This is a genomic window from Thalassospira sp. CH_XMU1458 (assembly GCF_037027205.1).
Lineage (GTDB): Bacteria > Pseudomonadota > Alphaproteobacteria > Rhodospirillales > Thalassospiraceae > Thalassospira > Thalassospira tepidiphila.
Genome location: NZ_JAYMDW010000001.1, coordinates 515412 through 630754 on the forward strand (window position 1 = coordinate 515412; position 115343 = coordinate 630754).

Annotated in this window: 98 protein-coding genes, 2 tRNA genes and 1 riboswitch (1 of these 101 only partly in view); of the genes, 54 read left to right on the forward strand and 46 right to left on the reverse strand. The window is 55.4% G+C overall.

All coding sequences use genetic code 11. From position 1 onward, the window contains the following. From WBY09_RS02430 to iadA, 10 genes are all read right to left on the reverse strand, one after another. Window positions 1-136, reverse strand: partial view of a 3-hydroxyacyl-CoA dehydrogenase/enoyl-CoA hydratase family protein gene (locus WBY09_RS02430; protein ID WP_197146238.1) — the 5' end (the start) only. Its footprint begins 2189 nt before the window's first position; only the first 136 of its 2325 coding nucleotides appear in the window; it begins with the start codon at window positions 134-136; its stop codon lies beyond the left edge, outside the window. Then, window positions 136-1272: a thiolase family protein gene (locus WBY09_RS02435; protein ID WP_197146237.1), complete on the reverse strand. Its 1137-nt coding sequence runs from the start codon at window positions 1270-1272 to the stop codon at window positions 136-138. The genes WBY09_RS02430 and WBY09_RS02435 overlap by 1 nt, the downstream gene beginning before the upstream one ends. Before the next feature lie 45 nt (window positions 1273-1317). Continuing rightward, window positions 1318-1722, reverse strand: coding sequence for a MerR family transcriptional regulator (locus WBY09_RS02440; protein ID WP_063086508.1), 405 nt, complete (start codon window positions 1720-1722; stop codon window positions 1318-1320). 104 nt (window positions 1723-1826) lie between these two features. Further along, window positions 1827-3518, reverse strand: coding sequence for a long-chain-fatty-acid--CoA ligase (locus tag WBY09_RS02445; protein WP_064780456.1), 1692 nt, complete (start codon window positions 3516-3518; stop codon window positions 1827-1829). A 96-nt stretch (window positions 3519-3614) separates the two neighbouring features. Then, entirely contained in the window at window positions 3615-4925 is a 1311-nt protein-coding gene (locus WBY09_RS02450) for an OmpP1/FadL family transporter (RefSeq protein ID WP_063086512.1), read from the reverse strand. Window positions 4926-4979: 54 nt separating this feature from the next. Continuing rightward, complete coding sequence (locus WBY09_RS02455; protein WP_197146236.1) at window positions 4980-5648, reverse strand: DUF6134 family protein; 669 nt, start codon at window positions 5646-5648, stop codon at window positions 4980-4982. Between the two features lie 33 nt (window positions 5649-5681). Further along, window positions 5682-5978: an SCP2 sterol-binding domain-containing protein gene (locus tag WBY09_RS02460; RefSeq protein ID WP_063086516.1), complete on the reverse strand. Its 297-nt coding sequence runs from the start codon at window positions 5976-5978 to the stop codon at window positions 5682-5684. Window positions 5979-6212: 234 nt separating this feature from the next. Beyond that, entirely contained in the window at window positions 6213-6800 is a 588-nt protein-coding gene (locus WBY09_RS02465) for an RT0821/Lpp0805 family surface protein (protein ID WP_197146235.1), read from the reverse strand. Next, complete coding sequence (locus tag WBY09_RS02470) at window positions 6797-7030, reverse strand: hypothetical protein (RefSeq protein WP_008888617.1); 234 nt, start codon at window positions 7028-7030, stop codon at window positions 6797-6799. The genes WBY09_RS02465 and WBY09_RS02470 overlap by 4 nt, the downstream gene beginning before the upstream one ends. 202 nt (window positions 7031-7232) lie before the next feature. Further along, window positions 7233-8402: a beta-aspartyl-peptidase gene (gene iadA / locus WBY09_RS02475; RefSeq protein ID WP_197146234.1), complete on the reverse strand. Its 1170-nt coding sequence runs from the start codon at window positions 8400-8402 to the stop codon at window positions 7233-7235. A gap of 159 nt (window positions 8403-8561) precedes the next feature. On the opposite strand from iadA, the gene WBY09_RS02480 reads away from it, so the two are divergent. Both WBY09_RS02480 and WBY09_RS02485 read left to right on the forward strand, forming a co-directional pair. Continuing rightward, the gene (locus tag WBY09_RS02480; protein WP_197146233.1) at window positions 8562-9194 is read left to right on the forward strand and encodes a LysE family translocator; all 633 of its coding nucleotides are present in this window, start codon (window positions 8562-8564) and stop codon (window positions 9192-9194) included. Window positions 9195-9269: 75 nt separating this feature from the next. After that, complete coding sequence (locus WBY09_RS02485; RefSeq protein ID WP_336231894.1) at window positions 9270-10526, forward strand: CynX/NimT family MFS transporter; 1257 nt, start codon at window positions 9270-9272, stop codon at window positions 10524-10526. 32 nt (window positions 10527-10558) lie between these two features. Here the strand turns inward: WBY09_RS02485 and gcvA are convergent, their stop codons facing one another. Beyond that, window positions 10559-11491, reverse strand: coding sequence for a transcriptional regulator GcvA (gene gcvA / locus WBY09_RS02490; RefSeq protein WP_120223983.1), 933 nt, complete (start codon window positions 11489-11491; stop codon window positions 10559-10561). A gap of 279 nt (window positions 11492-11770) precedes the next feature. Between gcvA and WBY09_RS02495 the strand changes: the two genes are divergently transcribed. From WBY09_RS02495 to amaB, 3 genes are read left to right on the forward strand one after another with little or no spacing between them, the layout of a single operon-like run. Continuing rightward, window positions 11771-12958, forward strand: coding sequence for an NAD(P)/FAD-dependent oxidoreductase (locus WBY09_RS02495; protein WP_197146231.1), 1188 nt, complete (start codon window positions 11771-11773; stop codon window positions 12956-12958). Between the two features lie 31 nt (window positions 12959-12989). Continuing rightward, window positions 12990-14306, forward strand: a complete 1317-nt coding sequence (locus tag WBY09_RS02500) for an aspartate aminotransferase family protein (RefSeq protein WP_336231895.1) — start codon at window positions 12990-12992, stop codon at window positions 14304-14306. 60 nt (window positions 14307-14366) lie between these two features. After that, complete coding sequence (gene amaB, locus WBY09_RS02505; protein WP_197146229.1) at window positions 14367-15866, forward strand: L-piperidine-6-carboxylate dehydrogenase; 1500 nt, start codon at window positions 14367-14369, stop codon at window positions 15864-15866. 133 nt (window positions 15867-15999) lie between these two features. On the opposite strand, the gene WBY09_RS02510 is transcribed toward amaB, so the two are convergent. From WBY09_RS02510 to WBY09_RS02530, 5 genes are all read right to left on the reverse strand, one after another. Further along, window positions 16000-16605, reverse strand: a complete 606-nt coding sequence (locus WBY09_RS02510; RefSeq protein ID WP_008888603.1) for a superoxide dismutase — start codon at window positions 16603-16605, stop codon at window positions 16000-16002. Between the two features lie 296 nt (window positions 16606-16901). Then, window positions 16902-17207, reverse strand: a complete 306-nt coding sequence (locus WBY09_RS02515; protein ID WP_064780124.1) for a hypothetical protein — start codon at window positions 17205-17207, stop codon at window positions 16902-16904. A 179-nt stretch (window positions 17208-17386) separates the two neighbouring features. After that, entirely contained in the window at window positions 17387-18034 is a 648-nt protein-coding gene (thiE, locus tag WBY09_RS02520; protein ID WP_197146228.1) for a thiamine phosphate synthase, read from the reverse strand. Beyond that, window positions 18031-18840: a hydroxyethylthiazole kinase gene (gene thiM / locus WBY09_RS02525; RefSeq protein WP_197146227.1), complete on the reverse strand. Its 810-nt coding sequence runs from the start codon at window positions 18838-18840 to the stop codon at window positions 18031-18033. The genes thiE and thiM overlap by 4 nt, the downstream gene beginning before the upstream one ends. A 70-nt stretch (window positions 18841-18910) precedes the next feature. Beyond that, a riboswitch (TPP riboswitch) is annotated at window positions 18911-19017 on the reverse strand. Window positions 19018-19133: 116 nt separating this feature from the next. After that, window positions 19134-21497, reverse strand: coding sequence for a Tex family protein (locus tag WBY09_RS02530; RefSeq protein ID WP_197146226.1), 2364 nt, complete (start codon window positions 21495-21497; stop codon window positions 19134-19136). Between the two features lie 223 nt (window positions 21498-21720). On the opposite strand from WBY09_RS02530, the gene WBY09_RS02535 reads away from it, so the two are divergent. Both WBY09_RS02535 and WBY09_RS19890 read left to right on the forward strand, forming a co-directional pair. Beyond that, on the forward strand, window positions 21721-22482 hold the full coding sequence (locus tag WBY09_RS02535; RefSeq protein ID WP_197146225.1) for a class I SAM-dependent methyltransferase: 762 nt from the start codon (window positions 21721-21723) through the stop codon (window positions 22480-22482). 6 nt (window positions 22483-22488) lie between these two features. Beyond that, on the forward strand, window positions 22489-22752 hold the full coding sequence (locus tag WBY09_RS19890; protein WP_197146224.1) for a DUF1674 domain-containing protein: 264 nt from the start codon (window positions 22489-22491) through the stop codon (window positions 22750-22752). 85 nt (window positions 22753-22837) lie between these two features. Here WBY09_RS19890 and rpe read toward each other — a convergent pair whose 3' ends face one another. Further along, window positions 22838-23503: a ribulose-phosphate 3-epimerase gene (rpe, locus tag WBY09_RS02545; RefSeq protein WP_197146223.1), complete on the reverse strand. Its 666-nt coding sequence runs from the start codon at window positions 23501-23503 to the stop codon at window positions 22838-22840. Between the two features lie 132 nt (window positions 23504-23635). Then, window positions 23636-24982, reverse strand: coding sequence for an RsmB/NOP family class I SAM-dependent RNA methyltransferase (locus WBY09_RS02550; RefSeq protein WP_197146222.1), 1347 nt, complete (start codon window positions 24980-24982; stop codon window positions 23636-23638). Between the two features lie 221 nt (window positions 24983-25203). Between WBY09_RS02550 and WBY09_RS02555 the strand changes: the two genes are divergently transcribed. The 4 genes from WBY09_RS02555 to purH all read left to right on the forward strand — a co-directional run bounded on the left by WBY09_RS02555 (window position 25204) and on the right by purH (window position 31825). Then, window positions 25204-26217, forward strand: coding sequence for an MraY family glycosyltransferase (locus WBY09_RS02555; protein WP_064780116.1), 1014 nt, complete (start codon window positions 25204-25206; stop codon window positions 26215-26217). 124 nt (window positions 26218-26341) lie between these two features. Beyond that, complete coding sequence (locus WBY09_RS02560) at window positions 26342-28291, forward strand: polysaccharide biosynthesis protein (RefSeq protein WP_064780115.1); 1950 nt, start codon at window positions 26342-26344, stop codon at window positions 28289-28291. Between the two features lie 199 nt (window positions 28292-28490). Next, window positions 28491-29903 carry a 2-oxoadipate dioxygenase/decarboxylase HglS gene (gene hglS, locus WBY09_RS02565; RefSeq protein ID WP_286792718.1) on the forward strand — a complete coding sequence of 471 codons (1413 nt, stop codon included), beginning with the start codon at window positions 28491-28493 and terminating at the stop codon, window positions 29901-29903. Between the two features lie 344 nt (window positions 29904-30247). Continuing rightward, a complete protein-coding gene (purH, locus tag WBY09_RS02570) occupies window positions 30248-31825 on the forward strand; it encodes a bifunctional phosphoribosylaminoimidazolecarboxamide formyltransferase/IMP cyclohydrolase (protein WP_286792719.1) in 1578 nt (525 codons plus the stop codon). A gap of 76 nt (window positions 31826-31901) precedes the next feature. Here purH and WBY09_RS02575 read toward each other — a convergent pair whose 3' ends face one another. The 4 genes from WBY09_RS02575 to hemC are packed head-to-tail and all read right to left on the reverse strand — an operon-like array spanning window position 31902 to window position 36583. Next, complete coding sequence (locus tag WBY09_RS02575) at window positions 31902-33326, reverse strand: heme biosynthesis protein HemY (RefSeq protein WP_286792720.1); 1425 nt, start codon at window positions 33324-33326, stop codon at window positions 31902-31904. Next, a complete protein-coding gene (locus tag WBY09_RS02580) occupies window positions 33323-34837 on the reverse strand; it encodes a COG4223 family protein (RefSeq protein WP_336231896.1) in 1515 nt (504 codons plus the stop codon). The genes WBY09_RS02575 and WBY09_RS02580 overlap by 4 nt, the downstream gene beginning before the upstream one ends. 57 nt (window positions 34838-34894) lie before the next feature. Then, window positions 34895-35602 (reverse strand): uroporphyrinogen-III synthase, encoded by a 708-nt coding sequence (locus WBY09_RS02585; RefSeq protein ID WP_286792722.1) that lies wholly within the window; start codon window positions 35600-35602, stop codon window positions 34895-34897. Between the two features lie 36 nt (window positions 35603-35638). Further along, a complete protein-coding gene (gene hemC / locus WBY09_RS02590) occupies window positions 35639-36583 on the reverse strand; it encodes a hydroxymethylbilane synthase (protein ID WP_286792723.1) in 945 nt (314 codons plus the stop codon). Window positions 36584-36872: 289 nt separating this feature from the next. Between hemC and tsaD the strand changes: the two genes are divergently transcribed. The 5 genes from tsaD (at window position 36873) to WBY09_RS02615 (ending at window position 40134) form a co-directional block, all read left to right on the forward strand. Continuing rightward, the gene (tsaD, locus tag WBY09_RS02595; RefSeq protein WP_008888586.1) at window positions 36873-37931 is read left to right on the forward strand and encodes a tRNA (adenosine(37)-N6)-threonylcarbamoyltransferase complex transferase subunit TsaD; all 1059 of its coding nucleotides are present in this window, start codon (window positions 36873-36875) and stop codon (window positions 37929-37931) included. A gap of 68 nt (window positions 37932-37999) precedes the next feature. After that, a complete protein-coding gene (locus tag WBY09_RS02600) occupies window positions 38000-39004 on the forward strand; it encodes an NAD(P)H-dependent glycerol-3-phosphate dehydrogenase (RefSeq protein WP_197146215.1) in 1005 nt (334 codons plus the stop codon). 102 nt (window positions 39005-39106) lie between these two features. Further along, complete coding sequence (locus WBY09_RS02605) at window positions 39107-39385, forward strand: YciI family protein (RefSeq protein ID WP_197146214.1); 279 nt, start codon at window positions 39107-39109, stop codon at window positions 39383-39385. Window positions 39386-39388: 3 nt separating this feature from the next. Beyond that, on the forward strand, window positions 39389-39802 hold the full coding sequence (locus tag WBY09_RS02610) for an EVE domain-containing protein (RefSeq protein WP_336231897.1): 414 nt from the start codon (window positions 39389-39391) through the stop codon (window positions 39800-39802). Then, window positions 39799-40134 carry a Rieske (2Fe-2S) protein gene (locus tag WBY09_RS02615; protein WP_197146212.1) on the forward strand — a complete coding sequence of 112 codons (336 nt, stop codon included), beginning with the start codon at window positions 39799-39801 and terminating at the stop codon, window positions 40132-40134. The genes WBY09_RS02610 and WBY09_RS02615 overlap by 4 nt, the downstream gene beginning before the upstream one ends. A gap of 38 nt (window positions 40135-40172) precedes the next feature. Here WBY09_RS02615 and WBY09_RS02620 read toward each other — a convergent pair whose 3' ends face one another. Further along, window positions 40173-40982 (reverse strand): alpha/beta hydrolase, encoded by an 810-nt coding sequence (locus WBY09_RS02620; RefSeq protein WP_336231898.1) that lies wholly within the window; start codon window positions 40980-40982, stop codon window positions 40173-40175. A 57-nt stretch (window positions 40983-41039) separates the two neighbouring features. Here WBY09_RS02620 and WBY09_RS02625 point away from each other — a divergent pair, with 57 nt between their 5' ends. The 4 genes from WBY09_RS02625 (at window position 41040) to WBY09_RS02640 (ending at window position 44480) form a co-directional block, all read left to right on the forward strand. Beyond that, entirely contained in the window at window positions 41040-42254 is a 1215-nt protein-coding gene (locus WBY09_RS02625; protein ID WP_197147746.1) for a glycosyltransferase family 4 protein, read from the forward strand. Beyond that, window positions 42251-43285 carry a glycosyltransferase family 9 protein gene (locus WBY09_RS02630; protein WP_371810682.1) on the forward strand — a complete coding sequence of 345 codons (1035 nt, stop codon included), beginning with the start codon at window positions 42251-42253 and terminating at the stop codon, window positions 43283-43285. The genes WBY09_RS02625 and WBY09_RS02630 overlap by 4 nt, the downstream gene beginning before the upstream one ends. Before the next feature lie 222 nt (window positions 43286-43507). Next, the gene (gene infC / locus WBY09_RS02635; RefSeq protein ID WP_008888578.1) at window positions 43508-44023 is read left to right on the forward strand and encodes a translation initiation factor IF-3; all 516 of its coding nucleotides are present in this window, start codon (window positions 43508-43510) and stop codon (window positions 44021-44023) included. 52 nt (window positions 44024-44075) lie between these two features. After that, window positions 44076-44480 carry a response regulator gene (locus tag WBY09_RS02640; RefSeq protein ID WP_008888577.1) on the forward strand — a complete coding sequence of 135 codons (405 nt, stop codon included), beginning with the start codon at window positions 44076-44078 and terminating at the stop codon, window positions 44478-44480. Window positions 44481-44543: 63 nt separating this feature from the next. Here WBY09_RS02640 and WBY09_RS02645 read toward each other — a convergent pair whose 3' ends face one another. Further along, window positions 44544-45494, reverse strand: a complete 951-nt coding sequence (locus WBY09_RS02645) for an AEC family transporter (protein WP_197146211.1) — start codon at window positions 45492-45494, stop codon at window positions 44544-44546. Between the two features lie 253 nt (window positions 45495-45747). On the opposite strand from WBY09_RS02645, the gene rpmI reads away from it, so the two are divergent. From rpmI to pheT, 4 genes are all read left to right on the forward strand, one after another. Next, window positions 45748-45945 (forward strand): 50S ribosomal protein L35, encoded by a 198-nt coding sequence (gene rpmI, locus WBY09_RS02650; protein WP_008888575.1) that lies wholly within the window; start codon window positions 45748-45750, stop codon window positions 45943-45945. A 17-nt stretch (window positions 45946-45962) separates the two neighbouring features. Next, complete coding sequence (rplT, locus tag WBY09_RS02655; RefSeq protein ID WP_008888574.1) at window positions 45963-46319, forward strand: 50S ribosomal protein L20; 357 nt, start codon at window positions 45963-45965, stop codon at window positions 46317-46319. Window positions 46320-46433: 114 nt separating this feature from the next. Next, a complete protein-coding gene (pheS, locus tag WBY09_RS02660) occupies window positions 46434-47504 on the forward strand; it encodes a phenylalanine--tRNA ligase subunit alpha (protein ID WP_197146210.1) in 1071 nt (356 codons plus the stop codon). Between the two features lie 4 nt (window positions 47505-47508). Further along, a complete protein-coding gene (gene pheT / locus WBY09_RS02665; protein ID WP_336231899.1) occupies window positions 47509-49917 on the forward strand; it encodes a phenylalanine--tRNA ligase subunit beta in 2409 nt (802 codons plus the stop codon). Window positions 49918-49997: 80 nt separating this feature from the next. On the opposite strand, the gene WBY09_RS02670 is transcribed toward pheT, so the two are convergent. Both WBY09_RS02670 and WBY09_RS02675 read right to left on the reverse strand, forming a co-directional pair. Beyond that, window positions 49998-50471 carry a hypothetical protein gene (locus WBY09_RS02670; protein WP_197146208.1) on the reverse strand — a complete coding sequence of 158 codons (474 nt, stop codon included), beginning with the start codon at window positions 50469-50471 and terminating at the stop codon, window positions 49998-50000. A gap of 100 nt (window positions 50472-50571) precedes the next feature. After that, entirely contained in the window at window positions 50572-52647 is a 2076-nt protein-coding gene (locus WBY09_RS02675; protein ID WP_197146207.1) for a sensor histidine kinase, read from the reverse strand. 533 nt (window positions 52648-53180) lie between these two features. On the opposite strand from WBY09_RS02675, the gene lepA reads away from it, so the two are divergent. After that, window positions 53181-54986 carry a translation elongation factor 4 gene (gene lepA / locus WBY09_RS02680; protein ID WP_064780089.1) on the forward strand — a complete coding sequence of 602 codons (1806 nt, stop codon included), beginning with the start codon at window positions 53181-53183 and terminating at the stop codon, window positions 54984-54986. Window positions 54987-55117: 131 nt separating this feature from the next. Continuing rightward, window positions 55118-55582 carry a heme-degrading domain-containing protein gene (locus tag WBY09_RS02685; protein ID WP_197146206.1) on the forward strand — a complete coding sequence of 155 codons (465 nt, stop codon included), beginning with the start codon at window positions 55118-55120 and terminating at the stop codon, window positions 55580-55582. Window positions 55583-55658: 76 nt separating this feature from the next. On the opposite strand, the gene WBY09_RS02690 is transcribed toward WBY09_RS02685, so the two are convergent. The 3 genes from WBY09_RS02690 to WBY09_RS02700 all read right to left on the reverse strand — a co-directional run bounded on the left by WBY09_RS02690 (window position 55659) and on the right by WBY09_RS02700 (window position 57561). Next, entirely contained in the window at window positions 55659-55886 is a 228-nt protein-coding gene (locus WBY09_RS02690) for a hypothetical protein (protein WP_197146205.1), read from the reverse strand. Between the two features lie 217 nt (window positions 55887-56103). Then, window positions 56104-56502, reverse strand: a complete 399-nt coding sequence (locus WBY09_RS02695; RefSeq protein ID WP_197146204.1) for a GFA family protein — start codon at window positions 56500-56502, stop codon at window positions 56104-56106. A gap of 36 nt (window positions 56503-56538) precedes the next feature. Further along, window positions 56539-57561 carry an NAD(P)/FAD-dependent oxidoreductase gene (locus WBY09_RS02700; protein WP_008888563.1) on the reverse strand — a complete coding sequence of 341 codons (1023 nt, stop codon included), beginning with the start codon at window positions 57559-57561 and terminating at the stop codon, window positions 56539-56541. A gap of 241 nt (window positions 57562-57802) precedes the next feature. Here WBY09_RS02700 and tsaE point away from each other — a divergent pair, with 241 nt between their 5' ends. From tsaE to trxA (WBY09_RS02730), 6 genes are all read left to right on the forward strand, one after another. Continuing rightward, window positions 57803-58279, forward strand: coding sequence for a tRNA (adenosine(37)-N6)-threonylcarbamoyltransferase complex ATPase subunit type 1 TsaE (tsaE, locus tag WBY09_RS02705; RefSeq protein WP_197146203.1), 477 nt, complete (start codon window positions 57803-57805; stop codon window positions 58277-58279). Next, window positions 58276-59400, forward strand: a complete 1125-nt coding sequence (locus WBY09_RS02710) for an aminoglycoside phosphotransferase family protein (RefSeq protein WP_336231900.1) — start codon at window positions 58276-58278, stop codon at window positions 59398-59400. Before tsaE ends, WBY09_RS02710 begins: the two co-directional genes overlap by 4 nt. Further along, window positions 59397-60158: a nucleotidyltransferase family protein gene (locus WBY09_RS02715; protein WP_197146201.1), complete on the forward strand. Its 762-nt coding sequence runs from the start codon at window positions 59397-59399 to the stop codon at window positions 60156-60158. The genes WBY09_RS02710 and WBY09_RS02715 overlap by 4 nt, the downstream gene beginning before the upstream one ends. Further along, complete coding sequence (gene addB / locus WBY09_RS02720; protein WP_197146200.1) at window positions 60158-63319, forward strand: double-strand break repair protein AddB; 3162 nt, start codon at window positions 60158-60160, stop codon at window positions 63317-63319. The genes WBY09_RS02715 and addB overlap by 1 nt, the downstream gene beginning before the upstream one ends. Beyond that, complete coding sequence (gene addA / locus WBY09_RS02725) at window positions 63316-66780, forward strand: double-strand break repair helicase AddA (protein ID WP_197146199.1); 3465 nt, start codon at window positions 63316-63318, stop codon at window positions 66778-66780. Before addB ends, addA begins: the two co-directional genes overlap by 4 nt. Before the next feature lie 162 nt (window positions 66781-66942). Beyond that, window positions 66943-67263 (forward strand): thioredoxin TrxA, encoded by a 321-nt coding sequence (trxA, locus tag WBY09_RS02730; RefSeq protein WP_008888557.1) that lies wholly within the window; start codon window positions 66943-66945, stop codon window positions 67261-67263. Window positions 67264-67343: 80 nt separating this feature from the next. Here trxA (WBY09_RS02730) and WBY09_RS02735 read toward each other — a convergent pair whose 3' ends face one another. The 5 genes from WBY09_RS02735 to glnK form a co-directional block, all read right to left on the reverse strand. Further along, the gene (locus WBY09_RS02735) at window positions 67344-69788 is read right to left on the reverse strand and encodes a DNA translocase FtsK (RefSeq protein ID WP_197146198.1); all 2445 of its coding nucleotides are present in this window, start codon (window positions 69786-69788) and stop codon (window positions 67344-67346) included. 53 nt (window positions 69789-69841) lie between these two features. Next, the gene (locus WBY09_RS02740; RefSeq protein WP_197146197.1) at window positions 69842-71032 is read right to left on the reverse strand and encodes an aminotransferase class I/II-fold pyridoxal phosphate-dependent enzyme; all 1191 of its coding nucleotides are present in this window, start codon (window positions 71030-71032) and stop codon (window positions 69842-69844) included. Window positions 71033-71232: 200 nt separating this feature from the next. Beyond that, window positions 71233-72471: an ammonium transporter gene (locus tag WBY09_RS02745; protein ID WP_197147744.1), complete on the reverse strand. Its 1239-nt coding sequence runs from the start codon at window positions 72469-72471 to the stop codon at window positions 71233-71235. A 332-nt stretch (window positions 72472-72803) separates the two neighbouring features. Further along, window positions 72804-74132 carry an ammonium transporter gene (gene amt, locus WBY09_RS02750; protein ID WP_120224021.1) on the reverse strand — a complete coding sequence of 443 codons (1329 nt, stop codon included), beginning with the start codon at window positions 74130-74132 and terminating at the stop codon, window positions 72804-72806. 23 nt (window positions 74133-74155) lie between these two features. Next, complete coding sequence (gene glnK / locus WBY09_RS02755; protein ID WP_008888552.1) at window positions 74156-74494, reverse strand: P-II family nitrogen regulator; 339 nt, start codon at window positions 74492-74494, stop codon at window positions 74156-74158. Between the two features lie 575 nt (window positions 74495-75069). Between glnK and ubiH the strand changes: the two genes are divergently transcribed. Together ubiH and WBY09_RS02765 are read left to right on the forward strand one after the other, a co-directional pair. Next, window positions 75070-76293 carry a 2-octaprenyl-6-methoxyphenyl hydroxylase gene (gene ubiH, locus WBY09_RS02760; RefSeq protein WP_336231901.1) on the forward strand — a complete coding sequence of 408 codons (1224 nt, stop codon included), beginning with the start codon at window positions 75070-75072 and terminating at the stop codon, window positions 76291-76293. Between the two features lie 198 nt (window positions 76294-76491). Beyond that, complete coding sequence (locus tag WBY09_RS02765; protein ID WP_336231902.1) at window positions 76492-77142, forward strand: OmpW/AlkL family protein; 651 nt, start codon at window positions 76492-76494, stop codon at window positions 77140-77142. 109 nt (window positions 77143-77251) lie between these two features. Here the strand turns inward: WBY09_RS02765 and WBY09_RS02770 are convergent, their stop codons facing one another. The 5 genes from WBY09_RS02770 to WBY09_RS02790 all read right to left on the reverse strand — a co-directional run bounded on the left by WBY09_RS02770 (window position 77252) and on the right by WBY09_RS02790 (window position 80163). Continuing rightward, on the reverse strand, window positions 77252-77638 hold the full coding sequence (locus WBY09_RS02770; protein ID WP_336231903.1) for a DUF971 domain-containing protein: 387 nt from the start codon (window positions 77636-77638) through the stop codon (window positions 77252-77254). Window positions 77639-77658: 20 nt separating this feature from the next. Continuing rightward, the gene (locus WBY09_RS02775) at window positions 77659-77847 is read right to left on the reverse strand and encodes a Trm112 family protein (protein ID WP_008888548.1); all 189 of its coding nucleotides are present in this window, start codon (window positions 77845-77847) and stop codon (window positions 77659-77661) included. 47 nt (window positions 77848-77894) lie between these two features. Then, a complete protein-coding gene (locus WBY09_RS02780; RefSeq protein ID WP_063086610.1) occupies window positions 77895-78587 on the reverse strand; it encodes an LON peptidase substrate-binding domain-containing protein in 693 nt (230 codons plus the stop codon). Then, complete coding sequence (gene trxA, locus WBY09_RS02785; protein WP_197146193.1) at window positions 78584-79510, reverse strand: thioredoxin; 927 nt, start codon at window positions 79508-79510, stop codon at window positions 78584-78586. Before trxA (WBY09_RS02785) ends, WBY09_RS02780 begins: the two co-directional genes overlap by 4 nt. A 134-nt stretch (window positions 79511-79644) precedes the next feature. Continuing rightward, the gene (locus tag WBY09_RS02790; protein ID WP_336231904.1) at window positions 79645-80163 is read right to left on the reverse strand and encodes a prolyl-tRNA synthetase associated domain-containing protein; all 519 of its coding nucleotides are present in this window, start codon (window positions 80161-80163) and stop codon (window positions 79645-79647) included. A 218-nt stretch (window positions 80164-80381) separates the two neighbouring features. On the opposite strand from WBY09_RS02790, the gene WBY09_RS02795 reads away from it, so the two are divergent. The 3 genes from WBY09_RS02795 to WBY09_RS02805 all read left to right on the forward strand — a co-directional run bounded on the left by WBY09_RS02795 (window position 80382) and on the right by WBY09_RS02805 (window position 81320). Beyond that, window positions 80382-80456 (forward strand) — tRNA-Gly (locus WBY09_RS02795). A 37-nt stretch (window positions 80457-80493) separates the two neighbouring features. Beyond that, window positions 80494-80568, forward strand: a tRNA-Gly gene (locus tag WBY09_RS02800). Window positions 80569-80678: 110 nt separating this feature from the next. Then, complete coding sequence (locus tag WBY09_RS02805) at window positions 80679-81320, forward strand: DUF488 domain-containing protein (RefSeq protein WP_336231905.1); 642 nt, start codon at window positions 80679-80681, stop codon at window positions 81318-81320. A 21-nt stretch (window positions 81321-81341) separates the two neighbouring features. On the opposite strand, the gene fabI is transcribed toward WBY09_RS02805, so the two are convergent. Next, window positions 81342-82100: an enoyl-ACP reductase FabI gene (fabI, locus tag WBY09_RS02810; protein ID WP_336231906.1), complete on the reverse strand. Its 759-nt coding sequence runs from the start codon at window positions 82098-82100 to the stop codon at window positions 81342-81344. 369 nt (window positions 82101-82469) lie between these two features. Between fabI and WBY09_RS02815 the strand changes: the two genes are divergently transcribed. From WBY09_RS02815 to WBY09_RS02840, 6 genes are all read left to right on the forward strand, one after another. Then, the gene (locus WBY09_RS02815) at window positions 82470-87305 is read left to right on the forward strand and encodes an NAD-glutamate dehydrogenase (RefSeq protein WP_336231907.1); all 4836 of its coding nucleotides are present in this window, start codon (window positions 82470-82472) and stop codon (window positions 87303-87305) included. Between the two features lie 295 nt (window positions 87306-87600). After that, window positions 87601-88239, forward strand: coding sequence for a TetR/AcrR family transcriptional regulator (locus tag WBY09_RS02820; RefSeq protein WP_008888541.1), 639 nt, complete (start codon window positions 87601-87603; stop codon window positions 88237-88239). 135 nt (window positions 88240-88374) lie between these two features. Then, window positions 88375-89550 carry an efflux RND transporter periplasmic adaptor subunit gene (locus WBY09_RS02825; RefSeq protein WP_252724001.1) on the forward strand — a complete coding sequence of 392 codons (1176 nt, stop codon included), beginning with the start codon at window positions 88375-88377 and terminating at the stop codon, window positions 89548-89550. 38 nt (window positions 89551-89588) lie between these two features. Beyond that, window positions 89589-92768, forward strand: coding sequence for an efflux RND transporter permease subunit (locus WBY09_RS02830; RefSeq protein WP_063086620.1), 3180 nt, complete (start codon window positions 89589-89591; stop codon window positions 92766-92768). 210 nt (window positions 92769-92978) lie between these two features. Further along, entirely contained in the window at window positions 92979-93980 is a 1002-nt protein-coding gene (htpX, locus tag WBY09_RS02835) for a zinc metalloprotease HtpX (RefSeq protein WP_286792742.1), read from the forward strand. 191 nt (window positions 93981-94171) lie between these two features. Then, on the forward strand, window positions 94172-95770 hold the full coding sequence (locus tag WBY09_RS02840) for a hypothetical protein (RefSeq protein ID WP_286792743.1): 1599 nt from the start codon (window positions 94172-94174) through the stop codon (window positions 95768-95770). 83 nt (window positions 95771-95853) lie between these two features. Here WBY09_RS02840 and WBY09_RS02845 read toward each other — a convergent pair whose 3' ends face one another. Beyond that, window positions 95854-96573: a Bax inhibitor-1/YccA family protein gene (locus tag WBY09_RS02845; protein ID WP_008888536.1), complete on the reverse strand. Its 720-nt coding sequence runs from the start codon at window positions 96571-96573 to the stop codon at window positions 95854-95856. 259 nt (window positions 96574-96832) lie between these two features. Here WBY09_RS02845 and WBY09_RS02850 point away from each other — a divergent pair, with 259 nt between their 5' ends. Together WBY09_RS02850 and WBY09_RS02855 are read left to right on the forward strand one after the other, a co-directional pair. After that, window positions 96833-98353, forward strand: coding sequence for a hypothetical protein (locus tag WBY09_RS02850; RefSeq protein ID WP_336231908.1), 1521 nt, complete (start codon window positions 96833-96835; stop codon window positions 98351-98353). 119 nt (window positions 98354-98472) lie between these two features. Continuing rightward, complete coding sequence (locus tag WBY09_RS02855) at window positions 98473-100089, forward strand: acyl-CoA synthetase (RefSeq protein ID WP_286792745.1); 1617 nt, start codon at window positions 98473-98475, stop codon at window positions 100087-100089. Between the two features lie 108 nt (window positions 100090-100197). Here the strand turns inward: WBY09_RS02855 and WBY09_RS02860 are convergent, their stop codons facing one another. After that, entirely contained in the window at window positions 100198-102756 is a 2559-nt protein-coding gene (locus tag WBY09_RS02860; RefSeq protein ID WP_286792746.1) for an ABC transporter permease, read from the reverse strand. Beyond that, the gene (locus tag WBY09_RS02865) at window positions 102753-103499 is read right to left on the reverse strand and encodes an ABC transporter ATP-binding protein (RefSeq protein WP_336231909.1); all 747 of its coding nucleotides are present in this window, start codon (window positions 103497-103499) and stop codon (window positions 102753-102755) included. Before WBY09_RS02865 ends, WBY09_RS02860 begins: the two co-directional genes overlap by 4 nt. A 168-nt stretch (window positions 103500-103667) precedes the next feature. On the opposite strand from WBY09_RS02865, the gene WBY09_RS02870 reads away from it, so the two are divergent. The 7 genes from WBY09_RS02870 (at window position 103668) to WBY09_RS02900 (ending at window position 110815) form a co-directional block, all read left to right on the forward strand. Then, window positions 103668-104393 (forward strand): arylesterase, encoded by a 726-nt coding sequence (locus WBY09_RS02870; protein WP_336231910.1) that lies wholly within the window; start codon window positions 103668-103670, stop codon window positions 104391-104393. 878 nt (window positions 104394-105271) lie between these two features. Then, on the forward strand, window positions 105272-105976 hold the full coding sequence (locus tag WBY09_RS02875; protein WP_008888530.1) for a J domain-containing protein: 705 nt from the start codon (window positions 105272-105274) through the stop codon (window positions 105974-105976). A gap of 176 nt (window positions 105977-106152) precedes the next feature. Then, window positions 106153-107271: an FIST signal transduction protein gene (locus tag WBY09_RS02880; RefSeq protein WP_197146184.1), complete on the forward strand. Its 1119-nt coding sequence runs from the start codon at window positions 106153-106155 to the stop codon at window positions 107269-107271. A 139-nt stretch (window positions 107272-107410) separates the two neighbouring features. Further along, window positions 107411-108451: an NADP(H)-dependent aldo-keto reductase gene (locus tag WBY09_RS02885; protein ID WP_197146183.1), complete on the forward strand. Its 1041-nt coding sequence runs from the start codon at window positions 107411-107413 to the stop codon at window positions 108449-108451. 103 nt (window positions 108452-108554) lie between these two features. After that, entirely contained in the window at window positions 108555-109421 is an 867-nt protein-coding gene (locus WBY09_RS02890; RefSeq protein ID WP_197146182.1) for a pirin family protein, read from the forward strand. A 27-nt stretch (window positions 109422-109448) separates the two neighbouring features. Beyond that, complete coding sequence (gene thpR, locus WBY09_RS02895) at window positions 109449-110045, forward strand: RNA 2',3'-cyclic phosphodiesterase (protein WP_336231911.1); 597 nt, start codon at window positions 109449-109451, stop codon at window positions 110043-110045. Beyond that, window positions 110042-110815: a pyrroline-5-carboxylate reductase gene (locus tag WBY09_RS02900; RefSeq protein WP_336231912.1), complete on the forward strand. Its 774-nt coding sequence runs from the start codon at window positions 110042-110044 to the stop codon at window positions 110813-110815. The genes thpR and WBY09_RS02900 overlap by 4 nt, the downstream gene beginning before the upstream one ends. A 78-nt stretch (window positions 110816-110893) precedes the next feature. Here the strand turns inward: WBY09_RS02900 and WBY09_RS02905 are convergent, their stop codons facing one another. Then, window positions 110894-111556, reverse strand: coding sequence for an NAD(P)-dependent oxidoreductase (locus WBY09_RS02905; protein ID WP_336231913.1), 663 nt, complete (start codon window positions 111554-111556; stop codon window positions 110894-110896). Window positions 111557-111592: 36 nt separating this feature from the next. Further along, the gene (locus WBY09_RS02910) at window positions 111593-112504 is read right to left on the reverse strand and encodes an EamA family transporter (RefSeq protein WP_336231914.1); all 912 of its coding nucleotides are present in this window, start codon (window positions 112502-112504) and stop codon (window positions 111593-111595) included. Between the two features lie 82 nt (window positions 112505-112586). On the opposite strand from WBY09_RS02910, the gene WBY09_RS02915 reads away from it, so the two are divergent. Then, a complete protein-coding gene (locus WBY09_RS02915; RefSeq protein WP_210515481.1) occupies window positions 112587-113093 on the forward strand; it encodes a MarR family winged helix-turn-helix transcriptional regulator in 507 nt (168 codons plus the stop codon). 1 nt (window position 113094) lies between these two features. Here the strand turns inward: WBY09_RS02915 and WBY09_RS02920 are convergent, their stop codons facing one another. Then, the gene (locus tag WBY09_RS02920; protein ID WP_197147742.1) at window positions 113095-113277 is read right to left on the reverse strand and encodes a hypothetical protein; all 183 of its coding nucleotides are present in this window, start codon (window positions 113275-113277) and stop codon (window positions 113095-113097) included. Window positions 113278-113562: 285 nt separating this feature from the next. On the opposite strand from WBY09_RS02920, the gene WBY09_RS02925 reads away from it, so the two are divergent. Further along, window positions 113563-114927 carry a tyrosine-type recombinase/integrase gene (locus WBY09_RS02925; RefSeq protein WP_336231915.1) on the forward strand — a complete coding sequence of 455 codons (1365 nt, stop codon included), beginning with the start codon at window positions 113563-113565 and terminating at the stop codon, window positions 114925-114927. The last annotated feature ends 416 nt before the right edge of the window (window positions 114928-115343 follow it).

Below are 115343 nucleotides of genomic sequence, written 5' to 3' on the forward strand. Positions count from 1 at the left end.
CCGAATTACGGTTTTTCGCACCTTCGGGCACAATATCAAGCAGCAGGACGGGTGTCCCGGAGTTGGCGATATGGGCCGCGATCGCAGCCCCCATAACACCGGCGCCAATAACGGCGACCTGTTTAATGGTGGTCATTACATCGCCTCCAGAATGGTCGCGATCCCCTGACCCCCGCCAATGCACTGGGATGCTAGCGCATATTTGCCGCCATCACGTTTGAGGATGCTTGCGGCCTTGCCAACGATACGCGCACCTGTCGCGCCAAGCGGGTGACCAATCGCCAACGCGCCACCATCGATATTGACCTTGGTACCATCCAGACCCAGATCGGAAATGCTTGCCATGGCCTGGGACGAGAAGGCCTCGTTAAGTTCGGTGACATCAATATCGGCCGAGGTCAGGCCTGCCCGCGAAAGCGCCTTTTTCGAAGCGCCAATCGGGCCAATGCCCATGATTTCCGGGAGACAGCCATCAACTGCAACCGACTTGATACGTGCAATCGGTGTCAGGCCGTTTTTGGCGGCATAGTCTTCGGAACAGACCAGAACAGCCGACGCACCATCGGTCAGCGGGGAAGAGGTCCCCGCAGTAACAACACCGTCTGCCTTGAAGGCGGGTTTGAGGTCGGCCAGGCCTTCGGCAGTTGTTTCTGCGCGGATGCAGCCATCTTCGGAAACAACACCATCCTTGGTCTGGATCGGAATGATTTCATCGGTGAACTTGCCAGCGGCTTGTGCGCTTGCGGCGCGTTTGTGGCTTTCAACTGCAAAGGCTTCCTGATCGGCACGGGTCAGGCTGTATTTGGCAGCAACATTTTCGGCCGTATCGCCCATGCCCATATAGGCTTCGGGCATGACTTTATAAAGTTCTGGGTTGGGCAGGGGGTTAAAGCCCATCATCGGAACCCGGGTCATGCTTTCGACGCCGGCACAGATAAAGACATCACCAGCCCCGATCGCAATTGCACCAGCCGCCTGATGGATCGACTGCATCGAAGAACCGCAGAAACGGTTGACCGTCACGCCACCAACAGAACGCGGCAGACCGGCGATAAAGGTGATCAGGCGGGCAACGTTCAAGCCCTGTTCGCCTTCCGGGAAGGCACAACCAAGGATCAGGTCCTCGATCGCGTTGGGATCAATGCCGGTCTTTTCGACCAGACCTTTGACGACCTGTGCCGCAAGGTCGTCAGCGCGGACCTTTGCGAGAGCCCCTTTGCGGGCCGGGGTAAAGGGCGACCGGACATATCCGGCAATTACGGCGTTGGTCATGGCTATGTCTTCCTTCCTGAGCTGTCCTCTGATCCGGGCAACTTGTTACGATACCGGATCGAGTCCCTTTTCTTTAAGTGCATCAACTGATTGCTGTTCGATATCACGCAGTTCATCCAAAGTGACGTCCAGTGCCTGACGCTGTTCTTCCAGGTCAGTAATCCGTTCCCGAACGCGTTCCAGCAGCATTTTGATCTGCTCTGCCTGGGTTGGGTCTGCGCCGTAAAGATCAAGGTAGTCCGCGATCTCTCTTAAGCTGAAGCCCAGTCGCTTGCCCCGTAAAATGAGGAGCAGTTTGGCGCGATCTTGTCGGGTATAGACCCGGGTGGTGCCGGCACGCTGCGGGTTCAAAAGCCCCTTTTGCTCGTAAAACCGGATGGTGCGCGGCGTGATGCCAAGATCGTCGGCCAGTTCGGGAACGGTATAAAACCGTTCGTCAATTTTTGTCATTGTTCGCCCCTTATGGTATCTATTTTTCAGTATACGTCAATTAGTTTACGTTAACGTCACTTAAGTTTTTTCAGTGTGTGTATGGTGACGCCAACGCATTGTAACTAAACCGTATTTCCTTCTCTCTTTTGTCGTTCTTCTTCGACCAGCTCCTTTTTCGACAGCTTGCCGACCATGGTTTTGGGAAGTTCTTCGCGAATTTCGATTTCGCGCGGCATTTCGATTCTTGAAATCTTGTCATCAAGAAATGCCCGCAGATCTTCGGCGGTCACATCGGTGACACCGTCTTTCAGGCGAACAAACGCCTTTGGCGCCTGACCACGATATTGATCGGGGATCCCGATGCAGGTGACCTCGGCAACCTTGTCATGCAGATAAAGTGCCTCTTCGATGGCACGCGGATAAACGTTGTAACCACTGCACAGGATGACATCCTTAAGACGATCAACCAGGAAGGTGTAGCCATCCTCATCCTGATAACCGACATCACCGGTCCGCAACCAACCATCGACAAATGTCTCGTTGGTGGCCGTTTCGTTTTGCCAGTAGCAAGGCATGACTTGCGGGCCACGAATACAGACCTCACCCTTTTCGCCAAGCGCTACGACCGTATCCGGCCGATCAAGAGACCTGATTTCGATCTTGGTTCCGGGCAACGGCCGCCCGATCGAGCCTTCCTTGTTCTCACCCTTAAGCGGGTTGCAAGTACAGACCGGGCTGGCCTCTGACAGGCCATATCCCTCAACCACCTTGGAGCCGGTAATCTCTTCGAACCGGTGTTTGACTTCAACCGGCAGCGGCGCACCGCCCGAAATGCAGCAACGGATGTGTGACAGGTCGTATTTGAGTGTTTCCGGCGAATTGTTGATCGCCGTATAGATCGTCGGAACACCCGGGAAGATGGTGGCCTTTTTCTTGTCCAGCGCCTTGATCAGGGAACCTAACTCAAAGCGGGGCTGCAACACCATTTCCGCACCAAGGTTGACCGATGTGTTGAGCGCCACGGTCATCGCAAAAACATGGAAGAATGGCAAAACGCACAGGGTCACTTCGTGGCCCGGTTTGGCGTCTGGCATCCAGCGGGTTAGCTGATCAACGTTTGCACTCAGATTGGCATGGGTCAGCATCGCACCCTTCGGGCGCCCGGTCGTGCCGCCGGTATATTGCAGAACCGCCAGATCGTTCACGTCGATATCCAGCACGCGATCAATCGGTTTGCATCCGATGACGCGGGAATAGGGGATGTGACGCAGATCTGTTGGCACATCGGCCAGTTCGCTGCGCTTGAACAGCGAAAACAGAACGCTTTTAACCGGCGGCAAGATGCCGCTCATTTCGCAGACCACGATCCGCTTGAGGCAGGTTTCATCAAGGCATGCCGCGACCTTTGGATAGATCTGTTTGAGGTTCAGCGTCACCATCAGGCGACAGCCTGAATCTTCGATCTGATAGGCGATCTCGCGCTTGGCATAGAGCGGATTGAAATTCACAACCACACCGCCACATTTCAGGATCGCGTAATAGCAAACCACGTAATAGGGCGTATTGGGCAGGCACAGCCCGACCTTGTCACCCTTGCGCACGCCAAGCTGTTTGAAGCCTTCGGCAGCACGGTCGATTTGCTCGGAAATTGTCTTGTAATCATAGACCCTACCGAGGAAATCCAGACACGGGCGCAACGGAAACCGTGCCGCCGCTTTGTCGAAAATCTCATGGACCGGGCAGGTTCTTACCGGCGAGCTGATATCAACGCCATCGCGCAGGATCGGGGATTCTTGGACGTTTACTTTGTTCACTTGCGTTAACTCCATTACGTTAACGTCACTTTGCGGGCAAAAAAAGGGAGCCCGATGCGGTGCGCCATAGCACCTCGCATCGGACAGTATAGCAAATCAGAACTTGAAATTCGCCTGCAACGCGATGATGTCGACTTTGGCTTCGTAGTCGGCAGCATAATTACCAACGAGCGAAGACGCGTGATCTACGCGTGCTTCATCAGCAAAGATATGAGTATAACCCAGTGTCACATCAGCCCAATCAGCAGCCTTGTATGTTGCGCCAAATGAGACCCAGTATCGATCTGAATCCGGCAAGCGCACATTGCGGTTACGGGTTTGGATCGGGGTCTCATCATAGGCCACGCCACCGGTAAACGACCATTTTTCGTCATACTGGTAACGTGCACCGAGGGCACCAAACCACGACGTTCCCCACTGATAATTTTCAGTTGTACTACCAGTGGCAGTCGAGGCGGAGTTAATCAGGCCGCTGTAGTTAAAGACTAGATCGCCAACTGAGTTCCAGTTGGTCCATTGCACGTCACCCATGACAGTCCACTTATCAGACAGGTCGTGAGAAATACCGAAAGCAATAGACTCCGGCGTGGTGATCTTGGCATTTGCATCTCGGTCCGTGTAGGGCGTGGCCAAGTTTTTTGCGGCATTGTCGAAGGTGATATCGCCTTTGAGTTTATGTTCAACCTCGGAGATATAAGAAAGACCAACACGGGTGGTTTTCGTGACTTCCCAGTTCATCCCGGCTGTCCAGCCGTAGCCGATGTCGTCGCCTTCAATCGTAGAGTTACCCTCTGCAACGGCGCCACCAAGCGACGGAACGGCTTTACTAAGGGCGGCCTCGAATCTTTGAACCTGCGGTCCCGCACCAATGCTCAGCCCATTGTCGAAACGATAGGCAACAACTGGTTTGATATTTACTGTCTTGATTTTTGATGTCGTACCAAAAAAGCGTCCGGCGAAATCTGAATCGTTGTCGGTCACGAGACCCCAAGGTGCCGTAATCGAAACACCGAGATTGATCTGATCGTTTAGCTTCCAGACAGCATGTGCGTTTGGTACCGCAGCATCCTGTGCCATATCCTTGTAGCCACCGCCGGTTTGTGCGATCACCGTTCGTGCGCCATTGGTTGCAACGGTGTTGGTCGCTTTCGCCACCGGGCGAATGACCGTAATACCTGCGCTATAGCTGGTTTCTTTGTACTGCCCAACTGTGCCTGGGTTGTAGGACATCGTCGATGCGTCGGTTGACAGTGTGGTCATGCCGGCAAAGCTTGAACCCTGAAGGGTGCCGCTGGTTTCACGGACTTGAAAACCGGACGCTTGCGCGGTGCCAACACTAGCGAGTGCGCATAGAAGTGCAGTACCCGAAGCTGCACCCCAAAGGCAGCTCTTCTTGAAGTAGGACATCTGTTTCTCCCTAATCTTTAAACGTTTCAAATCTTTGATTTAAAACGCCCGCTTTTATTGCTGAGGGTTTATCGCATCGACCCTGATAAAATCGATGTCGTAACCCTTCCTTTTAAAACTCGTTTTAAGCAGTTTTCCGTCGGTGCCGTACCAGAGGTGCCGTTCGACATCGCCAGACATTTCGTAATGGACTGCCGGCGTTTCCCGGCTTTCGACCATGACGCTTTCTTCGCCAACCCATTGCGTGTGCACAGTGTAGGGTTCGGCATTGATGACGCTAAAGAGATCGGTTTTACCCGTGACATCCTCATGCCACAGGGTCAGCGGCCAGGCCGCATCACAGGCGTCGCGTTTCCCGACACCTTTGCCCGCCAGCGCATAACAATCTTCGTCATAGCTGGCCTGCCAGGTGTAGTGTGTGCCGTCATCATTGGTGGTGGTTTCGACCGAGACCAGCTTTCCGTCCTGCCATTGTTCGGTGCGCTGATGGTCGTAATGGAACTTCAAAAACAAAACCCGCACATCGGTCAGGGTTTTGACCGTGACGGTTTGACCGGTTGCTGTTGGTGTAATTTCGACGGTTTCATAACCGATCGGCTCCCCGTCCTTGAGGACGCGAAAATTGAGCATTTCCGATCCGGATGCCAGCGACGCGGTGGCATATTGAATCGTAAAGCCGGCAATCAGGGCCGATATGCTGCCTTTTGCGATGCGATTACGCATGTTTCCCTCGTCAAACAGACCATACCAACAAAGCTAGTCGAGCATTGATGACAGCTTTGCTGCCACACCCATTGAGCCCTTGATCTTCAGTTTGCCCATGGTAAAGGCAAGCATCGGGTCAAGCTTTCCGGCGATCAGCTTTTCGAGGTTGGCTTTCTTGATCTTGAGAATGCAATCGGCATCGGACAGATCATCATCACTGATTTCCGGCTCATCGCCGGTAGCATCAATCACGATGTGTCCATCATCGCCACAGTCGAAGGCGACGACAGCATTCAGACCGCGCAGTTGCGGCAGTTTTTCTTTTACGGTTTCGAGGATGTCATCCACGAAGGCCTCCCTCAGTCAGCAGGTATTTTGTTTTGATTATGACAGGACTGTAACCCAAAGTGACGTTAACGTAAAACAAATAACGGATGCGAGAGTATAGCCACCTATAAGACATTGAATTGAAATAATTTAAGATGCGCTGCGTATCAGATAACGCACAAAAAAAGCCCGGCAGTGCCGGGCCTTTTGCGGGGCATGGCCCCAGATTGAAATATGCTTGGCGCGTTTTGGTTCTCAGGACACGATCTGCCAGGAACCATCAGCCTGGCGGCATGCCGTACCGTATGTTTTCCGCAGTTCTCCACCAATACGGGCTGTTGCGCTATATTCGCGGCAATAGCGTCCGTCGGCGTTCTGCCAACTGTTGGTCGGAACAACATTATAGCTGCGGCCCGAATCGGGGTTCTGCCACCGGACGGCCTGCCCATCAGGGGCGCGCTGCAAGGCATAGCCGGTACAAGCCAGATCACCCTGATCAAGGCTCTGGCCAATCGAGTAGCCACTGAGCATGCCAAGAATGGCACCACCAATCATGGCCGCATCCCGGCCTCTTCCCTTGCCGATGGTTGAACCAAGAACCGCGCCTGTGCCACCACCAATGATGGCGCCAACCACATCACGGTTACAGCGCAGGAAACCACCGTCGGAGACAAAAAGCTCGTTACCGTGGCGGCTATAATTGCGTTTGTGCCCTTTGTGCTGCTTGGCACGATAGCCATGGGCAGGTGCCCATGACGGCGGGTCGGCCTTAACCGGCGCAGGTGCCGCGAAAGGCAGGGTTAGGCCAAATGCAGCGACCAGAAGAATGATCCGTTTCATCATTTCCGGGCCTTCTCATTCTCGTGCATGATATAGCCCGCACCGGTACCCACCGCGCCGCCAATTACCGCGCCACAGGTAACACAGCCACCGGTGATCACGGTGCCAACAGCACCCACACCGGCACCAATCGCGCCGCCACTCAGCATTTTTTGGTCTCGGTCATTCAATCCGCTACAAGCCGAAAGCCCCAATGCGCTTGCAACGGCCAAAATCATGGCTGTCTGTCGCATCTCTCGTGTCCTTTCCAAGGTTTTTGGGCACAGGTCATTCGTGGACCTGTGTCTGATCGCAAAGCTTGCCGGGGAAATAGGCACGAGGTTTGGCTGTATTGGGGGCTCTTTGGGGCAGATATGACGATAAAAAGGCACCAAATCCGCAAATTATTGGTTTCTGGTGCCTTTTTACCTGCCGCATTCCGGTCCAAAGACCAGATTAATCTTCGAAAGTGCCGCGGAGCAGTCGTTCCTTGCCAATCATGGCCGGTTTTCCGCGGGCAATGACGCTATCGGGGGTTAAAGCATCATCGAAAACCAGGATATCGGCATCATAACCGACTTTGAGCTGCCCTTTGCGTGCCACAAGGCCCAGCATGCGTGCCGGATTGATCGTAATCGGGGCCAAGGCGGTCGGGATATCAAGCTTTTCAACTTCGACCAGATCGGCAAATTCGCGCGGTACGGTCTCAAAGCCAGCCACTGAAAGCCCGATCATATTGCCATCAGTATCAAAATCCGGCAGTGACCCGTTGCCATCCGATGTCATTGAAATGCGGTCTAGCGGAACGCCATCGGCCAGGCATTCGGCAATGCTGGTCGATGTTTTGGTGGCCTCCTTGGGATCGGGTTCGGCATCAATCCCGGTGGTGAAATCGATATTGCCGCCACGCTTTGCCCAGAGCTTGGCCGCATCAAGCAAGGCGCGCTTGCGGTTGACGTGGGTCGGGATGAACTGGCCGATCGGGATTTCGGTCTGCTCGATCACAGCAATCAGGGGATCAAAGTGCCCGTCACCATCGCCCAGATGCACGACAACCGATCCGGCCTTGCCCGATGTCATGCCGCCAATGCGCGATTGGGATGCGATGCGGGCCAGCTCCTCAACCGTGCTTTGGCTGCTGCGGTGATCTGAAATCGCCGTTTTCAAACCGATACAGGCATCCAGAAACGTCACGTCATCCCCGATGTTGCCGGTCAGGGTTGGTGACGGTACGCGATAACCACCTGTGAAGAACCATGCAGAGATACCTTCGGTTCGAAGCGCCTTGGTCTTGGCATACAGCGATGCGATGTGCCGTGTTGCGGCGTCTGTGCCCAACAATCCACAAACGGATGTAATGCCAGCTTCGATCAGTTTGCCGACCGCAACTTCTGGCGTACGCGTGGCAAATCCGCCTTCGCCACCGCCCCCGATCAGATGGACATGTCCGTCGATAAAGCCTGGTACGGTCATCTTGCCGCCAAGGTCGATGGTCTTGATTTCGGCCGGAACAGAAACCACCAGATCCGGGGCAATGGCGACGATTTTCTCGTCACAGATCAGGATATCATTGATGCCAAGCGGCGTCGGGGCGAAGACGTTGGCATTCTTGAGCAACAGAAACATGTTTTAAAACCGTATTTTACGAAATGCTGTGTTCAGGTGGCGGGTTGGCGCGGATGCGCATCATAGCGACAGTTCATTTCCGTTGAAACGGTTCTGGCAAGCAGATAGCTTTCGATAAAACCAAGCGGGAATAAACCTGCGTCACCCAAAGGAAACGTTATGAGCTTCGCCGCCTGGTTGTCGGTTGCAACCATCTGTGTACTTGGCGCAATGACACCGGGTCCAAGTCTGGCCGTTGTATTGCGCTATTCCGTTGGTCATTCCCGCCAGGCCGGATTTGCCTGCGCCTTGGCGCATGCACTGGGTATCGGCTTTTATGCTGTGATCACCATGACCGGACTTGGCATTCTGTTTCAGACGGTACCGGTCTTTCACAATGCGGTCAGTATCCTGGGTGCGCTTTATCTGATCTGGCTTGCAATCAAGGCGTGGCGTGGTTCCAAGGCGGGTGCGAAGTTTGATGTCGATAGTGCAGGCAAGGTATCAGGATCGATCCTGCAGGCCGCCCGCGACGGGTTCATGATTGCGTTTCTCAATCCCAAGATCGCCCTGTTTTTCCTGGCCCTTTTCAGCCAGTTTGTTTCGCCCGAGTTTGAATGGGGCGGCAAGTTCCTTCTGGCGTTCACCGCCGCTGTAATCGACGGGGCGTGGTATTGCCTTGTCGCCGTTGGATTGTCGCACGGGGCGGTGTTGCCATGGTTGCGCGATCACGCTGCCTGGATTGAGCGGATCATTGCCATCCTGTTTGTGCTGGTTGCGCTCCGGGTATTGTGGGGTGTTGTTGCGGTCTGAAAGCCCGATTTTTGAATTTATGCTCACCTAAATTTCTGTCCGCGCCACCATCGCGACACAACATGGATCATCCAGATGACTGACAAGACGGCCCCACACACCAATCCTTCCGAGAAGACAACGCCGGGAAAGAATGCGGCATCTAATGCCGGGCGTGGCTTCCATCATTTGGGGGCGCATATCGGATTTTTGCTGGCGATCTTGCTTTTGGCGGCGAACATGCGCGGCAGCATTGTCGGTTTGGGGCCGTTGGCGGAAATCATTGGTACAGATCTGTCGCTTTCAGGGACCCAGCTTGGTTTGTTGACAACGCTGCCAGTGCTGAGCTTTGGCGTGCTTTCAATGTTTGCACCGCGTCTGGGGCAGAAATTCGGTCTCGAAGCGACCCTTCTGACGATGTTGCTGTTCATCGCCATCGGGCAGGGGCTTCGCGCCAGCGGGGCCTATGACATCATGGTGGTCGGGACCATCATTTTGGGGGCGGCAATTGCGGTTCTGAATGTTTTGACCCCATCACTGGTACGGCGCAGTTTTCCGACCCATGTGGCATTGGTGACTGCCCTTTACACCTTTACCATGTCCAGTGGCGCGACGACTGCGGCATTTGTTTCGATCCCGATCCGAAATGCGGCGGACGGCGATTGGCGCTGGTCGCTTGGTGTTTGGGCGGTGTTTGCCGCGATTGCCTTTGTCTGCTGGCTGCCGATGTTGCGTTATCGCCATGTCGGAGCGGCGCCGACACCGGTTGCGCACATTTCGCTTTGGAAAAACGTCGAAGCCTGGTGGCTGGCGCTGTTCTTTGGTTGTCAGTCGCTGATGTTCTATACCGGCACGGCCTGGGTCGCCAAAGTGTTCATTGATCACGGCATTTCCGAGGCCGAAGCCGCGACCCTTCTGACTCTGTTTAACGTATTTGGCATTCCGGCCGCCTTTGGTGCGCCGCTGATTTATTCGAGGATTGCCAACAAGAAACTGGCGATGCTGGTGCTGCATATTCCGTTGATCATCGCCATTCCGGGCTTCGTCTTTGCCACCACCGAATTGCCGTATGTCTGGGCAGTATGCATGGGGCTTGGACAAGGCAGCATGATCAGTATTGCCCTGACCCTTGTCGGCATGCGCGTAGCAGATCCGCAAACGTCGGCACGACTGTCGGGCATGGCGCAATCGGTGGGCTATCTGTTTGCGGCCATTGGGCCAGTTTTGTTCGGGGCCTTGCATGACCTTCTGGGCGACTGGCAAGTGGCACTCTACTTCCTGTTTGTTGTTGTGGCGGTGCAACTTTGTGCAGCGATGCGTGCAGGATCGTCCGCAAAGATTGGCGCGGACTAGGTCGCCAACCGTTTAACTAAATTCGGTAAGGGTCAGGCAGCGGTGCCCGACGGGATGGCACGGTCATCCTGTTCGGTGCGACAGGTCGCAATCAGCCAGTCGCGAAATGCGCGGACTGCAAAGTTGTTTTCCTTTTCCTTGGGATAAACCACGTAATAGGCGTGCTGGTTGGGGATCGATACATCAAAGGGTGCGACCAGACGCCCGTTTTCAAGCTCTTCACGTACCAGAAATTCCGGCAGAAGTGCCAGCCCAAGGCCTGCGACAGCGGCCTGAATGACCATGTGGAAATGCTCAAACCGGGGACCAGCCAGTTCATCGACCACGGCAACGCCGGTGGCCGCCAGCCAGTCCTGCCAGGCACGCGGGCGGGTGGAATGCTGCAACAAAGTACAGTTGCGCACGCGTTCGCGGGCAATCGGCAGATCGTCATTTTCCTTAAGCAGCTTGGGCGCACAGACTGCAATCAAGGTTTCCCCCATCAAACGGTGCGTCACGCAGCCCGGCAGGTTGTCTTCACCAAAGTGAATGGCAATATCAATACCTTCGCGGTCGAAATTAAATTCCCGCGTCTGGGTAATGAGATTGAGCTGAATGTCCGGCCAGGTTGCCTTGAAATCACCAAGGCGCGGCACAAGCCAGCGCGCGCCAAAAGTTGGTAGCGTCCCGACATTAAGCATCCCGCCCGCATCGGAATAAGCCATGACCTGAAGTGTGGCGGCCTCTGCCCGATCCAGAAGGTCACGGACCTGTGCGGCATAGGCTTCACCGGCCGCGGTCAGTTTCAGGCGTTTCTTCACGCGGCGAAAAAGATCTCGTCCGAGATATTCCTCAAGCGCACGGATCTGACGGCTGATTGCGCTTTGCGTGACATTCAGTTCCTCTGCCGCGCGGGTGAAAGACAGATGACGGGCCGAACTTTCAAAGAATTGCAGGGCAGTAAGGGATGGCAGGACGCGACGCATGGCAAAACCAGTTCATAACAAAACGGAATGATATGGTGCGAATATATCGTTTGTTTGCTTTGCAGCCAAGGCGTACGGTTTTAAACGGTTCAAAGTCCCCTCGCGCCACCCCAAGAAGCGTTTGGGCTGAAAGCCAACCGTGCTGGAATGCTGTTACTTTGGAATGTTTTGGAAGGAAGGCTCCCCCTTCATTCGGGTAACGGTTTCCAGCGCACCACCGCAAAATGCCGGTTCATCAATGGCCGGAAAGTAACAATTTGCATCGGGTAGAAGGCAAGAATGGGTTCTGTTGACGAAAATTATGATGTGATCATCGTCGGTGGTGCGGTTATCGGCAGTTCCATCGCATGGCATTTGACGGGCCGTGATGATTTCAAGGGCCGGGTTCTGGTGATCGAGAAAGACTCGACCTACGAGTTCTGCTCGACCGCACTTTCGGCGGCGTCGATCCGCCAGCAATTCTCGACCCCGATCAATATTGAAATGTCGGCCTATGGCATTCAGTTCCTGCGTAATCTGAACCGCGACCTTGATCCCGACGTCGACATTGCCCTGCATGAAAAGGGCTATCTCATTCTGGCCACCGATCAGGGGCGCGATATCCTGCGTCAGAACCATGCGACGCAAACCGAATTTGGCGGCGACATCATCTGGATGGAGCCCGATGACTTGGCCCAGAAATACCCATGGATGAATACATCCGATCTGGCGGCTGGTTGCTGGGGACGCACGGGCGAAGGCTGGTTTGATGCCTATTGCCTGATGCAGTCGTTTCGCAAACAGGCCCGCCGTCGTGGTGCCGATTACATTGACGGCGAAGTGGTCGAGGTCCTGCGTAATGGTGATCAGGTCACCGGTGTGGTTCTAAAGGACGGTCGTCGGTTCGGCTGTGGCCAGCTTGTCAATGCGGCGGGCACCGGCGGATCAAAGGTCGCCCGGATGGCCGGCCTTGAAATTCCGGTCGAGCCACGCAAACGCTGCATCTTTGTATTCAACTGCCGGGACGCGGAAGACATCAGCGCATCCTGCCCGATGCTGATTGATCCAAGCGGCCTTTATGTCCGTCCGGAAGGCGAGTTCTTTATTACCGGTATCGCACCGCCCAAGGATCGCGACCCGGAATGCTGGGATTTCGACGTCGATCATAGCCTGTTTGACGACATCATCTGGCCGGGCCTGTATGAGCGGTGTGAACGGTTTGAGGCGATCAAGGTCGTCAATGCCTGGGCGGGTCATTATTCCTATAACCTGCTCGATCAGAACGCGATTTTGGGCCGTCACACGGATGTTAAAAACTTCATCTTTGCCAACGGGTTCTCGGGCCATGGCCTGCAACAAAGCCCGGCGGTCGGTCGTGGCATTGCCGAACTGATCGCGACAAACGGCTATGAAACCCTTGATCTGTCGGTGTTTGGCTATGAGCGCATTCGCGATAATGCGCCGGTGCTTGAACTGAACGTCATTTAAATCATCAATAAAAAGGTCGGAGCAGCCCCACATGCCCCGTGACGAAAACACCAAACCAGCCCAGGACAGCACGCAGATGCGTGAGCGCGCAATTGCGTCGGTATCGGCCGGGGTGCGCAATGTGCATCCGGTCTATCTTGATCGCGCACTCAATGCCGAGGCATGGGACGTCGAAGGCAAACGCTATATCGATTTCATTGGCGGGATCGGTGTTTTGAATGTCGGGCATCGCAACCCGGTGGTGATGGAACGCGTCGCCGCCCAGTGCGAACGATTTACCCACAGCTGTTATAATGCGTTGCCCCACGAGCCCTATGTCGCGGTAACGGAGTGGCTGGCAGCAAATTGCCCGATTGAAGGTCCGGCGAAATCAATGCTGACCAATTCCGGGGCCGAGGCGATGGAAAACGCGCTGAAGCTTGCGCGCGCCTTTACCGGCCGCACCGGGGTGATCGCCTTTGACGGTGGTTTCCATGGCAGGACGCTTGCAACCCTTGCGCTGACGGGCAAAACCAAACCCTATAAAACCGGGCTCGGCCCATTGCCGGGGCCTGTATGGCATCTGCCATATCCTTGCCCCGAAACCGGTGTACCGGTTGATGATGCGATGGCCGCCATCGCCAAGCTGTTTGCTGTTTCCGCCGATCCGGCGTCGGTCGGGGCGGTGGTGATTGAACCTGTTCAGGGCGAAGGCGGTTTTCGTGCCGCGGATGGGGAATTTCTTGTCGCCCTGCGTCGCCTGTGTGATGAAAACGGCTTGGTTCTGATTGCCGATGAAATCCAGTCGGGCTTTGCCCGGACCGGTAAGATGTTTGCCATTGAGCATGCCGGTATTGCGCCCGATATCCTTGTTATGGGCAAAGGCATTGGCGGGGGCTTTCCGTTGGCCGCAATCACCGGTGCCGAGGATGTCATGAATGCGCTGGCGCCGGGCGGGCTTGGCGGCACCTATTCCGGCAATCCTGTAGCCTGTGCCGCGGCAACCGGCGTATTTGAGGTGCTCGAGGCCGACAAGCTGACCGCCCGTGCCAAACAGCTTGGTGAAAAATACGCCACCCATATCGCATGGCTGCGCGATCTGCCCGGCGGGCATGTGATCGGCAACATGCGCGGGATCGGGGCAATGCGTGCCTTTGAATTGATTGCAGATGACGGCAAGCCGTCACCCAAACGTCTGCAATGCTTGTTGCAACTGGCCCGTGATGACGGGCTATTGTTAATGCCAAGTGGTGAGCACGCCAATGTGGTGCGCCTGCTGGCACCTTTGACCATTCCGTTTGATCAGGTTGATGAGGCCTTTGCCATCATCGCCAAACAGCTGCCCAAGGTGGCGGATATCAGGGATTGAACAGAGATCGAATTTGCCGGTGATCCGCGCCGGAAAGTTTAAAACGAAGGGAGTTTTACTGTGAGCTACAAATCCATTCTGACCGAACTTGGTCTGTCCGAAGCAGAGATTGCCAATGGCACCCTCAGTGTCCAGACCCCGGTTGACGGTTCGGAATTCGCAAGTGTCACCGAAACCACCCCGGCCGAGATGACCGATGTTATCGGCAACGCCAAAAAGGCATTTGGCGCATGGCGTCAGGTTCCCGGTCCGCGTCGTGGCGAACTGGTCCGTCTTCTGGGTGAAGAACTGCGCGCAGCCAAGGAACCGCTGGGCCGTCTGGTGTCGCTTGAATGCGGCAAGATCTATCAGGAAGGTCTTGGCGAAGTTCAGGAAATGATCGACATCTGCGACTTCGCAGTCGGTCTGTCGCGCCAGCTTTACGGTCTGACCATCGCGTCCGAACGTCCAGGCCACAAGATGATGGAAAACTGGCATCCGCTGGGTGTTGTTGGCCTGATCACCGCCTTTAACTTCCCGGTTGCGCCGTGGGCATGGAACACAGCGCTTGCACTGGCTTGCGGCAATGCCGTGATCTGGAAACCGTCGGAAAAAACGCCGGTCACTGCCCTTGCCTGCCAGAAGATCCTCGAAAAGGCGATTGCCAAATTCGGTGATGCACCGGCCAACCTGCATCAGGTCGTTGTGGGTGATCGCGCCATCGGTGAAATCATGACCGACAGCCGTGACGTCGCGCTGATTTCAGCCACCGGTTCTACCCGCATGGGCCGCGAAGTTGCCCCGCGTGTTGCGCAGCGCTTTGGCCGCACCATTCTTGAGCTTGGCGGCAACAACGCCATGATCGTCACCCCGTCGGCCGATCTGGACATGACCGTGCGTGCGGTTGTGTTCTCCGCTGTTGGCACCTGTGGTCAGCGTTGCACGTCGCTTCGTCGCCTGATCGTTCACAAGGACGTCAAGGATCAGCTGCTGCCGAAAATCATTGCGGCTTACAAGTCTGTGAAAATTGGCGATCCGCTGGCCGATGGTGTTCTGGTTGGTCCGCTGATCGACGAAGAAGCCTTTACCAACATGCAGGCCGCCCTTGCCAATGCCAAGAAAGACGGCGGCACTGTGCATGGCGGAGAACGTACCCTGGAACCGGAATACCCGAATGCGTTCTATGTTACCCCGTCAGTGGTTGAAATGCCGGGCCAGACCGAGACCGTGAAGCACGAGACCTTCGCACCGATCCTGTACGTCATGACCTACGAGACCCTTGAAGAAGCCATCGCGCTTCAGAATGACGTCCCGCAGGGTCTGTCATCGTGCATCTTCTCGACCGATCTGCGCGAAACCGAACTGTTCCTGTCCTCGGTTGGGTCCGATTGCGGTATTGCCAACGTCAATATCGGTCCGTCCGGTGCGGAAATCGGTGGTGCCTTCGGTGGTGAAAAAGAAACCGGTGGCGGTCGAGAATCCGGTTCGGATGCATGGAAAGGCTACATGCGCCGCGCAACCAACACCATCAACTATTCCCGCGAGCTGCCGCTCGCTCAGGGCATCAAATTCGACATCTGATCACGCGTCTGATCGGTTTCGATCCAAACCCCGCCGGCTCGCTGGCGGGGTTTTTCTTTGTTTGTGTTGCGCGCACAAAAAAGCGGCCCCCGAAGGAGCCGCTTTTGTAATTAAGTCTCAAAGCGTCGGCTGATTAGCCAGCTTTGGAGAAACGCTCTGCAACATATTCCCAGTTAACCAGGCTGTCGAGGAAGGCTTTGACATAGTCCGGACGCGCGTTGCGGTAATCGATGTAGTAGGAGTGTTCCCAAACATCACAACCGAGCAGCGGGGTCTGACCGTGAACAAGCGGGTTTTCCGCGTTCGGGGTCTTGGTGACAACCAGTTTACCGGACTTGTCCATCGCAAGCCAGCACCAGCCAGAACCGAACTGGGTTACGCCAGCCTGAATGAAGGCTTCTTTGAAGGCATCGACAGAGCCGAAATCTTCAACGATTTTCTTTTCGAGTTCACCCGGGATGGCGCCGCCGCCATTGCCCTTCATCATCTGCCAGAACTCAATGTGGTTCCAGTGCTGAGCAGCGTTGTTGAACAGGCCTGCTTTGGAAGCGTCGCCGTAAGATGCAACAACAACTTCTTCAAGCGACTTGCCTTCAAGGCCCGAACCTTCGAGCAGCTTGTTGCCGTTCACAACATAGGCGTTGTGATGTTTGTCATGGTGAAACTCAAGGGTTTCAGCGGACATGACCGGCGCAAGCGCGTCATATGCATACGGAAGTGCTGGGAGTTCAAATGCCATGATACAGTTCCTCGACTTTCATTATTAATCTGTGCGGTAACGCAACATATCCCTTTTTGCGCCGTCGATAAAAGTGAAAATCCCGTGCAACATCTTGGAAACCTTTGTTGCCGGGCCGACTGGCGCATCCGGGTCGTTACCCGTGCTACTTTATCTAGCACGCACGAGCGTTTATGCAACGCATCGCCACATTACCTTTGAATGGTTCGATATATGATGAACATTCAGGCCATCAAAACGTTCCCGGATTTTCCGGAAAAATTTGAACGGTTTGGGTCGTGGGGCAGGCGGGATGCCTACTCTTTGTAGAGTCCTACCATCTTCTGGCTTTCGTCGCCATTTGTCAGTGTGACATCGTAGTCCCCGCGTTTAAGCGACGAGATGTCAATCTTGCACGGGAACCGGACGCAATCACGCCTGATGGCGATGGTGCCATCCGGGTGGCGCAGCGTCACTTCACCGCGAACCATTTCGGAATGGATAGTAACGCTGTCGGTGGTCGGTTTGGGTGCGACCTTGATTGCAGCCAGCCCGGCTGTCGTGATCGTCATAAGCCCAATCAGGGCAATGGCAACCGGCTTACTACGCAGAGATCTCAGCATGGCTTCCTCGCGCGGTTGTTCTTGGTTGATGTCTGATAACTTGCGCTACGAAGCCGAAAAATTAACGGCGCAAATGGGGCATTTCCGTGCCGGTCATTGTTGTTTGGGCGCAACAGCCATGCGTTTTGCGCCCTATAACAGCCCTGATCATTGCAGATCGGAACCGCGAAAGCCCAAGGTTACTGCGACAGATAAGCCCGCGCTGATTTGAGTTTTTGGGCGATATATGCGGTGGCCTGTTTTGGATCGGGCTGACCACAAATCGCCGAGACAACGGCAATACCGTTCGCACCGCTTTCAAGTGCCGGCAAGGCGTGTTCACCCTTAAGCCCGCCAATCGCAACCGATGGCAATCCGACCATCCGCACCAGCTTTTCAAGCCCGTCAAATCCGATTGCCGGTTTATGGTCGGGCTTGGTCGCGGTGGCAAATATCGGGCCGATGCCGACATAATCGACAATCGTGCGGTCCACCTTTTGCGCGACATCTTCGCTTTCAATCGACAGGCCGATGATCTTGTCCGGGCCAAGGCGGTCGCGGGCAATCTGCGAAGGCAGATCATCCTGACCGACATGCAGGCCATGTGCGCCAATGGCAATGGCGGCATCAATGTCGTCATTCACGATCAGTGGCACGTTTGTGCCTTCCATCGCCTTCATCAATTCCCGACCAACGCGAATGAGGCCCTCGGTCCCGGCCTTTTTATCGCGCAGCTGAATGAGGGTGGCACCGCCTGCAATCGCGGCCATCGTGGTTTCCACCATCGAATGGTCGCGACACAGATCGGGATCAAGCACGAGATAAAGCGACAGATCAAACGACTTCATAGAACATTGATCCGAAGGTTCTTGGCATAAGTCGTGGCATCAAGGCGATGCAGGCCATCGATAAAGGCTGTCATGAAGGATGCCGGGCCGTTTGCCGTATTGGCGGCGATTTCGCCCGCCACGGCAAAATTGCCAAGGGCGGCAACGGTGGCTTCAAACGCCTGATCCGGTGCAACCGCAAGATAGCCGCCAACAAGCGCCGTCAGCGAACAGCCTGTGGCGGTGACTTTCGGCATCAGGTCCGATCCACCGGCAATGCGCACGGATCGTTTGCCATCGGTGACAAAATCAACCTCGCCTGTAACGGCAACAATGGCACCTTGTGCGATGGCAAGGCCGCGTGCGGCCTCTTCGGCCTGTTCGACCGGATCGCCGCTATCAACACCCTGACCGGCACTTTGACCGCCACCAAGCGCAATGATTTCCGATGCGTTGCCGCGAATGACGGTGGGTTTGAATTTCAAAAGCGCTGCCACGGCATCGCGGCGATACCCGGTGGCAAAATGCGCCACTGGATCAAGCACCCAAGGTTTGCCCGCAGCATTGGCCGACTTGGCCGCGGCAATCATGCCTTCGACCCAGTTGGGCGAAAGGGTGCCGATATTGACCGTCAGCGCACCGGCAATCGCGGCAAATTCACCGGATTCTTCTGGTGTGTGAACCATCGCTGGTGAGGCGCCAGCGGCCAGTAAAACATTGGCGGCATAGTTCATCGCAACATAGTTGGTGATGCACTGGACCAACGGATTGGTCGCACGCATGCGTTCAAAAAGATCAGTCGCGGTCCGGGAAATTTCGGTCGTCATGTCGAGGCTCCAATGCAGAAACTTTGCGTATGGAGACCCAGTTCGAAGTCGGAATGATGGAGAACGTCGTAATCCGCGTTCGCACCGTCCCTACGCCAGTATGAACTGGATCAGGTTCAAAGGGTCACTGCGCGGCAGTTTCTCAGCCCCCTTGTCGGGGCTCCCCTTGGTGAGTGCTCAACATGGGTTTTAAACTGTCTTCTGTCAATTCATCCGATCGGCATGATTGGGCAAAAGAAAAACGGCGGAATGGTATATGCCATCCCGCCGTTTCGAAGCCTTTTTGCGATAGGTTACTTGCGACGTTCCATCGCGGCCTTGAGTGCGGCAGCCATCGCACCGCCATCGCCGCCAGCGTTACCACCGGCATTGCCACGACCTTGGCCGCCCTGATGGCGCGGGCCTGATGAATGCTGCGGACGGTTGCCGCGCGGTGCATCGCCGTGATTTTCGGCACGCTTTTCACGCGTGGCTTCGTAATCCGGTGCGGATTTCATCGAAAGGCCGATACGTTTGCGCGGTGCGTCGACTTCCATCACGGTAACGGAAACGATTTGACCGGCCTTGACCACCTGACGGGGATCTTCGACGAACTTGTCAGCAAGCTGGGAAATATGAACCAGGCCATCCTGATGCACGCCGATATCAACGAACGCCCCAAAGTTGGTGACGTTGGTGACCGTGCCTTCAAGCTTCATGCCGGTGCGCAGATCCTTGATCTCATTCACACCTTCGGTGAATTTGGCGGTCTTGAATTCCGGGCGCGGGTCACGGCCGGGCTTATCGAGCTCGGCGATGATGTCGCGGATGGTCGGGACACCAAATGTGTCATCGGCGAAATCTTCGGGGCGGAGTGTCTTGATAAAGGCCGAATCGCCGATCAGTTCTGCCAACGGCTTGGCGGCCTTGGCGCTGATTTTTTCGACCAGCGGATAGGCTTCCGGGTGCACGGCCGATGCATCAAGAGGATTGTTGGCACCGCGAATACGCAAGAAGCCCGCGCATTGCTCGAACGCCTTTGGTCCAAGACGCTCGACCTTTTTAAGATCCGCACGGGACTGGAACGCCCCGTTGGAGTCGCGATACCCAACGATATTGCGCGCCAGCGTCTCGGTCAGGCCTGCCACACGGGTCAAAAGCGGGATGGAGGCGGTGTTAAGGTCAACCCCAACACCGTTCACGCAATCCTCAACCACGGCATCAAGCGACCGGGCCAGTTTGGTTTCCGATACATCATGCTGGTACTGTCCGACACCGATGGATTTCGGTTCGATCTTCACCAGTTCTGCCAGCGGGTCTTGCAGGCGGCGCGCAATTGATGCCGCCCCACGGAGCGACACATCAAGATCGGGGAATTCTTCGGCTGCGAACTGCGATGCGGAATAAACAGACGCACCGGCTTCGTTGACGATCACCTTGGTCGCCTTAAGCGCCGGGAAGCGTTTAAGCATCTGACCGGCAAGTTCGTCGGTTTCACGTGAAAACGTCCCGTTGCCAATCGCGATCAGTTCGATCTGATGGCGGGCCGCAAGCGCGGCCATGGTGTTGATCGCGCCTTCGACGTCATTGCGCGGCTGGAAGGGATAAACCGTTGCGGTATCGACCAGCTTTCCGGTGGCATCAACCACCGCGACCTTGACCCCGGTACGTACACCCGGATCAAGACCCATGGTCGCTTTTTGCCCCGCAGGGGCCGCCAGCAACAGGTCTTTCAGGTTGTCGGCAAAGACCTTGATCGCACCTTCCTCGGCGGAGTCACGAAGGGTGCCAAACAGATCAAGCTCAATCGACAAAGACAGTTTGACGCGCCAGGTCCAGCGCACGGTATCCATCAGCCATTTATCCGCTGCCCGTCCCTTGTCGGCAATACCGACATGGGCGGCAATCATCACCTCGGCCCGACCCGGCTGGCTGCGCGGACGGTCTTCGTCTTCTTTGCCAAGGGTCAGTTTAAGCTGAAGGATATCCTCGTTGCGACCCCGGAAAAGGGCCAGCGCACGGTGTGAGGGGCAGGTTTTGATTTTTTCGGAATGCTCGAAATAGTCCGAGAACTTGGCACCTTCTGCCTGTTTGCCCTCGATCACCGATGCGGTGATTTCACCTTCATTCCACAAGTGGTCACGCAGCTTGGCGACAAGGTCGGCATCTTCGGCAAAGCGTTCCATCAGGATCTGGCGCGCACCATCAAGGGCAGCCTTGGTGTCCTCAACGCCTTTTTCGGCATCAACGAATTTGGCGGCTTCGGTTTCCGGATCAAGCGTCGGGTCGTTAAACAGGCTATCGGCCAGCGGCTCCAACCCAGCTTCGCGGGCAATCTGGGCCTTGGTGCGGCGCTTTTTCTTGTAAGGCAGGTAAAGATCTTCAAGGCGAGTCTTGGTGTCTGCCTCGTTGATTGCGGCCTCAAGTTCCGGCGTCAGCTTTTCCTGTTCGCGGATGCTCTCAAGCACGGATGCGCGGCGTTCTTCAAGCTCGGTCAGATAGCGCAGGCGTTCTTCCAGCGTACGAAGTTGGGTGTCATCAAGCCCGCCGGTTTTTTCTTTACGGTAACGGGCGATGAACGGAACGGTGGAGCCTTCATTAAGCATCTCGATGGTGGCAATGACCTGTTCCGGACGGACCGAAAGTTCTTCGGCGATACGCTGGGGAATTGGACGCATGGTTTCTCCTTGTTTTGCTCGTACGCTTGGAATAGCGGCTTTGGGCGCGCCGGGAAAGAGTCTGTTTTTCCCAAATTTTTGTCCGCATCCACTGTTTGATTCCAAAGGCCTGAAGTCATGTGGGTTTGCGCATGTCGTACTGATCAGCTTGAAGCTTGCCGATTTTGCATCGGGGCGCTATTCCTGTGCTTTGCACTAACGCCAAAAATAAGGTGAACAGTTAATGTCGGGCACCGAGAACTACAAAAACGTATATGACGATGATTTCTTCGCCTATACATCAGGGATCTCATGGAAATCAGCACAAAAGGTTGTTCCGGTTTTCAGAGAACTTCTGCCGTTTTGTAAAAGTGTTGCCGATTTTGGCTGTGCTGAGGGCGTTTGGCTGAAATGCTGGTTACTAAATGGTGTTGAAGATGTTGTCGGTGTTGATGGTGATTACGTCAATACTGAGGCTCTTCACATTTCCAAAGAGGCGTTTTTTGCACGCAATCTGGATGAAGCAGTTGATCTTGGGCGCCGTTTCGATGTGGCGTGCAGTCTGGAGGTTGCTGAGCATCTCAGCCCTGAGAGCTCTCGCCAATTCGTGCAATCCCTGACCCGCCACTCCGATGTTGTGATTTTCTCGGCCGCTCCCCCTGGGCAGGGAGGGGAATTTCATATGAACGAGCGGGAGTATGACGAGTGGCGCTCGTTCTTCCGTGACGAAGGCTATGAAGCATATGATTGTATCCGCCCGAAATTGAAGGGCTTTCACGATGTTTCATTTTGGTATCGCTACAACATCGTTCTATATGTGAAGCAGACAGTTGCTAACAAATTGCCGGAAGCCATCAAGGCAACCAAGGTCGATGCGAATGCTAAAATTCCGGATATTGCACCTCCGATCTTCAAGCTCCGGAAGTCTATCGTGAAATTGCTTCCGTATGGTGTGCAGAACAGACTGGCTGCACTAAACTCCAAACTCAGAAGCATTGCAGGATAAGGAAAGATGGCTGGAAAATTCCGCGAAACCGTCATCCACGAAGTTCCCAAGGAAAAGGCAGAGCCGCAGCCCGAAACAAATACGGCATCTGACGAGATTGCGGGGGCAGAAGCCGCTCCACAACTTTCTCAGGACGCGATCAATGCGCTTGCCGAAGCCAAGGCCGCCAACGAAGCTGCCGCCAAGGCCCGCGAGATTGGTGGTCCCAAGGGCCCTGAGCCGACCCGTTTTGGCGATTGGGAAAACAAGGGCCGCTGCATCGATTTCTGATCTGAGCGCGCTTAAAGCAGATACGAAAAAGGCCGGAGCATTGTGCCCCGGCCTTTTTTGTTTTTGCGATCAGCAAGGCAGCGCGTTACGCGCTGCGGATGGCCTTGATGTTGTTGGCATATTCAGACGGGCCACCCTTGAAGGTGGCGGAACCAGCCACCAGGACGTTCGCACCGGCTTTGATTACCTGTGGGGCGATTTCCGGGTTTACGCCACCATCGACTTCAAGGTCGATATCACGGCCGGTGGCATCAATCATCTTGCGGATGCGTTTGATTTTCTCAAGCTGGCTCGGGATGAATTTCTGGCCACCAAAGCCCGGGTTCACGGTCATGACCAGAACCAGATCAACCATGTCCATGACATACTCAATGACACTTTCCGGGGTCGACGGGTTGAGCGAGACACCGGCTTTCTTGCCCAGTGACTTGATCAACTGAAGCGAGCGATGCAGGTGCGGGCCGGCCTCGGCGTGGATGGTGATGATGTCAGAACCGGCATTGGCAAATGCCTCGATATAAGGATCGACCGGCGCGATCATCAGATGCACGTCAAAGACCTTGTCGCTGTGCGGGCGCAGAGCCTTGACCACGTCCGGGCCAATTGTGATGTTCGGTACATAGTGGCCATCCATCACATCGATATGGATATAGTCAGCACCGGCTTCGTCAACAGCGCGGACGTCAACGCCAAGCTGGGCGAAATCAGCCGAAAGGATCGAAGGTGCGATTTTAATATTTGACGTGGTCATGCGTCACAGGTCCTGAAGCGATATGGGATACGGGAAATTCGGGCTTCTCATACCCCAGATTACCCCACATGTCACCCGAATGGGACTCATGGCAGCTCTGTGTGCGCCAAACCCGAGTCTTCTGTCCGGAAATCAGGATTTTTTGACAAGTCGCGCACAGAAAAAGCCATCCATGCCGCCAAAATCGGCCATGTGAATGGGCAGAATGCGCAATTCACCCGCATCGTTGATTGCCTCATCCCAGCCACCCAGTTCGTCGGCGGTGATGGCTTTGCGTTCATAGTTCGGATGATCCGCCAGGAACGATTTGACCTGATATTCACCTTCTTCGGGTTGCAGCGAACAGGTGCAATAGATCAGCTCGCCACCGACATTCAAAAGCTTGTCCGCCTGATTAAGCAGCTTGGTCTGAATCGGCAGAAGCGATTGCATCAGCTTGTCATTCTGACGCAGCAGAATGTCCGGATGGCGGCGAATGGTGCCTGTGGCTGAACAGGGTGCGTCCAAAAGAACCGCATCGGCGCGCGGCGTATCAGGCGCAAGATCGGTGGCATCGCCGGTTACGACAGCCGCACCAAGCGATACACGCTCTAGGTTTTCAAACACGCGTTTCAGGCGACCTTCGGATTTATCGACCGCAATTGCACTCGCACCAAGGGATGCAAGCTGCATGGTCTTGCCACCCGGTGCCGCGCACAGGTCATAGATGGTTTTGTCCTTGTAAGCCGAAAACAGCGTTGCCGGAATGGCTGCTGCTGCGTCCTGCACCCACCAGTCGCCATCCTTGTAACCCGGAAGATCACGGATACGGCGACCCGGTTCAAGTCGCACCGATCCGGTCGGCAGGACAATGCCATCCATCTTTTCGGCCCACTCGGCGGTCTGGCTGCGATCCTTGATCGACAGATCCAGCATCGCGTGGCCAAGGCTTGCTTCGGCAATGCCTTGGGCGATCTCGGCGCCATAGGCCTTTTTCCAGGATCCGCGCAGCCATGCCGGGATGTTGAGCTGCCAGTCCTCAACGCCTTCCGGCCATTCAAAGCCATCACGCTGCAAGCCACGCAGAATGGCATTGATCAGTTTGGTGTATTTATGCAAACCCGCATCACGCGCCAGATTGACCGTACTGTCGACCGCACCGTAGTCAGGCGTATCCATAAAGAACAGCTGCGCTACACCAAGCCGCAGGATGTTGGTCAAGCGTGCTGCGACCCGGTCCTGTGGTGGTTGATAACGCGGGGCAAGTACGGCATCAATTTCGCCCAGATGGCGCAGCGTGGTGCCAAGCAATTGACGCAGGAAATTGCGATCAAGCGACGGCAGGCCATAGCCATGCTTTGACAGAAGTTCGTCCAACGTCACTTCACCGCCGCGCAATTCCTGCAGGGTTTTAAGCGCAAGCATACGCGGATCGGGTGCCTCAACCGCCTGTTTGCGGGGGGCATTGCGCTGGGATGGACGGGAACGACGTTCTGCCAAAGGGATATCTCCGGTTTTAGTTTATGTGCTGTAGTTAAGCGCAGCATGGCAAACTGTAAAGCATCAACCATGGTTTTGCGTGGCATGGCTGCTCTGTGCGGCTGTGTCGGGAATGGTGGCAGGATGGTGCGGGGCAGGGTGAAAAGCCTTGCGATAGGGAATGGGTCCGGCTAATCCAGACGGATCAATCTGATGGGGACAGGGACAAGGGCGATCCAACGATGACTTTTGCCGGACTTGCGACCTTTGCAAGCATCTTTCTGATCGGCTCGATGTTGCTGACGTGGGTGGTTCTGAACTATCTGCGGCGCAAGGCGATCCTTGATATGCCAAATCACCGTTCCAGTCACGCTGTACCGACCCCGCGTGGCGGCGGGCTTGCGGTGACGCCGCTTTTGATTGTGCTGGTTGCGGTCGTTTTTGCCTTTACCGGTGTTTCGGCTATTGGTGAATGGCTGATGCTGGGGGCCTGTGCCGGGCTCGCGTTGCTCAGTTGGCTTGATGATCGTCATGACCTCTCCGCGGCCAAGCGTTTTGCTGTGCAATTTATTGCGGTGATCATTGGCATATTGGCCCTTGATAAGCCGGTTCTGGGTGGACTGGTGCCGATCTGGCTGGATCACGTGTTGGTGGTGTTGGCTTGGGTGTGGTTCATTAATCTGTTCAATTTCATGGACGGGATTGACGGGATTACCGGGGTCGAGGCCGGGTCAATCGGCCTTGGGATTTTTGTGCTCGCGCTTTTTGTGCCGTTGCCGCAATTCATCGGGCTTGGCTATATCGGGCTTGGCATTCTTGCGATCATGATCGGGTTCCTGATCTGGAACTGGCATCCGGCGAAGCTGTTTCTCGGAGATGTCGGATCAATCCCGCTTGGCTTTATTCTGGGATGGCTGTTGTTAAAGGTCGCCTCCGAAGGGGCATGGGCCATCGCACTGATCTTGCCATCCTATTATCTGTTTGATGCAACATTTACCCTGATCAAACGCGCCTTGCGGCGCGAGAAAATCTGGCAAGCGCATCGCGAACATTTCTATCAGAAAGCCACCCAGCGTGGGTTTTCGCATGCCCGGGTGTCGATCATGATCCTTGCCAGCAACCTTATTCTGATTGCTGTTTGCTTTGCCCAAAGTGATACGCCGGACTGGATGCGGGTGATTGCAGCACTGATCGTTGTGTTGGGGCTTGTCGGTATGATGGTGAGAATGCCGGTTCGCGAAACACCCGGCACCTGATCGATCAGACTATTACGTGCATTGCTTGACTTGATGTGAGCAGAGCGCGAAAAGAAACCCTTATCCGTCTGTCGCCAAGCGGGTATATCCTTATAAAAACAGAAATCTGCCGGTAAGGGACCGCATGCTGCGATTATTTCAGCGAAGCCATATTGCCTTTGTCCATGACATCATCATGGCGGCACTTTCCTTCCCGTTGGCGCTCTATCTTCGGGTGGGGGACGGTGTGGTCTACTATGCGACGCAAAATATTCTGTTTTCGTCTGGCATTTTCACGCTGATCGCAGCCGTGTCCTTCTGGTATTTCGGTCTGTATCGTGGCATTTGGCGCTATGCATCGCTCAACGATGTGATCCGTATTGCCAAGGCCGTATCGGTTGCTGTCGCGGTTCTTTTTATTGTTCTGTTTCTGACCACACGTCTGGACTGGATGCCACGTTCGGCGCCAATCATTCAGTGGTTCCTTCTGATGGCCTTGCTTGGCGGGGCACGCCTGACCTATCGGATTACCAAGGACAAATCGACCGCACGCGCACTGGTGCGTCAGGGAACAGCACGTGTTTCGGTCTTGTTGATCGGCGCGGGCGATGAGGCAGAAGCCTTCATCCGTGAAACCGAACGATCTGCTAATACTCCGTTCAAGGTCATTGGTATCGTCTCGCTGACTCAGGGCCGGGTTGGTCGCAACATGCATGGTGTTGACGTTCTGGCGACTGTCGATCAGCTTGAAGATGTCATTCAGAAATTACAAAAGGGCAGGCATGGCTTGCCGCGCCGATTGGTGCTGAGTGGTGATGCACTGCGTCATGAAGACAATGCCAAGTGGGTCGAGATTGCTGATCGCTATGGCATGACCCTGGCCCGTTTGCCCAAGCTGGGCGATCTGCGTGAAGGCTTGGCCGATCCGCTGCAAATCCGCCCGGTGGCGATTGAAGATTTGCTCGGTCGCCCGCAGGCGCGACTGGATCGCGATCGTGTGCGAGAAATGATTGCTGGTAAGCGGGTATTGGTGACTGGTGCCGGCGGATCAATTGGTTCGGAACTGGTGCGTCAGATCGCATCTTATGGCCCGGACAGCCTGACCTTATTGGATGCCGGGGAATTCCAGCTTTACGCCATCGATATGGAAATGGCGGAAAAATATCCGGATTTGCCGCGTGAGAGCATCCTAGGGGATGTCCGCGATCAAACCCGCATCGGTCAGGTTTTTGATCTCTACAAGCCCGAAATAGTGTTCCATGCGGCGGCTTACAAGCATGTGCCGCTGGTCGAACACAACCCCAATGAAGGCATTCTGACCAACACGCTGGGCACGCGTAATGTGGCTGAGGCCTGTCGTGCCGCCGGTGTGGGCACAATGGTTCTGATTTCAACCGACAAGGCGGTGAACCCCGCCAATGTCATGGGCGCATCAAAGCGGCTGGCGGAATGTTATTGTCAGGCGCTGGAGACCCTGCCGCTTGATCAGCGCGGGTCGACCCGGTTTGTCACCGTGCGCTTTGGCAACGTTCTGGGTTCTACCGGGTCTGTGGTGCCCCTGTTCAAGCGCCAGCTTGAGGCGGGTGGGCCGCTGACTGTCACGCATGAAGGCATCACCCGATACTTCATGACCATTGCCGAGGCGGTGGAACTTGTTTTGCAATCAGCTGAACTTGGGCGCCACGGGGTGACCGAGGGCGGGAAGATCTTCGTCCTTGATATGGGCCGCCCGGTCAAAATCATCGATCTGGCGCGACAGATGATCCTGCTGTCTGGCTTACAGCCGGACAAGGACGTGGAAATCAAGGTCACCGGTTTGCGCCCGGGTGAGAAGCTTTATGAAGAGCTTTTCCACGATTCCGAACCGCCTGTCCAGACCGAGACCGATGGGGTGCTTTTGGCTGCCCCGCGTGTGGTGGATTATGGCCTGATCAAGCAGGTCTTTGATGCTTTGGAAGACAGTGCCACCAACCGCAACACTTCCAAAACGCTGGAGCTGATCAGCCAATTGGTGCCGGAATTCCAGCCGCCCGAGATCGGTGTGAAGTCGATCTTTGCAGGTAGCAACGGCAGTGAAACCGAGGCAGCCTCTTAAAAGCTGCTTCTCACTGCATTTCCAATTGTTGTTTCAATGATCTGCACGTTCATTCTTTGATGGAATGAATTCGTGCCAAATTGTCGTTTGTCATGCCCGAAACCGGATCATATTTTGCCATCCTGATGATGAATGGGAATGATTTTGCCGAGTAAGGCCATTCCACAGGTTCAATGTGATTCCGTCTTTTGGAGGCCCCATGTCGACAGACGCCTTTGTCCATCCCGATGAAATCCGTTCGATGTTTTCAAGCGCGATGTCCGACATGTATCGCAGTGAAGTGCCACAATACGGCACCCTGATGGAGCTGGTTTACGAGATCAATCAGAACAAACTGGAAGCCAATCCCAAACTTGCCGACAGCCTTGAATATAATGGCGAGCTTGAGCGTATCGACCTTGAACGCCACGGCGCGATCCGGCTCGGCAAACCAGAAGAGCTTTTTAATATGCGCCGCCTGTTTGCGGTCATGGGCATGCATCCGGTGGGCTATTATGATCTGTCTGTTGCCGGTGTGCCGGTACATTCAACGGCCTTCCGCCCGATAGACGAGGAAGCGCTTAAACGCAATCCGTTCCGTGTCTTTACCTCGCTCCTGCGTCTTGAATTGATCGAGGACGAGGATTTGCGTCATCAAGCCGAAAGCATCCTTGCCAAGCGCAACATCTTTACCGCGGATGCCACTAAGCTGATTTATCTGGCAGAGAAAAACGGCGGCCTGACCCGTATACAGGCCGAACAGTTCGTTGCCGAGGCACTGGAAACTTTCCGTTGGCATAGCGATGCGACCGTCACGCTTGAAACCTACCAGAAGCTTCATGACGCCCATCGCCTGATTGCCGATGTGGTCTGCTTCAAGGGGCCGCATATCAATCACCTGACGCCGCGCACCCTGGATATCGATGCGGTGCAGCAAGACATGCCCAAACGCGGCATCACGCCAAAGGCAATTGTCGAAGGCCCGCCCGCACGGTCTTGCCCGATCCTGCTGCGCCAGACCAGCTTCAAGGCGCTTGAAGAACGGGTGAACTTTATCGGTGGTCGTCGTGATGAAACGGTTGGCACCCATACCGCCCGCTTTGGCGAAATCGAGCAGCGCGGGATTGCCCTGACCGCCGAGGGTCGCAAGCTTTATGACACGCTCTTGGCCGCGACCCGTCATGCGGTGCAGATCAATGCCGGTGGATCCAACGCACGTGATTACGAAACAGAACTGGCAGAGCGTTTCCGCGCTTTCCCGGATGATTATGAGACCTTGCGCGTCGAAAAGCTGGCCTTCTTCCGCTATAGCCCGACCAAGGCTGGTCTGAATGCGGCCAAGAAAGGCGATCTTGATCCGGTAACTGCGATCAATGAACTGGTCGATCAGGGCTATCTGCGCGCCGATCCGATCATCTACGAGGACTTCCTGCCGGTCAGTGCTGCAGGGATTTTCCAATCGAATCTTGGTAGTGACGAGCAGAAAAACTATTCCGAACAATCCAACCAGGATGTGTTCGAGCAATGCCTTGGTGCGCCGGTTCGTGACGAACTTGCGCTTTATGCCGGGCTTGAGCACGCCTCACTTGCTGATGCGCTCAAAACACTGGGCGTGCGTAAAAACGTTGCCTGATCCGACACTTGGTAAAATCGGAACGGGGCGGCAGCGATGCCGTCCCGTTTTTTGCTGGACGACAAGGTTTGCTGGCCTGATTGTTAAAAGCCGCCATGCAAGAATTCGGGGTCCACATTTTGCGTCGCACATGCTAAAGCTCCGCGCGAAACATGGTTCGGACTCATTGATCATGTGTCGGCCCGGATTGGATAAACCTTTTTCCGATCCCTTATAAAGGCCGGTTTGCCCGCACACTTTCATTTCGCATGCACGAGCAGCCATGCGCATTCCTGATTTTGTGGGCCGATATATCATCAATGGGTCCGCAACCTTCATCACATTGATGCATGAAAGCGAACCCAATGACTGCTCGTATTGCGCGCGCGCTTATTTCCGTTTCCGACAAGACCGGTCTGGTCGAATTTGCCAAATCCCTCCACGCACAGGGCGTTGAAATCCTGTCAACCGGTGGCTCTGCCAAGGCGATCGAAGCTGCTAGCGTGCCGGTCAAGGAAGTTGCCGATCACACCGGTTTTCCCGAAATCATGGACGGTCGTGTCAAGACTCTTCATCCGAAGATTCACGGTGGCCTTCTGGGCCGCCGTTCTCTTTCCAGCCATATGCAGGCCATGGAAGATAACGACATTTCCCCGATTGATCTGGTTTGTGTGAACCTGTATCCGTTTGAGGAAACCGTTGCAAAGGGTGCCGATTTCGACACCTGCATCGAAAATATCGATATCGGTGGCCCAAGCATGATCCGCTCTGCGGCCAAGAACCACGAGTCCGTGACTGTGGTTGTTGATCCGTCTGATTATGACCGCGTCGTTGCCGAGATGAAGGGCAATCAAGGTGCCACCACTGCTGAAACCCGCCGCGTTCTCGCCGCCAAGGCGTTCGCCCGCACCGGTGCTTATGACTCGGCAATTTCCAGCTGGTTTGCTGGTGAACTTGGTGAAACCTTCCCGCAGCGCCTGAATGTTTCTGCCGAACTGAAACAGACGCTGCGTTACGGTGAAAACCCGCATCAGCAGGCTGCGTTCTATACCAACGGCAAAAACCGCCCGGGTGTGGCCACCGCGACCCAGCTGCAGGGCAAGGAACTGTCGTTTAACAACCTGAACGACACCGACGCCGCGTTCGAACTGGTATCCGAGTTCGATGAAAAGCCGGCTGTTGCGATCATCAAGCATGCCAACCCGTGCGGCGTTGCCGAGGGTGATAGCCTGATTGATGCCTATCACAAGGCACTGTCCTGTGATCCGGTATCGGCCTTTGGTGGCATCATCGCTGTCAACCGTACGCTTGATAAACAGACGGCCGAAGAAATCGCCAAACTGTTTGCCGAAGTCGTGATTTGCCCGGATGCAGATGACGCGGCCAAGGAAGTTCTGGCAGCGAAGAAAAACCTGCGTCTTCTGGTCACCGGTGGCATGGCCGATCCGGAAGGTGAAGACATGACCCTGCGTTCGCTGGCAGGCGGTTACCTGCTTCAGAACCGCGATGCTGGTCGTGTGAAACGCGAAGAGCTTAAGGTCGTGACCAAGCGCAAGCCGTCCGAGGCAGAGCTTGATGACCTTCTGTTTGCCTTCCGCGTTGGCAAGCACGTCAAATCAAACGCCATTGTCTATGTCAAAGACGGCAAGACCGTCGGTATCGGTGCTGGTCAGATGAGCCGTGTCGACAGCTCGCGCATTGCCGCGTGGAAAGCCGAAGAAGCTGGAAAGAATGCTGGAGAGAGCGATCTGCGCACCCAGGGCTCAGTCGTGTCGTCTGATGCGTTCTTCCCGTTTGCCGACGGCCTTCTGGCAGCCGTCAAGGCGGGTGCGACCGCTGTGATCCAGCCAGGTGGTTCTATGCGTGACGAAGAAGTCATCGCCGCAGCCGATGAAAATGACATTGCCATGGTCTTTACCGGCATGCGTCATTTCCGCCACTAGGCGTTTCGGACTTTAAAAGCAAAACCCCGCAGGGATGCCCTGCGGGGTTTTGTGTTGATAGCATCAGAACGAAACATCAGGCTTGGACGGTTGCCTTGCCATCTTTGGCGTCATCCGAGTCTGTATCCTGATCAATCAGGACGCCAGTTTGTGTAATCGCAGATGGTTTTGCGGTTTCCGGTTTTGCGGTTTCCTTGGCGGCGTCATCTTGATGAACACGAAGCGGTGCGCGCCAGTCGACACTGCCAAACGAATGACAGGACGGGCAGGAAACAACCCAGCGGTCAGTTTCGGCTCCACAGGCCCCGCAACGCCAATCCGGATCCGGGTTGGCGTGGCTTGCCTTGATCAGCAACTCACGGGCCTTCGCGCCATCCTGATTTTCACGCAATTCAAGATCGGCCAACAGCCGGTAATGCCGGGCTTCGGCCTTGGTGGCCTTGGCCTTTTCAAGGTTGCCGCGCGCAATACCCCAAAGATCGGCTTCAAGCGCTGCTTCGGCCAGAACAATCTGGCTTTCGACATGACCGGGGTTGGTCGCGACGAGTTTTTCGACCGCTTTGACTTTTGCCAACGGATCGCCGGTCAGCGTTTCACGGAAAATCGCACCCAATGCCGCCGACGGGGCTGTGCGCCAGCTTTGCATCACAACGTCGCGTGCCTTGCTATCCTGTTTCAGATCACGATAGAGCCCGGCCAGAAGCACTGCCGCACCGGTGAAATCGGGTGCAGAATTCAGCGCCTTGCGCAAAAGCTTGGTGGCTTCTGCGTTTTCGCCCTCGGCAATCGCGTCTTCTGCCTTGGCCGTGATCAAAAGCGCCCGGCGATGTGTCAGTTCGTTTTCGCTAAAGACGGCGGCCTTTTCTGCATCAACCAACAGGCTAAGCGCCCGGTCCCAGCGTCTTGAGGTCAGCAGCAAGTCAAACAGTGTAACGATGACCGCCGGATTGCGTGGACGCAGACGGTGTGCCCGTTCGGCATAATCAAGGGCGGCTTCGCGGTCATTGGACTTCAACGCCAATTGCAAAAGGCCCCTCAGCCCAAAGAATGCGGAGTCGGGTTTTTCCAGCATGGCTTCAAACTGGCGCTTGGCGGCGTCATTATTGCCGTCCAATTCTGCCGCCTGTGCTGTCAAAAGCCGGGTCAGGGTATCGTCTTCAAGATACCGGTCGACCGCACGGGTATGTTTCAGCGCCTGGCGCACGTCTCCTGACGCCAGTTCCAGCAATCCCATGGTCAGGGCTTGCTGGCCTTTCTTGCGGCGGCGGCTGCCCAGCAGACGGCCAAGCCAGCCCGGCGAATTGGCAATGATTGTCCAGCCGCGCCACAGCAGGACGAGCACGGCGGTTAGCGCCAAAAGGCCCAGCGCGACCATGCCGATCGATCCATCAAAGCGATATCCTAGCCAGACAATCGTCATGCGGCCCGGATTATCGGCAAACCAGACGGTGCAGAAAACCAGTGCTGCCGTAATAAGGATAAATATCAGAAGGCGGATCATTGACTGCCCTCCGAACTGGTACTGGTCAGAATGGTAATCGCGTGTGAACTCAGAGTCGCAATTGCCTGATTAAGGGTCTGACGGTTTTCGGCAGCCTCAAGCCAGTCACTTACCGCGGCCGCAGCGTGATCGCCTTCTATACCCTGAAGGGCGGCAACAGCGGCATCAAGATCATCCTGCGCCAACGCGTTTTCCGCCAGAACCAGACGACCTTCAAGCGACTCTTCGCCTGCGGCATCAACACGCCGGATCGGGACCAGCTTTTTGATGTTCGCCCAAGTTGCATCAAGGACACTGCCCGAATGATCATCGGTGGCGGCCGCAACTGCTTCCTGTGCCATCACCGGGAAAGACTGACGCAGTTTTTCAAGGGTCGGTGCACCTTGATCTGCCAACGGTTTCAGGGTTGCGATCTGTTCTGCAATGACTGCGTCATCGCCTGCACTACGTTCAAGCTGGTTCAGCGCAATGACAAACGGGCCGCCACGCTGAAGGGCATCACGCAGAATGGTCACGGCCATGGCAATGGCCTGACCGCGGCTTTCAACCCGCAGGCCGCTGGTCGCGCGGATTTCTTCCTCCATGGTCGACAGGCGGGCAGACAGCTCGCGCATTTCATTGGCAACACCAGCCAGTTCGCTTTCGACCCGTGCCAGCTCCTCAATCGGGGCGGTACGGGTTTCGATCTCTGCCATGCGACGTGCAACCGTGTTGTTCAGCGTATCGCCGCGTTCGTTGTTCAGACGTTCGCGCAGAGCATCAATCGTCCCTTCCAAACGCGACAGGCGTTCGGTCAGGTCCGGATCAATGACAACAGATCCATCCGGGATGGGCTGGGAGTTCGCGGTCGAGGCGCTTTCATCCGTAACAGTCGGAAGCATCCCCTCGGTCGCCAACACGCCGTCATCCTTTTCGGCCATGGCGGCATCTTCGTTGGGGGCCGGAGGCGTTGTACCATCAGATGAACCATTGTCTGACGGGGTGTTGTTGACTGTAATCTCGCTGCCATTGGTCGCATCCGGGCCGTAGCCCTCAGGTGCGATTTCGGCAAGAATGTCGCTTGGTACATACTGGGTCAGAACCGGTTCTGCATCGCGCCACCAGATTGCGCGTGTCAGCCAGCCTGCTGCCAGGGCACCGACGATAATGATCACAAACAAAAACAGCGCTTTGCCACCGCCGCTTTTCTGTTTTGCGGGCGCGCTCGATTTCGCTGCCGATGACTTTTTATCGTCACCGGGTTTGGTGTCGGATTTTGACGTGCCAGTTGCTGCGGTAGTTGTGCTGCTTGCGGTTTTGTCCGCAGGGCTGCCGTCCTTTTTCGCGGTGGTGTCACCAGATTTGACCGTACCTGAGTTTGGCACGCTGGATTTGGCATTTGTGCCGGTATCGGCCGCTTTGGCCGACGATTTCGCATTGCCTTTGCTATCTACGGAAATGGTGTCGGACGACTCTTTGGTGTCGGCCGATTTTGCGGAAGCATTGGTTTTTGGCGTTTCTGGTGTTTTCACGATCAGACCATTGCAGTTTGCGGTTATTCCCAAGACGGCGTCAGGCGCAGGAAGCCATTACGACAGGGACCCTAGCTCGGAAAGAAGGTATTCTTGTGTCGGTTGTGATGCAACGCGTGTTCTATACCATGTAAGATCGGATATCTTCGATTGCACCGCCGGACTTAGGCAAATCGCGCTTGTTCCGGAAAAGTCTCTTTCCAGCTTATAGCTGCGGACCAGCTTAACAAAGGTTTCCGCAGTGCGGGGAGAGAAAAATAAAACAGCTTCAATATGATGATTGCGAAGCGCCTCTAAAACGTCTTCTGGGAACGAATTGCTTTCGCGTGCTTCATAAACGGTTTGCCGATCGACGTCATATCCATCAGCCAAAAGCATCTGGCCAAGATCACCCGCCGTTTTACGCGCGGCTGGATGGAATAGTGGTCCATGTGCGGGATCAACTTTTTTGCGAATTAACGCTGCCAGATCGTTGATGTCACCATTTGCCGAACAAACATCATCAAAGCCAAATGTGGCGCACGTTCTGGCTGTCGCGTCGCCAACACAATAGGCCGGAAGCGACCGATCCCCGGTCAGTTTGGCAAATGCCCGGGCCCCGTTCGCCGATGTGAAAATTACTGCTTGGTATTTCTTGATATCAAGCGGGCTTGTCGGCACCGGAAAGGTAATATTCAGCATTGGCGCCGACAGGTGACGATAGCCGCGCTTATCAAGTGCTGCCAAAAGGTCGGCAGAGTCGGTATCGGGCCGGGTATTTAGCACCAAGGGTCCCATCTGCGTCCCAGTCTGTTACCAAGATCAGGCGGAAATGAAGTCCGGTCCGCCACGTTGCTTGAGTTCTTCACCGGCGTCCGTGCCAGCCGCCATCGCTGTTGCGATATCCGGTTTGGCGATCATGCGCTCGGTATCAAGGCGTTCGCTGCCGTCCGGGCGCACAATCGATACACGCAGGCGCAGGCTGCCATCATCCTGAAACTCGGCCAGTGCTGCAATCGGGGTGCGGCATGATCCATCAAGTGCCTTAAGCGCTGCACGTTCTGCTGCCACGCGAATGGCAGAGGTTTCGCAATGAAGTGCAGCAAGCCAGTTTTTGCACTGTGCATCATCTTCGCGGACGGTAATGCCGATGGCGCCTTGCGCAACCGCTGGCAACATATCGTCTTCTGAAATCGGGGCTGTGGCGATGTCAGGCTGCCCCAAACGGTTCAGGCCCGCCATTGCCAGAAGCGTGGCATCAACCTGTTCTTCGCTGAGTTTGCGCAAACGGGTTTGCACATTCCCGCGGAATGTCACGACCTTGAGGTCGGGATATTTGTTCAGGATCATGGCCTGACGACGAAGGCTGGCCGATCCGATCACGGACCCGGCGGGCATTTCGGCAAAGCTTTTATATTTCAGCGAAATAAATGCATCACGAACATCTTCGCGTGGCAAAATGGTTGGCAGGATCATGCCATCGGGCAGAACAGTTGGCACATCCTTCATGCTGTGAACAGCAAGGTCGATCTCGCCACCCAGAAGGGCATCATCGATTTCCTTGGTAAACAGTCCCTTGCCGCCGATTTCCGACAAGGCACGATCCAGGATCTTGTCGCCGGTTGTGGTGATCACGGTGACGGCAATTGCGCCTTCTTCGGCAAGTTCCGGATGGGCATTTGCCAGTTTGTCACGGACCTCATGCGCCTGTGCCAAAGCGAGGGGCGAACCGCGGGTACCGATGCGAAGTTTTGCTGTATCTGTCATGAGTGAAGTCTTAGTCTTAAAACTGTTTAAAAACAAGGTCTGCGGGCAGCCTATTACCACCGGCAAAAGGCTGAATTTTCGGTTATTGTAATCGCTCGAAACTGGGCTGCATTGATTTAGGTCGCGGTTCAAAATCTTCGCTGCCTTGGTGAAGCGCGATAACTGCATATGGCACTTGCGCTGCACGGGGGTGGAAAGCGCAGGAACTTTCCGCTACATCATCGTCACACCTGTAATAGGATTCCGATTGCCGTCCGTGTCGGCAGAGTTGGTAAAACGGATCAGGATCATGATCGTTCTGGGTATCGAAACAAGCTGTGATGAAACGGCCGCTGCTGTCGTGAACGACAAGCGCGAAATTCTGGCAAACCGTGTGTTGTCCCAGCTTGACGATCATCGACCCTATGGCGGGGTGGTGCCGGAAATTGCGGCACGTGCCCACCTTGAACATCTTGATCGTCTGGTGGCCGAGGCCATGGATGATGCCGGTGTTGATTTTGATGATCTTGATGCCGTTGCCTGCACCGGGGGGCCGGGGCTGATCGGTGGCGTGATGGTTGGTACCATGACGGCCAAGGCGATTGCCTTTGCCGCCCAAAAACCGTTCCTTGCCGTCAATCATCTGGAAGGTCACGCGCTGACTGTGCGTTTGACCGACGACGTCGCATTTCCCTATCTGCTGTTGCTGGTGTCCGGTGGTCATTGTCAGGTCCTGATTGTCGAGGGTGTTGGCAAATACAAGCGCATCGGCACCACCATTGATGACGCGGTCGGCGAGGCGTTTGACAAAACCGCCAAGATGATGGGGCTTGGTTATCCCGGTGGTCCGGCGCTTGAAAAGATTGCCGCCAAGGGTGATCCGAACCGGTTCGGTTTGCCGCGCCCATTACGTGGAAGGCCGGGGTGCGATTTCTCCTTCTCGGGTCTAAAGACAGCTGTTCGGACTTATCTTGATGGCTTTCCGGTCGAACAACAAACAGATGAGGTCAAAGCCGACCTTGCCGCATCTTTCCAGCGCGCGGTGGGTGATACCCTGATTGATCGCGCGCGCAATGCCGTGTTTGAATTCATGCGCGATTACCCCGGTGGCAAAACGCTGGTGCTTGCCGGTGGGGTTGCGGCCAACAAGTATCTGCGTGGGCGTCTTGTGGAACTGACCGATCAGGCCGGGATGGAACTGGTCGCACCGCCGCTTCATCTTTGCACCGACAATGCAGCGATGATTGCATGGGCCGGTCTGGAGCGGTTTCGTTTGGGTGAGCGCGATGATCTTGATTTCAAGCCGCGTCCGCGCTGGCCACTGGATCCTGAGGCCCCCAAACGCCCGGGTGCCGGGGTCAAGGCGTAAGGCCCATCCAGCGTGTTTGACGTATTTGCCGATCCTCGAAACAACTTCATTTTTGCCGGACAAACATCATGAAAAAGCGCATTACAGTTGTGGGTGGCGGTGCTTGGGGAACGGCTCTGGCTGTTCAGGCTGTGCGGGCCGGTGAAGACGTTGAACTGATTTTGCGCAACGAAGAACTGGCCGACCGGATCAACACCAAAGGTGAGAACGATCTTTACCTGCCGGGTGTCGAGCTTCCGGGAGCCTTGCGCGCAACCACACATTACGAAGGCCTGCGTGATTCTGATGCGGTTTTGCTGGTGACACCTGCGCAGCATTTGCGCGAAACCCTGATCAAATTGTCATCGCATTGGCCAGATCAGCTTCCGGCGGTAATTTGCTGCAAGGGGATTGAAAAGGAAACTGGTGCGCTGATGGCACAGGTCGTTTCTGAAACCCTTGGAAACGTGCCGGTGGCGGTCCTTTCGGGGCCGACTTTTGCCAAGGAGGTTGCAATCGGCCTGCCAGCCGCAATCACGCTGGCCTGTGAAGATCGTGCCCTGGGTAAACGCCTGGTCGAGTTGATCGGCACGCCGGAATTCCGTCCCTATTTCAGTACCGATGTCGCTGGTGTTGAGGTGGCTGGTGCGATCAAGAACGTTCTGGCGATTGCCAGTGGCGTGGTGGCCGGACTGAAATTGGGTGATAACGCTCGTGCAGCCCTGATTACCCGTGGTATTGCCGAAATGTCGCGTCTGGCGGTTGCCATGGGTGGCCGGGTTGAAACCATGCTGGGCTTGGCCGGCCTTGGTGACTTGACCCTGACCTGTACCGGGACGTTATCACGCAATTACACCTTTGGTGTTGCGCTGGGCGAAGGCCGCAAGGCACAGGACATTCTGGCCGAACGCCGGTCCGTGACCGAAGGCGTGCATACCGCGGCATCCATCACCGCCGTCGCCAGCAAATATGGTGTGGAAATGCCGATCTGTGCGGCGGTTGATCAGGTCGCCAATCACGATGCGGATCTGCGTAGCACGATCAATGCCCTGTTGCAGCGCCCGTTCCGTGATGAGCTTGAAAACGCCGATTAAATTCTGGCCTTGTGGTTGTTGACCGCGCAGTTCGGCTTGAGAATGCGCGGGGCTTCTGTCAATTTATGGATATTGAACCCATAAAGAAGCAGGAAACCGTTCATGCATTTCTACATCCGTTGTGTTGACAAGCCCGGCCACCTTGATGTGCGCAAGGCCAATCGCGAAGACCATCTGGCCTATATCAAAGGCGGTTTTGCTGATCGCATTGTCGCAGCTGGTCCGACCCTTGATCCCGACATGGAAGGCATGAACGGCTCGGTCTTTATCATCGAGTTTGATGCCATCGAAGATGCGCGCGAATTTGCTGCCAATGATCCTTATTCCAAGGCTGGCCTGTTCGAATCCGTTGTTATTCGTCCGTTCAAGAAGGTCTTCTGATCCATGGCGTATTGGCTGGTCAAAACCGAACCGGGAAGCTGGTCGTGGGACGATCAGGTCAAGAAGGGTGTCGAAGGCTGGGATGGTGTGCGTAACCATCAGGCAGCGAAGAACCTGCGCGCGATGAAAATCGGCGACAAGGCGTTCTTTTATCACTCGGTGAATGAAAAACGCATTGTCGGGATTGTTAAAGTGGTGCGCGAATATTACCCGGATCCGACCGACGAAAAGGGCAAGTTTGTTCAGGTTGATTTCGAAACGGTCAAACCGTTGAAAACGCCAGTGAACCTTGCCGATATCAAGGCTGATCCGCGCTTTGCCGATCTCGCCCTGCTCAAACAATCACGATTGTCTGTCATGCCGATTGATGACGCGTCTTGGGCGGCGATCTGCGAGATGGGCGGGGTCGATCCATGAGTGATTTGCCTGCGCCCGGCACGGTGCTTTGTGCGCTCAGCGATCTCGATGCTACTGGTGCCAAGGGTCTTAATCTCGGTGGTACCGGTATTTTCGTTGTCCGCAGTGGTGACGAGGTCTTTGGCTATATCAACAGCTGCCCGCATATCGGTGTGCCGTTGGATATGGAACCGGATGAATTCATCAGCGACTTTGGCGATGAAATCATCTGTTCAACTCATGGCGCACGCTTTCGCATCGAGGATGGCGAATGCGTTTCAGGTCCGTGCACGGGCGATGCGCTTGAACCGGTTGCGGTGAAAATAAAAGGCGATCAGGTCGTTCTGGCCTGATCGTCTGCCGTACCCGAAATTGATGCAAAGACGGCGACTTACCTTACCGTCTTTGCGATCACTTCGTCGATATGCTTGGTGATCACGTCAAGCTGATCTGGCTTCGAAAGCCGATGATCGCCGGTCTTGATCAAATCCACGCGGACATCCTCAGATACCAGCGCCTCGGTCAGGCGGATCGCTGTCTGCCATGGCACATCCGGGTCCTGCATACCCTGAACCAGCTGGACCGGGCATTTCAGATCAATCCGCTTGCGCAATAAAAGCTGATTGCGGCCATCCTCAATCAGATCGCGAGTGATCGTATAAGGATCATCACCGTATTCGGTCGGTTCGATCAGCGCTCCTTCATCCATAATCGTGTTTTTCTGTTCTTCGCTGAACTGCGCCCACATCAGGTCTTCGGTAAAGTCAGGAGCAGCGGCGATGCCAACCAATCCGGCAATGCGTTCCGGTCGGGCGAGGGCTGCGAGAAGCATGATCCAGCCGCCCATCGAAGAACCGACAAGAATCTGTGGGCCGGAGGTGATTTCATCAAGAACTGCAATGGCATCACGTGCCCACTGACCGATGGTGCCATCGGCAAATTTGCCCGACGATTGTCCGTGACCAGTGTAATCAAAGCGGGTATAAGCCACCCCCTGCCGAATGCAGTGCGCCTCAAGGTGGGTTGCCTTGGTGCCGGTCATGTCTGACATGAACCCGCCGAGAAACATTACACCGGGTGTATTGTGCACCTGTACGTCAGATGGCTTGCCCGGCACGTGATGGTATGCGATTTTTAAACCATCTGGACGGTTGAGATATTCGGGCTTTTCAGGCTGTGGCGTTGGCAGGTCATGGGTCATCCGGGGCGTATGTCCTTGGGTGTTGATGGTTGGAGTTGCATGAGCGCGTCAGAAGTAATGACAGAAACAGTCTATCGATCAGAGCCCCAAGCGCAAGGTGGGGACTATCGGCCTGCCGTTATTTTACAGGTGCTTCCCGAACTTGATGCAGGTGGTGTGGAGCGCGGCACGGTTGATATCGCGCGCGCTATTGTCGATGGCGGTGGCAAGGCACTTGTCGCATCCCAAGGCGGTCGGCTCGAACGCGAACTTGATCGGTTTGGTGCCAAGCACATCACCCTGCCGCTTAAATCAAAGAATATTCTGACCATGCGCAAGAATATCGATGCTTTGGTCAAGCTGATCCGTGAAGAGGGTGTTGATATCATTCATGCCCGATCGCGTGCCCCGGCCTGGAGTGCGTATTTTGCGGCGCGCAAGACCGGCATTCCGTTTGTGACGACCTTCCACGGCACCTATTCAGGATACAACAACCCGTTCAAGCGTCGCTATAACGCGATCATGACCATGGGTGATCAGGTGATTGCGATTTCCAAGCACATCGCCAATCACATCAACAAATATTACAAGGTCGATCCGGATCGTCTCAATATCGTCCCGCGTGGGACGAATGTTGATTTGTTCAATCCGGAAAATGTCAGTCAGGAACGCCTGATTGCGCTTTCCAACCAATGGCGTTTGAATGGTGAGGAATATGTCATCATGTTGCCGGGGCGTATCACGCGCTGGAAGGGGCATGGTTTCCTGATAAAGGCACTGCCGGCCGTTCTTGAGGCACTTGGACACCGGAAGGTTCGCTGTTTGATTGTTGGATCCGATCAGGGCCGCACAGGCTATCGCGAAGAGGTCTTGCAGATCACGCATAAGCTGGGTCTTGAGGATGTTGTGCACATTGTAGACCACTGCAACGATATGCCAGCAGCATACATGCTTGCTGATGTCGTGGCCTGTCCGTCAACTCAGCCGGAGGCTTTTGGTCGTATCCCCTCTGAAGCGCAGGCAATGGGGCGGCCAGTTGTTTCTACGGCGCATGGCGGGGCGATGGAAACTGTACTGCCCGGCGAAACTGGTTGGCTCGTAAGTCCAGGCAAGGTTGATCAACTGTCCCGTGCTTTGGTTCAGGTTCTTAGCCTGACACCTGAAAAGCGCGCCAAGTTGGCGATAAAGGGACGGGATCATGTGATTGCAGAATTCTCTTTGGAACAAATGGCTGAGCGGACACTAAATGTCTATGCCAAGGCGCTGAAACGGGTCATCGGGAACGCCGCATGACCGACAATAAAACCGAAAGCATGTCCGTGAATCCTGATGATTTCTGGGTTGATGAACAGCCTGTGGAAGGGACGGAAGAGTCCAAGCGCAAACGCATACTTGTCATCAAACTTTCTGCGCTTGGCGACGTTGTCTTGGCGATGGGTCCGTTTGCGGCCATCCGTGCCGCCCATCCAGATGCGCATATCACGGTGCTGACCACGCGGCCTTATGTTGATCTGATGAAGGCCAGCGGATTTTTTGATTCGATCGCTATCGACCGTCGCCCAAAACTGATTCAAGTGCGTGAAGTCTTGGCGCTGCGACGCTTTCTTCGGAACGGTAATTTTGACCGGGTTTATGATCTGCAGACGTCCGACCGGACCGGCTTTTATTATAAACTGTTTTGGCCAGGACCCAAGCCGGAATGGTCAGGGATTGCGAGTGGGTGCTCTCATCCACATGCCAATCCTGAGCGCTCAAATATGCATACGATTGATCGGCATGCGGACCAGCTCGCTGATGCCGGTATCAAGGATGTTCCAGCACCATACATTTCAGGGCCCGATATAGACCTAGACCGATTTGGCATTCGAAGCCCGTTTGTTCTGATCTGCCCAGGTGGCGCACCACACCGTCCGGCGAAACGCTGGCCGGCTGAGCGGTTCGGTCTTCTTGCCAAGAAACTGGCAGACTATCGGTTGACCCCGGTTCTGATCGGAACCGATAGTGAAGCAGATGTTCTGAACCGGATTGATCAGATGTGCCCCAAGGCACGCAATCTGATGGGGCGTACCGGGTTTCTTGATATTGCATCGCTTGCAGCGCGTTCGGTTCTGGCAATCGGCAATGATACCGGTCCGATGCATATCGCCGCCGCGGCCGGTGCACCGTCAGTGGTTTTGTTTTCACGTGAGTCCGATCCAAAGCGCTGTGCACCCCGCGGGCACGCTCCTAATGCAGTCAGTATTATACGCGAGAGTGATCTGCGAGAATTGACGGTAAACCGGGTGATGGATGTCATTCGTGAGCGCCTTGATCTCACCGACTAGGATTGCAGGATTTGTTTGATTTGGCGATCTCGGACAAAGGCGCGGAAAATGGCGCTTTGAGGGCGCTGTAATTGCCTAAAATCATTGCTTTCTGAACGCACGTGGATATGCTAGGTCAGGTTTCAAGGAAAACATCCCTGAACGTCCTTGCGTGTTTTTCTGTTTCTAACCGATTTGTTTGATGACCATAGGAGATTATCCATAGCACGACCACGCAAACCGATGCAGCCGACCAAGGAAGGTCCGCGCGTCAATGAGGATATCAAAGCCCGTTCCATCTGTGTTGTTGACTCTGAAGGCAACATGTCCGACCCGATGACGGTGCGTGAAGGCATTGAAATGGCAGCGGAAGCTGGACTTGATCTTGTCGAAGTCGCTCCGAATGCCGAGCCGCCAGTTTGCAAGCTGATTGATTACGGCAAGTTCAAATACGAACAAAGCAAGAAGCAGAACGAGGCCAAAAAGAAACAGAAGGTTATCGAGGTCAAGGAGATCAAACTCCGTCCGAACATCGATATCCATGACTACAACGTCAAACTGCGTGCTGCGCAGAAGTTTCTTGGCGGTGGAGACAAGGTGAAAGTCACGTTGCGTTTCCGCGGACGTGAGATGGCTCACCAGGACCTCGGTCTTGGCATGCTTCAGCGTTTTTCGGGGGACCTTGAGGACCTCGCAAAACCGGAGATGATGCCAAAGATGGAAGGCCGTGTTATGATTATGGTACTGGCGCCGCGTTAAGACGCGGCGTTTTGCCTTTTTACCCCAAGGTTCAAGCCAAAGAGGGAATGCCATGCCAGTCGGAAATGATCTTTTGATCGTGGGCGTCGATGATGACCCCAAAAGTCTGGTTCTTCTGAAACGAATCGTCGAAAGCGGCGGGTTCACGTTTCAGGGTGTTTCCTCTGGCAAGGATCTTCTTAAACTTCTCAAGACCAAACGTCCGCGCATCATCCTGATGGATATCATGATGCCTGACATGAACGGGTTCGAGACCGCGATCAATGTCCGGACCCAGTTCCCCGATCTGGCCTGTGCAATCATTTATGTCACGGCGCGACAGGGTGAAGAGGATCTGCGGGGTGGTGTTGCCGCCGGCGGCAATGATTTCGTCCTGAAACCGATCAATCGCGAAAAACTGATGAGCCGAATCGAAAAATGGATCGGTCGGGCGCATACCATCAAGACAGCAATCTGACTGCGGCTGAGAGCCTAATTGTGTTTTGGCCATTCTTTCTGATCTCAGGCCGCTATGGCCCTTTCAATGGCCAAGCCACCCGACAACCGTCTCGATATAGACCGAGAAGATAGAAAAGCTGACCACGCCAAGTGCGGTGGTCACCAGCACGATCGAGGAACTTCGCACGATATAACGGTCATAGGTCGTTGCTATCACGAACACATTTCCCGCTGTCGGAAGAGCTGCCAGTAACAAGACGGCCTTTGTTTCAAGTCCGCTTGCTGAGCCAACAATCCAAAACCCGATAAATACCGCAATCGGATGCACAATCAGTTTGGCAACCGACATGGTGGCAAGTTCGGCGCGCTTTTCGGCAATCGGTCGCCCAACCAGCGCAACGCCAATGGCAAACAATGCCGCCGGGCCAGCACTTTGCCCCAACAAGTCCAGCAAGTAGTCAACGCCGTCGGGCCAATCAAGATCAAGCAAACTTGCAAGCACACCGATGATAATTGCAAGGACAACCGGGTTCGTCAGGGTACCTCTTATGATCTTGCCTGTCGGATTGCTGCCCTTGGCGTGCTTTGTCCCTTCCAGCAACAAAAGCGAGAGCGGCAACATCACAATCAAATCAACTGCAAGCGCGACAATCAGCGGCACAGTCGCCAGAGGGCCAAGCAGCCCGATGATCAGCGGAAGCCCCATGAAGCCGACATTGCCCATGGTTCCGGCAAAGGAAAACAGCGTCTGGCTGGCCGTATCAAGATGGAACACGCGCGAGGCGATGAGCCGCGAAATGCCATAAACCACAAGAGTACCACCGCCATAGGCGAGGATGATGTCAGGCTGCCAAATCTCTGACGGGCTTCGGGTTGCAAGTGCCTTGAACAACAGGGCGGGCAGCGCAAAATAGAACACAAACCCGTTGATGCCGCGCATCCCGTCGGGTGATACGATCTTGAACTTACCGCCAATCCAGCCAAGGCCGATCAGTGCAAAGAATGGCAAAATGATTGATGTGATTTGCGACATGTGATCAGTCAGATGGCAAAATGCGCGATGATGGATTAGGTCTGAAAAAGTGGTGCCTGCGCACAATGGCGGCTCAATGTCCCAAAAAGCAAGGGGAAAGGGCTGAATTGGCCCTTGAAAAAGGTAAAGTCGGAGTCTATAACCACCCGTCCCCAAAACAGGTGGTGAGGCTGGAAGGTTTATATAGATCCTTCAGGGCATGCCCAGCCGCCGTAGGGGATTTCGTTTTCATTGCTTTTGCAAGGATAGAAAAATGCCCAAGATGAAGACCAAAGCGAGTGCGAAAAAACGCTTTCGCCTGACCGCCAGCGGGAAAGTCCGTCACAACGTGGCAAACAAGCGCCACCTTCTGACTGCGAAACCGACCAAGATGAAGCGCCAGGCACGTGGCACGGAGATCCTCTGTGACGCAGATGCCCGCATCGTCAAAAAATTCCTGCCGTACGGTTAAGGTTGAAGGAGAGTTAAATGGCTCGTGTAAAAGGGGGCGTGTCTTCACACGCTCGTCACCGCAAGGTTATTAAGGCTGCCAAGGGTTACCGCGGTCGCCGCAACAATACTTTCCGCACCGCCGTTCAGGCTGTGGAAAAAGGTCTGCAGTATGCATACCGCGATCGTCGCGTTAAGAAACGCCAGTTCCGTTCGCTCTGGATTCAGCGTATCAACGCTGGCGCACGTGAGAACGGTCTGAGCTATTCCCAGTTCATGAATGGCCTGAAAAAGGCTGGTGTTGAACTGGACCGTAAGGTTCTTGCCGACATCGCAGTGCGTGAGCCGGAAGCTTTCAAAGCTCTGGTCACCCAGGCGCAGGCTGCACTGGACTGATAAACCTTTGTAAAAAGGTTTCATCGGCACTTGCCTGATTTGATCAGGGGCGGCCATATTGGCCGTCCCTTTTCTTTTTGTGATTTTTAAACCCAAGCCAAAGCGTCGGAAGTTATGGAAAACATCGAAGCATTGCGCGAAGAGGTTCTGGCGGAAGTCGAAAAGGCAGCGGATCTGACCGCGCTTGAAGACGTCCGCATCAGCGCCCTTGGCAAGAAAGGCCGCATTACCGGCCTGATGAAAAACCTTGGCAAGATGGACCCTGACCAGCGTCGTGAATTTGGTCAGACGCTTAATGCCGTCAAGGACCAGGTCGCTGGCGCAATCGAAACCCGTAAAACTGCCCTTGAGGATGATGCCCTCGAGGCGCGTCTGTCGGGCGAGCGGATTGACGTCACCCTGTCCTCGCGTCCGGATGAAACCGCGGGCCGCATTCACCCGATCAGCCAGACGATTGATGAAATCGTCTCGATCTTTGGCGAAATGGGATTTGCACTGGCCGAAGGCCCGGATGTTGAAGACGACTTCCATAACTTTACCGCACTGAACATTCCGCCGGAACATCCCGCGCGTGAAATGCAGGACACCTTCTATCTGCCCGAACAGGAAGATGGTTCGCGCCTTGTGCTGAGAACGCACACCTCGCCGGTGCAGATTCGGACCATGCAGTCGAAAACCCCGCCGATCCGCATCATTGCGCCGGGTCGTACCTATCGATCTGACAGCGATATGACCCATACGCCGATGTTCCACCAGGTCGAAGGTCTGGTGATCGACAAGAAGACACACATGGGTCACCTCAAGGGCTGTCTGCTTGAGTTCGTCAAAACCTATTTCGAACTTGATGATGTGCCGGTCCGCTATCGTCCAAGCTTCTTCCCGTTCACCGAGCCGAGTGCCGAAATGGATATCGGTTGTTCGCGCAAAGGTGGGGAGCTCAAGATTGGTGAAGGCGACGACTGGCTGGAAATTCTTGGCTGCGGCATGGTTCATCCGCGCGTGCTTAGCGCCTGTGGCCTTGACCCCGAAGAATATCAGGGCTTTGCCTTTGGTATGGGGATCGAACGTATCGCCATGCTGAAATACGGTATTCCTGATCTTCGCACCTTCTTCGATACCGATCTGCGCTGGCTGAAACATTATGGTTTCGTGCCGCTGGATGTACCGAACATGGTAAGGGGCTGAGATTATGAAATTCACACTGAATTGGCTGAAACAGCACCTTGATACCGATGTGTCGATTGAGGTGGTTGCAGAAAAACTGACCGATATCGGTCTTGAAATCGAAGGCGTGACCGACCGCGCGGCAGCCCTTGCCGACATCCGTGTCGCCCACATTGAAGAAGCCGGCCAGCATCCCGATGCTGATCGCCTGAAGCTTTGCCGCGTTAATACCGGCGAGAAGATCATTCAGGTCGTTTGTGGTGCGCCGAATGCCCGTACGGGACTTAAGGTCGCACTGGCACAGCCGGGCGCGATCATTCCGATTGATGGCTCAAAACTCAAGCCTGGCAAAATCCGTGGTGTCGAAAGTCAGGGCATGATGTGCTCCACCCGTGAGCTCTGCCTTGGTGAAGACCATGACGGCATCATCGAACTGCCTGAAGATGCCGAAATCGGTGCGCCGGTTGCGTCTGTCCTTGGTGCGGATGATCCGATCCTTGAAATCGGCCTGACGCCGAACCGCCCGGATTGTACCGGTGTTCGCGGGATCGCCCGCGATCTGGCGGCTGCGGGCATCGGAACGCTTAAGGCCGATCCGCGCCAAGAGCCGGTCACTGGTGCGTTTGACAGCCCGATTGGCGTTACGATCAGCAGCGATATTGCCACCAATAATGCGGTTCCGGCCTTCTATGGCCGTTACATCCGTGGTGTGAAAAATGCTGAAAGCCCGGAATGGCTGAAAGCCCGTCTGGAAGCCATCGGTCTGCGTCCGATTTCCGCACTGGTGGATATCACCAACCTAGTAACTCATGACCTTGGTCGTCCACTGCATGTGTTTGATGCCGACAAACTGTCAGGTGATATCAATGTGCGTTATGCGACCAGTGGTGAAAAGATCGCAGCCCTTGATAACAAGGAGTACGAACTTTCCGACTCCATGGTGGTGATTGCCGATCAGGCAAAGGCACTGGGCATTGGTGGTATTATCGGTGGCGAAGAAACTGGTTGCCTTGAAGAAACGACCAATGTGTTTGTCGAATGCGCGCTGTTCGATCCGATCAGCATTGCCAAGACCGGTCGTAAGCTTCAGATCAATTCGGATGCGCGCTATCGGTTTGAGCGTGGCGTTGATCCGCAGTCGGTTGCCTGGGGCATGGAAGTTGCCACCCATCTGATCACCGAGATCTGCGGGGGTGAAGTATCCCATGTCGTCAAGGCGGGCGAAGTACCAAATCCGCGCAACGCCTTTGATCTGCGCATTGATCGTATTCGTGAGCTGGGCGGCGTTGCAGTTGAAGCAGATCGTGCGATTGAAATCCTGAAATCTCTGGGCTTCGAGGTTAGTGGTTCTGCACCGGTTATTAACGCCGTCGCACCGACCTGGCGTCCGGACATCATCGGTGAAGCCGATCTGGTCGAGGAAGTCCTGCGCATTGTCGGTTATGACAAAATCCCGACTGTCCCGCTGGAACGTGAAACCAGCTTGCCGGTTCCGGCCTTGTCGCCGTTCCAGAAACGCGTTGGTCTGACCCGCCGCGTTCTGGCATCGCGCGGTCTTTATGAAACCGTGACTTGGTCATTTACCGACTCGCGTTGGGCCAAACTGTTTGGTGAACTCAAAGACGGTCTGTATCTGGCCAACCCGATCAGTTCCGATCTGGATATCATGCGTCCGAACGCCCTGATCAACATGATTGCGGCGGCCGGTCGTAACCAGGCCCGTGGTTTTTCCGATCTGGCGCTGTTTGAAGTTGGTCCGGAATTCTTTGGCGATCAGCCGGGCGATCAGCGTCTGGTGGCCGCAGGCTTGCGTTCCGGTGCAACAACTCCGCGCAGCTGGACCGGTTCACGCCGTGATGTCGACGTGTTTGATGTTAAGGCCGATGCCGAAGCCCTGATCGAAGCACTGGGTACCAGTGCCGCCAATGTTCAGGTCAATACCGATGGTGCGCCGGAATGGTATCACCCGGGCCGTTCGGCAGCCCTGCAGCTGGGTCCGAAAAATGTTCTGGGCTATTTCGGCGAATTGCATCCAAAAGTGCTTAAGGCACTTGGCGTCAAAGGCAGCGTTGTGGCGTTTGAACTGTTTGTTGAAAATGTTCCTAGCCCCAAGAAAAAGGGCACGGCCCGTCCGGCTTTGAACGCTTCAAGCTTCCAGTCGGTCGAACGCGACTTTGCCTTCCTGCTTGATGAAGGCGTGAAGGCCGAGGCGATCATCAAGGCCGCCAAAGGTGCCGATCGTAATCTGATCACTGATGTGACGATCTTTGATCTTTATGCCGGCAAGGGGATTGAGGATGGCAAGAAGTCACTCGCCTTCTCGATCACGCTGCAGCCGACCAAGGCAACCCTGACCGAAGAAGAAATTGAAGCGGTCTGCAAAAAGGTTGTCGAAGCGGTTGAGAAAGCCACAGGTGGCTCTCTGCGCGCCTGATCTTTCGCCAAAGATACGAAATAAAAACGGGCTGCCCAACATTGGTGCAGCCCGTTTTGTTTTTGGGGTATCGGTCAAATTTACCGACCGGGGCGTTTGCGCAGGATGGCGTATTCGTCCTCATCCAGATCAAGCGCGATCAGATCCGGCCCATTGGTAAAGACATGCCATTCCATATCGGTGTCGTCGCATTCGATGGTCAGCTGATCGACCATGCTGTTCCATTCACAACGTTCACGATCATCATCGGCTTCCAGTCGACCTGTACCATCGTCATAAAGATGCATGACCAGAATCTGCTCGTCCTCGTCAATTGAATAGACGGCATATGTTTCGTTTGCAAAACGGTAATTGATTTCTGCCCCATCCAGCCGGCGCCAACCCCGCGGCAGCGGTTCGCCCGGTTCATGTTCGGCGAAGTAATAAGCCAGTTTCTGCATGTGGCTGTCATTCATGGTGCGCATATCCGATCCACATGCGCTGAGCGCCAAAAGGCCCAGCATCACCGGAACAGATTTGAATACAGGGCGGGACAGGATCATGGTTTTGAACATCTAACGCTCCATAACAGGCACAGGGCAGCTTTTACCTGTCTGCCCGTCTAACTCTCAGTCTCAAGCAATATGCTTGCCATGCTCCCATGTGCTGAGACGTTTAAGGATTGTTTTGCCCAATGCGTGATGCCTCGGCGTGGTAAACCCGAAGCGTAAAGATGATGGTCGTGCCCGGGTCACTGAGCGGTCGGCTGGTATCAAGCCAGATGCGGCCGCCATGCTGTTCAACGATCTTGCGGCACAGAGACAGGCCAAGTCCCGTTCCGGAAAACTCGTCCTTATGCAGGCGCTGGAACAGGCGGAAAATCCGTTGTGCATGCTCGGGGTGAATGCCAATGCCGTTATCGCGGACCGAAAAACGCCAATAGTCGCGCATCACCGGGTCTGGTTCGACCGTGATGGATATATGCGGTGATACGCCGGGTCGGCGATACTTGATGGCATTGGATAAAAGGTTCTGGAACAGCCGCGACAGGGCAATCCGGTCACCTTTGACCGTCGGAAGATCGTCATGGGTGATGGTGGCATGTTCACGGCCAATCACGTCCTTGAGGTCCGCTTGCGCCTCGTTGAGCACCTGATTGCAGTCAATCGGTGCGAAATCTTCGCGCGTTCCGGTCTTGGCATATTCAAGCAGGTGGCTGATCAGCTTGTGCATGCGCTTGGCACCATCGACGGCAAAATCGATATATTCATCGGCTTCCTGATCGAGGCTGCCACTGTAACGCTGCTTGAGAAGTTGCGTATAGCTGGCAACCATGCGCAGCGGCTGCTGCAGATCGTGGGACGCCACATAGGCAAATTGTTCGAGGTCTTCGTTGCTGCGCTTGAGCTGATCAAGTGTATCGCGCAGCTTGTTGGCATTTTCGACAAACTCCGTCACATCACGCGCGCTGCAAAAGATCATCTCGTCAAACGGGCCCACGCAATGCCACGCCAGCCAGCGAACATTGCCCTTGCGGTCGAGTACGCGCAGGATTGATTTGCCATCACTGATCGTCGCAGTACCGTTTTTCTGGCGCATCGCCGTCATCGCGGTTTGTTGGTCCTCGGGAACAAACAGCATAAAGAAAGGTTTGTTGACGATGTCATGCACCGGCAACCCCATCAGCTCTTCCAAGGCAGGGCTAAACCCCTTAAGGATGCCGTCCTGATTGACCACAATGGCCGGTTCCGGCGTATGGCGAAGGTAGGTTTCAAACGGATGGCACAGTTCCTGTTGGGCCGCAGTTTCCAGAAGCAAAACCGAAATAAATTCCCGATTGTCTTCGCTATAGCGATGCGCCATCAGATAGAAACGCTGCATCTGGTTTTTGGCAGTGTGGATATCGACCATGGTGCCAATCCGGGCATCCTGCCAGACATTGTCAATCAGCGGTCCGCGAAGCTTTGTGCGGGATTCCGATGACAACCGGTCAAGAAAATCCGTCATGGTTGGTTCGATGTTTTCGGCTGTCGGACCAAGGATTTCCGGCCAGTTCAGTTGCGCTGTCAGTTTTCCGTCGGTGGTCTCCACCGGCCAGCTGATCACGGCACAGCCGCATTCCGCCAGGGTATTTTCCGTGTCGCTGAAATGTTCGGCAAGATGGGCAGCACGCATGTGCTGTCGTTTGAGGCGATGCCATAACCAGACCGCCAGGCCACAAAGAATGGTCATCGCCATGACAAACATCAGCGCATGCAGGATAAAAGCATCGCGCCAGTTATTCAAAAGCGCGCTGCGCGGCGTATAGGCCACCACGATCCGGTCGATTTGTGGCAGTTTGCTATAAGCCAGAACCATGACTTCGCTGCTGTGAACACAGACCAGGGAATCGCGATCAGTTTGTTGGGTGCTGATATAGTCGCCCAGATCGCCGATCAGATGCGGCGGGATAAAGCCCTTGATCTGGTTAAGCTGGTTATCAAGCAGCCCAACGGTAATGTCGGAATTGTCCGCCACGATCTTTTGCAGGTCGACATCATTATGAAGCAACAACATCGATCCCAACCGAAAGGCGGTTGCTTCAAGTTGGGCACTGGCGTGCTCGACCGCGCTGTCATAAAGCGTTTTCTGAATGAAAAAGAAGGAAAACAGAAGGACAAACACACCCGTCAGCGTCAAGGCGGCAAGCCGTTTGCGGAGCTTGACAAGACTGCGCCGGGACAGGGATGGCTCGATTGACATTATGAACATGTTATTGGCGTGCCCCTGCCAGACAGAGTTATGGTTTCCTCAACCTTGAAATTTAAGACCTTTTCGCGCGGTTGAAAAGGATGCAAACAAATGAATGTAAGCGTTAAAGGCCTGTTTTGTGATGCACCCGACATCTCGTGACCAAGGCCCTTAATGTGATCACGTTCCGACATGTGATGGCCGTGCCAGACTGCGGGTTCTTCACAGACGCCGTGAACATAACACAACACTTCTAATTCCGTGCAAAAACCCCTATAAACCCGCTGGTGATTGATCCGGGATATATCAGAACCGATTTCCCGAACGATGCAATGATCACGCAATGCAGGTTTTTCCGATCATGCCCTTCGCATCCGTGATGCGATAAGGCCTGATGTCGCTGCCGAAATTGGCTGGCTGACGGGGCAGGGGATATTGGAAAGAATGCGATTTGCGCGTTATGTATCAACCGGGTATCTGGTGATCACACCGTTTCGAAACAATGTGCCACGCGGCGAAATGCCAGCCAATTTTATTGCCAGAAGCAGCCAAAAATGACTGACCTTAAGAACATTCGTAACTTTTCGATCATCGCCCATATCGACCACGGTAAATCGACCCTGGCCGACCGCTTGATCCAGTTGACCGGTGGCCTGACCGAACGTGAAATGGCCGATCAGGTTCTCGATTCGATGGATATCGAACGTGAACGTGGCATCACCATCAAATCCCAGGCCGTGCGACTGAAATACACCGCCAAGGATGGGCAGGAATATACGCTCAACCTGATGGACACGCCGGGTCACGTTGACTTTGCCTATGAAGTGTCACGCTCTCTCGCGGCCTGCGAAGGGTCGCTTCTGGTGGTTGATGCCGCACAGGGTGTGGAAGCCCAGACCCTCGCCAACGTCTATCAGGCGATTGAAAACAATCACGAAATCGTACCGGTCCTGAACAAGGTTGACCTTCCAGCAGCCGAACCCGATCAGGTCAAGGAACAGATCGAAGAAGTGATTGGCATCGATGCGTCTGATGCTGTGATGATCTCGGCCAAAACCGGCTTGGGCGTGCCTGACGTGCTTGAAGCACTGGTGCACCGTCTTCCGGCGCCGACAGGTGATGCGAACGCACCGCTTGAAGTGCTTCTGGTTGATAGCTGGTATGACACCTATCTCGGTGTGATGATTCTGGTCCGCGTGAAGGAAGGCACCCTGAAAAAGGGTCAGAAAGTCCGCTTCATGAACGCCAAGGTCACCCATCAGATCGAACGCGTTGGTGTGTTCACGCCAAAGCCGCTTGCGATTGATGAAATGGGGCCGGGTGAAATCGGCTTTATCAACTGCGGTATGAAAACCGTGGCCGAATGTGAAGTCGGTGACACGATTACCGAGGAAAAACGCCCCTGCGCCAAGCCGCTGGCCGGCTTTAAGCCGTCCATCCCGGTTGTGTTCTGTGGTATTTTCCCGGTTGATACCAGTGAATATGAAGTGCTGCGCGATGCGCTTGAAAAGCTGCATCTCAATGACGCGTCCTTCCAGTTCGAACCGGAAAACTCGACCGCACTTGGTCTTGGTTTCCGTTGTGGTTTCCTGGGTCTTTTGCACCTTGAAATCATTCAGGAACGTCTTGAGCGCGAGTTCGAGCTTGATCTGATCACCACTGCACCGTCGGTGTCCTACAAGATCACGCTGAGCAAGGGCGAAGAAATCCTGTTGCATAACCCGGCTGATTTCCCGGACGTTACCAAGATCAAGGCCATTGAAGAACCATGGATCAAGGCATCGATCATGGTGCCGGACGAATATCTTGGCGGTATCCTGACCCTTTGCACCGAACGCCGTGGTGTTCAGCTTGACCTGACCTATGTTGGTAACCGCGCGATGGCGGTTTATAAACTGCCACTCAACGAAGTGGTGTTTGATTTCTATGACCGTCTGAAGTCGATTTCTCGCGGCTATGCCAGCTTCGATTACGAGATCGCGGGTTACGATGAAAGCGATCTGGTCAAGGTTTCCATCCTTGTGAACGAAGAGCCGGTCGATGCACTGGCCCTGATGGTGCACCGTTCGGCGGCTGAATATCGCGGTCGTGAGATTTGTAAGCGTCTTAAGGACCTGATCCCGCGCCAGATGTTCCGCATCGCCATTCAGGCCGCCATTGGTGGCAAGGTGATTGCCCGTGAAACCGTATCGGCGCTGCGCAAAGACGTGACGGCAAAATGTTACGGCGGTGACGTTTCGCGTAAGCGTAAGCTTCTTGAAAAACAGAAGGCCGGTAAGAAAAAGATGCGTCAGTTCGGCAAGGTCGAAATTCCGCAATCGGCCTTTATTAACGCGCTCAAGATGGGCGACGACAAGTAAGTCGAAATTACGATTTCTAAACAAAGGCTGTATCACATTGTTGATGCAGCCTTTTTTCTTTGCTGTTTTCAGAGGCTAACCTGCTGCGCTATGGATGGACGCAGCCCAACCAATTGCCCAAGGAGGCCCCGATGGATCTGGAATTGCTCGCCAAGCAGGAAGAAATTCTGGTGTTTGACCGCTTTGATGAAGACACCGCCTGGTCAATCGGCTCCAAGTTGGTGGGCGTCGCGCAGGCGAAAAATGCCCCGGTCGCGGTCAATATCCGCACCCCGGACCGTACCCTGTTTCACGCATCCCTTGCCGGTGCGAAACCGGCAAATGATGCGTGGGCGCGCCGCAAAAGCAATCTGGTGCTGCGCGAACATCAAAGCTCGATGCTTTTTGGTGCGGAACTGAAAGCCAAGGGCAAAACCCTTGCCGATCATGGGATCGATTTTGCCGACTATGCCGATCACGGCGGCAGCTTCCCGGTCCGTGTCGCCGGTGTCGGCGTGATTGGCGCGATTACAGTATCCGGACTCGCATCGCACGAAGATCACGGCATGATCGTGAGCGTTTTGGCCGAGCACCTTGGCGTGTCGGTGAAGCTCTAAGACACAGCCGAACTTCTAGACGCTATATTTGTGAGATACTTGACGTCAAACGGCGAAGCCGCGCAAGAGGCCAGGCTTACTCCTCGAGAATAGCCTCAACCTTGCGGGATACCCATTTTGATATGATGGTCGAACCGGCGACCAAAAGGCCGATCGCAACGGCTGTACCAATGACAATGATGAAGCTGCCAGCAGAGCGTCCATGCATCATCATCTGAAAGGTGGTTTGGAATGTCACCATCATCAGTAACGTGCCAAGCAGAAGCGTACCTGAACCAAACAGCATCAGTTTGCGCATATTCATCTTTCAGCGGCTGTTCGGTTGGTCGCCCTCATTCTGGTCGCTCATTTCGTTCCCCTGATGATGATCTGTGCGAATTCTACTCTTGGTAGAATTTTGCAGCCTGTCATGATTGAGCCCCGAGGGCCAGAGACAAGTTTCTTTTGTCCGGTACCTGTGATGTCACCAGTTTGGCAGGAACAAGCTTCAGTACTTTAAAAAGGGCCAGGGATCGTCGCGCTTAATCGAAATGCTCGATCTCCGGATCAATGACAGCAAAGCTCGGCAGTGCCGAGCTCATCCAAAGATGCTTTTTGGCCTTGAACGGGCGTGGGTCATCAAAGGTGCCCAATCGGAAATCGATGAAGCTGTCATCATCGCCCTTGCACCAGGTGATGCTCGATCCGCATGTTGGGCAAAATCCGCGATATTTGCCAGGCGAGCTTTCATATTCGCGCGGCTTGCCATCCCATGTGATGGCATTGGTCGGGAACGCGACAAAGGTCGAAACACCCGAACCGCTATCCTTGCGACACATGCCGCAATGGCAGTGATTGCCGCCAATCGGCTCCCCGGACGCAACAAAGCGCACCGCGCCACAAAGACAACCCCCAGGATGTTCGGGATGTTTTGTGGCCATGGTGCGCTTCCTTGAAAACTTTGACCAAATGTCGGGTTATTCGTTCGGAACACCCGTCGTGGTCGAATATTCGAAATGGAATTCCTTGTCCGGGAACATATAGGCGCGTGCAGCATGGATCGCACTTGCACCTTCGGCAAAGCCCGACAGGATCAGTTTAAGCTTGTGCTCATAGGTCGCGATATCGCCGATGGCAAAGATGCCGGGGACGGATGTTTCCATCGTCGCCTGTTTCACGCCGATATGGTTTTTCTCAAGATTAAGGCCCCAATCGGCAATCGGACCGAGTTCCATGGCAAGGCCAAAGAACGGCAGAAGGTGATCGGCTTCAAGCTCGCGCTCTTCGCCCTTGAGCGTCGCGACAACCACGTGCGACAGGATGCCATTTTCACCCTTAAGCCCCTTAAGCTGATAGGGGATGACCATCTCGATCTTGCCCGCCTCGGCGAGCGCCTGCAGTTTTGCACTGCTGTCAGGGGCCGCACGGAATTTCGGGCGACGATGAACCACCATCACCTTCGCGGCGATGTCATGAAGCGACAGGGCCCAGTCGACAGCCGAGTCACCGCCACCGGCAATCACGACGTTCTTGCCAGCGAAGTCGGCACGACGTTTGACGTAATACTGAACACCACCCGATCCTTCATACTCTTCAAGGCCATCCATCGGCGGTTTGTTCGGGCCAAAGGCACCGCAACCAGCCGCAATCACAACCGCACCAGCATCAATGACCGTGCCCTTCGTGGTGACCAGCGTGAAACGGCCATCATCGCGTTTCTCAAGCTTGGTGACCTGCTGACCCAGATGATAGGTCGGCTCGAACGGGTCAGCCTGTTTGGCAAGCTCGTGAATAAGATCCTGACCGGCAATTTGCGGATGGGCCGGAATGTCGAAAATCGGCTTTTCCGGATAAAGTGCGCTGCACTGGCCGCCGACCATATCAAGCGCGTCAATCACATGGGATTTAAGCCCCAGCATACCGGCTTCGAAAACCGCAAAAAGCCCGACCGGGCCTGCGCCAATAATGGCAATATCTGTGCTATGCGATGCGTCTGACATACTTATTCCATCCAAATAAAATCAAATTTGGGTAGGGGGCTGCCCCCAAGCCCGGCGGTGTGCGGGATTTCTTATGCAGCCAGATAGCATCTGGAACACGATATCGCAATGTAAACCGGCCTTTTTCCGGGTTTGCGCCGTGATTTGAACCACACGTCCCAATCGGCTTCGCAAAATCATTGCGAAGTGCCGCATCAACCCCCTAAAACAGAAGGCAAGAGCCATTCAAAAGACGGACATCATGACCAGGACAGTCACTGTCAGCGATCAGAACGGGACCGAAGCCCTTGCCGCCAAACTTGCCGCTGTTGCCAGGGCAGGGGACGTGATTTTGATGCATGGGACACTCGGCATGGGCAAAAGTGCGTTTTGCCGTGCCTTCATTCGCGCGGTGGCCGATAACCCGAACGAAGAAGTCCCCAGTCCGACTTTCACACTGGTTCAGATCTATGAACTTGATCGTGTGCCGGTCTGGCATTTTGACCTGTATCGCTTGTCTGATCCCGAAGAAGTCCACGAACTTGATATCGAGGACGCCTTTTCCGATGCCGTCAGCCTGATCGAATGGCCGGATCGGTTGGAATATCTGACCCCGGAAAATCGTCTTGATATTCATGTCGAACCCGGATCGAGCCCTGATGGCCGTGTGTTCAAGCTTGAGCCGCATGGTGAAGACTGGGATGCACGGATCAATGATCTGGTGGTAAGCCCGTCATGAACCGCGCAAGCCCCGATCAGGAACGCCGCAACGCTGAACGGCAGGATTTTCTCGTCACCTGTGGCTGGCAGACCGCGCAGGTCATGCCACTTGTCGATGATGCCTCGGCGCGGAAATATTTCCGCCTTGAACGGCGCCATGACACCGCCCTTCTGATGGATTTTCCGCCGACGGCCATTCATGTCGATCCGCATGGCATTTATGACAATCCCGAACGTCCGGCCTCTGTTTCACCAGTTCTGCAAACCACAAATCTGTTCAAACAGGCCGGTTGGCGGGTACCCGAAATCTATGAGGCGGATGAAAAGCGCGGCTTGGTCCTGATCGAGGATTTTGGTGACATCACCTTTACCGAGGCGCTCATGGGCAGTGCGATGCTGGATGGCACAACGCAGGATACGCTTTATCTGCGTGCTATCGAACAGCTGATCACCCTGCATCGCTTCTGCGACGGGGGCGGGATGAATGATTGCGGTCTGGTGCGCTATGGCCCGGAAAACCTGCGCCGGATGCTGGCCAGCTTCAAGGCCGATTACTTGCCACTCATCATCCCGGACGCGGCCAAGCGTGATGCGGCAAGCATCGCCTTTGATCAGCTTCTTGAAATCGTGCTGCCACTTTGCTGGCAGGTGGGTGAGGTGATCATTCACCGTGATTATCACGTTGATAACCTGATGCTGGTTGAAAATGGTGATGGCGGCGATGATTGCGGCATCATTGATTTTCAGGACGCGGCGATTGCGCCGCGGCCCTATGATCTGGCGTCGCTTCTGCGCGATGTGCGCCATGATATCGGCCCGGACCTTGAAGCGCGGATGAAGGAATTCTATCTCGCTGCGTTCTCCAACATCGATCGTTCTGATTTCGAAACGGCTTATATCGCGACCTCTATGCTACGCAATTTCCGCATCCTTGGCCGGTTTGGCTGGCTTGCGATCAAGGCCGGAAAGACGCGCTATTTCGAATACATCCCGCGCTGCTGGGACATAATCCTGCGCGGGGCGGCAGAAAAACTGCCAGCCCTTCAGGATTGGGTGGATGTCCATATTCCGTCCGATGCGCGCAGCGCCCCGGCAATCGGCAAAACCCAGAACCTGTCAGGCAAAGAGGCACAATCATGAGCGCACCAAACGCAAAGGCACAGGCCATGGTTCTGGCAGCTGGGCTTGGCAAACGCATGCGCCCGATCACCGATATCATGCCAAAGCCGTTGATATCGGTCGTGGGTAAGCCGATGCTTGATCATGTGCTTGATAAACTGGCAAACGCCGGTGTCACGCAGGCGGTGGTCAATTCCCATTATCTTGGGCAACAGATCATTGATCATGTCGCCACCAGAACTGCACCCACCATCATCACCTCGCCCGAGGAAGACCTGCTTGAAACCGGCGGCGGGGTAAAAAATGCGCTCTCGAAACTCGCCGAAGACGCGGTCCTGATTGCCAATGCCGATGTTTTTTGGACCGAGGGGGCAGAACCGCTGTTTGATCGCCTGATCAATGCCTTTGACCCCGATCACATGGATGCGCTTCTGGCCCTCTATCCGGTGGCAGATGGCTATGGCTATGATGGGGCAGGGGATTTCTTTTGGCAGGTGGATGGGCGGCTGAAACGGCGCGGTGAAGCACCCGAGGCCCCGTATTTTTTTACCGGGGTGCAAATATTGGCACCGCACCTGTTTGAAGATACGCCCGATGGCGCCTGGTCACTGAATGTCGTTTATGACAAGGCGCTTGCCGCTGGTCGGTGTTATGGTCTGGTACATGATGGCGGATATTTCCATATCGGCACGCCAGAGGCGCTCAAGAAGTCCAAACCCGTCATCGCAAAGGCGCTTGAAACTGAGCGTACCAAGAAAGCCGCATCCGGGGGAGTTTGATGGCCGACCTGTTTGATTACATGGACGCGCCCGAATATGACGAAGCTTCCTTCGCGGGGGAGGCAACGCCGCCCTCAAACCTGTTTTTCATTCCGCCCGGCGTTGCCTTTGCCGATTTGATCGCCAAACAACTGATGGCGGAAACTGCCGATCAGCCAGATACATTGCCCGACTATGTCCTGATGGTGCCCAATCGCCGATCCGCCAAGGTGATGCGCGATGCCTTTTTGCGGCAGTCGCAAGGCGCGGTGACCCTGCTTCCGACCATTCGTCCCTTGGGCGAGGCGGATGAGGATGAATTGGCGATTTATGGTGCGGGTGGTGAACAGGCCGCCCTTGATCTGCCGCCCGCCATCCCCGATCTGCAGCGCAAATTGCTGTTAACCCAGCTGATCATGGGCCGCCCCGATCATCGCGGTGAAAAACCAACTGCCGATCAGGCCGCCCGTCTTGCCGGCGAACTCGCACGCTTTCTGGATCAGGTGCAAACTGAAAACTGCGCCTTTGACGATCTTAAGGGCCTGGTCCCCGAAGAATTCGCCGAACACTGGCAGCTCACCCTTGAATTCCTGCAAATCCTGACCATTCACTGGCCAGGTATTTTGGCTTCTCAGGATGTCAGTGACCGTGCCATGCGGCGCAATGCCCTGATTGCCGCACAGATTGATCTATGGGAAGAAAACCCGCCAGAAACGCCGGTGCTGATTGTCGGCTCAACCGGCCCGTTCCCCGCCTTGCGCGATTTGATGGCGGCGGTGCTTAGAATGCCGCAGGGCCGTGTGGTTTTGCCCGGCCTTATGACAGGGCTTAGCCACGAAGACTGGGCGGCGATTGCCGATGATGCCGCCCATCCACAACATCTTCTGGGCAAGACTCTCGGCCATATCGGACGTCATGCTGACAGTGTTCTGCCTTGGCCCGCCCTTGATCCCGAAAACGATGCCACGATTGAGCGCCGACGTCTGGCCCGCGAAGCGTTACGACCGGCCAAGACCACCCATCACTGGCGTCACATCACCGGATTTATCCCGGATGTGATGGATGGCGTTTTGCGTGTGGATTGTTCGGGTGCGCGTGAAGAGGCAACCACGATTGCCCTTATGATGCGCGAGGCGCTGGAGCATCCCGAAAAAACCTGCGCGCTGGTCACCCCGGATCGCGGCCTTGCCCGGCGTGTCGCCACCGAACTGCGTCGGTGGGAGGTCGAAATTGATGACTCGGCCGGTATCCCGCTGCATGACACCGCACCGGCGATTTATCTGCGCCTTGTGGTGCGTGCCGTGCAGGAGGAATTTGCGCCTGTCCCATTGCTGGAACTTCTGAAACATCCGCTCTCGGCGGCGGGTCTGTCACCGGAGAAATTCCGCGTCCTGACCCGCCTTCTGGAAAAGGAAGTCCTGCGCGGTGCGCGTCCGGGTCCGGGGCTGGATGGGTTGCAAACGGCTCTTGATGGCTGGTGCGAGGATACGGTCGCCCGCCTCAGCACATCCGGGGCAAACAGCGCCATTGGCCGGATTGAACGCATCCGCGATGATCATGCGCGCCTTAGTGATCTGGTCGCCCGCATTAAAACCTGCCTTGATCCGATTGATGATCTGACCAGCGATAAAACGCACGCGCCAGTTCATCTGCTGCGCAGTCATGTTACGGCGGCTGAGGCACTGGCGGCCAGTGATACCCAAACCGGCGCGGATCGCCTGTGGCGCGGCGAAGCGGGCGAGGCATTGGCGGATTTCGTCCATGAATTGCTGAATGCGCTGACGGATTTTGCGCCGATGCCGGGCAATCGGTATAGCGCGTTTCTTGATGCCCTTATGGCGGATCGCGCGGTGCGTCCGCGCTACGGTAAACATCCGCGCCTGTTTATCTGGGGCACGGTCGAAGCCCAGATGCAGCAGGCCGATCTGACCATACTTGGCGGGCTTAATGAAGGTGTCTGGCCGCCCGAAGCCGGTGCCGATCCGTGGATGAGCCGCCCGATGCGCCGTAATTTCGGCTTGCCCGCCCCCGAACACCGGGTCGGGCAATCGGCCCATGATTTTCAGCAACTGTTTTGTTCGCCCGACGTGGTGATGACCCGTGCGCTGCGTATCGAAGGCACGCCAACCGTGCCGTCACGCTGGTTGTTACGGATTGAAAACATTCTACGCAAATCGGGCGTGTCGATGGAAAAGCCCGATGCGGCCGAGTGGCGTGCGTTGGCTGATCTTATTGATGAACCGGCCTCAAGCATGCGGATCAAGATCGGACGCCCGGCCCCCAAACCGCCTGCATCGGCGAGGCCGGATCGCCTGTCGGTGACCCAGATCGAAACGTGGATGCGTGATCCTTACGCTATCTATGCCCGTCATATCCTTGGCCTGCGCAAGCTTGACGGGATCGACGAAGATCCCGGTGCCGCGGATTACGGCAACCTGATTCACGACGCCCTTGATCAGTTCATTGCCCGCCATCCCGAACATTTGCCACCGGATGGCGAACATGAATTGCTGATCATTGGTCGCGAAGTGTTCGAACCGCTTGCGGCACGTCCCGGTCTTTGGGCCTTCTGGTGGCCACGGTTCGAGCGCATCGCCAAATGGTTCATCCAGACCGAAGCAGCGCGGCGCGATGCGGTGCGCAAATCCTATACCGAACAATCCGGAACCCTTGATACCAGCAGCGGTTTTCAGGTCTATGCCCGTGCCGACCGCATTGATCAGCTGCGCGATGGCGGGATTGCGATCATTGATTATAAAACCGGCGCACCACCCAGTCAGGGCGATGTTGCCAACGGCTTTGCCCCGCAATTACCCCTTGAAGCCGCCATCGCCGAAAAGGGCGGTTTTGGCGATGTGCCCGCAGGTCCCCCGGCCAGCATGGCATTTTGGAAGCTTTCGGGCGGGGACCCGGCAGGTGAGATCGTTGAAATCAACACAGGCCGGATGAAAACCACGCCAGCGGAACTTGCCCATGCGGCGGTGGAGGGTGTGAATGGTCTGGCCGCCGCCTTTGCCGATCCTGCAACGCCCTATCTCAGTGTGCCGCATCCCGATCACGCGCCGAAATATTCCGACTATGTCCATCTTGCCCGCCTGCGTGAATGGATGGGCAGCGAGGATGTGGATGATAGCGCTAACATCGATGAAAAACAGGATGTTGGTGAAGGGGATATATCATGACCGACATGCGCGGAACTGATCCCAACGTCCTGCAACGCAATGCATCCGATCCGACAGCATCGGTCTGGGTGTCGGCTTCGGCAGGCGCGGGCAAGACCAAGGTGCTGTCAGATCGCGTCTTGCGCCTGATGCTTTCGGGCACCGAGCCACATCGTATCCTGTGTCTGACCTTTACCAAGGCCGCGGCGGCGGAAATGGCCAACCGTGTGAATGAACGATTGGGTCTGTGGGCCACCATGGAGGATCGCGACCTTCAGGCCGATCTCGCCAACCTTGCCGGTGCAGCACCGAGTGCCGATGAAACCATCCGCGCGCGCCAGCTTTTTGCCCGTGTGCTGGATGCGCCGGGCGGTATGAAGATCCAGACCATTCATGCCTTCTGTCAGTCGCTGTTGCGCCGTTTCCCGCTGGAAGCCGGTCTGGCGCCGCATTTTGAAATCATGGATGATCGCACGGCCGCTGAAACCATGGCCGATGTGCAGGAAGAGGTTCTGGCATTCGCCCGAACCGGACGCGATGATGATCTCGCCCATGCCCTGTCTGTCGTCACCGGTCAAGTCCGCGAAGGTGCCTTTGGTGAGGTCATGAGCGAGCTTGCCCGCGAACGTGGTCGCCTGAAGCGCATGCTAGCCAATCTGGGCGGGGCCAATCGCATGCGTGATGCGGTCTATAAGGCGCTTGGTGTGCCGGTCGGACTTGATGATGAAACCATCCTGACCAAGGCCCTTTCCGATGATGCCTTTGATCGCGATGGCTTGATGCGCGGGTTGGCAGCGCTCGAGGCCGGAACCAAAACCGATACCGCACGCGTGCCGGCATTGGCGCAATTTCTTGAAAAGACGAATGTCGAAGACCGTCTGGCGGTGTTTAGCGAATATCGCAGCGTCTTCTTCACCACGGCGGGTGAACCGCGCGCCAAACTGATCACCAAGGGGGCAGCAGAAAATCACCCGATGGGGGCCGATGCGCTTGAACAGGAATGCGCGCGTCTGGTCGAGGTCGACCGCCAACGCAAGGCCGCCGCAATGGCCGGGGCGACATCGGCGCTAATCACCATCGGCAATGCGATGCTTGATCGCTATGCCACCAAAAAGGCCCTGCATGCCCGCCTTGATTATGATGACCTGATCTTGACCAGTTTGCAGCTTTTGCAACGCCAGGCCGGGATTGCCGGCTGGGTGTTGTTCAAACTGGACGAGGGCCTTGATCACGTCCTGATTGACGAGGCGCAGGATACCAACCCCGAACAGTGGGAAGTTGTGCGTATTCTGGCCGAGGAATTCTTTATCGATGCCGGGCGCCATGCCGATAAGCCGCGTACAATCTTTGCCGTCGGCGATGCCAAACAATCGATCTATAGCTTCCAGCGCGCCGATCCCGAAAAATTCGCCGAAATGCGCCGCTACTTCCGCGAACGGGCGCGTGAAATCGCCGCCGACTGGCGTGAAGTACCGATGAACATCTCGTTCCGATCCACCGATGCCGTTCTGGGCACGGTGGATCGTGTCTTTGCCGGTCCGGTCGCCAAGCAGGGTGTAGGCGATGATGGTGCTGATGTGCTTCACAGCCCGTTTCGGGTCGGGCAGGCCGGGCGGATTGAACTTTGGCCGGCCGTCGAGCCCGAAGAGCGCGCACCCGAAGACCCCTGGACACCACCGATCCGCATTGTCCGCCTTGAAGATCCGGAAATCCGCCTTGCCCGCGTCATTGCCGGGCGCATCCGTCATGCGATTGATGAAAAGGAAATCCTGACATCGCGTGGCCGTCCGGTGCGCGCAGGTGACTTCATGATCCTTGTGCGGCGGCGTACCGCCTTTGTCGATGAGGTCGTCAAGGCACTTAAGGAACGCAACGTTCCCGTCGCCGGGGTCGACCGCATGCAGATCACCGATCAGCTTGCGGTGATGGATCTGGTGGCGTTCGGGCGGTTCCTGTTAATGCCCGAAGATGACCTGACACTGGCCGAGGTGCTTAAAAGTCCGCTGATCGGTCTTGATGACGATCAGTTGTTTGAAATTGCCCATAACCGCCCCAGAACTCTTTGGCATGCGCTGCGTGAAAAGGCGGCTTTGGTTGAAGACGGATCACCGTTTGCGCGCGCCTATGCCTTCCTGTTCAAGTGGCTGGGCCGGGTTGATTACGAACGCCCGTTTGAACTTTATGCCGAATTGCTGGGCGGTCGCGGGGAGGAAGCGCGTGGAGTCCGTGCCCGTCTGGTTGGTCGTCTGGGGATCGAGGCCAACGACCCCATTGACGAATTCCTCAACCTCGCGATGGGCTATGAAGCTGATCATGCTCCGACGCTTCAGGGCTTCCTGCACTGGCTGATGGCGGGCGATGCCGAGATCAAGCGTGACCTTGAACAAAGCGGGCGTGATGAAGTCCGCATCATGACCGTGCATGGTGCCAAGGGGCTTCAGGCCCCCATTGTGTTCCTGCCCGATACCATGCAGGTGCCGACACAGGCCCCGAACCTGTTCTGGCAGGAAGACCGCAATCTGATGTTCTGGTTGCCGCGTGTGGCGCTTGAAACCGATCTTGTTGCCCGCCTGCGCGATGACATCGCACTTAAACGCGATCAGGAATATAACCGCCTGCTGTATGTCGCCCTGACACGCGCCGAAGACCGGCTTTACATTTGTGGCTGGCAGGGGCGGCGCAAGGCGCCAGAGCATTGCTGGTACAATCTGTGTAGCCAAGCGATGGAAGGCTACGCCAAACCGGCGCAGATTGATCTTTCGACCTATTCCGGATCAGGATGGGAAGGGGAAGGCTGGGTCTGGGAAACCGATCAAAGTCAGGCGCCCAAACCGGACCGCGCCGATGATATTTCGGATTCAAAACAATCTATAAAACGCCAGTTAATTCGGGCCGTTGCGCCAGAAGAATCCTTCCCGCCCAAGCCACTGGCGCCCAGTCGGCCGCTTGAAGACGAACCGGCTGTTCAATCACCGCTGGGTGGCGATCAGGGACAAAGCTTCAAACGTGGTCTTCTGATCCATAAGCTTTTGGAACTGTTGCCAGATCTGCCGGAGCAGGCCCGCCTGAAGGCAGCCGAACGCTTCCTTGCCCAACCGGTTCATGCGCTTGATCCCGATCTCCAGGTTGAAATCGCCAATGAAACGCTGGGTATTTTCGATAATCCGGCCTTTGCCCCGGTCTTTGCGCCCGGATCCCGGGCAGAGGTGCCGCTTGTCGGCATTGTCGGCGGGGATGTGGTTTCGGCCCAGATTGACCGGCTTGTCGTTCGCGACGATGAAGTGATGATTGTCGATTACAAAACCAACCGTCCGCCGCCCCGCGATGTCGAAGACACGCCGCGTGCCTATCGTCGCCAGATGTCGATCTATCGTGCGGCCTTGGCGCAAATGTATCCCGGCAAAAAGGTCAGGTGTTTCATTCTCTGGACCAATGGACCGTGGATGGTAGAGTTGCCCGATCACATTCTGACATTTGGTTAGGGAACCGACTCTGCAGAACGCCTGCTTTGACGCAGATCGCTTTCGCGCGGATCGCCCAATGCGCTTGACGTTTGCGTCAGTGCTGCCTACCTTGGCCTCATAAAGCGGATCGAGGTTTGCGGGTTCGCCCGCCTTGCCTCGTAACAACTAGGATCTGAAAGTATGACCACGATTAAAGTTTCCGACGGTTCGTTCGATACCGACGTTCTGGGTTCCAACGACCCGGTTTTGGTCGATTTCTGGGCTGAGTGGTGCGGTCCGTGCAAACAGATTGCCCCATATCTCGATGAAATCGCCGGTGAACTGGGCGGCAAGCTCAAGATCGCCAAGGTGAATATCGATGAAAACCCGAACACCCCGGCGAAATACGGTGTTCGTGGCATCCCGACCCTGATGATCTTCAAGGGTGGTGAAGTCGCTGCGATGAAAGTCGGCGCACTTCCGAAAAGCGCTCTTGTCGACTGGATCAACCAGTCGATCTGATCTTCATCGGATCATTGAATTAAAAAGGCGGGCTGAATTTCAGCCCGCCTTTTTCTTTGCCCGGTTTAAAGCACGCTTCCCTAATACTCGTATGGGGTCCCATCCATATTTTCCATAAGCACTTCACGCTTGCCGACATGGTTGGCGGCCGAAACGACGCCGTTTTCTTCCATCTGCTCGATAATGCGGGCTGCGCGGTTATAGCCGATTGAAAGCTTGCGTTGGATGAAGCTGGTCGATGCCTTCTTCTCGCGAAGGACAATACCAACTGCCTGATTGTAGAGATCATCATCTGATCCGCCCCCACCAGCCCCGGCATTGCCACCGGCCATATAGGCCGCGACCGGGTCTTCTTCGGGTTCTTCGGTAACGGTTTCAAGATAGGCCGGGTCGCCCTGATCGCGCAGATGCTTGACGATGCTTTCGACTTCTTCATCGGAAACAAACGGGCCGTGGACACGCTGCAAACGGCCGCCCTGACCCATGTAAAGCATATCCCCCTGACCCAAAAGCTGCTCGGCGCCCATTTCACCCAGAATGGTGCGCGAGTCGATTTTCGAGGTCACGGAATAGGAAATACGCGTCGGGAAGTTGGCCTTGATCGTACCGGTGATCACGTCGACTGACGGACGCTGGGTCGCCATGATCAGGTGCAGACCAGCCGCACGGGCCATCTGTGCCAATCGCTGGATCGAGGCCTCAACATCCTTGCCGGCAACCAGCATCAGGTCGGCCATTTCGTCGACGATGATGACGATAAATGGCAGCGGCTCCATCGGCAGTTCCTGATCTTCAAAGATCGGTTTGCCGGTTTCCGGATCAAAGCCGGTCTGAACACGTCGGGTAAGCTGTTCGCCCTTGGCGGCGGCTTCCTTGATGCGTTTGTTATAGCCCGCAATGTTACGCACACCGACCTGGCTCATGGCGCGATAACGGTCTTCCATCTCGCGCACGGCCCATTTCAGGGCAACAACCGCCTTGTGCGGGTCGGTCACGACCGGGGTCAGAAGATGCGGAATGCCGTCATAGATCGACAATTCAAGCATCTTGGGATCGATCATGATGAAGCGGCATTCTTCAGGCTTTAGGCGATAGAGCAATGACAGGATCATCGCGTTCACACCCACCGATTTACCCGAACCGGTGGTACCGGCAATCAGCAAGTGCGGCATTTTGGACAGATCGGCAATTACCGGTGTGCCGCCGATATCCTTACCGAGGCTCATATTGAGCTTGCCGGTATTCTTTTCAAAATCACTCGATGCCAGAATTTCATGCAGATGAACGGTTTCACGGCGCGAGTTTGGCAGTTCGATCCCGATGACGTTGCGTCCGGGCACCACGGCAACACGGGCGGCAATCGCACTCATGGAACGCGCAATATCATCTGCCAGGCCAATCACGCGCGATGATTTGACGCCTGCGGCGGGCTCGAGCTCATAAAGGGTGACAACCGGGCCCGGGCGAACCTGAACGATCTCGCCCTTAACGCCAAAGTCCTGAAGCACGGTTTCAAGCAAACGGGCATTCTGTGCCAAGGCTTCCTGATCGATCTGGTTGGCATCGGCCGGATCAGGTTCACCAAGCAGATCAAGCGGTGGGAAACGATACTCATCCGAGCCCAGATCAAACGATGCCTGACGCTGCGCTGCGGCCTTCTGGCTTGGTTGCAGCTTGGCGGCTGGCGCGGCGACAATATGAACCGGCGGTTCGTGATCGTCATCGTCGTCAAACTCGTCATAATCATCCGCGGCAACATCCGGTTCAGATTTCCGGGTTGAAATGGCCGTGCCAAGCTTGGACTTGCCTGTGTCCATCGACGGTTCCTGACGCGAGCCCGGGGCACGCTTGGCAAGCGGCTCATCGTTGCTGCCAGTCGGGATAATGGCACGAATGCCTGCAATCACCTTGCCGCCGGCAAAGGACAGCGCCGTGCCCAACCGTCCCCATTCAGACAGGGAATAGGCCATACAAAAGATCGTCAGTGCCAGACCAAGCATCATGGATGCCAATGCGATCAGGGCCCGTGCGCCGGGAACCCCAATCATCGCAAAACCGGCCTGAAGCTTGCCCAGCAGCAAATCACCGGCAAAGCCGCCCAGACCAACCGTCAGCGGCCAATGCATGCCCGGCTGAATGGCGGCTGCCGAAACCGCGACAAGAAGCAGTGCCAGCGGCAAGACAAGGAAACGTGCCCACATCCAACGGAACGGTTTGACCGCAATCAGGCGCAGGCCCCAGGCGACAAGCAAAACGGTAATCAGTGCGGATGCCAGACCAAGGGTCCGCAGCATCAAATCCGCGCCATAGGCCCCGACAATCCCCAACGGATTAAAAATCGTCGTGCGGTCCGTGGCATGGTTAAACGATGGGTCGCCGGGATGAAAACCGATCAGCATGATGAACAGGGCCATGGCCAGCAATACCAGCCCCAGGCCGCAAAACCGCAAACCACTGCGCTTGAGCAGTGTCACGAGACTGCCGGGCATGAATGCGGTTCCAAGAGTGTTTGACTGGCTGCTCATCTGGGTATCCGTTCTGGTTAAGTCCTGCTGTTCTGGTCGGGCGAAGCGTCGGTTTAGCTTTCCAATGCCTTAGCGATGCGGGTCAGTCCTTCCCGCGTGGTTTCAAGATCATGCACCAAGGCAATGCGGATGAACCGTTTGCCCGGATTGTCGCCATTGGCATCGGTCAATGACAGGTAACTGCCCGGAATGACCTTTACCCCGGATTCTTTCCAGATTTTTCGGGTGGCGGCCTCATCATCGCCGACATCAAGCCACAGGAAAAATCCGCCGGGCGGGCGATAGAAGCCAAACCGGTTGCCAAAGACTTCCTCGGCGATGTCGATTTTGGCTCGATAGATATCCCGGTTGGCCTCCGCATGGGCATCATCGTTCCAAAGTGCGGTGGATGCGGCCATGACCGGCATCGGAATGGTGGCCGAGCAATAGCTGCGCAGTGCGGTAAAGCGTTTGATGATCTTTGCATCACCGGCAACGAAGCCTGAACGCAAACCCGGCGCACTGGATCGTTTCGAAAGACTGTGGAAGACAAGAATATTGTCCATGTTTCCACCCTGTGCGGTACAGATTTCAAGCGCGCCGGTCGGTGCGGTGCTGTCATAGATATCGGCATAGCACTCATCCATGGCCAGCACGAAGTCATGCTTGCGCGCCAATGCAATGATCTGTTCGAGGTACGCACGTGATGCAATCGCCCCTTGCGGGTTGGCCGGCGAGCAAAGGAAGAACAGCGCGCAGGCATCAAGATCCTTGGCATCAATCTGATCAAGATCGGGCAGGAACCCGTTTTCCGGCTCTGCTGCCAGCGGCACCATTTCCGCGTCATTCAAAACCGCTGCGCCGCAATAGACCTGATAGAACGGGTTGGGCAGCAAGACCTTGGGTTTAGGACCCGGTTGATCCTGTGGAATGACGGTGGTGGCAATCAGATAAAGTGCCTCGCGCGTGCCTGCGACCGGCAGGACGTGATCATCACGGTCGATCATGTCTTTGGGCAGGTTATAGCGGCGATCAAGCCAGTTTTTGATGGCGTCGCGCAATTCCGGCGTACCGGTGCCGGGCGGGTATTTGTGCCAAAGGCTGGCATGTTTGACCATTGCCTCGGTGATCATGGCGGGCGGTTCGTGCTGTGGCTCGCCGATCGACATAACAAGCGGCGGCTGACCGGGTTCGATCCCGTCAAGCAGGGTTGCCAATCGCGGAAACGGATAGGCAGGCAATTGATCCAGGCGCGCGTTAAACATGGTCGTCGTCAATCCAGCATGATCTGTGGTCCGCCGTTCGCGGTCCCGTTATTCGGAAGATGGGTAAAATCCCCTGACTTTACCCCTATGCCAAAAGTGCAAAGAAACATTTAAGAGCACGGGTAAGCCAACGCAAAAAGCCCGGAAAGATGCGCTTTCCGGGCTTGAAAGAGTATTAACTCTGTTGCTGGTCGCGCAACCTAGCTCGCGCGGAGATCGTCCTCTGGATATGCGCCGATGTTGTGGATCGAGATATCCGCACCATCAAACTCGGCTTCTTCGGACAGACGGATGCCAATGGTGGCTTTTAGGGCGCCATAGACAACAAAGCCGACCACGGTCGCAAAAACGACACCAATCAGCGACCCTGCCAGCTGTGCGCTGAACGAAACGCCGCCCATACCGCCAAGGGCCTCAAGGCCAAAGATGCCACAGGCAATCCCGCCAAGAAGACCGCACATGCCGTGCAGCGGCCAAACGCCGAGGACATCATCGATTTTCCATTTTGCCTGACACTGATTAAAGCCCCAGACAAACAGCGCACCGGCAAGACCGCCGGTCACAAGTGCACCCAACGGATGCATGACATCTGATCCGGCGCAAACGGCAACCAGTCCGGCAAGTGCGCCGTTATGGACAAAACCGGGATCATTTCGACCGGCAATCAATGCCGTCAGAATGCCGCCGACCATCGCCATCAGCGAGTTAACCGCAACCAGTCCGGTAATACCGCTTATTGATTGTGCGGACATGACGTTAAAGCCAAACCAGCCAACACAAAGAACCCAAGACCCCAAAGCCAGGAAGGGAATGTTTGACGGCGGAATACCGACGAGGCCACCGGTTTTGGTGTATCGCCCGCGACGAACGCCGAGATTGATCACAGCACCAAGGGCGATCCAGCCGCCAACGGCATGAACGACGATGGAACCGGCAAAATCATGGAACGGTGCGCCAAAAGTGGCTTCGATCATGTCCTGGAAACCGAAATTGTTGTTCCAGACCATGCCTTCAAACAGGGGATAGCAAACACCCACCAGAATAGCGGTGGCAAACAGCTGCGGATAGAAACGCGCGCGTTCTGCAATACCGCCAGAAATAATGGCCGGGATCGCAGCTGCAAACGTCAAAAGGAAGAAGAATTTGACCAGATCATAGCCGCTATCAGCAAAGGCTGGGCTGTTTTCGGGGGTGATCTGACCGCTCAGAACGCCAGCATTGGCAAAGAAATCAACGCCATATGCAACGCTGTAGCCGACAAGGAAATAGGCAATGGTCGAAACAGCGAAATCAACAATGATCTTAACCAGTGCGTTAACCTGATTCTTTTTGCGAACCGTGCCGACTTCAAGAAAGGCAAAACCGGCGTGCATCGCGAGCACCATAATAGCGCCCATCAGGACGAAAAATACGTCCGAGGCAGTCTGGAAGGCCCCCATAAGGCGTCCCCTTTTCAAATAGCGTTTCCTCTCGGTCCGGTCTTGTCGGGGCAGCCGGACTCTGGTTCGGGGCAGCCAAGATCAATTTTCGTGCCAATGCCGCAAAACCGGGCAGCAAAGCGTAAAATGCCAAGGCTGTTGCTCGGTATTTGACTGTCGGGGTGAGGCATTCGGTTTTAGGGGCAAAAAACGCCTTTGCCTTCCAAGTGATCAAAACGCTGCCCAAAAAGGCAGCATGGAACAAAAAAAGGCCCGCCCGGTTTTCCCCGGACGGGCTTTTGATCTGATCGATCAGGTGCCGTGCGAACACGGCACCTGTCAGAAAGTCATTTTTAGAAGCGCTGGGAACCCTTACCGAATTCCGGATAGGCTTCCATGCCAAGTTCGGTTGCGTCCGCACCGTTGGCTTCTTCTTCCTCGGAGAGGCGAATACCAACAGTGAACTTCAGAGCCAGCCACACGATCGACGAGGCAACGATGGTGAAGGCACCCATTGCAACGATACCGGTGATCTGCGTGCCGAAGGAAGCACCGTCATTGGTGAACGGAACAGCAAGCGTGCCCCAGATACCGCAAACAAGGTGAACCGAAACAGCGCCGACAACGTCGTCGATTTTCAGTTTGTCGAGCAACGGAACTGCAACAACAACCAGGATACCACCGATGGCACCGATGATGATCGCCGAGCCAATGGTCGGGGTGTCCGGAGCAGCCGTGATCGAAACCAGACCAGCCAGTGCACCGTTAAGTGCCATGGTGAGGTCGACCTTTTTGTAAAGGATCTGGGTCAGGATCATTGCTGCAACCACACCGCCGGCAGCTGCCATGGTGGTGTTGCCATAGATGTTGGCAATGGCGATGACGTCAGCACCGGTACCCATAGCAAGCTGAGAACCACCGTTGAAGCCGAACCAGCCGAGCCACAGGACGAAGGTACCAAGCGTTGCAAGCGGAAGGTTCGAACCCGGCATCGGGTGAACGGAACCGTCTTCGCCGTACTTGCCTTTACGTGCACCAAGGATGATCGCACCGGTCAGAGCAGCCCAGCCGCCGACCGAGTGAACAATGGTGGAACCGGCAAAGTCAGAGAAGCCCATTTCCGACAGCCAGCCGCCGCCCCAGGTCCATGCACCGGTGATCGGATACAGAACGCCAGTCAGAACAACGACGAAGATCAGGAACGGCCACAGTTTGATACGCTCGGCAACAGTACCCGATACGATCGAAGCTGCGGTTGCAACGAAGACCATCTGGAAGAACCAGTCGGACGTTGCGGAATAACCGCCAGAGAAATCACCACCAAGGGCAGCGGAGTCATCTGCGCTCCACAGGCTCAGCGAGCCGATCCAGCCAGATACATCCATGTACATCAGGTTGTAACCGATGAGGTAGTACATGATGCCCGCGATTGCGAAGAGCGAAATGTTCTTCAGCAGGATGGTGGTAACGTTTTTGGTACGAACCAGGCCGCTCTCAAGCATAGCAAAGCCAGCCGCCATGAACATGACGATTGCGCCACTGAACAGGAAGCTAAAGCTGTTGAGAATGAACTGGGTTTCAGCCGGAACGCCTGCGTCCTGAGCAAAAGCCGGAGAAGCGATTGCCAGAAGGGCGGTAGCTGCAGCCGCAGCAAGGCCGGTTTTCTTCATGGAAATAGTCATAATGTCTCCCCTTGTCTCTGGACTTACAGGGCGTCGTCGCCGGTTTCACCAGTACGGATACGAACCGCCTGATTCACATCAAGAACGAAAATCTTACCGTCCCCGATTTTCCCGGTTTGAGCAGTTTTGGTGATGGCTTCGACAACCTGATCAACCAGATTATCCGTGATGGCGACTTCCAGCTTCACCTTCGGCAGGAAGCTGACCATGTATTCAGCACCACGATAAATTTCGGTCTGACCTTTCTGGCGACCAAAACCTTTAACTTCGGTGACCGTCAAACCCTGGACGCCCAGTGCGCTAAGCGCTTCACGGACTTCGTCCAGTTTGAACGGCTTAATGACAGCAGTAACAAGTTTCATAATAATGCGACCTCCCGGCATATCCGTTGAGTACCAACGTGGTAATCACGATTTCGCAGTCGCAGTCTCCAAACCAAGAATCGTGCCAGACTCAGAATAAAAATCTTAAATTACTGTTTTTGTTGCACAAAATGATGAATCGATCCGACGAAATTATGACTTCGTTCTGTCATGACCGGATTAAAATCTGCACAAAATCTGTGGCTGTTCAAAAAATATGCATATTTTTTAATCAACCTGTCGCGTAATTGAAAAGCGCTTACAGCTCAAGGCTCTGTGGCAATTGGCATTCTGGTTCCGCGGGACTTGTCGCAACCAAGGGGTGATATGCCTTGGCAGGTGGCGATGGCGCATTCACGGCTTTCAAAGATGGTTTTGCCCCGATGTTGTGCTGGCAAAGGTCGTGATAACTGCGCGTCGATGATCGGTGCGGGTTGTGGCTGCGTATCGGGCAGGGTAAAGATGTGCAAACAACGCTTTCACGACGCCCTATTGCGTCAGGTCAACGCAGGATGCCAAGCTGCACTGTAAACCGGCATCACTGGCCAAGGCCAAACGACACAGGAAATTGCGATATGCATGATCAGCAGCCACTTCAAACCGATGTCATTATTCTTGGGGGCGGCTTGAACGGTGCCTCTATGGCCTTGGCGCTGGCCCATGGCGGCATCAAGTCGGTGGTGATTGATTATGCAGACCCCAAAACAATCCTGACGGCCAATTACGATGGCCGTACCTGTGCGATTGCCGCTGCCTCCAAATCGGTTTTGGAAGTGATCGGAGCCTGGGAAAACATGGCCGATGGTGCGGAGCCGATCCTTGATATCCGCATTGCCGACGGTCAAAGCCCGCTTTTCCTGCATTACGACCATCATGATGTCGGTGATGAGCCACTTGGCTACATTGTCGAAAACCTTGTCACGCGCAGTGCGCTTTATCGTGCCATCGAAAAAAACGATCTGATCAAAATGATTGCACCGGCCAAGGTCGAAACGATTGTACGTGATCAGGGTGCCATGACCATTACGCTGGCCGGCGGACAAGTCGTGCGCGCACCACTTGCCATCGGGGCCGAGGGGCGCAAATCCATGTTGCGCGAATGGGCCGGTATCAAGACCTATAACTGGAGTTATAAGCAAAGTGCGGTGGTTTGCACCGTCAAGCATCAGCAGCCCCACAATGGGCTGGCGGTCGAGCATTTCCTGCCGGCAGGCCCGTTTGCAATCCTGCCGATGACCGATAGCCGTTGCTCGATTGTCTGGACCGAGGGCACGGATCAGGCCAATTATCTGGTCAATCTTGATGATCAGACCTTCCTTGATGAATTGCATCGCCGGTTTGACGGCTATCTTGGTGATCTTGAAGTTATCGGGCCACGCTTCTGCTATCCGCTTGGGCTGCAGCACGCCTATCACTACACCCAGGATCGCTTGGCGTTGATTGGTGATGCGGCGCACGGCATGCACCCGATTGCTGGCCAGGGCCTGAATATGGGGATCCGCGATGTTGCGGTTCTGGCAGAAATTCTGGTCAATGCCCGTCGTCTTGGTCGTGATATCGGCAGTGCCGATGTGCTCGCAGAATATGAACAATGGCGCCGTTTCGATAACACGGTGATGCTGGCGGTAACCGATATCACCACGCGCCTGTTCTCGAACGATATTGCACCGATCCGTTGGGCGCGTGATATCGGATTGGCAATTGTCGAGAAAATCCCGCCCCTAAAAAAGACCTTCATGTCGCATGCGATGGGCTATGCCGGTACCTTGCCAAAACTGATGCAGGGCAAGCCGCTGTAACCGGATTGCCTTTTGCCGCAACCGGGGAATATAGCCAGATCTTCCGGTCGAAAAATTGCGATAGGTGATCAAAGGTCATTTAAAACCATTCAAAAACATGTCGTTTTTTGTGAGTGATTGTTGATTTGTGTCAACAAGTCAGCAAACAGAAAAGCGCAATGTCCCCCTCGAGTTGATCAAACTAACAGGGGACAGATAATGTCATTCAAATCCAAACTCCTTGGTGCCGCATTGTTGGGTGGCATTATGGCCGCTTCGTTTGTTGCTGCCAATCCGGCTTCCGCGCAGACCGCCGAATTCAAAACCAAACAGGCTGGCGACATTTTGATTCGTGGCCGTGTCGTTGGTGTCGTTCCTGACGAAGACGTCGATAGCAATACCCTTGCGGGTAAAGGCGAAATTGACAATGACGTCATTCCGGAAGTCGACTTTTCCTACTTCGTGACTGACAACATCGCGCTTGAGCTGATCGCGGGTACCTCGAAGCATGATGTGACCTGGAGCGACGGCAAGGATCTGGGGAGCGTCCGTCTGCTGCCGCCGACCCTGACCCTGCAGTATCACTTTATGCCGGAAAGCCGCTGGAGCCCGTATATCGGTGCAGGTATCAACTACACCTTCTTCTATGACTCCAAACCAGGCCAGTTTAGCTCCGTCGACTATGATGACGGCTTTGGATATGCCTTCCAGGCTGGCTTCGACTATGCGATTTCGGGTCCGTGGTCGCTGAACGTTGATGTGAAGAAAATCTATCTGGATACCGACGTTTCTGTGAACAACGGTGCGGTCAAAGCGGATGCGAATATTGATCCGTGGTTGTTCGGTGTCGGTATTGGCTATCGCTTCTAATAAATTGTGCGTCCGAGGATAACTTCCCCGCACAGCAAGACACTAAAAACGGTCCTGTCTTTGGCAGGGCCGTTTTTGTTTTGGGACTTTTAGAAAGAAGGGGGGAGCGTCAGCGTTTGGCAGGATCGCGTGACAGGCCGCGTGCTTTGAGTGCGGCGAGATAGTCGTTCCAGAGCTTGTCCTGATTGCCGTGCAGTTCGCGCAGATATTGCCAGCTAAACAGGCCGCTATCGTGCAAATCGTCGAAGGTAATGCGCACGGCATAATTCCCGACCGGCACAATATCGATGATGCCGACATGCCGGCGGCCGGCGATGATCTTCTTTTCTGAGGGATGATGGCCTTGAACTTCGGCGGACGGGCTTTCCACCCGAAGCAACTCGGCGCCAAGGCGTGTTTGAACACCGTCATCCCAGATGATTTCCAGAATGCGGTCATCACGCAGATAATTGATTTCAACCGGAGTGAAAGCGGGCGTAAAACCGTCGCTGGGCATGGTGGCAGGCAACCTTTGCCTTAGTCTTCGATGGCACGGGCTTCGTCGGGCAGCATGATCGGAATGCCGTCGCGGATCGGATAGGCAAGACCGGCCTTCGGGCTGATCAGTTCGTTATTTTCACGATCATATTCCAACGCCTGTTTGGTCACCGGACAGACAAGGATTTCAAGAAGTTTCGGGTCTACCGGGCTATGGGTCGCGGTCATCAATTCAGCCTTCGGGTTGGATTTGCCGTGTGCGGCGGCAAGTATGTTCAGTTGGCATTGCTGTGTGCGTGCTTGGGATCGGCATGGACCGCCATTTCAAGCAACGACGTTAGCATATCGCCGCGATCATACAGCGTTGTGCATTCGAGCAAAGCCTGTTTTTCAAGCGGACTGAGGCGACAGCCCATGGAAATGGTGGTGATCAGCATTTCATCATCGCTATCTGCCAGTGTGTCCCAGCATGATTGCAGCGAGTGTTGTGCGAAATAGGCGTCAAGCGCCATGCGCAGGCGATCACGATTGATCGGCGTATCATCATCCTTGGGCGTGGTCAGATCCTTCTTCCACGGCGCGAAATCACCACGCACCCGGCGATATCCGCCGGAATTTTCGGGCAATTCCTCGATGACGGTAAATCGGCAGACACCGGTCAGGGTGATCAGAAAACGTCCATCGTCGGTTTCGCTAAAGGCGGTAATGCGGCCCGCACATCCTGTCGAAAAGATCTCCGGGCGATCCGGGTCCATGAAATAAGCGTTACGCTGATCCGGCCGGGGTTGAATCATCCCGATCATCCGGTCCTGTCCAAGCGCATCCGTGATCATATTCATGTAGCGCGGCTCAAAGATATTGAGCGGCAAATGCCCGCGCGGCAGTAAAAGTGCACCGCTTAGCGGGAATACCGGCATGGTTTCCGGAAGGTCCGAAAGTTCAGGATCAAAGGGGCCGCATATGCTCATGAGAACAATACCGTCGATAATGCACGGCGTCCGGCGACGCTGGCAGGGTCCATCGGACCCCAGGCTTCAAAAAACTTCAGGAGCTGGGTGCGTCCTGCGTCCTCGTTCCATTCGCGGTTGGTGCGAATGATGGTGATCATGGCGTTGACCGCTTCTTCGCGCTTGTTCTTGGCAAAACAGGCCATGCCGTAATCATAAAGCGCCTGCGGGTCGTTCGGGTTGGCTTCCGCCTTGGCGCGCGCAGCTTCAAGGTCTTCACCCGAAACCCCGGTCTCGGCCAGTTCAAGCGCGCTGATGGCGGCTGCAATCGGTGCCTTCAGGCGATCAACATCGGACATGTTGTCAACGAAGTGGCGGGCTTCTTCAACTTCATCCATGCCCACCATGCAACGGATCATGCCGCCAATTGCGGTTTCATTGTCCTGTTCGCGCTCAAGTACGCTGACATAAAGACCATGGGCTGCTTCAAAGTTTTCCTCTGCAAGTGCGGCACTTGCCTGTTCAAGCAGTCCCTCAATCGGGCTTTCAATCGGACCACCAGCGAGTTTTTCATAGAACGCGCGCACTTCGCTTTCGGGCTGCGCACCCTGAAAACCATCGACCGGGCGGCCGCCCTTGAAGGCGTACACGGTCGGTACCGACTGGATGCGAAGCTGCATCGCCAGTTCCTGGTTCTCGTCGATATTGACCTTGACCAGTTTCACGCGCCCGCCAGCCTCACGGGTGACTTTTTCGATCACCGGCGTCAGACTTTTGCACGGACCGCACCATGGCGCCCAGAAATCGACAACCACCGGCACTTCCATCGACGGCTCGATAACGTCCTGGACGAAGGTTTCAACACTGCTGTCCTTGATCAGGTCAGAATTCTGATTTTGGGTGGTGGCGCCATCCGGCGCATTCGCATCAAGAATGATCGACATTATTGTTCACTCGCTAATTCTGAATTCTAGATGATACCGCCATGCCCGGACGACAAGAGGCAGCCATGTGATATTGCGTGTCACTTATACTTGAATATAAGAAGATTTAAGGGCTTACCTCAGATGTCCGTGGTTCATTTATCATTGGCCGTGGCGGGTTCGGCATCAAAATCAATGATCATCGCCTCATAACCAAGCGAGCCGATGAAGGTTAACAGGTCTGCCGAGGAAATTGTCGTGGTGCGGTCATTTCGCAAGGGGTGAAAGTTCAACAGGTCCCCGTTGGCAAGCTTGGCATCAAGGGCCAAGTTGACCTTGCGGTCCCGATCATTGAGCAACGCAAAGGGGGTGACGGCCCCCGGTTTTATGCCAAGCGTTTCGATCAGAAGCTCCGGCTTGCCAAACGACAGGCGCGCGCATCCCAGCCGCTTGTGCAGGTGGTTCATGCGGATTTCGGTCTCTTCTTCGGCAACCACCAGCCACAATGCGCCCTTCTTGTCTTTGACAAACAGGTTCTTGGAATGAAGCCCTGGCAGGTCGCCACGCAGTGCCTGCGAATCCTCAACCGTAAACAACGGTTCGTGTTCATGTGTTTTCGTTTCGATACCCAATTTGGCCAGATGATCGAAAAGCGGGGTTGATGGATCACTCATGCTCTTTCCCTTGTGGCTGTGCGCCAAAAGATAACCAAGTTCAAAACCGGACGCAAATTTGCATAAATCGGGTCGGATTTCGACAATTGGGACGCTTAAAGTCAAGGAAAACCGCCAAAATTCCTGATGTCGCGATTTCAAAGAAAAAAGGGTTGCAATCGCTCTTTGTTGGGCTATTATCCGCGCCGCTCCACAGGGGCAGAAACAATCTGATGAACGCGGGCGTAGCTCAGGGGTAGAGCATAACCTTGCCAAGGTTAGGGTCGAGAGTTCGAATCTCTTCGCCCGCTCCATCAGACCGGTTTCACATATCATCGCTTTCATGATGATGCGGGCGTAGCTCAGGGGTAGAGCATAACCTTGCCAAGGTTAGGGTCGAGAGTTCGAATCTCTTCGCCCGCTCCATGATGAAAGTTATAAAAGGCCGTCCTTCGGGGCGGTCTTTTTGCATTTGGGCCAAGGCTGTCGACTGTTTCGCGCTTGCAAGCAAATGCGAATTGTCGTGTGCTTCTGTGATGTCTGATCCGAATAATGCAAAATCCACGTCATCAGGGTGCCTGATATACACAGTCGGCTATGCGGGCCATGACCGTGAAAGCCTGCTTGCGCTTTTCAAGGCCCACCGCATCACGGCGGTGGCGGATATCCGGACCTTCAAACGATCAAGTTATTGGACGGCATTCGACTCTGACAGCTTCGGGCCGTTCCTTCGGGAAAACGGTATCGCCTATGTGTTCATGGGCGATGTGATGGGCGGAAAACCGCAAATTCCCGAACTTTATCCTGACGGACAGCTTGATTATGGCCTGATGGCAGATCGGCCTGATTTTAAATCGGGGATCGACCGGCTGGTTTCGGGGGCGGAAAAATATCGCATCTGCCTGATGTGTGCCGAAAAGGACCCGCTGGACTGCCATCGCACGCTTCTGATTGCGCCAGCCCTGAAAGATGCCGGGTTTGATCTTTGCCATCTGGTCGATGGTCGGGTCGAAAGTCAGGCGGAAACCGATGCCCGCATGATCGCAATCAATGGTGGGGATGTCCCCGATCTGTTTGCTGCCGCCGCACCCGACCCGGATGCAGAAGCCAAACTGGCATTGGCGCGCCAGATCAAGCGCGTCGCCCCCAAGGCCGAGGACGCGATCAAGCGACGCTAGTCGGCGATGCTAACCCGTGGCTCAGCCCATGATGTTATAGCCACCATCAATATGCACCACATCACCGGTCAGTGATTTTGCCCGGTCACTGGCCAAAAACGCGGCCAATTCACCAATTTCATCAATTGTCACCAGGCGACGGGACGGCGCGCGATCAGTAGCCTGGTCCATCAGATGTTGAAATTCGGCAATCCCCGAAGCCGCGCGGGTTAAAAGCGGTCCGGGTGAAATTGCATGGCAGCGAATGCCTTTCGGGCCCAGTTCGGCCGCCATATAGCGAGTCGTGCTTTCAAGGGCTGCCTTGACCGGCCCCATGACCCCGTAATGATCAATCACGCGCTCTGATCCCATATAGGTCACGGTCAAAAGCGCACCGCCACCCCGCATCAATGGCTCCGCCCGTTTGGCGAGCCTCGCAAACGAATGGCACGATATATCCATCGCCGCCAGAAACCCGTCGCGAGAACAATCGGTTACCCGACCGTGCAGGTCATCTGCCGGGGCAAAGGCGATCGAATGCAGCACGAAATCAAGTTTTCCCCACTTTTGTTCGATCTCGGCAAACAGCGCGTCTGCCTGTGCCTCATTGCGGACATCAAGTGGGGCGAAGATCGGGGCATTGATTTGGGAGGCCAATGGTTCGACAAAGCGTTTGGCCTTGTCGTTCAAATAGGTCACTGCGATGTCGGCACCTTCGCGCTTGAAAACGCGCGCACAGCCCCAGGCGATGGACATTTCATTGGCAATTCCGACGATTAGCCCTTTTTTGCCTTCAAGCATGCCGTGGTTCCTTTCGGATCATGTGCGAGTGCGAAGAAATTCTCAAATAGGGGCGTATTTCAAAGTGTAGCGGGTTTTGCGTCGCAAAAAAGTGCAAAATTCTGTGACAGTTCACGTCCGCCGACGATCTGGCAACCAAAGGCTAGCTTATTGGTTAAATGAATTTTTTTTGTGCAGAAGCATAGTTTTTAGGCAGATGATCCGTTATGTGTAAGCGTGAAGGGACACAAGGGGTTTCCAGGTGGGTCTATGGTGGAAATTCCTGTTTCCCTTCCCAAATAACGAGACAAATCAGTGGTGTGTTGCACCGGTCGCAAAGATCGGTGTTTCGGTTCTGGCAAACAGAGCCGGGAAAAAGGGAAATTGGTCATGAAAGCCCGAAACGGCGACCCAAAGCGGGAAGTCATCGACAAGGTTGTCGAAAAGATCCATCAACGAATGTCTGGTGAAACGGCGAAGGGTGCAGAAGCATTCGTTCGCCTTTTTTATAAGGATGTTCCGCCTGACGACATGGCGGGTCGCTCGGTCGACTCGCTTTATGGCGCGGCACTTACACTTTACAAATTCGCGCAAAAGCGCCCCTCTGCCGATACGGCCAAAATCAGGGTCTATAACCCCGATCTCGAAGAACATGGCTGGACGTCTGATCACACAGTGATCGAAATCAACAATACCGATATGCCGTTCCTGGTGGACTCGGTGACAGCCGCCCTGCATGAGCTTGATCTGACCGTTCATCTTGTCATCCACCCGATCATGCGCATTGCCCGTGATGACAAGGGTGAATTGCAAAGCGTTGCCAGCGTTGAAGAAACCAACGATCCGCGTGAATCGGTCATGCATGTCGAAATCGACGAGCAGACCGACAAGGACGTTCTGGCCAAGGTCCATGAAGCACTTGAAAACAGTCTGACCGACGTTGCACTTGCTGTGCGCGACTGGCAGCCGATGCTTAAAAAGGTCACCGAAGTTCTTGATGAGATTGGCGATGTCAAGGCAGGCGCGCCAGACGAGGACCGCCGAGAAGTGCAGGACTTCCTTGGATGGCTGCACAATGACCACTTCACCTTCCTAGGTTACCGGGAATACAGCTTTAAAAATGCTGGCAAAAAGGGCCCGGTGGATGTCGAGGTCAAAAATCAGCTCGGCATTCTGTCGCGCGAAGGAACCCACGTCTTTGATGAGTTGCGCCAGATTGGCAACCTTTCAGCCGAGGTGCAGGATTTCGTCGCCAAGCCGAACCTTCTGATGGTGACCAAGGCCAACAAACAATCGACGGTTCACCGTCCAGTGCATCTTGATACGATTGTCGTCAAACAGTTCGATGCCAAGGGCAAGGTCGTTGGTCAGCACCTGTTCGTCGGCCTGTTTACTTCAGTCGCCTACAACCTGTCCCCGCGTCTGATCCCGCTTCTGCGCATGAAGCTTGCCGAAACCGTCAAACGTGCCGGTTTCCCGCCGGCTAGTCACGATGGCAAGGCGCTGGTCAACATTCTGGAAACCTATCCGCGTGACGAGCTGTTCCAGGTCGATCTGGACGATCTTTATCACACCTGCATGGGCATCCTGCATTTGCAGGAACGTCAACGCATCGCGTTGTTCGTGCGCCGCGATGCGTTTGAACGGTTTGTCTCCTGTCAGCTGTTCTGCCCGCGCGATCGCTTTACAACCAAGCTGCGCCTGAAGTTCCAGACCGTGATTGAAAACGCCTTTGATGGCAAGGTCACGGCGCACTACACCCTGATCGGCGACAGCCCGCTTGCGCGTTTGCACCTGTTGGTCAAAACCAACCCCGGCGAGCTGCCCGAATACAGTGTGGCCGATATCGAACGCCAACTGGTCGAGGTGGCGCGTGACTGGTCCGATACCCTGCGTCAGGTCCTTGTACGTGAACTGGGCGAGGAGCGCGGCCTGGCGCTGCATCGTCGCTATGGCGAAAGCTTCTCGACGGAATATCGTGAACGCTTCACGGTCGAAAGTGCAGAGCTTGATATCGAACGCATTGAGGAGGTCATTAATGCCAATGACCTGCGGGTAAATCTTTATCGCCCGATCGAAGCTGCCGAAAACGAACTGCGCTTCAAGATCTACAATCCCGGTGCGCCAGTACCGCTTTCGGATGTCCTGCCCATGCTGGAAAACATGGGGCTTAAGGTCATTACCGAAAATCCCTTCACTGTCAGTCCGCGTGATGTCGGGATTGATGTTCGCATTCATGATTTCGGGGTCGAGGTTGACGGCGAGTTCAGCCTCCATGATGTGCGCAACAAGTTCCAAGAACTGTTTGTCCGCATCTGGCATGGTGAAGTTGAAAATGATGCGTTTAACCGCCTTGTGCTGCTGGGCAATCTGAACTGGCGCGAAGTGGTGATTCTGCGGGCCTATGCCCGTTATACCCGCCAGACCGGATCGGCTTTCTCGCAGGCTTATATGGCCAAGACGCTCGCCAACAATCCGGCTCTGGCATCCGCCCTGGTGTCGCTGTTTATTGCGCGCTTTGATCCGGATCGCGATCCGGCCAAGGGCGAAGAGGTCGCAGCGATTGAGGCTGACATCATCAGCCGCCTCGAAGACGTGATGAACCCGGATGAAGACCGCATTTTGCGCGCCTTCCTCAATCTGGTGCAGTCGACCCTTCGCACCAACTTCTTCCAGCACGATGCGGATGGAAATCCGAAATCCTATCTGTCGGTCAAATTTAACTCGGCCGTGATTGAAGATTTGCCACTGCCGCGTCCGTGGCGTGAAATCTTTGTCTATTCCCCGCGGGTTGAGGCCGTCCATTTGCGTGGTGGTCCGGTGGCCCGCGGCGGCATTCGCTGGTCGGACCGTCAGGAAGATTTCCGTACCGAAATCCTCGGTCTGGTCAAAGCCCAGATGGTCAAGAATGCGGTTATCGTCCCGGTCGGCTCCAAGGGCGGCTTTGTTGTTAAGCGTCCGCCGGTCGATGGCACGCGTGAAGCGTTCCTTGAGGAAGGCATTGCCTGCTACAAAACACTGATGAGCGGGATGCTTGATATCACCGACAATATCGTTGCCGGTGAAATCGTGCCGCCAAAACGCGTTGTACGTCTTGATGATGATGATCCCTATCTGGTTGTTGCGGCTGACAAGGGCACGGCGACCTTCTCGGACATCGCAAATGGCGTCGCCCGTGATTACGGCTTCTGGCTTGACGATGCCTTCGCTTCGGGCGGCTCACAGGGCTATGACCATAAGAAAATGGGCATTACCGCCCGGGGTGCGTGGGAGTCGGTCAAACGTCACTTCCGCGAAATGGGCAAGAATATCCAGACCACGCCGTTTACCGTTGCCGGTGTCGGCGATATGTCGGGTGACGTGTTTGGCAATGGCATGCTGCTGTCAGAGCAGATCAAACTCGTTGCGGCCTTCAACCACATGCACATCTTTGTCGATCCGGATCCGGACCCGGCCAAAAGCTTTGCGGAACGCAAACGCCTGTTTGACATGCCGCGTTCAAGCTGGACCGATTATGACAAAAAGGTCCTGTCCAAGGGTGGCGACATCTTTGATCGCAAGGCCAAGACCCTTGATCCGTCACCCGAGGTTCGTAAAGTCCTCGGACTGGATAGTGGCAAGGTCACCCCGGCTGACATGATGAAGGCCATCCTGAAATCCGATGTCGAACTTTTGTGGTTTGGCGGGATCGGGACCTATATCAAGTCCAGTCTTGAAACCAATGCCGATGCCGGTGACCGTGCCAACGATGCCATCCGCATCAATGGTCGCGAAGTCCACGCAAAGGTCATTGGCGAGGGGGCAAACCTTGGTGCGACCCAGCGGGGCCGTATCGAATACGCCCACGCCGGTGGTCGCCTTAACACTGATGCGATTGATAACGCGGCGGGTGTTAACTGCTCGGACCACGAGGTCAATATCAAGATCCTCGTGGGCGAAGTGGTTGCAGCCGGCGACATGACCGAAAAGCAACGCAACAAGCTGCTTGTCGACATGACTGACGAGGTCGGCGAACTGGTGCTGCGCGATAACTATCTGCAAAGCCAGGCCATCTCGAATGCCGACGCCGAAAAGGCCGATATTCTTGATGCACAGGTCCGTTTGATCCGCATGCTCGAACGCGAGGGGCGCCTGAACCGCGAGATTGAATACCTTCCCGATGACGAGGAACTCACCCGTCGTGCCAACGCGCATGAAGGCCTGACCCGTCCGGAAGTCTCGGTTCTGATGCCATATGCAAAGCTGTGGCTTTATGACGAAATTCTTGAGTCCGACTTGCCCGATGATCCGGTTCTGGTCGAGGAACTGGTGCGCTACTTCCCGACACCGCTTCGCAAGAAATACGCAAACGCGATTTCAAACCACCGCCTGAGACGCGAAATCATTGCAACCGTGGCGACCAACAGTCTGGTCAACCGGGTCGGCGGCACGTTCGTCCATGACATGATGGAAGCTACCGGCATGTCGGCAGTTGATGTGTCACGCGGTTATCTGATCACGCGGTCTGTCTTTGGGCTGCGCGAAATGTGGGAAGGCATCGAAGCGCTTGATAACGTCGTGCTGGCGAAACTTCAGACCAGCATGTTCCGCGAAATCAATCGCATGGTGAACGATGTTACCCAGTGGTTCCTGCGCAATTGCGAGGAGCTTAATGTCGGCGCAAAGATCGAGATGTTCCGCCCGGCGGTTTCCAAGGTGATCGAAAGCTTTGATGAAATCGTCCCCGAGGATGCTGCTGCACGCAAGGCGCTGGAACAAAAGGCCAAATCGCTGGTCGCCCAAGGTGTCCCCGAAGACCTCGCCTGGCGTGTGGCCTCTGCGACCCAGTTGGTGGCGATCTGTGACGTGGTTCGTATCGCCGAGGCAACCGGTCGCGATGTGATCGAAGTGTCCGCCACCTACTTTGCAGTCGGCGCACGTTTCCAGTTGGGCCTGATGCGCTCCGCCGCCGAGTCGATCGAAGCCGATACCCATTGGCAGAAACTGGCACGTGCGGCAGTGATCGACGATCTGTTCGGGCATCAGCGCGAACTGACCCGTTCGGTTCTGGCTGCGGGCAAAAAAGGCTCGTCCGGCTCCGACCTTGTCGATATTTGGGTGCAAGATCGTCAGCGTGGCTGTGCCCGCTGTGATGATCTGATCAATGAACTGCGTTCAGCCGGTCAGATCGATCTTGCCATGATCACGGTGGCCAACCGTCAGATCCGGGCCCTGATCGGGGCCTGACGTCTGACAGGTCGAAAGACCTTGTTTTAAAAACTGGAGGGGCGCCTGCAACGGGCGCCCTTCTTTTATTCTTAATCAATGGCCTGTGCTCATAGCGCGTCGTTGAGAAAACATACCGCCGATTGGCAAAAAAGGCGATGCAGCGCGATTTGCGCTAGATCACGGAAATCAATGGGAAATCCTGTCATTCTGCTGCCATTATTATATGATGGGATCAAAATATTGCCGGTGTATTCCTTGAAAAATACCAACCGGTATGTATATCTGAGACATATAAACAAAACAGGTTAATGTTATGAGGAACGCTACAGAAACCCGGATCAAGCTGCTTGAAACGGCGATGGAGCTATTGGCAACACGCAGTTACCACGACGTTGGCGTCAGTGATGTATGCAAGCATGCCGGGGTAACAAAGGGTGCGTTCTATCATCACTTTGACAGCAAGGCGGAGCTGTTTGCCGCAGCCGCCCGCCATCACTGGGAAAAGGGCAAGGACGAGCTTCGCGCTATCTTTTCCCCGGATGTTCCGCCGCTTGAACAGCTTAACAGCTATATCGAACTCATTTGCAACAAGCAGGAACGCTATGCCGTTCCCGGGGAAAACGAAGTCTGTGTCTGCCCGATTTTCACCGCCGGTGGCCAGGTCGGCCCGGAAGATGAGCCGATCCAGGCCTGTTCACGCGAACTTGCCGAAGAGCAGATCAAATATCTGGCGTCCATGGTGCGCGGCCTGAAGGGCGAGGGCATGCTGGGTGAAGATGGCGACGCCACAACTTTGGCGCGATTGATTTTCCAGTATGTTCACGGTTTGCTGACCTATGGCCAGGTTTTCAATGATCTTGATACCGTTCGGTCTGACATTCGCAACGGCATCTGCCGAATCCTTAATTTGCAGTGCAAATACAGGGATGTAGACGCGGAAACAGCCGCGTAAATCCTCTGTAAGTTTCGTTGTCCAGAGAAAATAGTTCACTTTTTTCTCTAAATTCACTTGCAAACATACCGATCGGTATCCATTTTTCTTCCAAACGTGCTGCCTGTGCGCGGCGTAACCTATTTGGAAGATGGAATGATGCAGTCTCGATCAAAACGCAAAATTTTGCTGCCAGCTGCCGCCTTGGCGCTGGTTGCTGCCGCCGGTGGATATGGTCTGCATATCACCGGATCCGCCGCTGATGAGGTCGCGGTTCAAACCGAACAAGCAGCCCCTCCGGCAACCCCGGTCACCGTATCGGGTGTCAAAACTCAATCTGTCCGCCTCTGGAGCAACTTTTCCGGCCGTCTGAGTGCGGTCGAGGAAGTGCAACTGCGCCCGCAGGTCAGTGGTGCGATTGTCGAAATCCTTTTTGAAGACGGTGAATTGGTCAACGAGGGCGATATCCTTGCCGTGATTGACCCGCGCAGTTATCAGGCCGCGGTCGACGAAGCCCGCGCCGAACTGGCGGCTGCCCAGCAGAACCTGTCGCTGGCGAAAAAGGAAAAGGAACGGGCCGAGAAACTCGTTTCCAACGGCACGGTTTCCAAGCGCGTCTATGACGAACGTCTCAGCACCCATCAGGTTGCCCAAAGTGACGTCAGCCGCGCCAAAGCCAAGCTTGAACTGGCCGAAATCCAGCTCGATCACGCCTATGTCAAAGCGCCGATCAATGGCCGTGTCAGCCGGGTTGAGCTGACCGTCGGCAACCAGGTCAATGCCGGCCCCAATGCCCCGGTCCTGACCACGATTGTCTCCACCGGTAAAATCTATGCCGACTTCGACCTGGATGAGCAGACCTTCTTTGCAAGTCTTGGCGACAGCGGCAAAGTCGATGCTGCTGCCCAAACCATTCCGGTCAATATGACGCTGTCGAATGGTCGTCATGTGTCCGGTCACGTGCACAGCTTTGACAACCGCATTGATCCGCGGACCGGTACCATCCGGACCCGTGCGCTGTTTGATAACCTTGATGGCAGTCTTCTGCCCGGCACCTTTGCCAGCCTTGAGGTCGGCACATTGGCCAAAAGCAACGTCATCATGGTCTCGCCAGAAGCTGTCAGCACCGATCAGGACCGCAAGTTTGTCTATGTTGTCGAACCCGACAATACGGTTGCCTATCGTCAGGTAACGCTGGGTTCGGAAATCAATGGCATGCGCATTGTGACGTCGGGTCTGAACGAAGGTGATCTGGTGATCGTCAACGGCATCATGAAGGTTCGGCCGGGTATGCCTGTCGCGCCGGAAATTCTGCAGGCCTCCGCATCGTAATCGATGTGTGACTGCGCTTTAAAGCAAGGCTGAAAAACATGCAGAATCTTTCCCGCTTTTTTGTGGATCGCCCGATCTTTGCTGGCGTCCTGTCCGTCCTGATCTTGTTGGCGGGCCTGATTGCCATGTGGCGTTTGCCGATTTCCGAATATCCGGAAGTCGTGCCGCCCTCGATCGTGGTCGAAGCCAAATTCCCCGGTGCAAACCCGGCCGAGATTTCCGAAACCGTTGCCTCCCCGCTTGAAGAGCAGATCAACGGGGTTGAGGGGATGCTTTATATCAACTCACTGGCCACCACCGATGGCAATCTGTCCCTGACCGTGACGTTTGAAATTGGTACCGACCCGGATCTTGCCCAGCAGAAAGTCCAGAACCGCGTCTCGCAGGCTGAACCACGCCTGCCTGATATTGTTCGCCAGCTTGGCGTTACAGTGTCCAAACGTTCGCCGGATTTGACGATGGTCGTGCATTTGCGTTCACCCAATGAACGCTATGACATGCTGTATTTGCGGAACTACGCGACGCTGAATGTCCGTGACCGTCTGGCGCGTATCACCGGTGTCGGACAGGTCGGGCTGTTTGGCTCGGGCGATTATGCCATGCGTGTCTGGCTTAACCCCGACAAGGTTGCCGAACGTAACCTGACCGCGGGCGAGGTGGTTTCGGCCATTCAAAGCCAGAACGTTCAGGTCGCAGCCGGCATCATTGGTGGTGCACCTTATGACACTGGTGTGCAGTTCCAGTTGCCGATCAATATCAGCGGTCGTCTGGAAAGCCCCGAAGAGTTCGAAAACATCATCATCAAACGCGAAACTGATGGCACGATTACGCGTTTGGGCGATGTTGCGCGCATCGAAATGGAAGCCCAGCAATATGCGCTGCGTTCCCTGCTTGATAACAAACCGGCGGTGGCGATCCCGATCTTTGCATCGCCGGGCTCGAACGCACTTGATATTTCCAGCAACGTCCGCGCCACCATGGAAGAACTCAAACAGAACTTCCCGGACGATCTCGATTACTCGATTGTCTATGACCCGACCGTGTTTGTCCGTGGTTCGATCAAGTCGGTCATCATGACATTGCTTGAGGCGGTCGCCCTTGTGGTTGTCGTGGTGACAGTGTTCTTGCAGACATGGCGTGCCTCGATCATTCCGTTGCTGGCCGTGCCGGTATCGATCATCGGTACCTTTGCGCTGATGCTTTTGATGGGCTTTTCGATCAACGTGCTGTCGCTGTTTGGCTTGATCCTGGCCATCGGGATCGTGGTCGATGATGCGATTGTCGTCGTCGAAAACGTTGAACGAAACATCGAACGTGGTCTTTCGCCGCGCGATGCAACGGTTGCTGCCATGCGCGAAGTGACCGGGCCGATCATTGCGACCTCGCTTGTCATCACCGGTGTGTTTGTGCCGATTGCCTTTATTTCCGGCCTGACCGGCCAGTTCTATCAGCAATTTGCCCTAACCATCGCGATTGCCACGATCATTTCCACCGTCAACTCACTGACGCTGAGCCCGGCCTTGTCGGCTGTGCTTCTGCGCAGTCACGACGCGCCAAAAGATTGGCTGACACGCGGTATGGACTTTGTCTTTGGCTGGTTCTTCCGCGCCTTCAACCGATTCTTTAATCGCAGCACCGATCTTTACGCCGGTGGTGTGAAACGCCTGCTGGGTGTAAAGGCCATTATGATGGTGCTTTATGTCGGTCTTCTGGCATTGACCTATCAGGGCTTCCAGATCCTGCCGACAGGCTTCGTGCCGCTTCAGGACAAGCAGTATCTTGTCAGCTTCGCCCAGCTTCCGCAGGGCGCGACACTGGACCGGACCGAAGACGTCATTCGTGAAATGTCTGACATCGCGCTTCGCGAACCCGGTGTTGAAAGTGCTGTGGCCTTCCCGGGGCTTTCAATTAACGGCTTTGTAAACAGCTCAAGTGCGGGCATCGTCTTTGTCACGCTGACGGATTTTGCCGAACGCAAAAGCGATGATCTGTCGGGTCTTGCTATCGCCGGCAAGCTCCAGCAGAAATTTGGCGCGATTGACGAGGCCTTTGTCGCCATCTTCCCGGCACCGCCGGTACAGGGGCTTGGTACCGTTGGCGGGTTCAAGCTTCAGGTACAGGATCGCTCCGATCAGGGCTATCGTGCGCTTGATGATGCGATGAAACAGGTCCTTGCCAAGGCATGGGCCGCACCGGAACTGACCGGTGTGTTTTCAAGCTACAACATCAACGTGCCGCAGCTTCAGGCAACGCTTGACCGTACCAAGGTCCAGCAGCTTGGCATCCCGGTTGATGAAATCTTCCGGACCATGCAGGTCTATCTGGGGTCGATGTATGTTAATGACTTCAATGCCTTTGGCCGCACCTATCAGGTGATCGCACAGGCAGACAAGCCATATCGTTCAAGCCCCGATGACATCCTGCGCCTGCAAACCCGCAACGCGGACGGCGACATGGTGCCGCTTGGTTCTGTGCTGTCGGTCTCCGAAACATTCGGGCCGGATACGGCAATGCGCTATAACGCGTTCCGTTCTGCCGATCTGAATGGTAACGCGGCACCGGGATATTCCAGTGGCGATGCACAGGCGGCGATCACCAAGATCCTTGATGAAACCTTGCCACCGGGCATGTCCTATGAATGGACGGAGCTGACCTATCAGCAGATCCTGGCAGGCAATACAGCGATCTTTGTTTTCCCGATCTGTATCCTGCTCGTGTTCCTGGTGCTGGCGGCGCAATATGAAAGCCTGACCATGCCATTGGCGGTGATCCTGATCGTCCCGATGAGCATCCTGTCAGCCATCTTTGGCGTCTATCTGTTCGGGGGTGACAATAATATCTTCACCCAGATCAGCCTGTTTGTGCTGGCCGGACTGGCATCAAAGAACGCCATCCTGATTGTCGAGTTCGCCCGAGAACTTGAACATCAGGGCCGCAGCACCGTTCAGGCCGCGATCGAGGCCAGCCGCCTTCGTCTGCGCCCGATCCTGATGACTTCTCTGGCCTTTATCATGGGTGTCGTCCCGCTGGTTCTGTCCAGTGGTGCCGGTGCCGAGATGCGCCACGCGATTGGTATTGCCGTGTTCTCGGGCATGCTGGGCGTGACGATATTTGGCCTGATTCTGACCCCGGTCTTTTATGTTCTTGTACGCATGATTGGCCGGCGCAACGACGTTCGTTCACTTGATGAGGCTGAAACACACCAGCCTGCGGAGTGACCGATATCGTTGCATAAACAGCCGGACCGTCTTTTTCCCCCGACCCCGCCGGTCCGGCTGTTTTAAATTCCCGAACGGGGCTGACGCAAGTCGGCCCCGTTTTGGTTTTTCTGATGTGAGCCATATCTCAGTTTGGTCTGATGGCCCTTGCCTTGGCCGGACTTCGCCTTATCTTTCGGTCGGAATGTTTGTCGATAAGGGTTTTCGACCATGAACTATGTGCGTACAGGTTTGTTGCTGGCCGGATTGACGGCGCTGTTTGGCGCGGTCGGCATGATGATTGGCGGCCAACAGGGCATGATTATCGCGCTGCTGTTTGCAGCGGCCATGAATGTGTTCGCCTATTGGAATTCGGACGCGATGCTGCTGCGCATGCGCAGTGCCCGGCAGGTCGATGACAAAACAGCACCCGAACTGGTGGCGATGGTGCGCGACCTTGCGCGCAATGCCGATCTGCCGATGCCCAAGGTCTATGTGATTGAAAACCCGCAACCAAACGCCTTTGCCACGGGCCGTAACCCGGAAAACGCAGCGGTGGCGGCGACCACAGGGTTGCTCAAACTGCTTGATCGCAACGAAATCGCTGGCGTCATGGCCCATGAACTGGCCCATGTCAAAAACCGCGATACCCTGACCATGACCATCACCGCGACCATTGCCGGGGCGATTTCCGCGTTGGCCAACTTCGCAATGTTTGCCGGCATGTTTGGCGGCAACCGCGACAACAACAATCCGCTGGGCGGGATCGGAATGATCCTGATTGCCATTCTGGCACCCTTGGGTGCGATGATCGTGCAAATGGCAATTTCGCGCACCCGCGAATATGAAGCCGACAAGATCGGGGCTGAAATCTGTGGCCATCCGATGTGGCTGGCCAGTGCGCTGAACAAACTCGATAAGGGTGTTCACGCCATCCCGAACATGGATGCCGAACGCAACCCGGCGATGGCCCACATGTACATTGCCAACCCGCTGTCGGGCAAAGGTGTTGATAATTTGTTTTCAACCCACCCCAACATGGCCAACCGCATCGCGCGCCTGAAGGAAATGTCAGGCACGTCTGCAAGCAATGCATCGGGCCGTCCGGCAGGGCAGGGGGCCGGTGTTGCCAAGGCGGCACGATCCCGCGGTCCTTGGGGCCGAAATTCATCAAAATCCGCTTCTTCCACGCCCAACGCATCGCGACAGCGCAAACGGCCCTGGGAGTCCTGAACCCGGTAAAACACTGTTTTGTTGGATGTCATTTCACCCTTTTTGGGATCGTGCACCCTATTCTTCGGTATGAGTGAAATGACAACCCACGCCATTGACCAACCTGATTTGTAGGACGAAAATGTCCCTACTAAAGTCTTGAGATCCCTGCTGTTCAGGCTCCGAGAAGCAGGGAACAGATAAGGACAAGAATGGCTGGTTTCTGGTCAATGGTTGGCCTTGTGTTCAAATCTTTGATCACAGGTGCCGATACTGTCGATGATACGGGGGGTGCTCCCAGAGATATTCTGGCGACAGATGATGTCCTGTGCCGATATGCCATCGCCCGCTTCACGCCTGCCGATACCAACGCCCATATCGGTGCAAGTTCCGTTGATGATATTTCAGATATCGTGACAGCTGCTGTCTCGTCCGTCCCCGAAAGCGAAGGGATTCGGATTGATCAGTTCTTTACACCAAATCCCGATGCAGCCGATCCGTTTCAGGCCATACGCGAAGCACAGCTAAGCGTTCTTAATATGGCGCATCGCAAGGATGCCGATACGGTCTTCTGGGGGCGTCAGGATGCCAGCACCGGGTATCTCAACCTCTATCTGGTCAGCGATGCCCTGACATCGTCGCTTTATGACCTGATGCTGCCCCAGACTTATATCTTCCGTCAGCCGACCCATTCCGACGTTGCCGAGGCATTGCGGGTGCTGTTGAACGCGCAGCTTGTCCTGACATCCCGGGGCGGCGAACAGCGTGCCCTTCAGATTGCGCGTCTGGCGGCGATCATGGAAGACCTTCAGGACCGCGTTCTGGGCGGAGAAGTCTTTTCGCACGCTGGTGCCGGTGCGGCGCTGGCCTATGGGTTCGGGGCGTTTGTCCTGTCGGAAACCGGTGATCGTTCCTATTGCGCAAGTGCGCTTCGTGTCATGGAACCCTATATCCGCCAGATGGTGGCCGATATTGCCGAAAAACCAGTGGCCGCCACCGGAAAAACCGCTGCACCAACCGGTCTCAAAGGCGAAGCCTTGGCGGAAAATGATCCGGCCGCGCCGACCAGCCAGCTTTCGGAATTGCTTGATCGTGTCACGGATTTTTCCAAGGTGGATCCCCGCACCACGGCGGCACTCGCCCTTTATGGATCACTTGTGAACTGGTCACTGATCGCAAACCTCAAGGCGCGCTCTGGCGAGTTGTCGATTGCGATCTGGCGCATGCTGGAACGCAGGATCGAACTTTCGATGGGCTCGCCGGTCGATCGTGCCCTTTCAATCTGCAAACTCGGCGAGGCCATGGTCTTGACCGGCAAGGACAAGGAAAATGCCCAGATCGTCGATAAGGGTGCTGGGCATTACCGCCGGGCGCTCGGCATGATCAATGCACGCGTTCACGGCCCGCTTTATGCGTTGATCGCCTATGGTCTGGCGGATGCGATTGTATCGTCTGCCACCATTCGCGACGTGACCATCCCCGATACGCAGGTTGTCCCGGTTTTTCAGGCCGCCCTTAAAGTCTGCACACGGCGCGATCATCCCTATATCTGGGGTCGGATCATGTTCGCACTTGCCACCGTCTATCTGACCAACGGCAATCTGCACAAGGATATCGAAATGCTCACCCACGCCCGGATGAGCTATTCACAGGCCTATGAGGCATTTAACGAAGCCGGTGCAAAGGGGGCTGCGCGTGCTGCTTCGGGTGGCTTTACCCGCTCGGAAAACTTCCTGTCGCAGCTTGGACATCGCAAGACGCTTATGGACGCAACCGGTGGCCTTGGCAAAGACACGGCAAACGCGTCCTGAGCCCATCCTGAGCAAAGACAAGACAAAAAGAAACCCCCGCAGCGGATGCTGCGGGGGTTTTGACTGCGACTGCCGGGCAACTTCTATTCGCGATTGCCAAAGAAGTGCAGCAGCATGATGAACAGGTTCACGAAGTCGAGATACAGACGCAGCGCGCCAAACAGGGCTTTTTTGCCTGCGGTCGTTGCATCGTCATGCTCGTGATATTCTTCCTTGATGCGCTGGGTGTCATAGGCGGTAAGGCCCGTAAAGATCAGAACACCAGCCGCCGAAATGACGAACTGCAGCATCGTGCTGGCAAGGAAGATGTTCACCACCATTGCGATGATGATACCGATCAGGCCCATGAACAGGAAGCTGCCCCAGCCCGAAAGGTCCTTCTTGGTGGTATAGCCAAACAGGCTCATCGCACCAAAGGTACCCGCGGTGATGAAGAACGTGCGCGCGATCGACTCACCGGTATAAACCAGGAAGATCGACGCAAGGGACAGACCCATCATTGCGGCGTAGATCCAGAATGTCGCCTGTGCGGCACCAAAGCTCATCTTGTGGATGCGCGCGCTCAGGAAGAACACAAGCCCGATCGGGGCCAGCATGACAATCCAGTGCAGTCCGGTGCCGAAAATAGCCTGCATCAGGGTCGGGCTGGTCGACACAGCCATTGCCACGATACCGGTCAGGGCAAGTGCGGATGCCATGTAGTTATAGACACGCAGCATATAGGCGCGGAGACCTTCATCGATCTCGGCCGCCGACCGGCCAACCGAGACGTCATAGCCGCGTTGACGCGTTTCAAAAGCCATTGAAATCCCTCTTTGATCCAATTGTGAGCAGAACATAGGTATACAATTCTGCGATGATCAAAATATGGCAGGATTTCCGGGAAAAGCAACGTTTTGACAGATTGTGCAACTCCGGGCCGCCGTCAGATGTGAACTTGTTCACCCTGGATGTGACGCTATCGTGAAATCGCATATTGGCGACACGTTCTGTAAACCGGTCTATGATGGTGCCCTTACGGGATGAACAAAACCGTCGTGAAACGTACACAGGCCCTGGATCATGTCACGTTCCATCGCACTCGATATGCCCATATTGACCCCTGTCGGGGTGTTGGCGCATGCCGTGGCAAAACTAGTTTTGGTTATTGTGTGCATGATGACTGCCGCGACGGTCGGGCAAGCGCAAAATGCCAGTTTGAAACGTGCAGCCGGTGATGGCGATATTCCGGTCTTTACCGACACCTATGACAATGCAGAATTCTGTGCCGATGGCAATGGCACGGGGCCGTGCGCTATTGCGCCGGTTGATGTGCCGGAATTCGACGCCAGCTTCGTTTATCGTTTCCTTGCCTATCACGCCCAGCGCCCGTTTGACCGGTTCTCCTGGCAGGCATTCACGTCGCTTATGGCGCCGCTTGATCATCCCGATCAGTCCGCCTTATGGGAAAGCTTCCCGACCCGGCGCGACCTGTTTTCCGAGGTGACCTATCCGAATCCGGCCTGTGCCGATGATCTTCCCGACGGGCATTTGCTGCTGGCAAGTTATCTGCAATCTACCGGTGATGTGCTGATTGATCAGGCAGGCAATTTCGTTCTTTTCGAAACCCGCATTAATCCGGTCGCTGCCGACTATATCATCGCAAACAACCTGCAAACGCCAGCCGGGCGTGCCGCCTTTGCCACGTCCGGGAAAAACATCGATTTCCCCACCGGCCATCTGCAGGCCAATGTCGCAACGAAGGTAAAACTCGCTTCTGCTGATGCGGTTGCCAATGATGCCGCAAACGCGTCCGGCCCTGCCATTCCAGCCTCCGCCCCCGGTATGATGGGGGCACAGCTTCTGAAGTTTTCCTGGCGTATTCTGCCAACTGCGGATGAGACAAGTCGGGATCGTTATTTTACCCGCCCGGCGCGAATATCGCTTGCGGGTGATCAGACAATTGATGGCCGGGCGAAATGTCTTGATGTCACGGTCGGCTTGGTGGGCATGCATCTTGTCCAGCGGGTCGCCAGTGGCAACGGGGATCGCTGGATCTGGTCGAGCTTCGAACATATCGATAATGTGCCCTTGGCCGCCAATGCACGGCGTCCCAACAGCATCATCACCAAGCAACCGTTTGAAAACGGCTGTCTCGTGCCCGAAGCGGTCGAAGGGGAATTCGCCTTTTATGGCGGCCGACTACCAACCGGCAGTCCGGCCAATCAACCGGTATCCGAGATTCTGAAATGGGCAGATAACCCGCCTTATGCGCGCCTTGCGTCCGGGGGGCATCCGACCCCGCCAGATATTGTACGTTGCTGGCGGCTATTCTCCGGTACGGCTGAAAGCAACTTTGTCTGGCAGACCAAACTGAACGACAGCGTCCTTGCAAATTATATGCTGCTCGGCACGCAATGGATCGGCAATCCCGGCGGTGAACCGTTTGGTATTGGCGAAGTACCGCGCTTTTTGACCAACAGCACGCTTGAAAGCTTCATGCAGGATCAGTCTGATGCCACCTGCCTTGGCTGTCATGCCCGTGCAACGACCGACGTCGGACAGAACGCCAACTTCACCTTCCTGCTTGATCCGGGCAGCTAAATACCAGCCATCGGGACCGCGCAGACAGACCTTCCAATTTCCACCGATTGCCACTAGCATGCTCCGCAACATTTGCCGCACCCAAAAACAAAGAACAGCGGCGAATTCAGGGAGGAAACATGCTGGGCAGTCGTTCAGACTATGCGGCGGTACGTTCACGCTTTGCCTGGAACGTGCCAACCCACTTTAATATCGGTGTCGATGTTTGCGACAAATGGGCGGATGACCCGGATCGTCTGGCATTGATGCATCGTCGGCGCGATGGATCGCGCCGCGACTACACATTTGCGCAGATCAAACGCCTGTCGAACCGCTTTGCCAATGTCATGCGCCGTCATGGCATAAGGCGTGGTGACCGGGTCGGGATTCTTTTGCCACAAAGCCCGGAAACGGCGATTGCCCACGTTGCGACCTACAAGATGGGCGGCATTGCTGTGCCGCTCTTTACCCTGTTTGGGGTCGATGCGCTGGAATACCGGCTGGGTAACTGCGCGGCCAAGGCCTTGGTGACAGACCGCGAAGGGGCCGCCAAGATTGCCGAAATCCGCGATCTTCTGCCCGCCCTTGAATATGTCTATGTGATTGATGGCGCGCCTGATCAATGTTTTGATTTCAAGGCCCTGTCATCAGAAGCCAGTGACGAGTTTGAGCCGGTCAATACCCGTGCCGATGAACCGGCCCTGATCATTTACACATCCGGCACCACCGGTCAGCCGAAAGGCGCGCTGCATGCGCACCGGGTGTTGCTTGGCCATTTGCCTGGTGTTGAAATGTCGCATGACTTCTTCCCCGAAGACGGGGATGTCATGTGGACCCCGGCTGACTGGGCCTGGATTGGCGGGCTTTTGGATGTTTTGTTGCCGGCCTGGCATCACGGCGTGCCTGTCGTCGCCCACCGGTTTGAAAAATTCACGCCCGAGGATGCCTTTCGCCTGATGGCCGAATATGGCGTGCGCAATACCTTCCTGCCGCCAACTGCGCTCAAGATGATGCGCGCGGCTGGTGACGATATGGCGCAAAGGTTCAATTTTAAACTCCGCTCCATTGCAAGCGGTGGCGAAACATTGGGTGCGGAACTTCTTGATTGGGGGCGTCGGGTGTTTGGCCTCACCATCAACGAGTTCTATGGGCAGACCGAATGCAACATGGTGGTCAGTTCCTGTCAGTCGATCATGGAACCCAAACCCGGTGTGATGGGTCGTCCGGTGCCCGGCCACGATGTCGCGGTGATTGATCTGAGTGGCAAGGTGCTTGAACCCGGTGAAATGGGCCGCATTGCCGTGCGTGCGCCAGATCCGGTGATGTTCCTGGAATATTGGCGCAATCCCGAAGCCACCCGTGACAAGTTTGTCGGCGAATGGCTTTTGACCGGCGATATGGGGTGTATTGATGCTGATGGCTATATCCGCTTTGTCGGGCGGGACGATGATCTGATCAGCTCGGCGGGATATCGCATCGGCCCGGGCGAGATCGAGGATTGTCTGATTGGACATCCGGCTGTGCGCATGGCCGGTGTGATTGGCAAACCCGACGAACAGCGCGGCCAGATCGTAAAGGCCTTTGTCGTGCTGGCCGATGGCTTTGCCCAAAGCCCGGCGCTTGAGAGCGAAATCAAGGACTTCGTTAAAACCCGCTTGGCCGCACACGAATACCCGCGCGAGATCGCCTTCCTCGATCAGCTGCCGATGACAACCACCGGCAAGGTCGTCAGGCGGGCACTGCGCGACATCGCCTGATCCTCAATCAGTCAATTCAGATCGTTTTCGAAACGGTTTTCGCAAAAAACAAGGCCGGGTCCATCTGGATCTGGCCTTGTCTGTTTAAGGCTGCTGGTTGCTGGGGGCTTATTCGTTGCGCAACAACGGTGCTGCCGGGCTGCGCAATGCCTGCCAAGTGCCGATAAAGCCAGCCGCCAGCGTGGCAAACAGACCAATGGCAATCGGACCCAGAATGGTCATCGGTAACAGCACCCAGTTGGCTTCCATGATCAGCACCAGCACCGACCAGGCGGCAACCGACCCGACGACGGCCGCAATCACCCCGGTGGCAAGGCCAAGGATGCCGTATTCCAGCGCATAGGCATAAAGGATGTTGGCCCGTGTTGCGCCCAGGGTCTTGAGCACCACGGCGTCATAGATGCGCTTGCGCCGACCGGCCGCAACCGCCCCGCCAAGCACAAGTACACCGGCAACAATCGCAATCATGCTGGTGGCGTTAAGCGCCGTTCCGATCCCCGCCAGAATGGCATTGGCCGCTTCCAGCGCTTCACGTACCCGGATGGCCGAGACATTCGGGAAGTCCACGCCGATCATGCGATCAACCGGTTCTTCCATTTCGCGCGGCATATGGGCAGTAGCGATCAGGCTATAGGGCGCCTTGTCGATCAGGCCCGGCGAAAACACCATCGCGAAATTCATACGCAGGCTTTGCCATTCGATCTCGCGCCAGTTGGCGATCTCGGCGGTGATATCGCGGCCCAGCACATTGACGGTCAATGTATCGCCCGGCTCCAGATCAAACGCATTGCCGATATCGGCACTGATCGACACCAGCGGCTTGGACGCATCATTGTAGTCAGCCGGCCACCATTCGCCGCGCACCAGTTTGGTTTCCGGCGGCGGGGTGGCGGCAAAGGTAAGTCCGCGGTCCCCACGCAGGAACCAGCGATCATCACCCGGTCCGACATCGTTGGAATTAACCCCGTCAACCGCCGTTACCCGGCCACGCAGCATCGGTGTTTGTTCGATATCCGAAACGTTGTCCTGTGCCAGAAGCTGGCCTCGGAACTGCTCGATCTGATCGGGGCGAATATCAAGGAAGAAGAAGGCCGGGGCAGAGTCCGGCAGGTTCTCGTTAATCTCGTTATCAAGGTTGCCCTCGATCCCGGAAATCGTCACCAGAAGTGTGAGGCCCAGCCCAAGCGATAACGCAACCGGGACGGTACTTGCGCCCGGACGGTGCAGGTTGGCCAGCGCCAGTCTGGAAAAGGCACTGCGGCCCGTAATCAACCGTTTCGAAAGGGATACGATGCCCTGTCCGGCAAAGGTGAAAATCACCACGGCCGCTGCCGACCCGCCAATAAAGCCAAGCGCGATCGCCTTATCGGTCGCGGTCAGCACCGTCAGAATCAACAACAGCACCAGCGGCACCCCGATATAGGGCAGGTCACGCTTGCGCACCGGACTACCACTAAACAGGCCGGCACTGGCACGGAACAATCGTGCTGCCGGGATTTCGCGTGCGCGCAGCAAGGATGGCAGCGCAAAGACCAGTGTGGTCAAAACCCCAAAGCTGGTCGCAATGACAAGCGACGGCAATGCCGGACCAAGCGTCACATCAATCGGCAACCGCCCGGACAAGAGCGGAGCAATCAACGCTGGTGTCACAGCACCGATCAGAAGCCCGATGGCAATCCCGATCAGGGCCAGAACAAGGATCTGCAGGAAGTAAATCCGAAGCACCAAGCCATGCGACGCCCCGATGGATTTAAGCGTGGCGATGACGGATGTTTTGCTTTCGATATGGCTGCGCACCGCATTGGCAACCCCGATGCCGCCAACCAAAAGGGCGGAAAGGCCAACAAGCGTCAGGAACAGGGTCAGGCGCTCGATAAAGCGTTTCAGTCCCGGGTTGGCATTGGCCGTATCACGAATACGCCAGCCCGCATCTTCGAACTGCTCTTCAAGCCGTTCGCGAAAGGCGGTCGGGGTTTCATTGTCGTTGATATCCAATGCGTAATAATAGCGGATCAGACTGCCCGGCTGCACCAGCCCGGTCTCCATCAACCCGTCCATCGACACCATCAGGCGTGGGCCAAAGTTGAAAAAGCCAACTGCCTTGTCGGGCTCGGTCTTGATCACACCACGGATCTGAACATCAATATCGCCAAGGGCAACCGTGTCCCCGACATCGATGCGAAGCCGTTCCAGCAATCCGGCCTCGGTCACAGCCCCCCAGACGCCATCCTTCTGATCAAGAATCCCGTCGAAGGGAACCCCATCGGCAAGCTCCATCTCGCCAAACAGCGGATAGGCATCATCAACCGCCTTAAGCTCCACCAGACGGCGCTGGTCCGGGCCATAGGCCGTGGTGCGCATGGTGGCCAGTTCGGCCACACGTTCAGTGTTCGCGGTTAGCCATTCGATCTGATCGCCGGTGGCTTCCTGATGGGTCAGGCGCAGTTCAACATCGCCACCCAAAAGCTTCCGCCCGTCACGCTCAAGTGCCGATAGAACGGATTCCGAAACGTTTCCAACCGCTGCAATCGACCCGACGCCAAGCGCCAGACACGCCAGAAAAATACGAAAGCCCGAAAGCCCGCCGCGCAACTCGCGCCGGCAGACCCGCCAGGCGATGGACCACAGGCGGTCCGCACCGTCAGTGGGGGAAACAGATGTGCTCATGACTGCGATTCCAGATGCGAAACGATTTCGCCGTCGCGTAGCATCACCGTGCGGTCGCACCGCTTGGCAAGGGCGGGATCATGGGTAATCAAAAGCAGGGTCGACCCACGACGTTTGGTCAGATCAAACAACAATTCGATAATCGTTTCACCGGTCGTGCCATCAAGGTTGCCGGTCGGCTCATCGGCCAGCAAAAGCTCCGGGTCGGTGGCAAGTGCACGTGCAAGTGCAACACGCTGTTGCTCCCCGCCTGATAGCTGTCCGGGATAGTGATCTGTGCGATGACCCAGCCCGACAAGCTCCAATTCTTCGCGTGCCTTTTCAAACGCATCCGCACGTCCGGCGAATTCCATCGGAAGCGCAACGTTCTCCAACGCGCTCATGGTCGGGATCAGGTGGAAGTCCTGAAACACGATGCCGACATGATGGCGGCGATAAAGCGCCAAGCCATCTTCATCAAGGGCGCGCAGGTCCTTGCCGCACACCTTCACCACACCTTCCTGGGCTTGTTCCAGTCCGGCGATCACCATCAAAAGTGATGTTTTGCCCGACCCCGACGGACCGACCAGCGAGACGCGCTCGCCCGCACCAATCGCAAGATCAACCCCCTTAAGGATCTCGACAACCCCGGCCGGACCCTGCAGCCGCAGCTTCAGGTTTTGCACATCAATTGTCTGTTTTGGCGCTTCACCAGACGCGGCGACATTTTGTTCCGGTATCGTGGTGGTTTCGGTCACACTCATTTCGGGTCCTATCGGGTTGTCCGTTGCAAGATCAACAAAGCAGGCTACATAAGCTTACGGATCAGGACGTTTCTGGTTCAGACTTCTTTTGATCTGAATAACTTCTTTAAGGGTAAACGGTCGGAAACCGCTCCGGCAAGTTCGCAGCATGTAAAGGTGAGATTTGTAATGAATTTGGCGTTTGGGCAAGGTCGCACTGTAATCAAGTTCACGCATAAGTTGGTATCACGCCTTCGCAAATCCGCCGGTTTGGCCCTTGCCACGCTTGCCCTTGCGACCCTCGGGATGACCGGGTTTGCTTATGAAACCAAGGCACAAGATAGCGACCAAACGCCAAAAACCCTTGTTTTGTTTGGCGATAGCCTGATGGCGGGCTATGGCCTTGATCATGAAAACGGCTTTGCGCCCAAACTTGAAGCCGCCCTGAAGGAAGCAGGCCACGATGTCCGGGTGATCAATAGCTCCGTCTCGGGCGATACCACGGCGGCCGGACTGGCGCGTCTCGACTGGGCGCTGGTTGAAAAACCCGATGCGGTCTTGCTCGAACTTGGTGCCAATGATGCGCTTCGCGGGATAGAGCCATCCCAGACCCGTGAAAACCTGGCAGAAATCCTTGAAAAGCTACGCGGCATGGATGTCGATGTCCTGCTGGCCGGTATGATGGCCCCGCCCAATATGGGGACGGCCTACGGCGATGAATTTAACAGCATTTATCCCGACCTCGCCAGCCGCTATCAGGTTGATTTTTATCCGTTTTTCCTTGAAGGAGTCGCCGCCGAGCCTGAGCTCAATCAGGATGATGGCATGCATCCCAATGCCGATGGCGTGGACGTGATCGTCAAGCGCATCCTGCCCGATGTCGTCGACCTGCTGCAAACCTCTGACGCCAGCTAAGCGCGAAGGGCCTGCCTCGGCATATGCCGGACGCTTCATGATCTGGGGCGCAAAACCGTCGGTTTTCCAAGGGGTTGTGCGCTTCCCGGCAGGTTATAAAATTTCACAAAGGCACAGATTGGCGCAATTTCGACGTATGTGACGCATAAAAAACTACGTATGTAGATAGAAAACGTCAACAACCCGAAATGATTAAGTCGCCGGACCTTCAGAAGGCGCAGTCAACGCGGCGATAAGAATACAACTTCATATACATCAATACGTTAAGTGAGTTTCGAGTGTCTTGCGAACACCGTGAATTTCGCCTGAAAACCCTGATTTGGGGACCAAAACACGCTGTTTGGTGTAAAATTAACGCCTCATTTACTTTCGGTTCTGTTTCGAACAGTGTTTCTGCTACTGCGTATGTTGTTTTTCAAAACGCCTCTTCCAACGCTGTTATCCAATTATCGGGTTTCTGATCCTTTTTGCCTTTCCGGCAGGGGTGGGGCATCGCAAGTGCACTATGTGATAAATCATTTAATATCAATAACTTAATTGAATTCCCCGAAATCAGGTGACACTTATGGCCTGTGGATAACTCTTGGGAAACCAAACAGGTGTCCTGGGTGCCTGAAATGCACGCCTTCAAACAAATATCCCGTCATATCAATGTGTTGGAATTGTTCTGGGGACTCCTTGGATTCCCAACGAGTCGCCGACAGGCCTGTGAATGAATCGGAAGCGATTCAATTTTGACTGCAAATGCAGTTGCAGGGGGCGAAATCCGTCGATACACTTCATGCCATCGGGCGGAAAGGTGCGTTTGATCTGCGCTTTCGGTGTCCGGCGATTTCGGATTTAAGCTAAATACTTCAATGCCTTAAAGGGATTGTTCAGTGTCGTCTTCTTCCACCGTCAAACAGTCCTACACCATTCCCTGTTCTTCGATCTTTCGTGACGCTGTGCTGCAACTGGCAGAACGGCGCGGGGTGAATGCCGCCGATCTGGCGCGGTCGGTGATGCTGATTGTGCCCGAAAAGGCGATTGAGGATTATCAGGACCCCGGCGACCCGCCCAAGGGCGATCGCGAAACCATTGTCTTGAAGTCCGGCCCGGCCGAGGGGCGCCCCTGGCGGCGTAAACCCCGCCTGCAATTGCGCCTGCCACCGGGATTTTCGGTGATCACCGTGCGCAAGGCGCTTCAGATGGCGATCGATTTTGATGCGGGGGATGTCAATATGCGGGTTGAGAAATCCGACGTTCTCGCCGCCGAACGTGCAGCCCTTGAAGAAGCCCGCGCACTCAAAAAACGTCAGGCAGAGCCACCTGTTGAACTTCTGCAATCGCGTGAAGAACTTGAACGTCTGCGTCAGATTGTTGATAACCTTGCCTTTGATCCGCTTGATCGCGGGGTGACCACCTTTAACGAGGCCCTGCATGTCATGGGCTTTGCGCCAAGTGCGCGACCTGATTTGCGCGCCATCCGCGCCAAATACCGTGTTCTCGCCGCCATCCACCACCCCGACAGCAATTATGGCTCCCACCAGCGCATGACGCAGCTGAACGCCGCGATGGAGATCCTGCGCAAACATGTTTCCTGATCGGTTGGATCGATCCGAATCACGAACCGCCGCCCAAGCCCTTGTCGAAGGGGTGGGCCAATGCTTAGATGTAACTGGGCTTAGATTTATCTGGGCTTGGATGTAGGCATCAGATTTCTGGTTATCGACCGGGCACAAGACCCGGGCATCCTGACCAGTCAGCAACGGGAGACAGCATGACGGCGGAATTTCGGGCGGCACATGCCAGCGGCGAAAACTGGGCTTCGGTCGCATCCGAGCTTGCAGAACTTCTCGAAAAAGAACCACTGCCCAAACAGGCGCTGGCCTTTTTGTATGTCTCCGAACCGCTGGCCGATGATCTTGGCAGTATCCTGACCTTCCTGCGCTCCCGTCTGTCGATTGAACACTGGATCGGAACATCCGGCGTTGGCGTCTGCGGATCGGGCCGGGCCTATTTCGGCGTTCCAGCGGCCTCTGTCATGGTGGCCCCCTTTGCCCGTGATGAATTCCATATTTTTGAGCCGCTCAAGACCGAGGCCGATCTGGATGCGCGCGATCTGCAAAGCGCGATTGATCGCCTGCAGCCGATCTTTGGCCTTGTTCATGGCGATCCCGCTGCCCCCGAAAGCCTTGCCCAACTGGCCGAGCTGGCAAGACTGGGCTCGACCTATCTGGTGGGCGGCATCGCATCGGGGGAACGCGGCGCGCCGCAGATTGCCGACCGGGTTGTGAATGGGGGCCTGTCGGGCGTTTTGTTTGATGGCAAAACCAGTGTTCAGGTCGGCATCAGTCAGGCCTGCACGCCAATCGGCCCGGTCCACCGCGTGACCGAGGGACGCGAAGGCATCATTTCCACCCTTGATGATCGCCCCGCCCTTGATGTGCTTAAGCAAGAACTCGAAGCAGACGGCGGTGAACAATCCATGGCATCCGGGCGCTATCACGCGGCACTGATGGTGCCCGGGTCCGATACCGGCGACTTTGTCGTGCGCAATCTGATGGGGATTGATCCCCATAACAATATGATCGCGATCAGTGGCGATGTGCAGGCGGGGGACGCCATCCGTTTTGTCCGCCGTGACGGGGCCGCCGCCGAACAGGATTTGCGTCGCATGCTAAGCGATTTGCAAAAACGTCTGCCGGGCAAGCCACGCGGGGCGCTTTATTGCAGCTGTGTCGCCCGTGGCCCGCATCTGTTTGGCACCGAAAGCCGCGAAATGATGATCATCCGTGATGAATTGGGTGATTTGCCACTGACCGGTTTTTACGGCAATGGCGAAATCTGCAATGACCGGTTCTATGGCTATACCGGGGTTTTGACCCTGTTTATCTAAGGCCGCGAAATTTCAAATCATAAGAAATTTGCCCGCAAACGGTTTCATCGCGCGGCCAAGCGGATATATTCATACCATTGCAAAATCATGTCCCGCCCCGATCCAACAGTGCGGGCGGCATAAGACAGGGGAATTTCACATGGAATATCGTCGACTGGGGCGTACAGACATTGATGTCAGCGTCATCTGCCTTGGCACCATGACCTGGGGCCAGCAGAACACCCAGGAAGAAGCTTTTGAACAGCTTGATTACGCCACTGCCAACGAAGTCAATTTCATCGATACCGCCGAAATGTATCCGGTCCCGGCGATGGAAGAGACCTTTACCGCGACCGAAACCATCATCGGCAACTGGCTTGAAAAGCGCGGAAAACGCGATGATCTGGTGATCGCCACCAAGATTGTCGGTCCGGCCGATCGTTTCCCGTATGTGCGTGGCGGGCCGCGTCTGACCCGCGGGCAGATCTTTGAGGCGATTGACGCATCACTTGGTCGCCTTAAAACCGATTATGTCGATCTTTATCAGCTTCACTGGCCGGATCGGAATTCCAACTTCTTCTCCAAGCTTGGCTATACCCACGAGCCGGACGAGGAATTCACCCCGATCGAGGAAAGCCTCGAAGCACTTGATGAGCTGGTCAAGGCCGGTAAGGTTCGCCATATCGGCCTTTCGAATGAAAGCCCGTGGGGCCTGATGAAGTTCCTTGAACTGGCTGAAAAGAACGGCTGGCCGCGCGTGGTCTCGGTTCAAAACCCCTATAGTCTTCTGACCCGGCAATATGAAGTTGGTCTGGCGGAATGTTCGATCCGCGAAGATGCCGGTCTTCTGGCCTATTCGCCGCTGGGCGGCGGGGCGCTGTCGGGCAAATATTTGGGCGGTGCGCGTCCCGAAGGTGCGCGTTCCTCAGTCTGGCCGCAATATTTTGGCCGCTACCTGACCGAAAACGGCGTAAAGGCAACCGAAGCCTATGTGAAGCTTGCCAAGGACAATGGTCTTGATCCGGCCCAGATGGCGCTGGCCTATGTCAATTCGCGCCCGTTCCTGACGTCCAACATCATTGGCGCGACCAGCATGGAACAGCTGAAATCCAATATCGGGTCGGCCAACATCACCCTGTCGGACAGCGTTCTCGAAGAAATCGAAAACATCCATCAGGTCTACACCTATCCCTGCCCGTAAGGTCACAGGATGGTCAGATTTTGCTCGCAGAATTTGACCAAAGACTTATGAAAGGCGGCGGTTTATTCCGCCGCTTTTCCCACCACCAGAACGGAGGCGACAAATGGTTAAGCTGATCTTTGGCAAGGAATCCGATCTGGGGGGTATTTCTGTCCGTCGCGTTTTACCCCATCGCGATGTGCGTTCTGTCGGTCCGTTCGTATTCTTCGATCATATGGGGCCGGTCGAATTCCAATCCGGTCAGGGCATTGATGTACCGCCGCATCCCCATACGTGCTTGGCGACCGTGACCTACCTGTTCAAGGGTGCGATCCTGCATCGCGACAGTTTGGGCAGTGATCTGGAAATCACGCCGGGCGATCTCAATTGGATGAGTGCCGGGCGCGGCATTACCCATTCCGAACGCGAAACCGATGAGGTCCGCAATTCCGTTCATCAACTCGATGGTTTGCAGCTTTGGGTCGCGCTGCCCGATGAGGCAGAGGAATCAGATCCCGCCTTTTATCACGTGCCCAAAAATGACCTGCCGGTGATCGAGGATGCCGGACTTCACATGCGCCTGATCGCCGGTGAGGCCTTTGGCAAAACCGCCCCGGTCCCGGTCAAATCCAAGCTTTATTACCTTGATGTCGAAATGGACGAAGGCGCGCAGCTCCTTCTGCCCGGTGAAAATCAGGAAGGGGCGATTTACGTCGTATCGGGCACGCTTCTGATTGACGGCGAAAGCTATAAGCCTGAAAGCTTTATCTATGTCGCGCCCGAAGAAATCCCCGATATCGTTGCCAAAACCGATTGCCGGGTGATGTTGCTGGGCGGCCTGCCGGTCGGTCGGCGCTATATCTGGTGGAACTTTGTCGCCAGCACCAAGGAACGGATCGAGGCGGCCAAATCCGATTGGGCCGCGGGAAAGTTCCCGCAGATTGACGGCGAAGAGGATGCTTTGCCGCTGCCTGAACGTTCGACCGGCTAATTACCGCATCAGAATTGGATTGAAGACATGCGTTTGTTTGTTGGTGTGGAAATTCCCCACGATATTGCGACCGACCTTTATCCGCTGGGGCGTGCGATCAAGGGGCTTGATGCCCAGACCTCGGAAAACATGCACATCACCCTGAAATTCATCGGCAATGTTGATCCAGGCCTTGCCAGCGAAATCGATCGGGCCCTGTCACAAGTGGTGTTTGAGCCCTTTGATCTGCAGGTATCCGGCCTCGATATGTTTGCATCCAACCGCAAGGTCCGCATTTTCTGGGCCGGGGTAAAGGATCAACCAGCTTTGCGCACGCTTGCCAACCGGGTGGAAAACGCGCTTCTTGCGCTTGATGAATGCCCGGATATGGATATGCGCAAATTTACCCCGCATATCACACTGGGGCGTAACCGCGATGCGGCGCGCACGTCCATCGAACAGGCGATTGTCGATCATGGCGATCTGTCATCACGGGTGTTCACCGTTGATCGTTTCTGTTTGTATGAAAGTCATTCCACAGTTGACGGTCCCGAATTTCGCGTGATCGCCGCCTATGATGGCAAGGACGGCCCGATCAAGGAGCCGGACCTGACTGACGCCTTTGTCACAGAGGATTTTCAATGAAACTTGGCTTTATCGGAACCGGTGCGATCAGCGATGCGGTCATTCGTGGTCTTTTGACATCTGACTATCGCGTAGATGAAATCATCGTTTCACGGCGAAGCGAACATATCTCGGCAAAGCTCGCCGCCGACTTTGACCGGGTCCGGGTCGAAGACGACAATCAGGCGATCATTGATCAATCCGATATGATCTTTCTCGCTGTTCTGCCGCAGATTGCCGGTGATGTGCTGTCCGCACTTCGCGTGCCTGATGACAAACAGATTGTCAGTCTGATCGCCACCATCCCGATTTCTGATCTCAAAGTCTGGCTTGGCACCAACGCGCAATGTGATCGAGCCATTCCCTTGCCACCGGTCGAACATCATGCCTGTGTCACGGCGGTCTATCCCGGCTCACCCGATGTCATGGCTCTGTTTGAAAAGCTGGGCGGGGCGGTGGCAGCCGAAACCATCGATGCCTTTGATGGCTACGCGACGGGCAGTGCATTGATGGCGACCTATTTCACCGTGCTTGAAAGTGCAGCACAATGGATGGTCAAACAGGGATCCGACTATGCCGATGCCAGGCGTTACCTTGCCGCCCTGTTTTCCGGCCTTGCCGAGAACACCGACAAATCTCCCGATCAAAGCTTTGCCGATCTTTATGAAGGCCACATCACCGCCGGTGGCCTGAACGAACAGGTCGCGCAAACCTTCATCCGCGAAAAGGGCACAGATGCGCTTCATACCGCCCTTGATGAAGTCTTTGCCCGGATCAAGGCATCTGCGTAATCACCATCAGGCAACGCAAAACGGGCGACCAACAAGGCCGCCCGTTTTTCTGTTGTTTATATAATATGTGCTGAGCTCTCAGGCCGCCGCCCTGTTCTGATATCCCACTGTCAGGCGTTGCTGCCCGCCATTGCCCGTTTCGATCAGATCAACCATGGCATAGCCGAAATCGGCATAGGAAATCCGGGCAACCCCGTCATGATCGGGGATCAGCGTATCGGTGCCGCGCACATATTGCCCGGTCAGCGGCCCCTCGATCAGCATCGCCGGTGGGCGCAGGTAGGTCCATTGCACATCCTCATATTGATCAAACAGCGCATCCTGCTTCGCACAGGCCTCGGCAATCGGCCGCACGGCATCGGGCAGGAAGTCCGGCGCGCTCAGGACCGTATGCCCGCTGTCATCGGCCAGTTTCAGGGTCGCGGCCCCACCGGTCAGGTAAATCGGGGCCTTGGTTTTACGCGCCGCATCCAGCAACACCCGGCTCATCTCGACCAGCAAACTTTCTGATCCACTGATCGGGCGAAGTGCGCTGATCGCCACGTCATGGCTTGCCATCAGCTCGGCAACGCGGCCCGGCTTGGCCAGCACATCAACGCTTTCGCATGCCACGCTGTCTGGCACATCGGCCAGTTTGTGGATATTGCGCGCAATCGCGGTAACACTATGGCCGCGTTTTAAGGCTTCATGCAGGGTGGCGGTACCGACATCACCGGTGGCACCAAACAGAACAATCTTCATTGGACGTTTCCTTTATATCTGTGGGGCGTTTTGTTTTTATGTGGTGCGCGGGGCAGGTTCGTTGATCGCGGCTGGTGCTGGTTCCGCCAATGGTGCAGGCGCGGGACGCGCCGCGCGCTGACCCAGCCAGATGCTGGCCAGTACAACAATCACGCCTGCCATCTGAAGCGGGCTCAGGGCCTCGCCCAGAATGATCCAGCCCAGTAAAACCGCACTGGTCGGGCTTAAAAAGCCAAAGCTTGTCACCGTCGTCGGGCCAAGGCGCGCAATGCCCCGGAACCACAGGTAATAGGTCAGGGCCGCCCCGATCAGACCGAGCCACACCAGACCAGCCAGATTGGTTACGGTCGGGACCGGGAAGCCGGGCTCAAGGATCAGGGCCACCGGGATCATCAGGATCCCGCCTGCGGTTAATTGCCAGGCGGTAAAGGTCAGTGGAGATACCGGCGGCTGCCACTTGCGGGTCATCACCGTGCCAGCTGCCATGGATGCGGCACCAAAAAGGGCGGCGGCAATGCCAATCGGATCAAGGCTGCTGGTCGGCCCAAGGACCAGCATCGCCACCCCGATCAAGCCGGAAATGGCGGCAATAATGCCCAGCATGGTTATCCCGGATCCAAGCGCAAAGCGCGCCAGAAACAGCACCAGCAACGGCTGGATCGCGCCAAGTGTTGCCGCCACCCCGCCCGGCAGGCGATAGGCCGCGACAAACAGCATCGACCAGAAAACCGCAAAGTTCAGCGCGCCCAGAATAAACACGCGGGCGCGCCAGCCCGCAGGCGGCAATTGCCGCACAACAAGCAACAGGATCAAGCCGGCTGGCAAAGCACGCAGAAGGGCCACGGTCAGCGGAAAGCCATCGGGCAGCATTTCCGTGGTGACGATATAGCTGCTGCCCCAGATGATCGGGGCAAGAGCAGTCAGGCATAAATCGGTTGTTCGGTTCATGGTGGCATCTCCATTTATCTTGACATCAAGATATATTCAGAAATCTTGACGTCAAGATAAAATTCTGAAAAGAATCCGAACCATGGATAAAGTTGACCGCATTCTTGCGCAGTGGCGCCGTGAAAGACCCGACCTTGATGTCACCCAAATGGGCGTCATTGGCCGTATAGGACGACTGCGCAGCCATCTGAGTGCTGCACATGAACGTGTTTTCAAAAAATACGATCTGTCGCTGGCAAGTTTTGACGTACTGGCGACCTTGCGCCGGTCCGGACCGCCCTATGCGCTGAGCCCATCAGAGCTGATTGACTGGACCATGGTGACATCGGGCACCATGACCAACCGTCTTGACCGGCTCGAAAAGGCCGGGCTGATCACCCGCCAGCGTAATCCGGAAGACGGGCGTGGTTTTGTCATCGCCCTGACGGATAAGGGGTTTGAGCTGATTGATGCTGCCGTTACCGAGCATGTCGCCAACCAGCATCAGATGCTCGAAGCACTGAGCGCGGAGGAACTCGAACAGCTTGATGGTCTGCTGCGCAAATGGCTGGCGGCAATGAATTCCGCCGAGAATTCAGAAGACAGCTAGGTCAGTCATAAACGATCCCTGGGCTTAAAAGCTCAAAACCTGCGATTTCAAACTCATACATGCCCGATCCGTCCGCCTTTTCGGCGCGGGCGATCAGCTTGCCATCCGCATTGCGAAAGACTGCGTGTGCGGTATGCAGGGCGCGGTAACAGTGGCTGCCGTCTGGATAAAGGTATTTGATCATCATGCTTCCTTGCAAAAGGACATCATGATCAAGACGCCCTGACAGCCTGTTGTCAGGAGCCGTGCAAAACGCGCGACAAATCAGAACCTGACACGTGGATATGTGCTGGTTGATCTTGCCGGTATGTCTTGGAAAAATGCTTTTTGTGTCAGTGGCAGAGAGGAGGGGATTCTGCGCCAAATGATAAAATTTGGCTAAAATACTATTATTACAAGCATAATTTATGTACTTGGTTCTTAAACGTGGTACCGTAACGTGGTACCAAACATGAGTTTAGGGGCTAGAATGCATATTCAGAAGCGGCGTCAAAAATACTACCTTGTCCATTCTCTCCCCAAGGATGTGCAGTCGCATTTCAATAAAACGAAACTCATTCAATCGCTTCGCACAGCCGATTTGGCAGTGGCAGAGCTCAGAGCTGCTGTCATTAAGCCAAAGTGGCGGGCGGCAATTGAGGAAGCTCGTTCCAGTGCCGGCCGGGGTGAGGTGGGGAGCGCCCGTGCTTTTTGGGAGCAGCAGCTTGCGGATGCGACTTCCTCGGCAGAGAGGGCATTTCTCGAGGCTGCGATTGCGGGAGAGGCGACCAGAGGGAATGTGGGGTACTGGCGGTCGCAGTTGGCGGTTGCTGAGACAGAATACGACCGCAAGGAAGTTGAGGTCATTATTGCTGATGAAGCAGAAATTCGATCTCAGGTCGAGCAGTTGTCAGATGGGCAGCTAGAAGGTCAGCTGACCACATCAGCCCGCAATTGGTTCGACCAAGCTACGGGGCGTTCAGTTCCATTGCGAGAGCATTTGGAAGATTACAGAAGTTCTCTCCAAGTTGCGCCAAAATCGGTTTCGATGATCATCAAGGAAGTATCAGATTTCTCGTCAGCTCACCCGCTGAGTTCGCAGGTAACTCGTAAGGCTCTGCAAGAGTGGATTGATTCCCTAAAGTTGGGAGGTAGCGCTCCAAAAACAATCAGGCGAAAGTTTAGTGCTGTTAGGGGGTTCTGGAAGTGGCTCCAGCTTACAGAAATTATCCCTGATGATTTGGACCCGTTCAAAAGGGTTTTGCTGCCAAAGGATGAAGTCTTGAAGCCTCGCCGAGCGTGGAAGCCGGAGCAGGTTGTAGGGTTGCATGAAGCCGCAAAAAGGGATGGTGACCAGCTGCTCGCAGACCTTATTGCAATCGGAGCTTATACGGGGATGCGGAGAGAGGAAATCTGCAGCTTGCGCGCTGACGACTGCAACGAAGAACGCTTTGTAATTCAGAAGGGTAAAACCCGAAATGCTGCACGTGTTGTCCCCGTGCATGAAGACTTGAGGCCTGTTGTTCGCCGACTGCTTAAGGCAAATGACGCAGAAGGCTATTTGATGCCCGGGCTTCCAAAAACCAAGTACGGTGTGCGCTCAAATGCGATAGGGCATGCATTCAGCAGGTTGAAGACAAGGCTTGGCTTCGGGGCTGGGCAAGACTTTCACAGTATGCGTCACACTTTCAATACGATGATGGAGGACGCTGGTGTTCCTGAGTTTCACACTGCGAAGCTCGTCGGGCACAGTTCCAAGCTTGGGCTAACTTATGGGCTTTACGGGCACGGAGCGCAGTTGAAAACGCTTATCCAGGCGATCAGTAAAGTCAGGTATCCGGGGCTTAAGCCCTGATTTTAATTGGGCCAATATGCTAAACGGCAGCGTCTTGAAATGGGTTCTCAGGCATCTTAATTTGATGGTGGGGCAGGTGATGACCATGCTTGAGAGGCCATATGGACGTTGCCGAAGAGGGTATACCGCTGAGTGAAATAGTCGCTCACGATTACGAGGCCGTGAACTTCTACTGCCGTACTTGTCATCGACACGTGAGCGCCACTCCGGCGGAGCTTTTAGCTCTTTCTTCACCCGAGACCGGAATCTGGACCTTAGTTCGCCGCATGAAGTGTAAATCTTGCGGTGAAAAGGATTTTACTGTCCGGCTGGGTTACCCACGAAACTGTCAGGGTATTGGGAGGTCTCAAATCGATCCCCCTCCTGTCAGAGCTTCAAATTTAAAGCCCGACACCTGACGAGGAGGGGGTCGACAA

Coding starts and splice junctions, on each gene's coding strand:
- fabI (WP_336231906.1), bottom strand. CDS start 82,100: ATGCTTGAAGGCAAAAAAGGGCTAATCGTCGGAATTGCCAATGAAATG.
- WBY09_RS02695 (WP_197146204.1), bottom strand. CDS start 56,502: ATGGCCACAAAACATCCCGAACATCCTGGGGGTTGTCTTTGTGGCGCG.
- WBY09_RS02465 (WP_197146235.1), bottom strand. CDS start 6,800: ATGATGAAACGGATCATTCTTCTGGTCGCTGCATTTGGCCTAACCCTG.
- WBY09_RS02765 (WP_336231902.1), top strand. CDS start 76,492: ATGTCATTCAAATCCAAACTCCTTGGTGCCGCATTGTTGGGTGGCATT.
- WBY09_RS02610 (WP_336231897.1), top strand. CDS start 39,389: ATGGCGTATTGGCTGGTCAAAACCGAACCGGGAAGCTGGTCGTGGGAC.
- hglS (WP_286792718.1), top strand. CDS start 28,491: ATGTCGACAGACGCCTTTGTCCATCCCGATGAAATCCGTTCGATGTTT.
- WBY09_RS02450 (WP_063086512.1), bottom strand. CDS start 4,925: ATGTCCTACTTCAAGAAGAGCTGCCTTTGGGGTGCAGCTTCGGGTACT.
- trxA (WP_008888557.1), top strand. CDS start 66,943: ATGACCACGATTAAAGTTTCCGACGGTTCGTTCGATACCGACGTTCTG.
- WBY09_RS02630 (WP_371810682.1), top strand. CDS start 42,251: ATGACCGACAATAAAACCGAAAGCATGTCCGTGAATCCTGATGATTTC.
- WBY09_RS02900 (WP_336231912.1), top strand. CDS start 110,042: ATGAAACTTGGCTTTATCGGAACCGGTGCGATCAGCGATGCGGTCATT.
- WBY09_RS02615 (WP_197146212.1), top strand. CDS start 39,799: ATGAGTGATTTGCCTGCGCCCGGCACGGTGCTTTGTGCGCTCAGCGAT.
- WBY09_RS02675 (WP_197146207.1), bottom strand. CDS start 52,647: ATGTTCATAATGTCAATCGAGCCATCCCTGTCCCGGCGCAGTCTTGTC.
- WBY09_RS02865 (WP_336231909.1), bottom strand. CDS start 103,499: ATGAGTGTGACCGAAACCACCACGATACCGGAACAAAATGTCGCCGCG.
- WBY09_RS02700 (WP_008888563.1), bottom strand. CDS start 57,561: ATGTCAGACGCATCGCATAGCACAGATATTGCCATTATTGGCGCAGGC.
- trxA (WP_197146193.1), bottom strand. CDS start 79,510: ATGTCGATCATTCTTGATGCGAATGCGCCGGATGGCGCCACCACCCAA.
- tsaE (WP_197146203.1), top strand. CDS start 57,803: ATGACCAGGACAGTCACTGTCAGCGATCAGAACGGGACCGAAGCCCTT.
- rpmI (WP_008888575.1), top strand. CDS start 45,748: ATGCCCAAGATGAAGACCAAAGCGAGTGCGAAAAAACGCTTTCGCCTG.
- WBY09_RS02690 (WP_197146205.1), bottom strand. CDS start 55,886: ATGAATATGCGCAAACTGATGCTGTTTGGTTCAGGTACGCTTCTGCTT.
- WBY09_RS02780 (WP_063086610.1), bottom strand. CDS start 78,587: ATGAGCATATGCGGCCCCTTTGATCCTGAACTTTCGGACCTTCCGGAA.
- WBY09_RS02485 (WP_336231894.1), top strand. CDS start 9,270: ATGACTGACAAGACGGCCCCACACACCAATCCTTCCGAGAAGACAACG.
- WBY09_RS02880 (WP_197146184.1), top strand. CDS start 106,153: ATGACGGCGGAATTTCGGGCGGCACATGCCAGCGGCGAAAACTGGGCT.
- WBY09_RS02855 (WP_286792745.1), top strand. CDS start 98,473: ATGCTGGGCAGTCGTTCAGACTATGCGGCGGTACGTTCACGCTTTGCC.
- tsaD (WP_008888586.1), top strand. CDS start 36,873: ATGATCGTTCTGGGTATCGAAACAAGCTGTGATGAAACGGCCGCTGCT.
- htpX (WP_286792742.1), top strand. CDS start 92,979: ATGAACTATGTGCGTACAGGTTTGTTGCTGGCCGGATTGACGGCGCTG.
- WBY09_RS02740 (WP_197146197.1), bottom strand. CDS start 71,032: ATGTTTAACGCGCGCCTGGATCAATTGCCTGCCTATCCGTTTCCGCGA.
- WBY09_RS02770 (WP_336231903.1), bottom strand. CDS start 77,638: ATGCCCAGCGACGGTTTTACGCCCGCTTTCACTCCGGTTGAAATCAAT.
- WBY09_RS02500 (WP_336231895.1), top strand. CDS start 12,990: ATGCCCCGTGACGAAAACACCAAACCAGCCCAGGACAGCACGCAGATG.
- purH (WP_286792719.1), top strand. CDS start 30,248: ATGACTGCTCGTATTGCGCGCGCGCTTATTTCCGTTTCCGACAAGACC.
- WBY09_RS02440 (WP_063086508.1), bottom strand. CDS start 1,722: ATGACAAAAATTGACGAACGGTTTTATACCGTTCCCGAACTGGCCGAC.
- WBY09_RS19890 (WP_197146224.1), top strand. CDS start 22,489: ATGGCTGGAAAATTCCGCGAAACCGTCATCCACGAAGTTCCCAAGGAA.
- WBY09_RS02710 (WP_336231900.1), top strand. CDS start 58,276: ATGAACCGCGCAAGCCCCGATCAGGAACGCCGCAACGCTGAACGGCAG.
- WBY09_RS02745 (WP_197147744.1), bottom strand. CDS start 72,471: ATGGGGGCCTTCCAGACTGCCTCGGACGTATTTTTCGTCCTGATGGGC.
- WBY09_RS02905 (WP_336231913.1), bottom strand. CDS start 111,556: ATGAAGATTGTTCTGTTTGGTGCCACCGGTGATGTCGGTACCGCCACC.
- addB (WP_197146200.1), top strand. CDS start 60,158: ATGGCCGACCTGTTTGATTACATGGACGCGCCCGAATATGACGAAGCT.
- glnK (WP_008888552.1), bottom strand. CDS start 74,494: ATGAAACTTGTTACTGCTGTCATTAAGCCGTTCAAACTGGACGAAGTC.
- WBY09_RS02470 (WP_008888617.1), bottom strand. CDS start 7,030: ATGCGACAGACAGCCATGATTTTGGCCGTTGCAAGCGCATTGGGGCTT.
- lepA (WP_064780089.1), top strand. CDS start 53,181: ATGACTGACCTTAAGAACATTCGTAACTTTTCGATCATCGCCCATATC.
- WBY09_RS02815 (WP_336231907.1), top strand. CDS start 82,470: ATGAAAGCCCGAAACGGCGACCCAAAGCGGGAAGTCATCGACAAGGTT.
- thpR (WP_336231911.1), top strand. CDS start 109,449: ATGCGTTTGTTTGTTGGTGTGGAAATTCCCCACGATATTGCGACCGAC.
- WBY09_RS02575 (WP_286792720.1), bottom strand. CDS start 33,326: ATGATCCGCCTTCTGATATTTATCCTTATTACGGCAGCACTGGTTTTC.
- WBY09_RS02715 (WP_197146201.1), top strand. CDS start 59,397: ATGAGCGCACCAAACGCAAAGGCACAGGCCATGGTTCTGGCAGCTGGG.
- WBY09_RS02530 (WP_197146226.1), bottom strand. CDS start 21,497: ATGCGTCCAATTCCCCAGCGTATCGCCGAAGAACTTTCGGTCCGTCCG.
- infC (WP_008888578.1), top strand. CDS start 43,508: ATGCAGCCGACCAAGGAAGGTCCGCGCGTCAATGAGGATATCAAAGCC.
- WBY09_RS02850 (WP_336231908.1), top strand. CDS start 96,833: ATGTCACGTTCCATCGCACTCGATATGCCCATATTGACCCCTGTCGGG.
- WBY09_RS02920 (WP_197147742.1), bottom strand. CDS start 113,277: ATGATCAAATACCTTTATCCAGACGGCAGCCACTGTTACCGCGCCCTG.
- WBY09_RS02790 (WP_336231904.1), bottom strand. CDS start 80,163: ATGAGTGATCCATCAACCCCGCTTTTCGATCATCTGGCCAAATTGGGT.
- pheT (WP_336231899.1), top strand. CDS start 47,509: ATGAAATTCACACTGAATTGGCTGAAACAGCACCTTGATACCGATGTG.
- hemC (WP_286792723.1), bottom strand. CDS start 36,583: ATGACAGATACAGCAAAACTTCGCATCGGTACCCGCGGTTCGCCCCTC.
- thiM (WP_197146227.1), bottom strand. CDS start 18,840: ATGACGACCGAAATTTCCCGGACCGCGACTGATCTTTTTGAACGCATG.
- WBY09_RS02860 (WP_286792746.1), bottom strand. CDS start 102,756: ATGAGCACATCTGTTTCCCCCACTGACGGTGCGGACCGCCTGTGGTCC.
- WBY09_RS02480 (WP_197146233.1), top strand. CDS start 8,562: ATGAGCTTCGCCGCCTGGTTGTCGGTTGCAACCATCTGTGTACTTGGC.
- WBY09_RS02735 (WP_197146198.1), bottom strand. CDS start 69,788: ATGAGCAGCCAGTCAAACACTCTTGGAACCGCATTCATGCCCGGCAGT.
- WBY09_RS02625 (WP_197147746.1), top strand. CDS start 41,040: ATGACAGAAACAGTCTATCGATCAGAGCCCCAAGCGCAAGGTGGGGAC.
- ubiH (WP_336231901.1), top strand. CDS start 75,070: ATGCATGATCAGCAGCCACTTCAAACCGATGTCATTATTCTTGGGGGC.
- WBY09_RS02600 (WP_197146215.1), top strand. CDS start 38,000: ATGAAAAAGCGCATTACAGTTGTGGGTGGCGGTGCTTGGGGAACGGCT.
- WBY09_RS02685 (WP_197146206.1), top strand. CDS start 55,118: ATGGATCTGGAATTGCTCGCCAAGCAGGAAGAAATTCTGGTGTTTGAC.
- WBY09_RS02910 (WP_336231914.1), bottom strand. CDS start 112,504: ATGAACCGAACAACCGATTTATGCCTGACTGCTCTTGCCCCGATCATC.
- WBY09_RS02435 (WP_197146237.1), bottom strand. CDS start 1,272: ATGACCAACGCCGTAATTGCCGGATATGTCCGGTCGCCCTTTACCCCG.
- WBY09_RS02670 (WP_197146208.1), bottom strand. CDS start 50,471: ATGTTCAAAACCATGATCCTGTCCCGCCCTGTATTCAAATCTGTTCCG.
- WBY09_RS02510 (WP_008888603.1), bottom strand. CDS start 16,605: ATGGCATTTGAACTCCCAGCACTTCCGTATGCATATGACGCGCTTGCG.
- WBY09_RS02620 (WP_336231898.1), bottom strand. CDS start 40,982: ATGACCCATGACCTGCCAACGCCACAGCCTGAAAAGCCCGAATATCTC.
- WBY09_RS02645 (WP_197146211.1), bottom strand. CDS start 45,494: ATGTCGCAAATCACATCAATCATTTTGCCATTCTTTGCACTGATCGGC.
- iadA (WP_197146234.1), bottom strand. CDS start 8,402: ATGTTTCTGTTGCTCAAGAATGCCAACGTCTTCGCCCCGACGCCGCTT.
- WBY09_RS02870 (WP_336231910.1), top strand. CDS start 103,668: ATGAATTTGGCGTTTGGGCAAGGTCGCACTGTAATCAAGTTCACGCAT.
- WBY09_RS02805 (WP_336231905.1), top strand. CDS start 80,679: ATGTCTGATCCGAATAATGCAAAATCCACGTCATCAGGGTGCCTGATA.
- WBY09_RS02640 (WP_008888577.1), top strand. CDS start 44,076: ATGCCAGTCGGAAATGATCTTTTGATCGTGGGCGTCGATGATGACCCC.
- addA (WP_197146199.1), top strand. CDS start 63,316: ATGACCGACATGCGCGGAACTGATCCCAACGTCCTGCAACGCAATGCA.
- WBY09_RS02820 (WP_008888541.1), top strand. CDS start 87,601: ATGAGGAACGCTACAGAAACCCGGATCAAGCTGCTTGAAACGGCGATG.
- rplT (WP_008888574.1), top strand. CDS start 45,963: ATGGCTCGTGTAAAAGGGGGCGTGTCTTCACACGCTCGTCACCGCAAG.
- WBY09_RS02775 (WP_008888548.1), bottom strand. CDS start 77,847: ATGACCGCGACCCATAGCCCGGTAGACCCGAAACTTCTTGAAATCCTT.
- WBY09_RS02560 (WP_064780115.1), top strand. CDS start 26,342: ATGCTGCGATTATTTCAGCGAAGCCATATTGCCTTTGTCCATGACATC.
- rpe (WP_197146223.1), bottom strand. CDS start 23,503: ATGACCACGTCAAATATTAAAATCGCACCTTCGATCCTTTCGGCTGAT.
- WBY09_RS02915 (WP_210515481.1), top strand. CDS start 112,587: ATGGATAAAGTTGACCGCATTCTTGCGCAGTGGCGCCGTGAAAGACCC.
- pheS (WP_197146210.1), top strand. CDS start 46,434: ATGGAAAACATCGAAGCATTGCGCGAAGAGGTTCTGGCGGAAGTCGAA.
- WBY09_RS02605 (WP_197146214.1), top strand. CDS start 39,107: ATGCATTTCTACATCCGTTGTGTTGACAAGCCCGGCCACCTTGATGTG.
- WBY09_RS02830 (WP_063086620.1), top strand. CDS start 89,589: ATGCAGAATCTTTCCCGCTTTTTTGTGGATCGCCCGATCTTTGCTGGC.
- WBY09_RS02845 (WP_008888536.1), bottom strand. CDS start 96,573: ATGGCTTTTGAAACGCGTCAACGCGGCTATGACGTCTCGGTTGGCCGG.
- WBY09_RS02925 (WP_336231915.1), top strand. CDS start 113,563: ATGCATATTCAGAAGCGGCGTCAAAAATACTACCTTGTCCATTCTCTC.
- WBY09_RS02890 (WP_197146182.1), top strand. CDS start 108,555: ATGGTTAAGCTGATCTTTGGCAAGGAATCCGATCTGGGGGGTATTTCT.
- WBY09_RS02455 (WP_197146236.1), bottom strand. CDS start 5,648: ATGCGTAATCGCATCGCAAAAGGCAGCATATCGGCCCTGATTGCCGGC.
- WBY09_RS02495 (WP_197146231.1), top strand. CDS start 11,771: ATGGGTTCTGTTGACGAAAATTATGATGTGATCATCGTCGGTGGTGCG.
- WBY09_RS02555 (WP_064780116.1), top strand. CDS start 25,204: ATGACTTTTGCCGGACTTGCGACCTTTGCAAGCATCTTTCTGATCGGC.
- gcvA (WP_120223983.1), bottom strand. CDS start 11,491: ATGCGTCGCGTCCTGCCATCCCTTACTGCCCTGCAATTCTTTGAAAGT.
- thiE (WP_197146228.1), bottom strand. CDS start 18,034: ATGAAGTCGTTTGATCTGTCGCTTTATCTCGTGCTTGATCCCGATCTG.
- amt (WP_120224021.1), bottom strand. CDS start 74,132: ATGACTATTTCCATGAAGAAAACCGGCCTTGCTGCGGCTGCAGCTACC.
- WBY09_RS02535 (WP_197146225.1), top strand. CDS start 21,721: ATGTCGGGCACCGAGAACTACAAAAACGTATATGACGATGATTTCTTC.
- WBY09_RS02515 (WP_064780124.1), bottom strand. CDS start 17,207: ATGCTGAGATCTCTGCGTAGTAAGCCGGTTGCCATTGCCCTGATTGGG.
- WBY09_RS02825 (WP_252724001.1), top strand. CDS start 88,375: ATGATGCAGTCTCGATCAAAACGCAAAATTTTGCTGCCAGCTGCCGCC.
- WBY09_RS02885 (WP_197146183.1), top strand. CDS start 107,411: ATGGAATATCGTCGACTGGGGCGTACAGACATTGATGTCAGCGTCATC.
- WBY09_RS02840 (WP_286792743.1), top strand. CDS start 94,172: ATGGCTGGTTTCTGGTCAATGGTTGGCCTTGTGTTCAAATCTTTGATC.